110 protein-coding genes and 2 pseudogenes (2 of these 112 cut by a window edge) are annotated in these 111,715 nt (G+C 68.7%); 59 read left to right on the top strand and 53 right to left on the bottom strand.

The genetic code is table 11. The annotated features are described in order from the left end of the window. On the top strand, positions 1 to 411 hold the final stretch of the coding sequence (locus NOW55_RS15255) for a threonine aldolase family protein (protein WP_256400970.1). 606 nt of this gene lie to the left of the window's left edge; 411 of the gene's 1,017 nt are visible here — the last part of the coding sequence; its start codon lies off the left edge, out of view; the stop codon is at positions 409 to 411. Here NOW55_RS15255 and NOW55_RS15250 read toward each other — a convergent pair. Next, the gene (locus tag NOW55_RS15250) at positions 408 to 572 is read right to left on the bottom strand and encodes a DUF7859 family protein (RefSeq protein WP_256400969.1); all 165 of its coding nucleotides are present in this window, start codon (positions 570 to 572) and stop codon (positions 408 to 410) included. The genes NOW55_RS15255 and NOW55_RS15250 overlap by 4 nt on opposite strands. Before the next feature lie 234 nt (positions 573 to 806). Between NOW55_RS15250 and NOW55_RS15245 the strand changes: the two genes are divergently transcribed. After that, complete coding sequence (locus tag NOW55_RS15245) at positions 807 to 1,502, top strand: ArsR/SmtB family transcription factor (RefSeq protein ID WP_256400968.1); 696 nt, start codon at positions 807 to 809, stop codon at positions 1,500 to 1,502. 211 nt (positions 1,503 to 1,713) lie between these two features. Here the strand turns inward: NOW55_RS15245 and NOW55_RS15240 are convergent, their stop codons facing one another. Beyond that, entirely contained in the window at positions 1,714 to 2,244 is a 531-nt protein-coding gene (locus NOW55_RS15240; protein WP_256400967.1) for a metallophosphoesterase, read from the bottom strand. Between the two features lie 80 nt (positions 2,245 to 2,324). On the opposite strand from NOW55_RS15240, the gene NOW55_RS15235 reads away from it, so the two are divergent. Together NOW55_RS15235 and NOW55_RS15230 are read left to right on the top strand one after the other, a co-directional pair. Further along, positions 2,325 to 2,891, top strand: a complete 567-nt coding sequence (locus tag NOW55_RS15235; protein ID WP_256400966.1) for a hypothetical protein — start codon at positions 2,325 to 2,327, stop codon at positions 2,889 to 2,891. Positions 2,892 to 2,953: 62 nt separating this feature from the next. Beyond that, positions 2,954 to 3,934, top strand: coding sequence for a cation diffusion facilitator family transporter (locus NOW55_RS15230; RefSeq protein ID WP_256400965.1), 981 nt, complete (start codon positions 2,954 to 2,956; stop codon positions 3,932 to 3,934). Position 3,935: 1 nt separating this feature from the next. Here NOW55_RS15230 and NOW55_RS15225 read toward each other — a convergent pair whose 3' ends face one another. Then, on the bottom strand, positions 3,936 to 4,118 hold the full coding sequence (locus NOW55_RS15225; RefSeq protein ID WP_256400964.1) for a DUF8027 family protein: 183 nt from the start codon (positions 4,116 to 4,118) through the stop codon (positions 3,936 to 3,938). A 44-nt stretch (positions 4,119 to 4,162) separates the two neighbouring features. Beyond that, on the bottom strand, positions 4,163 to 5,077 hold the full coding sequence (locus tag NOW55_RS15220; protein WP_256400963.1) for a hypothetical protein: 915 nt from the start codon (positions 5,075 to 5,077) through the stop codon (positions 4,163 to 4,165). 384 nt (positions 5,078 to 5,461) lie between these two features. Between NOW55_RS15220 and NOW55_RS15215 the strand changes: the two genes are divergently transcribed. Beyond that, a complete protein-coding gene (locus tag NOW55_RS15215; protein ID WP_303648798.1) occupies positions 5,462 to 7,624 on the top strand; it encodes an ATP-dependent DNA helicase in 2,163 nt (720 codons plus the stop codon). A gap of 55 nt (positions 7,625 to 7,679) precedes the next feature. Continuing rightward, positions 7,680 to 8,372 carry a hypothetical protein gene (locus NOW55_RS15210; protein ID WP_256400961.1) on the top strand — a complete coding sequence of 231 codons (693 nt, stop codon included), beginning with the start codon at positions 7,680 to 7,682 and terminating at the stop codon, positions 8,370 to 8,372. 202 nt (positions 8,373 to 8,574) lie between these two features. Here NOW55_RS15210 and NOW55_RS15205 read toward each other — a convergent pair whose 3' ends face one another. The 3 genes from NOW55_RS15205 to NOW55_RS15195 form a co-directional block, all read right to left on the bottom strand. Beyond that, the gene (locus NOW55_RS15205) at positions 8,575 to 8,769 is read right to left on the bottom strand and encodes a cold-shock protein (protein ID WP_256296028.1); all 195 of its coding nucleotides are present in this window, start codon (positions 8,767 to 8,769) and stop codon (positions 8,575 to 8,577) included. Between the two features lie 92 nt (positions 8,770 to 8,861). Further along, on the bottom strand, positions 8,862 to 9,362 hold the full coding sequence (locus NOW55_RS15200) for a 2'-5' RNA ligase family protein (RefSeq protein WP_256400960.1): 501 nt from the start codon (positions 9,360 to 9,362) through the stop codon (positions 8,862 to 8,864). Positions 9,363 to 9,399: 37 nt separating this feature from the next. Next, a complete protein-coding gene (locus NOW55_RS15195) occupies positions 9,400 to 9,603 on the bottom strand; it encodes a DUF7554 family protein (protein WP_256400959.1) in 204 nt (67 codons plus the stop codon). Positions 9,604 to 9,914: 311 nt separating this feature from the next. Between NOW55_RS15195 and NOW55_RS15190 the strand changes: the two genes are divergently transcribed. From NOW55_RS15190 to argF, 9 genes are all read left to right on the top strand, one after another. After that, on the top strand, positions 9,915 to 11,189 hold the full coding sequence (locus NOW55_RS15190; protein WP_256400958.1) for an argininosuccinate synthase: 1,275 nt from the start codon (positions 9,915 to 9,917) through the stop codon (positions 11,187 to 11,189). A 1-nt stretch (position 11,190) separates the two neighbouring features. After that, entirely contained in the window at positions 11,191 to 12,717 is a 1,527-nt protein-coding gene (gene argH, locus NOW55_RS15185; RefSeq protein WP_256401432.1) for an argininosuccinate lyase, read from the top strand. Between the two features lie 194 nt (positions 12,718 to 12,911). Beyond that, positions 12,912 to 13,076 carry a lysine biosynthesis protein LysW gene (gene lysW, locus NOW55_RS15180; RefSeq protein ID WP_256400957.1) on the top strand — a complete coding sequence of 55 codons (165 nt, stop codon included), beginning with the start codon at positions 12,912 to 12,914 and terminating at the stop codon, positions 13,074 to 13,076. Positions 13,077 to 13,133: 57 nt separating this feature from the next. Continuing rightward, positions 13,134 to 14,018, top strand: a complete 885-nt coding sequence (gene lysX / locus NOW55_RS15175; protein WP_256400956.1) for a lysine biosynthesis protein LysX — start codon at positions 13,134 to 13,136, stop codon at positions 14,016 to 14,018. Continuing rightward, positions 14,018 to 15,091 (top strand): N-acetyl-gamma-glutamyl-phosphate reductase, encoded by a 1,074-nt coding sequence (gene argC / locus NOW55_RS15170; RefSeq protein ID WP_256400955.1) that lies wholly within the window; start codon positions 14,018 to 14,020, stop codon positions 15,089 to 15,091. The genes lysX and argC overlap by 1 nt, the downstream gene beginning before the upstream one ends. After that, positions 15,092 to 15,949: an acetylglutamate/acetylaminoadipate kinase gene (locus tag NOW55_RS15165; RefSeq protein ID WP_256400954.1), complete on the top strand. Its 858-nt coding sequence runs from the start codon at positions 15,092 to 15,094 to the stop codon at positions 15,947 to 15,949. Further along, complete coding sequence (locus NOW55_RS15160; RefSeq protein ID WP_256400953.1) at positions 15,950 to 17,083, top strand: aspartate aminotransferase family protein; 1,134 nt, start codon at positions 15,950 to 15,952, stop codon at positions 17,081 to 17,083. It abuts the gene before it with no gap. 65 nt (positions 17,084 to 17,148) lie between these two features. Continuing rightward, entirely contained in the window at positions 17,149 to 18,189 is a 1,041-nt protein-coding gene (locus NOW55_RS15155) for a [LysW]-lysine hydrolase (RefSeq protein WP_390293595.1), read from the top strand. Beyond that, positions 18,186 to 19,121 (top strand): ornithine carbamoyltransferase, encoded by a 936-nt coding sequence (argF, locus tag NOW55_RS15150; protein WP_256400951.1) that lies wholly within the window; start codon positions 18,186 to 18,188, stop codon positions 19,119 to 19,121. Before NOW55_RS15155 ends, argF begins: the two co-directional genes overlap by 4 nt. 3 nt (positions 19,122 to 19,124) lie before the next feature. On the opposite strand, the gene NOW55_RS15145 is transcribed toward argF, so the two are convergent. Then, positions 19,125 to 19,307 (bottom strand): hypothetical protein, encoded by a 183-nt coding sequence (locus NOW55_RS15145; protein ID WP_256400950.1) that lies wholly within the window; start codon positions 19,305 to 19,307, stop codon positions 19,125 to 19,127. A gap of 178 nt (positions 19,308 to 19,485) precedes the next feature. Continuing rightward, positions 19,486 to 19,956 carry a histidine kinase gene (locus tag NOW55_RS15140; RefSeq protein ID WP_256400949.1) on the bottom strand — a complete coding sequence of 157 codons (471 nt, stop codon included), beginning with the start codon at positions 19,954 to 19,956 and terminating at the stop codon, positions 19,486 to 19,488. A 120-nt stretch (positions 19,957 to 20,076) separates the two neighbouring features. On the opposite strand from NOW55_RS15140, the gene NOW55_RS15135 reads away from it, so the two are divergent. The 4 genes from NOW55_RS15135 to NOW55_RS15120 all read left to right on the top strand — a co-directional run bounded on the left by NOW55_RS15135 (position 20,077) and on the right by NOW55_RS15120 (position 22,477). Next, the gene (locus tag NOW55_RS15135) at positions 20,077 to 20,322 is read left to right on the top strand and encodes a DUF8001 family protein (RefSeq protein ID WP_368407778.1); all 246 of its coding nucleotides are present in this window, start codon (positions 20,077 to 20,079) and stop codon (positions 20,320 to 20,322) included. Positions 20,323 to 20,380: 58 nt separating this feature from the next. Continuing rightward, entirely contained in the window at positions 20,381 to 20,761 is a 381-nt protein-coding gene (locus tag NOW55_RS15130) for a helix-turn-helix domain-containing protein (protein WP_256400947.1), read from the top strand. Between the two features lie 68 nt (positions 20,762 to 20,829). After that, a complete protein-coding gene (gene thrC, locus NOW55_RS15125) occupies positions 20,830 to 22,089 on the top strand; it encodes a threonine synthase (protein ID WP_256400946.1) in 1,260 nt (419 codons plus the stop codon). Positions 22,090 to 22,177: 88 nt separating this feature from the next. After that, the gene (locus NOW55_RS15120; RefSeq protein WP_256400945.1) at positions 22,178 to 22,477 is read left to right on the top strand and encodes a hypothetical protein; all 300 of its coding nucleotides are present in this window, start codon (positions 22,178 to 22,180) and stop codon (positions 22,475 to 22,477) included. A gap of 57 nt (positions 22,478 to 22,534) precedes the next feature. Here the strand turns inward: NOW55_RS15120 and NOW55_RS15115 are convergent, their stop codons facing one another. The 4 genes and pseudogenes from NOW55_RS15115 to NOW55_RS15100 form a co-directional block, all read right to left on the bottom strand. Then, positions 22,535 to 27,883 carry an outer membrane protein assembly factor BamB family protein gene (locus tag NOW55_RS15115; RefSeq protein WP_256400944.1) on the bottom strand — a complete coding sequence of 1,783 codons (5,349 nt, stop codon included), beginning with the start codon at positions 27,881 to 27,883 and terminating at the stop codon, positions 22,535 to 22,537. 176 nt (positions 27,884 to 28,059) lie between these two features. Beyond that, positions 28,060 to 29,643 carry a phosphoglycerate dehydrogenase gene (serA, locus tag NOW55_RS15110; protein ID WP_256400943.1) on the bottom strand — a complete coding sequence of 528 codons (1,584 nt, stop codon included), beginning with the start codon at positions 29,641 to 29,643 and terminating at the stop codon, positions 28,060 to 28,062. Between the two features lie 181 nt (positions 29,644 to 29,824). Beyond that, the gene (locus tag NOW55_RS15105) at positions 29,825 to 30,118 is read right to left on the bottom strand and encodes a DUF424 domain-containing protein (RefSeq protein ID WP_256400942.1); all 294 of its coding nucleotides are present in this window, start codon (positions 30,116 to 30,118) and stop codon (positions 29,825 to 29,827) included. Between the two features lie 2 nt (positions 30,119 to 30,120). Continuing rightward, positions 30,121 to 30,846, bottom strand: a pseudogene (locus NOW55_RS15100) (tetratricopeptide repeat protein); the annotation flags it as partial. Between the two features lie 121 nt (positions 30,847 to 30,967). Here NOW55_RS15100 and thpR point away from each other — a divergent pair. Continuing rightward, a complete protein-coding gene (thpR, locus tag NOW55_RS15095; protein WP_256400940.1) occupies positions 30,968 to 31,522 on the top strand; it encodes an RNA 2',3'-cyclic phosphodiesterase in 555 nt (184 codons plus the stop codon). On the opposite strand, the gene NOW55_RS15090 is transcribed toward thpR, so the two are convergent. Continuing rightward, a complete protein-coding gene (locus NOW55_RS15090; RefSeq protein WP_256400939.1) occupies positions 31,519 to 32,145 on the bottom strand; it encodes a hypothetical protein in 627 nt (208 codons plus the stop codon). The genes thpR and NOW55_RS15090 overlap by 4 nt on opposite strands. A 148-nt stretch (positions 32,146 to 32,293) precedes the next feature. Between NOW55_RS15090 and NOW55_RS15085 the strand changes: the two genes are divergently transcribed. The 9 genes from NOW55_RS15085 (at position 32,294) to NOW55_RS15045 (ending at position 39,061) form a co-directional block, all read left to right on the top strand. Next, positions 32,294 to 32,446: a 50S ribosomal protein L39e gene (locus NOW55_RS15085; protein WP_089732352.1), complete on the top strand. Its 153-nt coding sequence runs from the start codon at positions 32,294 to 32,296 to the stop codon at positions 32,444 to 32,446. Continuing rightward, positions 32,446 to 32,724 carry a 50S ribosomal protein L31e gene (locus NOW55_RS15080; RefSeq protein ID WP_089732351.1) on the top strand — a complete coding sequence of 93 codons (279 nt, stop codon included), beginning with the start codon at positions 32,446 to 32,448 and terminating at the stop codon, positions 32,722 to 32,724. Before NOW55_RS15085 ends, NOW55_RS15080 begins: the two co-directional genes overlap by 1 nt. A gap of 7 nt (positions 32,725 to 32,731) precedes the next feature. Beyond that, positions 32,732 to 33,397 (top strand): translation initiation factor IF-6, encoded by a 666-nt coding sequence (locus NOW55_RS15075; RefSeq protein WP_256400938.1) that lies wholly within the window; start codon positions 32,732 to 32,734, stop codon positions 33,395 to 33,397. 263 nt (positions 33,398 to 33,660) lie between these two features. Continuing rightward, a complete protein-coding gene (rpl18a, locus tag NOW55_RS15070; RefSeq protein ID WP_256296262.1) occupies positions 33,661 to 33,837 on the top strand; it encodes a 50S ribosomal protein L18Ae in 177 nt (58 codons plus the stop codon). Then, a complete protein-coding gene (gene pfdA, locus NOW55_RS15065) occupies positions 33,834 to 34,295 on the top strand; it encodes a prefoldin subunit alpha (protein ID WP_256400937.1) in 462 nt (153 codons plus the stop codon). The genes rpl18a and pfdA overlap by 4 nt, the downstream gene beginning before the upstream one ends. Positions 34,296 to 34,298: 3 nt before the next feature. Further along, positions 34,299 to 35,450: a signal recognition particle-docking protein FtsY gene (ftsY, locus tag NOW55_RS15060; RefSeq protein ID WP_256400936.1), complete on the top strand. Its 1,152-nt coding sequence runs from the start codon at positions 34,299 to 34,301 to the stop codon at positions 35,448 to 35,450. A gap of 265 nt (positions 35,451 to 35,715) precedes the next feature. Further along, positions 35,716 to 37,119: a signal recognition particle protein Srp54 gene (locus NOW55_RS15055; protein ID WP_256400935.1), complete on the top strand. Its 1,404-nt coding sequence runs from the start codon at positions 35,716 to 35,718 to the stop codon at positions 37,117 to 37,119. A gap of 210 nt (positions 37,120 to 37,329) precedes the next feature. Further along, complete coding sequence (locus NOW55_RS15050; RefSeq protein WP_256400934.1) at positions 37,330 to 38,043, top strand: class I SAM-dependent methyltransferase; 714 nt, start codon at positions 37,330 to 37,332, stop codon at positions 38,041 to 38,043. Positions 38,044 to 38,086: 43 nt separating this feature from the next. Continuing rightward, entirely contained in the window at positions 38,087 to 39,061 is a 975-nt protein-coding gene (locus NOW55_RS15045; protein WP_256400933.1) for an ornithine cyclodeaminase family protein, read from the top strand. Positions 39,062 to 39,064: 3 nt separating this feature from the next. Here the strand turns inward: NOW55_RS15045 and NOW55_RS15040 are convergent, their stop codons facing one another. The 6 genes from NOW55_RS15040 to surE all read right to left on the bottom strand — a co-directional run bounded on the left by NOW55_RS15040 (position 39,065) and on the right by surE (position 44,800). Next, entirely contained in the window at positions 39,065 to 39,832 is a 768-nt protein-coding gene (locus tag NOW55_RS15040; RefSeq protein WP_390293597.1) for an ABC transporter ATP-binding protein, read from the bottom strand. After that, positions 39,826 to 40,581, bottom strand: coding sequence for an ABC transporter ATP-binding protein (locus NOW55_RS15035; protein ID WP_256400931.1), 756 nt, complete (start codon positions 40,579 to 40,581; stop codon positions 39,826 to 39,828). Before NOW55_RS15035 ends, NOW55_RS15040 begins: the two co-directional genes overlap by 7 nt. Continuing rightward, complete coding sequence (locus NOW55_RS15030) at positions 40,578 to 41,621, bottom strand: branched-chain amino acid ABC transporter permease (RefSeq protein ID WP_256400930.1); 1,044 nt, start codon at positions 41,619 to 41,621, stop codon at positions 40,578 to 40,580. Before NOW55_RS15030 ends, NOW55_RS15035 begins: the two co-directional genes overlap by 4 nt. After that, positions 41,618 to 42,532, bottom strand: coding sequence for a branched-chain amino acid ABC transporter permease (locus NOW55_RS15025; protein WP_256400929.1), 915 nt, complete (start codon positions 42,530 to 42,532; stop codon positions 41,618 to 41,620). Before NOW55_RS15025 ends, NOW55_RS15030 begins: the two co-directional genes overlap by 4 nt. 3 nt (positions 42,533 to 42,535) lie before the next feature. Further along, positions 42,536 to 43,831, bottom strand: a complete 1,296-nt coding sequence (locus tag NOW55_RS15020; RefSeq protein ID WP_256400928.1) for an ABC transporter substrate-binding protein — start codon at positions 43,829 to 43,831, stop codon at positions 42,536 to 42,538. Positions 43,832 to 43,951: 120 nt separating this feature from the next. Then, positions 43,952 to 44,800 (bottom strand): 5'/3'-nucleotidase SurE, encoded by an 849-nt coding sequence (surE, locus tag NOW55_RS15015; RefSeq protein WP_256400927.1) that lies wholly within the window; start codon positions 44,798 to 44,800, stop codon positions 43,952 to 43,954. A gap of 448 nt (positions 44,801 to 45,248) precedes the next feature. Between surE and NOW55_RS15010 the strand changes: the two genes are divergently transcribed. From NOW55_RS15010 to ligA, 4 genes are read left to right on the top strand one after another with little or no spacing between them, the layout of a single operon-like run. Then, positions 45,249 to 45,827 (top strand): magnesium transporter, encoded by a 579-nt coding sequence (locus NOW55_RS15010; protein WP_256400926.1) that lies wholly within the window; start codon positions 45,249 to 45,251, stop codon positions 45,825 to 45,827. Continuing rightward, positions 45,828 to 46,385, top strand: coding sequence for a magnesium transporter (locus NOW55_RS15005; protein ID WP_256400925.1), 558 nt, complete (start codon positions 45,828 to 45,830; stop codon positions 46,383 to 46,385). Positions 46,386 to 46,427: 42 nt separating this feature from the next. After that, on the top strand, positions 46,428 to 47,480 hold the full coding sequence (locus tag NOW55_RS15000) for a hypothetical protein (RefSeq protein WP_256400924.1): 1,053 nt from the start codon (positions 46,428 to 46,430) through the stop codon (positions 47,478 to 47,480). A 46-nt stretch (positions 47,481 to 47,526) separates the two neighbouring features. Further along, the gene (gene ligA / locus NOW55_RS14995) at positions 47,527 to 49,617 is read left to right on the top strand and encodes an NAD-dependent DNA ligase LigA (protein ID WP_256400923.1); all 2,091 of its coding nucleotides are present in this window, start codon (positions 47,527 to 47,529) and stop codon (positions 49,615 to 49,617) included. A gap of 9 nt (positions 49,618 to 49,626) precedes the next feature. Here ligA and NOW55_RS14990 read toward each other — a convergent pair whose 3' ends face one another. The 7 genes from NOW55_RS14990 to NOW55_RS14960 all read right to left on the bottom strand — a co-directional run bounded on the left by NOW55_RS14990 (position 49,627) and on the right by NOW55_RS14960 (position 56,365). Further along, positions 49,627 to 50,640 carry a phosphotransferase family protein gene (locus tag NOW55_RS14990; RefSeq protein ID WP_256400922.1) on the bottom strand — a complete coding sequence of 338 codons (1,014 nt, stop codon included), beginning with the start codon at positions 50,638 to 50,640 and terminating at the stop codon, positions 49,627 to 49,629. 53 nt (positions 50,641 to 50,693) lie between these two features. Further along, entirely contained in the window at positions 50,694 to 51,557 is an 864-nt protein-coding gene (locus NOW55_RS14985; RefSeq protein WP_256400921.1) for an ABC transporter permease, read from the bottom strand. 61 nt (positions 51,558 to 51,618) lie between these two features. Continuing rightward, positions 51,619 to 52,530, bottom strand: a complete 912-nt coding sequence (locus NOW55_RS14980; RefSeq protein WP_256400920.1) for an ABC transporter ATP-binding protein — start codon at positions 52,528 to 52,530, stop codon at positions 51,619 to 51,621. Positions 52,531 to 52,630: 100 nt separating this feature from the next. Further along, positions 52,631 to 53,479 (bottom strand): ABC transporter permease subunit, encoded by an 849-nt coding sequence (locus tag NOW55_RS14975; RefSeq protein ID WP_256400919.1) that lies wholly within the window; start codon positions 53,477 to 53,479, stop codon positions 52,631 to 52,633. Beyond that, positions 53,476 to 54,459: an ABC transporter ATP-binding protein gene (locus tag NOW55_RS14970; protein WP_256400918.1), complete on the bottom strand. Its 984-nt coding sequence runs from the start codon at positions 54,457 to 54,459 to the stop codon at positions 53,476 to 53,478. The genes NOW55_RS14975 and NOW55_RS14970 overlap by 4 nt, the downstream gene beginning before the upstream one ends. Before the next feature lie 157 nt (positions 54,460 to 54,616). Continuing rightward, entirely contained in the window at positions 54,617 to 54,880 is a 264-nt protein-coding gene (locus NOW55_RS14965; RefSeq protein ID WP_256400917.1) for a DUF7967 family protein, read from the bottom strand. A gap of 216 nt (positions 54,881 to 55,096) precedes the next feature. Beyond that, positions 55,097 to 56,365 carry a tRNA(Ile)(2)-agmatinylcytidine synthase gene (locus NOW55_RS14960; protein WP_256400916.1) on the bottom strand — a complete coding sequence of 423 codons (1,269 nt, stop codon included), beginning with the start codon at positions 56,363 to 56,365 and terminating at the stop codon, positions 55,097 to 55,099. A gap of 172 nt (positions 56,366 to 56,537) precedes the next feature. Between NOW55_RS14960 and NOW55_RS14955 the strand changes: the two genes are divergently transcribed. Beyond that, positions 56,538 to 57,539, top strand: coding sequence for a transcriptional regulator (locus NOW55_RS14955; RefSeq protein ID WP_256400915.1), 1,002 nt, complete (start codon positions 56,538 to 56,540; stop codon positions 57,537 to 57,539). 3 nt (positions 57,540 to 57,542) lie between these two features. Here NOW55_RS14955 and NOW55_RS14950 read toward each other — a convergent pair whose 3' ends face one another. From NOW55_RS14950 to NOW55_RS14940, 3 genes are read right to left on the bottom strand one after another with little or no spacing between them, the layout of a single operon-like run. Then, the gene (locus NOW55_RS14950) at positions 57,543 to 59,120 is read right to left on the bottom strand and encodes a bifunctional N(6)-L-threonylcarbamoyladenine synthase/serine/threonine protein kinase (protein WP_256400914.1); all 1,578 of its coding nucleotides are present in this window, start codon (positions 59,118 to 59,120) and stop codon (positions 57,543 to 57,545) included. Next, complete coding sequence (locus tag NOW55_RS14945) at positions 59,121 to 59,255, bottom strand: 30S ribosomal protein S27ae (RefSeq protein ID WP_256400913.1); 135 nt, start codon at positions 59,253 to 59,255, stop codon at positions 59,121 to 59,123. 2 nt (positions 59,256 to 59,257) lie between these two features. Further along, the gene (locus NOW55_RS14940) at positions 59,258 to 59,569 is read right to left on the bottom strand and encodes a 30S ribosomal protein S24e (RefSeq protein WP_256400912.1); all 312 of its coding nucleotides are present in this window, start codon (positions 59,567 to 59,569) and stop codon (positions 59,258 to 59,260) included. A 216-nt stretch (positions 59,570 to 59,785) separates the two neighbouring features. Between NOW55_RS14940 and NOW55_RS14935 the strand changes: the two genes are divergently transcribed. Next, positions 59,786 to 62,227 (top strand): methyl-accepting chemotaxis protein, encoded by a 2,442-nt coding sequence (locus NOW55_RS14935; protein ID WP_256400911.1) that lies wholly within the window; start codon positions 59,786 to 59,788, stop codon positions 62,225 to 62,227. On the opposite strand, the gene NOW55_RS14930 is transcribed toward NOW55_RS14935, so the two are convergent. The 7 genes from NOW55_RS14930 to NOW55_RS14900 all read right to left on the bottom strand — a co-directional run bounded on the left by NOW55_RS14930 (position 62,224) and on the right by NOW55_RS14900 (position 67,325). Continuing rightward, complete coding sequence (locus NOW55_RS14930; RefSeq protein WP_256400910.1) at positions 62,224 to 62,766, bottom strand: GTP-dependent dephospho-CoA kinase family protein; 543 nt, start codon at positions 62,764 to 62,766, stop codon at positions 62,224 to 62,226. The two genes, NOW55_RS14935 and NOW55_RS14930, sit on opposite strands and share 4 nt — an antisense overlap. Before the next feature lies 1 nt (position 62,767). Beyond that, a complete protein-coding gene (gene spt4, locus NOW55_RS14925) occupies positions 62,768 to 62,965 on the bottom strand; it encodes a transcription elongation factor subunit Spt4 (RefSeq protein ID WP_089732326.1) in 198 nt (65 codons plus the stop codon). Beyond that, on the bottom strand, positions 62,966 to 63,535 hold the full coding sequence (locus NOW55_RS14920) for a DNA-directed RNA polymerase (RefSeq protein WP_256400909.1): 570 nt from the start codon (positions 63,533 to 63,535) through the stop codon (positions 62,966 to 62,968). A gap of 4 nt (positions 63,536 to 63,539) precedes the next feature. Continuing rightward, the gene (locus NOW55_RS14915) at positions 63,540 to 63,926 is read right to left on the bottom strand and encodes a type II toxin-antitoxin system VapC family toxin (protein ID WP_256400908.1); all 387 of its coding nucleotides are present in this window, start codon (positions 63,924 to 63,926) and stop codon (positions 63,540 to 63,542) included. A gap of 3 nt (positions 63,927 to 63,929) precedes the next feature. Then, positions 63,930 to 65,165 carry a translation initiation factor IF-2 subunit gamma gene (locus tag NOW55_RS14910; protein ID WP_256400907.1) on the bottom strand — a complete coding sequence of 412 codons (1,236 nt, stop codon included), beginning with the start codon at positions 65,163 to 65,165 and terminating at the stop codon, positions 63,930 to 63,932. A 66-nt stretch (positions 65,166 to 65,231) separates the two neighbouring features. After that, a complete protein-coding gene (locus tag NOW55_RS14905) occupies positions 65,232 to 65,438 on the bottom strand; it encodes a hypothetical protein (RefSeq protein WP_256400906.1) in 207 nt (68 codons plus the stop codon). A 54-nt stretch (positions 65,439 to 65,492) separates the two neighbouring features. Beyond that, complete coding sequence (locus NOW55_RS14900; protein WP_256400905.1) at positions 65,493 to 67,325, bottom strand: SLC13 family permease; 1,833 nt, start codon at positions 67,323 to 67,325, stop codon at positions 65,493 to 65,495. 111 nt (positions 67,326 to 67,436) lie between these two features. Here NOW55_RS14900 and NOW55_RS14895 point away from each other — a divergent pair, with 111 nt between their 5' ends. The 3 genes from NOW55_RS14895 to NOW55_RS14885 all read left to right on the top strand — a co-directional run bounded on the left by NOW55_RS14895 (position 67,437) and on the right by NOW55_RS14885 (position 69,907). Further along, positions 67,437 to 68,408, top strand: coding sequence for a DUF5787 family protein (locus tag NOW55_RS14895; protein WP_256400904.1), 972 nt, complete (start codon positions 67,437 to 67,439; stop codon positions 68,406 to 68,408). Positions 68,409 to 68,622: 214 nt separating this feature from the next. Next, complete coding sequence (locus NOW55_RS14890; protein ID WP_256400903.1) at positions 68,623 to 69,531, top strand: DUF7351 domain-containing protein; 909 nt, start codon at positions 68,623 to 68,625, stop codon at positions 69,529 to 69,531. A gap of 139 nt (positions 69,532 to 69,670) precedes the next feature. Beyond that, positions 69,671 to 69,907 (top strand): hypothetical protein, encoded by a 237-nt coding sequence (locus NOW55_RS14885; RefSeq protein WP_256400902.1) that lies wholly within the window; start codon positions 69,671 to 69,673, stop codon positions 69,905 to 69,907. A gap of 37 nt (positions 69,908 to 69,944) precedes the next feature. Here the strand turns inward: NOW55_RS14885 and NOW55_RS14880 are convergent, their stop codons facing one another. From NOW55_RS14880 to NOW55_RS14870, 3 genes are read right to left on the bottom strand one after another with little or no spacing between them, the layout of a single operon-like run. After that, positions 69,945 to 70,769: an MBL fold metallo-hydrolase gene (locus tag NOW55_RS14880; protein ID WP_256400901.1), complete on the bottom strand. Its 825-nt coding sequence runs from the start codon at positions 70,767 to 70,769 to the stop codon at positions 69,945 to 69,947. A gap of 60 nt (positions 70,770 to 70,829) precedes the next feature. Next, the gene (locus NOW55_RS14875) at positions 70,830 to 72,182 is read right to left on the bottom strand and encodes an ATP-binding protein (protein WP_256400900.1); all 1,353 of its coding nucleotides are present in this window, start codon (positions 72,180 to 72,182) and stop codon (positions 70,830 to 70,832) included. A gap of 48 nt (positions 72,183 to 72,230) precedes the next feature. Then, positions 72,231 to 74,630 (bottom strand): flippase activity-associated protein Agl23, encoded by a 2,400-nt coding sequence (locus tag NOW55_RS14870; protein WP_256400899.1) that lies wholly within the window; start codon positions 74,628 to 74,630, stop codon positions 72,231 to 72,233. Between the two features lie 189 nt (positions 74,631 to 74,819). Here NOW55_RS14870 and NOW55_RS14865 point away from each other — a divergent pair, with 189 nt between their 5' ends. The 5 genes from NOW55_RS14865 to NOW55_RS14845 all read left to right on the top strand — a co-directional run bounded on the left by NOW55_RS14865 (position 74,820) and on the right by NOW55_RS14845 (position 79,674). Then, positions 74,820 to 76,010, top strand: a complete 1,191-nt coding sequence (locus NOW55_RS14865) for a thiolase family protein (RefSeq protein WP_256400898.1) — start codon at positions 74,820 to 74,822, stop codon at positions 76,008 to 76,010. 606 nt (positions 76,011 to 76,616) lie between these two features. Then, the gene (locus NOW55_RS14860; protein ID WP_256400897.1) at positions 76,617 to 77,384 is read left to right on the top strand and encodes an ABC transporter ATP-binding protein; all 768 of its coding nucleotides are present in this window, start codon (positions 76,617 to 76,619) and stop codon (positions 77,382 to 77,384) included. A 247-nt stretch (positions 77,385 to 77,631) separates the two neighbouring features. Continuing rightward, positions 77,632 to 78,378: a helix-turn-helix transcriptional regulator gene (locus NOW55_RS14855; RefSeq protein WP_438266583.1), complete on the top strand. Its 747-nt coding sequence runs from the start codon at positions 77,632 to 77,634 to the stop codon at positions 78,376 to 78,378. 94 nt (positions 78,379 to 78,472) lie between these two features. Then, positions 78,473 to 79,372, top strand: a complete 900-nt coding sequence (locus NOW55_RS14850) for a hypothetical protein (protein ID WP_256400895.1) — start codon at positions 78,473 to 78,475, stop codon at positions 79,370 to 79,372. 71 nt (positions 79,373 to 79,443) lie between these two features. Then, positions 79,444 to 79,674 carry a hypothetical protein gene (locus tag NOW55_RS14845; protein WP_256400894.1) on the top strand — a complete coding sequence of 77 codons (231 nt, stop codon included), beginning with the start codon at positions 79,444 to 79,446 and terminating at the stop codon, positions 79,672 to 79,674. A gap of 34 nt (positions 79,675 to 79,708) precedes the next feature. On the opposite strand, the gene NOW55_RS14840 is transcribed toward NOW55_RS14845, so the two are convergent. Beyond that, positions 79,709 to 80,239 (bottom strand): 2'-5' RNA ligase family protein, encoded by a 531-nt coding sequence (locus NOW55_RS14840; RefSeq protein WP_256400893.1) that lies wholly within the window; start codon positions 80,237 to 80,239, stop codon positions 79,709 to 79,711. A 220-nt stretch (positions 80,240 to 80,459) separates the two neighbouring features. Here NOW55_RS14840 and NOW55_RS14835 point away from each other — a divergent pair, with 220 nt between their 5' ends. Beyond that, positions 80,460 to 81,734 carry an outer membrane protein assembly factor BamB family protein gene (locus NOW55_RS14835; protein WP_256400892.1) on the top strand — a complete coding sequence of 425 codons (1,275 nt, stop codon included), beginning with the start codon at positions 80,460 to 80,462 and terminating at the stop codon, positions 81,732 to 81,734. 27 nt (positions 81,735 to 81,761) lie between these two features. Here NOW55_RS14835 and NOW55_RS14830 read toward each other — a convergent pair whose 3' ends face one another. From NOW55_RS14830 to NOW55_RS14810, 5 genes are all read right to left on the bottom strand, one after another. Further along, a complete protein-coding gene (locus tag NOW55_RS14830; RefSeq protein ID WP_256400891.1) occupies positions 81,762 to 82,565 on the bottom strand; it encodes an N-acyl homoserine lactonase family protein in 804 nt (267 codons plus the stop codon). A 64-nt stretch (positions 82,566 to 82,629) separates the two neighbouring features. After that, on the bottom strand, positions 82,630 to 84,522 hold the full coding sequence (locus tag NOW55_RS14825; protein WP_368407777.1) for a cation:proton antiporter domain-containing protein: 1,893 nt from the start codon (positions 84,520 to 84,522) through the stop codon (positions 82,630 to 82,632). A 481-nt stretch (positions 84,523 to 85,003) separates the two neighbouring features. Then, complete coding sequence (locus tag NOW55_RS14820) at positions 85,004 to 86,986, bottom strand: AMP-dependent synthetase/ligase (protein WP_256400889.1); 1,983 nt, start codon at positions 86,984 to 86,986, stop codon at positions 85,004 to 85,006. A 119-nt stretch (positions 86,987 to 87,105) separates the two neighbouring features. Continuing rightward, entirely contained in the window at positions 87,106 to 89,055 is a 1,950-nt protein-coding gene (locus tag NOW55_RS14815; RefSeq protein ID WP_256400888.1) for an AMP-dependent synthetase/ligase, read from the bottom strand. 75 nt (positions 89,056 to 89,130) lie between these two features. Next, positions 89,131 to 90,042, bottom strand: a complete 912-nt coding sequence (locus NOW55_RS14810; RefSeq protein ID WP_256400887.1) for an MBL fold metallo-hydrolase — start codon at positions 90,040 to 90,042, stop codon at positions 89,131 to 89,133. Positions 90,043 to 90,249: 207 nt separating this feature from the next. Here NOW55_RS14810 and NOW55_RS14805 point away from each other — a divergent pair, with 207 nt between their 5' ends. From NOW55_RS14805 to NOW55_RS14790, 4 genes are all read left to right on the top strand, one after another. Further along, complete coding sequence (locus NOW55_RS14805) at positions 90,250 to 91,701, top strand: aldehyde dehydrogenase family protein (protein ID WP_256400886.1); 1,452 nt, start codon at positions 90,250 to 90,252, stop codon at positions 91,699 to 91,701. A gap of 378 nt (positions 91,702 to 92,079) precedes the next feature. Further along, a complete protein-coding gene (locus NOW55_RS14800) occupies positions 92,080 to 93,426 on the top strand; it encodes an O-acetylhomoserine aminocarboxypropyltransferase/cysteine synthase family protein (RefSeq protein ID WP_256400885.1) in 1,347 nt (448 codons plus the stop codon). After that, complete coding sequence (gene metX / locus NOW55_RS14795; protein ID WP_256400884.1) at positions 93,423 to 94,709, top strand: homoserine O-acetyltransferase MetX; 1,287 nt, start codon at positions 93,423 to 93,425, stop codon at positions 94,707 to 94,709. Before NOW55_RS14800 ends, metX begins: the two co-directional genes overlap by 4 nt. A 428-nt stretch (positions 94,710 to 95,137) precedes the next feature. Continuing rightward, entirely contained in the window at positions 95,138 to 96,439 is a 1,302-nt protein-coding gene (locus NOW55_RS14790) for an O-acetylhomoserine aminocarboxypropyltransferase/cysteine synthase family protein (protein ID WP_256400883.1), read from the top strand. Positions 96,440 to 96,477: 38 nt separating this feature from the next. On the opposite strand, the gene serB is transcribed toward NOW55_RS14790, so the two are convergent. Beyond that, positions 96,478 to 97,113 carry a phosphoserine phosphatase SerB gene (gene serB, locus NOW55_RS14785; RefSeq protein ID WP_256400882.1) on the bottom strand — a complete coding sequence of 212 codons (636 nt, stop codon included), beginning with the start codon at positions 97,111 to 97,113 and terminating at the stop codon, positions 96,478 to 96,480. Positions 97,114 to 97,244: 131 nt separating this feature from the next. Here serB and NOW55_RS14780 point away from each other — a divergent pair, with 131 nt between their 5' ends. Further along, positions 97,245 to 97,637, top strand: coding sequence for a DUF7522 family protein (locus tag NOW55_RS14780; RefSeq protein WP_256400881.1), 393 nt, complete (start codon positions 97,245 to 97,247; stop codon positions 97,635 to 97,637). A 6-nt stretch (positions 97,638 to 97,643) separates the two neighbouring features. Here the strand turns inward: NOW55_RS14780 and NOW55_RS14775 are convergent, their stop codons facing one another. Next, the gene (locus NOW55_RS14775) at positions 97,644 to 98,261 is read right to left on the bottom strand and encodes a DUF7504 family protein (protein WP_256400880.1); all 618 of its coding nucleotides are present in this window, start codon (positions 98,259 to 98,261) and stop codon (positions 97,644 to 97,646) included. A gap of 186 nt (positions 98,262 to 98,447) precedes the next feature. Between NOW55_RS14775 and NOW55_RS14770 the strand changes: the two genes are divergently transcribed. Next, complete coding sequence (locus NOW55_RS14770; protein ID WP_256400879.1) at positions 98,448 to 99,533, top strand: DUF373 family protein; 1,086 nt, start codon at positions 98,448 to 98,450, stop codon at positions 99,531 to 99,533. A 5-nt stretch (positions 99,534 to 99,538) separates the two neighbouring features. On the opposite strand, the gene NOW55_RS14765 is transcribed toward NOW55_RS14770, so the two are convergent. The 4 genes from NOW55_RS14765 to NOW55_RS14750 all read right to left on the bottom strand — a co-directional run bounded on the left by NOW55_RS14765 (position 99,539) and on the right by NOW55_RS14750 (position 103,615). Next, positions 99,539 to 100,381 (bottom strand): polyprenyl synthetase family protein, encoded by an 843-nt coding sequence (locus NOW55_RS14765; RefSeq protein WP_256400878.1) that lies wholly within the window; start codon positions 100,379 to 100,381, stop codon positions 99,539 to 99,541. Between the two features lie 115 nt (positions 100,382 to 100,496). Then, a complete protein-coding gene (locus NOW55_RS14760; protein ID WP_256400877.1) occupies positions 100,497 to 101,453 on the bottom strand; it encodes an electron transfer flavoprotein subunit alpha/FixB family protein in 957 nt (318 codons plus the stop codon). Further along, positions 101,450 to 102,247, bottom strand: coding sequence for an electron transfer flavoprotein subunit beta/FixA family protein (locus NOW55_RS14755; RefSeq protein WP_256400876.1), 798 nt, complete (start codon positions 102,245 to 102,247; stop codon positions 101,450 to 101,452). The genes NOW55_RS14760 and NOW55_RS14755 overlap by 4 nt, the downstream gene beginning before the upstream one ends. 84 nt (positions 102,248 to 102,331) lie before the next feature. Beyond that, the gene (locus NOW55_RS14750) at positions 102,332 to 103,615 is read right to left on the bottom strand and encodes a helix-turn-helix transcriptional regulator (RefSeq protein WP_256400875.1); all 1,284 of its coding nucleotides are present in this window, start codon (positions 103,613 to 103,615) and stop codon (positions 102,332 to 102,334) included. A 165-nt stretch (positions 103,616 to 103,780) separates the two neighbouring features. Here NOW55_RS14750 and NOW55_RS14745 point away from each other — a divergent pair, with 165 nt between their 5' ends. Then, on the top strand, positions 103,781 to 105,034 hold the full coding sequence (locus NOW55_RS14745) for a DUF7096 domain-containing protein (protein ID WP_256400874.1): 1,254 nt from the start codon (positions 103,781 to 103,783) through the stop codon (positions 105,032 to 105,034). Positions 105,035 to 105,066: 32 nt separating this feature from the next. After that, a complete protein-coding gene (locus tag NOW55_RS14740) occupies positions 105,067 to 105,924 on the top strand; it encodes a type IV pilin domain-containing protein (RefSeq protein ID WP_256400873.1) in 858 nt (285 codons plus the stop codon). Here NOW55_RS14740 and NOW55_RS14735 read toward each other — a convergent pair. Beyond that, a pseudogene (locus NOW55_RS14735) lies at positions 105,882 to 106,502 on the bottom strand (methyltransferase domain-containing protein); the annotation flags it as partial. The gene NOW55_RS14740 and the pseudogene NOW55_RS14735 overlap by 43 nt on opposite strands. Positions 106,503 to 106,625: 123 nt before the next feature. Between NOW55_RS14735 and ahaH the strand changes: the two are divergent. The 7 genes from ahaH to NOW55_RS14700 all read left to right on the top strand — a co-directional run. Then, positions 106,626 to 106,958, top strand: coding sequence for an ATP synthase archaeal subunit H (gene ahaH, locus NOW55_RS14730; protein ID WP_256400872.1), 333 nt, complete (start codon positions 106,626 to 106,628; stop codon positions 106,956 to 106,958). Further along, a complete protein-coding gene (locus NOW55_RS14725) occupies positions 106,945 to 109,134 on the top strand; it encodes a V-type ATP synthase subunit I (RefSeq protein ID WP_256400871.1) in 2,190 nt (729 codons plus the stop codon). Before ahaH ends, NOW55_RS14725 begins: the two co-directional genes overlap by 14 nt. 217 nt (positions 109,135 to 109,351) lie before the next feature. After that, positions 109,352 to 109,609 carry an ATP synthase subunit C-like protein gene (locus tag NOW55_RS14720; RefSeq protein WP_390293471.1) on the top strand — a complete coding sequence of 86 codons (258 nt, stop codon included), beginning with the start codon at positions 109,352 to 109,354 and terminating at the stop codon, positions 109,607 to 109,609. A 19-nt stretch (positions 109,610 to 109,628) separates the two neighbouring features. Continuing rightward, positions 109,629 to 110,213: a V-type ATP synthase subunit E gene (locus NOW55_RS14715; RefSeq protein WP_256400870.1), complete on the top strand. Its 585-nt coding sequence runs from the start codon at positions 109,629 to 109,631 to the stop codon at positions 110,211 to 110,213. Beyond that, a complete protein-coding gene (locus tag NOW55_RS14710) occupies positions 110,210 to 111,271 on the top strand; it encodes a V-type ATP synthase subunit C (protein WP_256400869.1) in 1,062 nt (353 codons plus the stop codon). Before NOW55_RS14715 ends, NOW55_RS14710 begins: the two co-directional genes overlap by 4 nt. After that, positions 111,268 to 111,591, top strand: coding sequence for a V-type ATP synthase subunit F (locus tag NOW55_RS14705; protein WP_256400868.1), 324 nt, complete (start codon positions 111,268 to 111,270; stop codon positions 111,589 to 111,591). The genes NOW55_RS14710 and NOW55_RS14705 overlap by 4 nt, the downstream gene beginning before the upstream one ends. A 3-nt stretch (positions 111,592 to 111,594) precedes the next feature. Beyond that, positions 111,595 to 111,715, top strand: the 5' end (the start) of a protein-coding gene (locus NOW55_RS14700) for an ATP synthase subunit A (protein ID WP_256400867.1). It continues 1,649 nt past the right edge of the window; the window shows 121 of its 1,770 coding nt (coding positions 1-121); it begins with the start codon at positions 111,595 to 111,597; its stop codon lies off the right edge, out of view.

Here is a 111,715-nt window from a genome sequence, read left to right as displayed (position 1 = left end):
GGTGCGCCGGTCGGCTCCATCCTCGCGGGCTCGGCCGAGTTCATCGAGCGGGCACGGCGGAACCGGAAGCTGTTCGGCGGCGGGATGCGACAGGCGGGCATCATCGCAGGGCCGGGGCTGCAGGCGCTCGGGAACGTCGAGCGGCTGGCCGAGGACCACGAGAACGCGCGGACGCTGGCGGCGGGACTGGACGCGCTCGACGGGCTGTCGGCGGCCGAGCCGGACACGAACATCGTGCTCGTGGACACGACGGAGAGCGGCCTGACCGCGGAGGCGTTCCTCGACCGCTGTGGGGACGAGGACGTGCTGGGCTCGGCGTTCGGCGAGTACGTCGTCCGGTTCTGTACGCACTGGGACGTGGACGAGGCGGCCGTGGAGAGGGCGGTCGAACGGGTCGCGTCGGTGCTCTAGTTCTTCCCGGAGCCCTTCTCCATGCCCTCCTTGAAGCCGAGGAGGGTGCGCCGGAACAGCAGGTAGAAGAAGAAGATGAGCGCGAGCAGCACGACGACGACGAACAGCGTGAACGGGTCGTCGAAGAAGCCGCTGACCTGTGCGGGGACGGGTGTCTGCATGGTTACTCGTTTCGCGGCTCGAAACAAATGCGTTTCGACGTTCCCGGCCCCTCCCTCACGGCGGGAACCGGCGGCTGAGGCGCGCTCGCTGCCGGTACCACCGCGCTCGGAAATCACTGCTGGTAGCGCGTCGTTACTCGCGAGCCACCCCGGCGCAGTCTTGCGATTCTGGAGGCACAAAGAGTTGTCGAAGATATACAAACGTTCATGTTCGACGATGCCCATCCCTACGATATGGCGGACCTGTTGCCCTCCTCTCCGGATACGTCGGCCGCCGACGACGCGGAGCCGCGCGTCATCGGACTCGACAGCGACGACGCCGACGACCTCATCGGGGCTCTCTCCTCGTCGACGGCGCGTGAGGTGCTGACTGCACTCCACGACGAACCGGCGACACCATCCCAGCTCGCCGACGCGGTCGACACCTCCCTCCAGAACACGCAGTACCACCTGGAGAAGCTGAAGGACGCCGACATCATCGAGGTCGTCGACACGGCGTACTCCGCGAAGGGACGGGAGATGAAGGTGTACGCGCCGGCCGACCAGCCGCTCGTCGTCTTCGCCGGCGGTTCGGAGCAGTCGACCGGGCTGAAGGCGGCGATCTCCCGTCTGCTCGGTGCCTTCGGGCTCCTCGCGGTGGGGTCGCTGTTCGTCCAGCAGACGCTCGGTGGCGGACTCGGCTCGTTCTTCGACTTCGGCGGCGGTGGGACGCCTCCCGACGGGGTTCCGCTCCCTCCCGAGGGGACCGAGACGGTCGCGAGCAACCCGAACGATACGGCGACAACCACGGCCGTCGAGACGACGACGACGGTGACACGCGTCGTGGCCGACACGGCGGGCGCGACGGTCTCACCCGGACTGGCGTTCCTGCTTGGCGGGACGGTCATCCTCGCCGCGGGCTTCGCCTACTGGTACACGGCGAACCGGTAGGTGAAACGCGGGTTTGAGCTATCAGTAGCTCTTTTGATACGTAGCCTGTCGGTGGATGTGGACCCCGGGGCTTCGGCCCTCCGCTGTCATGACACACGGCCCTGGGGCACGTCGGCCCACGACCGACGCGCCGGCAGCCGTCCCCGCTTTTGCCCGCATCACGCTGGATTCGCGCTCAGCGACGACTGCGCATCGCTCTGGCGACCGACGCTCAGTCCTGTGCGTCGCGACCGCCCGCCGGCACCGAGAACTCCTCGATGAGCGTGCCGTCGGGCTGGACGATCCGACCCGAGAGACCGCCGTCGGTCGGTTCGAGCTCGGCGTGCCCGGGCCGGTTCCCGCGCGGCTGGGCGTGACTGCCGGGGTTCAGCAGGGTCACGTCGTCCGTCTCGACGACGGTCGGCCGGTGCGTGTGCCCGGAGACGACGAGGTCCGCGCCCTTCTCGCGACCGAACATCCGCAGGCCGGTCGCGCCGCCGCTGCGGCGGTGTGTCACCGCGATGCGGACGCCTTCGTAGTCGACGACGCGGGCGGTCGGGAGCCGCTCGATGACCGCTGGGGCGTCGGCGTTGCCGTGGACGGCCCGGAGCTCCGGGGCGACCTCGTAGAACGCGTCGAGCACGTCGGGCGAGACGAAGTCGCCCGCGTGGACGACGAGGTCGGCGTTCTCGACGGCCTCGCGGGTCCGGCCGGTCAGCGCGTGGCCCGTGTGGGAGTGCGTATCGGAGACGACGACGAGCATGCCGAGCCGTAGGTGCGCGGGGGTGACGTGCGTTTCGTTCGACAGAAACCACTTTGGTCCCGCCGGTGCAACGGTGAGCCATGGTACAGGAGCCCGAGCGTCACGGGGACGAGGAACCGCCCGGTGAGGCCCCGCCCCGTGCGGTCGTCCTCGCGACGTTCGACTCGCTCGCTCCACGGACGGCCGAGGGGGTCGCCGGGGAGCTGGACGTGGCCCGGGACCACGCCGCAGCGACGCTGTCGGCGCTCGTCGACGCCGGCGAGCTCGAATCGGCCGCGCTGGTCGACGGCGACGACGCGCTCACGGCGTACTATCTCTCACCGGACGTGCACCCGGGGGGCAGCATCGACCCCGAGACGGCCCGCCGCGCGGCCGTCCAGCGCACCATCGCCGAGCTCGACGTGCCGGGCGTGAGCGAGATGATGCAGGACTGGCGACGCGACGCGCTCGAACGCGCCTGGGAGTTCCTCGCCGAGGAGGGCACCGTCAGCGACCGGGCGTTCAAGCGCGAGGTGTACCCCGGCCACAAGGCCGGCTACGACACGGCCGAGGCGTGGTGGGCGTTCCTCCGCCCGCGACTCGCCCGCCTGCCCGGCGTCGAGGGCCCCTCCGACGACGGCTCGACCTGGGAGTACGTCGGGCCCTGAGTCCGGGCCGGTCGCGCGTCGCTCCGGAACGGTTTTTTCCCTCCGTGTCAGTCGAGTAGCCAATGGCCTCGAGCAAGTCAGTCGTCATCGCCGCACTCTTCGCCAACGGGGCGATCGCGATACTGAAGTTCGTCGGGTACCTCCTGACGGGGAGCCCGGCGATGCTGTCCGAGACGTACCACTCGGTCTCCGACACCGGCAACCAGGTGTTCCTGCTGGTCGGCATCCGCTACTCCGGCAAGGAGGCGAGCCGGAGCCACCCCTTCGGCTACGGGAAGGCACAGTTCTTCTATGCCTTCCTCGTCAGCGTGCTGCTGTTCGGCATCGCGGGCTGGGAGTCAGCCACGCACGGCTACGACGCCATCGTGCACCCCCACGAACCGACGGTGACGGACCCGACCCTGTTCGGCGTCACCTTCCCCGCGGTCTGGGTGAACTACGGCGTGCTCCTCGGGGCCATCGTCTTCGAGACGTACGCGCTGGCGAAGGCGAACAAGGCACTCACGCTCCAGATGGAGAAACACGACTGGGCGAGCTACCGCGAGGCGTTCCGGAAGACCAGCGACGTGACCACCCTCACCGCGTTCACCGAGGACACCATCGCGATGGCCGGTGCCGGCATCGCACTGTTCGGCGTCTACCTCACGAACGTGACCGGGAACCAGATATACGACGCCGTCTCGGCGCTGCTCATCGGGCTCCTGCTCATGTTCTTCGCGATCGCACTCGCCTGGGAGAACAAGCGCCTCCTGCTCGGCGAGTCCCTGGCCGCTGACGAGGAGTCCGACCTCCGGAAGGCCGTCCGTGAGGGTGAGGGTGTCGTCTCCGTCAACGACTTCCGGACCGTCTACTTCGGTCCCGGTCGACTCGTCGTCACCGCGGACGTCTCGTTCGAGGGCGACCTCGACACCGAGGAGATCGACGACGCCATCAGCGCCATCGAGGCGAAGCTGAAGGAGCTCGACAGCGCGGTGAAGACGGTGTACATCGAGCCGGAGACGAAACTCGACGGCGGCTCGGGTACCGACGCGACGTCGGCGTAGCTCAGCGCGCCTCGGTCTCGAGGAGCCGACTGATCTCCTCCGGTTCGAGCACGTCGGTCAGGCCTTCGCCGGCCTCCAGACGAGCCAGTTCCTCGTCGTCGAGCATCTCCTCTAGGGCCCGCTGTGCGAGGCGTTCCCGGAGCGATTCGTCCAGATCGTCGAGGTCATAGCCGGGCACTGGCATGTGGTACCGTATGTCTTGGTCGCTCTTAGGTCTGTGGGAGCCCGTCAGTACAGGTCGGTGACGAACCCGTCGTGGTCGAGGTCACCCCCGTTCTCGAAGTCGTAGTAGTCCGTGATGGCGTCGACTCCGGACGCGTCCTCGAAGACGCTCGCGATCTCGTTCTCCGCCGTCCTGTAGGAGATGGCTTCGTGGGGTACGGCGTCGTCCTCGTGGGCGGTCATCGTGACGTAGTCGCCGGTGTCCCAGAACTTCGCGTGGTAGCCGCCGAGGATGCGGAACGTGCCTGTCGCGGCCGTCTGATGCTGCATCTCGAACTGGGCGTTCTGCGGCACCCACGCGTACCGGTTGTACTGGACGACGATGTCGGTCCAGCCGTTGCTCGTGAGGGTGTCCACCGCCTCGTCCATGTCGATGAAGGTGTTCGAGCCGGCGAGGTTCATCGGCCCCTTCAGCTCGTAGCCACCGTCGACCGCCTCGAAGTACCACTTCGGACAGTCGCTCGGTCGGGCGAGGGCGTCCCCGGAGACCTCGGTTGTCGATACGTCCCGCTCGGTGTAGTAGGTCTCCCACTCCTCGGCCGTCGCGTAGTGGGTGTCCCACGGCCGACGGATCGTCCGTGTGTCCCGCGCGGGGAGGTCGTCGCTCCGTGCCTCCGGTCGGGGGTACGTCTCGGTGGTGACGAGCGCCCGCGAGGCCCGCCCGTACCGACGTTCGAGGTCCGGACTGACGCGGCGTCGGGTGACGCTCACCTCCTCGGGGTCGATGCGGACGGTGACGGTCTCGGTGCCACGGACGCGGAAGGAGTCGGGCAGTCCGTCGCCGGTGTCGGCGAGCGCGCGTCGGGTCGCGGCGCTCAGTCCCGCAAGCGTCCCGGCCCCGACGCCCAGCGAGCGCAGGACGTCGCGGCGTGTTCGGTCGTCCCCGTCCGTCGGTCTCCGAGAACCATCATCATCGGCCATAGCGAACGGAGTCGCGTAGCGGTGGACGACAGAAAAAGATGTATCACGGTTCAGTGGTGTGCGCGGTCGGCCCGCTGTCGTGCCGTCCGTGAGCGAACCGTTCACGAGAGCATACCGCCGACACCCATCGGCGGGATTCGGTAGCCGTGCTCCACCCGCGCCCGTCCGTGCTGGTCGTGCTCGGTGGGCCGTCTCGCGCGTCGCCGACCCGGCGACGATGGGCGACCTGCCCCAGCCGGGACTCGCACTCGCCTACGGCTCCCTGCTCGCCGCAGTGGTGGCCACGGTCGGGGAGGCAATCACCACGGGCCTCTGACGACCACAGGCACGAACCATTTTATCCGAAGGCGGCCAAAGGCGGGTGTGGCCGACACCGACGCGTACATGCGGTTCTTCCCGTACGACGCGCCCTACGACAACCAGCGGGACGCGATGCAGCGCATCCACACCTCCCTGGGACGGGGACAGGACGTGCTGTTCGAGGGTGCCTGTGGTACCGGGAAGACGCTCTCGGCGCTGGTCCCAGCGCTGGAGTACGCACGCGAGGCGGACAAGACGGTCGTCATCACGACCGACGTCCACCAGCAGATGCGCCAGTTCGTCGAGGAGGCACGCGCCATCACCCGCAAGGAGCCGATCCGCGCGGTCGTCTTCCGCGGGAAGGCCTCGATGTGCCACATCGACGTTGGCTACGAGGAGTGCCAGGTGCTGCGTGACAACACCCGCGAACTCGTCGACGCGCGGCGCGAGGCCGCGGAGCTGCGCGAGCGCGAGCGCGAGCTGCTCGCACAGGCCCAGACGGGCGAGGAAGCCGCCATGGAGGCGCGGCAGGCGGTCGTGGACGAGCTCGACAGCGTCGAGGAGCGCGCGACCACCATCTCCGACGAGAAGAACGTCTGCGACAACTACCGGAACAACCTCACCGGCGACGTGGAGGGCTTCCGCGCGTGGCTGTTCGACGACGTGCGCACGCCGGACGACGTGTACGACTACGCGGGCGAGCGGACGATGTGCGGCTACGAGCTGCTGAAGGAGTCGATGGAGGGCGTCGACCTCGTCGTCTGCAACTACCACCACCTGCTCGACCCGAACATCCGGGAGCAGTTCTTCCGGTGGCTCGGCCGCGAGCCCGAGGACGTCATCACCGTCTTCGACGAGGCGCACAACGTCGAGGGCGCGGCCCGGGACCACGCCACGCGGACGCTCACCGAGCAGACGCTCGACGCGGCACTGGAGGAGCTGGCGGAGAGCGACGACAGCCGCGCGGAGCGCGCCGAGAACGTCCTCCGGCCGTTCAGGAACGCGCTCGTGGAGACGTACGAGGACTCCTTTGGCTTCGGCGAGCGCGAGCGCGTCGGCGACGACTGGGTGGACGTGGCCGTCGCCAACGAGGACAGGCGCGACGACCTCACGCTCCGGTTCCTCCAGCTCTACAGCGGCCCGGGCTACAAGACCGACCTCGAAGCGGCGGTGACGCTCGGCTCGGACCTCGACGACGCCTACGAGGAGGCGTACAAGAACGGCGAGGCGACGACCCGCAAGGAGTCACAGACGCTGCAGGCGGCGGGCTTCGTCGGCGCGTGGATGCGCGAGGGCACCGACGAGGGCCTCTACCCGGTCGCCTCGGTCCGTCGCGACCAGGGAACCGACGAGGTCTACGGGCGCGCCGAGCTCTACACCTGCATCCCGCAGGACGTCACCCGGGACCTGTTCGAGGAGGTCCACGCGACGGTGCTGATGAGCGCGACTTTGCGCCCCTTCGCCGTCACCGCCGACGTGCTCGGGCTGACCGAGCCGGTGACGATGGCGTTCGGGCTCCAGTTCCCGCCGGAGCGCCGGCGCACCTACGCCGTCTCGACCCCGGCGCTGTTCGCCAGCGCCCGCAACGACGCCGAGGTGCAGGAGACCGTCGGCTCGACGCTCGCCGACGCGGTCGAGTTCACGCCGGGCAACACGCTCGTCTTCACGCCGAACTACGCGGAGGCCGAGCGCTACGCGACCCGGCTCCGCGGCGAGACCGACGCGACGGTGTACCTCGACGAGCCGGGCACGCGCGCCGAGGACCTCCGCCAGCGGTTCACCGACGACGACGACGGCGTCCTCCTCACGTCGCTCTGGGGCACCCTCGCGGAGGGCGTCAGCTTCGACGGCGACGACGCCCGGAGCGTGGTCGTCCTCGGCGTCCCCTACCCCCACCTCGACGACCGCGCCGAGGCCGTCCAGGACGCCTACGGCGAGGCGTTCGGCCGCAGCGGCGAGCGCGACGCCGGCTGGCGCTACGCCGTCGAGATCCCCACCATCAGGAAGACCAGACAGGCCATCGGCCGTGTCATCCGCTCGCCCGAGGACTTCGGGGTGCGCATCCTGCTCGACGAGCGCTACACCGCCAAGAGCAAGGGCGAGATGGGCAAGTACAGCGTCCGCGATACGTTCCCGGTGGAGGAGCGCGACGAGATGCTGGACCTGCAGCCGGAGAAGCTGAAGTTCGCGATGCTGAACTTCTATCAGGACATGGACGGGTACGACGGCGAGCCGCCGCGGCCGTGATAAAATCGGTTGACTGACAAAGATAATTTGTCATCACCGGGACTGTTACTGTGGTATGTGCCCTCCAACCCGGCGGAAGTTACTCACATCGGCCATCGGGCTAACCGGCGCAACCACCGGTTGTCTATCCACCAGTGATACCCAGAACGGTACAGAGTCGACACCGACACAGCAGACAACTACCCAGAGCGTAACCGTCGCCGAAACACCGACGACCGCAGAGACTGGCACGGCCACTCCGGTAACCGATGGGAGTGCTGGCATGGCGGCGTCCTGCCGGGATGGGTACCGGTCCATCGAACCGTACTGGGTCGTGGAGAGCTACGGACGACTCGCCGGGTATCGGCTTGAAATCGAGGATCAGCCGATCTCGGTGGGGGAGACACTCGTCGCGACGCTGGAGAACGTTTCCGGCGAGACCAACACATCCGGGAACAAGGGTAAGTTCGACATCCAGTACCGGGACACGGACCGGTGGCGTACAATCTTCGGCCGGGAGGAGGTATTCGCAGGCTGGTCGGACGAGGGCGTGATGCACGACCCCGGGGACGGGTTCCGGTGGGAGCTGACGTTCACGCAAGACGGTGCGTCGGATGCGGTTCGCCACTCGCCGACCTACCACGTCTGTGCGCCGCTCAGTAGTGGGGAGTATCGATTCGTGTACTGGGGTGTCACGTCCGAGAAGGAAGTCGAGAACGACTACGAAACGGACTACGGGGTCGCTGCCCGGTTCTCCGTTCGCTCGTAACTCCCGCAGAACGAATCGACGACGCCGGCCACGAAACACACGTCGTTACTTCCGGTACTCCGCGCCGAAGAACGCCCGCTCGTCGACCGTCCATGTCACCGACATCGACAGTCGGCGACGTGGAGCGCGGCCGCTCGCGAGTGTGAGGGTTGTAGAACGAAATTATCGACCGGTCGCCGGATGCGGCGGACGAAACTCGTAGTTAGTTACGGACGACGTTCGTCGCGCGGGGGCCCTTGGGGGCGTCCTCAATGTCGAACTCGATCTCCTGTCCCTCTTCGAGGTCCGGACCGCCAACGTCCTCCATGTGGAAGAAAACGTCCTCGTCCGCATCCTCAGTCTCGATGAAACCGTAGCCGCCTGTGTCGTTGAAGAAGTCAACGTTACCGTTTGCCATTACAACAATATATTCAGGCGGCTGAGGGATAAGGGTTCCGAGGGTCGCGGTACCACGACGGGGGATGCGGGTTCACACGGACCGGGAACGTCTCAGGCGGGCAACGAGATCCGCCCGGCGACCTCCCGGTACTTCGAGTCGAAGAACTCCAGCTCGTTCACCGTCCACGTCACGGGTTCGAGGTCCTGCGCCGCCGCACGCTCGGCGCTCGCCATATCGCCGTCGCGGGCCAGCGTGACGTGGGGCGTGTAGTCCTCGCCCTCCAGCCCGTCGATGGCCCCGAACTCGTCGACCAGTGACTCGTGCAGCTCCAGCAGGCCGGGGCTCTCGACGGCGAGGTAGACGACGGGCGCGGTGCCGACGGTCGGGCGCTCGAAGTAGTCGACGCCCGTAACCTGGGCCTCGAAGGCGGGCTGGCCGCGGAGGGCGCGGCGGACCTCGTGGGTGCGGGCGTCGAAGTGGTCCGGGTCGCCGATGCGCTTGGCCAGCAGGGTGTGCTCGTCGCGGACGCGTTCGAAGCCGAACAGCGCCGGCTGGAGCTCGTGGGCGAGCCGGGAGACGGAGCCGGGGACCGGGACGTTCAGGCTGAACACGGTCGTACTCGGCGGTCGGGCGAAAAGAGGCTGGCGGTCAGAGCCGGTCGGTCAGCCAGAGGACGATGATGACGACGATGGCCAGCCCGAGCACGGGCCTGAACGGGCCGAGCAGCCAGCCGAGCAGGCCGAGCAGCTCGCCGACGATCTCCAGTGCGATCCAGACCACGACGAGGCCGAGGATGACCAGCAGGAGCGATTCGGCCTCGATGTCGGCTCTGTCGTCGATTCCATCGAACATGGGCTCCAGTTATCTGGGGCGCTGTAAAAAACCAGGGCCAAGCCGTGCGGGGTGTTCGCACGAACCGCGAAACCGCCTGACGTGCAAGCGTTGCCTGCCCGCAAGGCTTTAATAGCGACCTCGTTGTAACTGTGTGTACGATGAGGCAACACCGCGACTCCCGCGCTCGCACTTCTTCCGCGAGCGGTGTTGCCGTCCGACGACCGCGACCACGACCGGCCCGTTAGGGCCACACTCATTCATCCCCAGCGCTGGGCACAGTTTGCAACTAACTCCGGCGGACGTCAGTCCGCCAGTTTCCACGACACTCAATGACACACACGACATCTGACGGCGACACGGACACACACGAAACGGGCGGCAAAGTAGCACTCGCGTTCTCGGGCGGACTGGACACGACGGTCTGTGTCCCACTGCTGGAGGAGGAGTACGGCTACGACGAGGTCATCGGCGTCACGGTCGACGTCGGCCAGCCGGCGGCCGAGTTCGACGAGGCCGAGGAGACCGCCGAGGCGCTCGGGCTGGAGCACTACGTCGTCGACGCGAAAGCCGAGTTCGCCCAGCTCTGTCTCGACTCCGTGACCGCGAACGCGACGTACCAGGGCTACCCGCTCGGGACGGCGATGGCCCGCCCGGTCATCGCGAAGGCCATCCTCGAGGTGGCCATCGAGCAGGGCTGCACCGGCATCGCCCACGGCTGCACGGGCAAGGGCAACGACCAGCTCCGCTTCGAGGTTGTCTGGCGCGACTCCGACCTCGAGGTCATCGCGCCGGTGCGCGAACTCGGGCTCACCCGCGAGTGGGAGCAGGAGTACGCCGCCGAGAAGGGCCTGCCCGTCGAGGGCGGCAACGAGGGCGACTGGTCCATCGACACGAACCTCTGGAGCCGCTCCGTCGAGGGCAAGGACCTCGAAGATCCGAGCTACCAGCCGCCGGAGGACATCTACGAGTGGACCGACGCGCCCACGGGCGAGACGACCACCATCACCATCGAGTTCGAGCAGGGCTACCCCGTCTCCGTCACCACCGCCGACGGCGAGGGCGGCGCGCTCGCCCCCGTCGAGCTCATCGAGTTCCTCAACGAGTACGCCGGCGCGTACGGCGTCGGCCGCACGGACATGATGGAGGACCGCATGCTCGGGCTGAAGGTGCGCGAGAACTACGAGCACCCGGCCGCGACGGTGCTGCTCACCGCACACGAGGCGCTCGAACAGCTCGTGTTCACGAAGGACGAGCGTGACTTCAAGCCACAGGTCGAGAACCAGTGGGCACAGAAGGCCTACGAGGGCCTCATCGACGCACCCATCATGCGGTCGCTGAACGCCTACGTCGCGGCGAGCCAGGAGACCGTCACCGGGACGGTCACCGTCAAGCTCCAGGGCGGGTCGGTCCGCCCGGTCGGCCGCGAGAGCGAGCACGCCGTCTACTCCGAGTCGGCGGCGTCGTTCGACACGGAGACCGTCGACGGCATCGCACAGGCGGACGCGACGGGCGTCGCCAAGTACCACGGCTTCCAGGCCCGCATCGCGAACACGGGTGGCACAGACGAGGAAGAGACTGATGTCGAACTCACAGCGGACGACTGAGATGTCCGGCTTCGGCGGCGACGACGGCGAGTTCACCCTCGGCGGCGACGACGCCGACGGCCTCGGCGGGAGCGACGGGACCGCGGTCCGCGGCGACCGCTTCAGCGGCGGACCCGCGCGTGGGTTCCTCTCGTCGCTCGCCGACGACGAGCGCATCTTCGCGGCCGACGTGGCCGTCGACCGCGCGCACGTCGTCATGCTCGCCGAACAGGGGGTCGTCGACGACGACACCGCGGCGAAGATCCTCACGGCGCTGAACGTCGTCGAGGTCGAGGGCCACGCGACCCTGCCCGAGGGCGAGGACGTCCACGAGGCCATCGAGACGGCCGTCGTCGACCAGGTCGGCCCCGACGGCGGGAAGATGCACACCGCCCGTTCGCGCAACGACGAGGTGGCGACGTGCATCCGCTACCGTCTGCGCGGGGACCTGCTCGCGGCGGCCGCGACGGTCTGTGACCTGCGCGCCGTGCTGCTGGAGGCTGCCGAGGAACACGCGGGGACGACGATGCCCGGCTTCACGCACCTGCAGCACGCCCAGCCGACGACGGTCGGGCACTACCTGCTGTCGTACGAGTCGGCGCTGGCACGCGACACCGAGCGCATCCTGGACGCGTTCGAGCGCGTGAACCGCTCGCCGCTCGGCGCGGCCGCGTTCGCCGGGACGCCGTTCGACGTGGACCGCGAGCGCACGGCCGAGCTGCTCGGCTTCGACGAGGTCATCACGAACGCGACCGACGCCGTCGCAGCCCGCGACTTCCTCGTGGAGTCGGCGGCCGCGCTGGCCGCGCTCTCGACCACGCTCTCGGGGCTGGCCGAGGACGTCGTCCTCTTCGCGAACCAGGGCTACCTCGAACTGTCGGACGACTACTCCTCGACCTCCTCGATCATGCCCCAGAAGAAGAACCCGGACACGTTCGAGCTCGTCCGCTCGGTCGCGGGCGACGCGTCCGGGAGCCTGACGGGGCTGCTGACGACGCTGAAGGGGCTGCCACGCGCGTACAACCGCGACCTGCAGAACGCGACGCCGCACGTCTGGGCGACGGTCGACGCCGTCACCGAGGCGACGGAGGTCGCGGCGGGCGGCATCGCCACCGCGACGTGGAACGCGGAGACGCTGGCCGCGGAGGCCGGCTCGAACTTCTCGACGGCGACCGGCGTCGCCGACCTGCTCGCGATGGCGGGCCTGCCGTTCCGCACGGCCCACGAGGTCGTCGCGACGGCCGGCCAGCTCGCGAGCGAGGCCGGCACCGAGCCCGACTACGCCATCATCGACGCGGCGGCCGAGCAGGTGCTCGACGAGTCCATCGCGGCGTACGTCGAGCGCGAGGCTGTCGAGACGGCGCTCGACCCGGCCGCGAGCGTGACGATGCGCGACTCGCCCGGCGGGCCCGCACCCGACGCGGTCGCGGAGGCACTGGCCGACGCCGAGAGCTGCCTCACCAGCGACCAGGCGGTCGTCGAGGGCATCGGTGACGGCCTCGACGATGCGCACGACGAACTCACCGCCGAGGTGACCGACTATGTCTGAGCACGACGCGGCGGTGGCCCCACGCCCACCACTGCCACCAGTCCCCCGACGGGGACGACATATTTAGAATCCGAGACTAGAATCCGGGTTCGTTCGATTTGACTGCCCAGAAACCAGTTAGAGGCGTCACTAGTTATATAATTTATTTGGTAAGTTCGCAATCTTTAAGTGATGTCGGCGTCGAAGGTCAGGTGATGACAGAATGCGTCGAATGCGGGGCAGAACTGTCCCTGCACGCGGACCTCGAAGCCGGAGAGATCGTCGACTGTACCACCTGCGGTGCCGAGCTCGAAGTGATCGACACCGACCCCGTCACACTGGACGTGGCACCCGAGCTCGCCGAGGACTGGGGTGAGTAGGATGACTGGGCAGGCACAGGCACTCCCGACGCGAGACCGCGTGTCGAGGTGGGCGGCGTGAAGGTCGGACTGCTCTACTCGCGTATCCGCCGGGACGAGAAGCTCCTGCTCGCGGAACTGCGCGAGCGCGACCACGAGGTCGTCAAGATAGACGTGCGCAAGCAGCGGTTCGGTCTCCACGAGGCCCCCGACTCGTTCGACGGGCTCGACGTGGTGCTCGACCGGTGCATGGCGACCTCGCGGAGCCTCTACGCGACGCAGTTCTGCGAGGCGTACGGGATTCCCGTCGTCAACGCCGCCGAGACGGCCGACATCTGCGCGGACAAGGCGAAGACGAGCCTCGCGCTCGCGAACGCGGGCGTTCCCACGCCCGAGACGCAGGTCGCGTTCACCACCGACGCCGCGCTGGAGGCCATCGAGGCGTTCGGCTACCCCTGCGTCCTCAAGCCGGTCGTCGGCTCCTGGGGTCGCCTGATGGCGAAGGTCGAGTCGCGCTCGGCCGCGGAGGCCATCCTCGAGCACAAGTCGACGCTCGGGCACTACGAGCACTCGGTGTTCTACGTGCAGGAGTTCGTCGGCAAGCCCGACCGCGACCTGCGCGTGCTCGCCACCGACGGCGAGCCCGTCGCGGCGATGGCGCGCTCGTCGGACCACTGGCTCACCAACGCCGCGAAGGGCGCGGAGACGGAGGAGTTCGACCTCGACGACGAGGTCTGCGAGCTCGTCCAGCGCGCCAGCGACGCGGTCGGCGGCGGCCTGCTCGGTGTGGACCTGATGGAGACCGACGAGGGCGGCTACACCGTCCACGAGGTCAACCACACGGTCGAGTTCAAGGCGCTTGACGACGCGACCGCCGTCGACGTGCCCGCGAAGGTCGTCGACTGGCTCGAATCCGTCGTCGAGCCCGGGCTCGACACGGAGGCCGCGGAGGTGACGGCGTAGTGGGGACCACCGCTGCGACCGACGCCGACACGACCGCGGAGACGAAGACCGCCGGCGTCGTCGGCGGCTCCGGCTTCGCCGGCGGCGAGCTCCTGCGCCTGCTCGACGGCCACCCGAACTTCGAGCTCGTGCAGGCCACGAGCCGCGAGTACGCCGGCAAGTCCATCGGCGGCGTCCACCCGAACCTGCGTGGGCGCGAACTCCGCTTCTCGGAGCCCGCCGAGCTCGAACCCGTCGACGTGCTGTTCACCGCGACGCCCCACGGCGTCACCATGGAGCACGTCGACGAGTATCTCGACGCCGCGGACCTGCTCGTCGACCTCTCGGCGGACTTCCGCCTCGCCACCGAGGGACAGTACGACGAGTGGTACGACGGCCACAGCGCACCGGCGTACCTGGACGTGGCCGAGTACGCGCTGCCCGAACTCAACCGCGAGAACCTGCAGGATGCGGACATCATCGCCTCCGGCGGCTGCAACGCGACGGCGACGCTGCTGGGGCTGAAACCGCTCGCCGATGCAGGAGTACTCGACGGCGCACACGTCGTCGTGGACGTGAAGGTCGGCAGTAGCGAGGGCGGCGCGGGCGGCGGCGCAGCATCGAGCCACGCCGAGCGCTCGGGCGTCGTCCGCCCCTACGCGCCGACGGGCCACCGCCACGAAGCCGAGATCGAGCAGTGGCTCGGGCTCTCCGTCTCGTTCACCTGCCACGCCGTCGACATGGTGCGGGGCGCGAGCGCGACCTGTCACGTGTTTCCCGACGGCCCGGTCTCGAAGAAGGAGCTCTGGACGGCCTACCGCGGCGCGTACGAGGCGGAGCCGTTCGTCCGGCTCGTCGCCGGCGGCTCCGGCTCGTACAGGTATCCGGAGCCGAAGGCCGTCGCCGGCACGAACTACGCCGACGTGGGCTTCGAGCTGGACCCCTCGAACGAGCGCATCGTCGTGTTCTCGGCCATCGACAACGTGATGAAGGGCTCGGCCGGGCAGGCGGTCCACGCCGCCAACGTCGCCCTCGGCTTCGCGGAGACCGCCGGACTCGAGTTCGCGGGGCTGCACCCCGTGGGGAGTCCGTAGATGGCAGTTGTAGTCAAGGTCGGCGGCGCACGCGCGGTCGACCCCGCGGGCGCGCTCGCCGACGTGGCCGACCTCGTCGAGTCGGGCGAGGCTGTCGTCGTCGTCCACGGCGGCTCCACGGCTGTCGACGACACCCTCGAATCGCTCGGCATGGAGCCCGAGTACGTCGAAACGCCCGGCGGCGTCGTCGGGCGGTTCACCGACGCGGACACCATCGAGGTGTTCCAGATGGTGCTGCCCGGGAAGCTGAACACGGGGCTCGTCGAGTCGCTCCAGAGCCAGGGCGTGAATGCGGTCGGACTGTCAGGCGTCGACGGCGGGCTGCTCGAAGGACCGCGCAAGTCCGCCGTCCGCGTCCTCGAAGACGGGAAGAAGAAGATCCGCCGGGGCGACCACTCCGGCACCATCGAGTCGGTGAACGTCGACCTCCTCGAGACGATGCTCTCGGGCGGCTACACGCCGGTCGTGACCGTCCCGATGCTCGGCGCGGAGGGCGACGGCACGTACACCGCGGTCAACGCCGACGCCGACCGTGCGGCGGCCGCCGTCGCTGGCGCGCTCGGTGCTGACCTCGTCGTCCTCACCGACGTGTCGGGCGTGTACGCGGACCCCGAAGACGAGTCGACCCGCATCGACACCGTCGAGACGGCCGCGGACTGGGCGACACTCGAAACCGCGGCTGAGGGCTTCATGACCCGGAAGGTGCTCGCGGCCGAGGAGGCGCTCTCCGGCGGCGCGTCGTCGGTCGTCGTCGCCACCGCGAACGCCGACACGCCCATCCAGTCCGCGCTCGACGGCGACGGGACGACGCTGCTGCCGAGCGCGCTGGATGACGAGAAGAAGGAGGTGAGCCAGTAGATGCCCGCCGACTTCGTCTTCTCGCGCAAGCCAATCACCATCGAGGGTGGCGAGGACGTGTTCCTCTACGACGACGCGGGCACCGAGTACCTGGACATGGGCGCGAGCTACGCCTGCGTCCCCGCCGGTCACGGCCACCCGGACATCGTGGATGCGGCGCAGTCCCAGCTCGCCGATCTGACGTTCGTCCAGGGCTCGTACCCGACGAGCGCCCGCGACGAGCTGTACGAGAAGCTGTCGTCGGTCGCGCCGCCGGGGCTGGACAACGTCTGGCTCTGCAACTCCGGCACCGAGGCCAACGAGGCCGCGCTGAAGTTCGCCCGGAGCGCGACCGACGGGACCACGTTCGTCGCGACGAAGCGGGGCTTCCACGGCCGGACGATGGGCGCGCTGTCGACGACGTGGAAGCCGAAGTACCGGAAGCCGTTCGAGCCGCTGCTGGACGACGTGACGTTCGTCGACTTCGGCGACAGCGGGGCCATCCGCGAAGCCGTCGACGACGAGACGGCGGCGGTCATCCTCGAACCCGTGCAGGGCGAGGGTGGCGTCAACCCGAGCACCACGGAGTTCCTGCAGGCCGCCCGCGAGGCGACCGACGACCACGGCGCGGCGCTCGTCTTCGACGAGGTCCAGACCGGTCTCGGCCGGACGGGGACGTTCTGGGCCTGCGAGGCAGCCGGCGTCACCCCCGACCTGGTGACGACGGCGAAGGGCCTCGCCAACGGCCTGCCGATGGGCGCGACGCTCTGTGCCGACTGGGTCGCCGAGGACGCTGGCCCGCATGGCTCGACGTTCTCCGGCGGCCCGGCGGTCTCCGCGGCGGCGGCGGCGACGCTCGACACCGTCGTCGGGGAGGACCTGCCCGGCAACGCGGCCGACGTGGGCGACTACCTCGTCGACCGCCTCTCGGACCTGCCCGTGCGTGACGTGCGCGGCGAGGGCCTGCTCGTCGGTATCGAGGTCGGGCGCGGCGCGAACCGCGTCCTGCGCGACCTCGCGATGAAGCACCAGATCCTCGCGCTGCCGGCGGGCCGGACCGTCGTGCGCCTGCTCCCGCCGCTGACGATGACCCGGGAGCACGCCGACGAGGTCGTCGCCGCGCTCGACGCCACGCTGGAGGTGACCGAGGCGTGAGCGACGCGGCCGTGGCCGACGGTGGTGCGGTCTCCGACGCCGCCGCGCGGGACCTGCTCGAATCCATGGTCGCCATCCCCTCGCCGTCGGGCGAGGAGCGGGCGGCCGCCGAGCACCTGCGCGACTTCCTGCTGGACCACGGCCGCGAGGCGTGGCTCGACGACGTGGGCAACGTCCGCGCGCCGGCCGACGACTCGGTGCTGCTGACCTCGCACGTCGACACCGTCCCGGGTGAGGTTCCCGTGGGTGTCGAGACGCCGGACGAGACCGGCGACCCCGCCCCCTGGGGCGGCGACGACGCACCCCCTGCGGACGCCGCCGTCCTCCGGGGACGGGGCAGCGTCGACGCGACCGGCCCGCTCTGTGCGATGGCCGTCGCGGCGGTTCGGACCGGCGTCTCCTTCGTCGGCGTCGTCGGCGAGGAGACGGACTCCCGCGGCGCGCGCCACCTGGTCGACGACCGCGAGGCACCCGACGCCGTCGTCAACGGCGAGCCCTCGGGCTGGGACGCCGTCACGCTCGGCTACCGGGGCTTCCTCGCGGGCACGTACCGCGTCGAGACCGAGGCGGGACACTCGTCGCGCCCGGAACCCAACGCCATCCAGCACGCGATGGGCTGGTGGAACCGGGTCGAGAGCGCGTTCGAGTCGGCCGACGACGCCGTCTTCGAGTCGGTGACGGCCAAGCCCGTGGACGTGCGCGGTGGCGTCGCCGACGACGGGCTGTCCGTCGAGGCGACGATGGACGTGCAGTTCCGCATCCCGCCCGGCACTGCCGCCGACGAGATACGCGGGGCGGTCGAGGGCGAACTCGACGCCGGGACGGTCGACTGGGCCGACGCCATCCCGCCCGTGCTCGACAGCCCCCGCAGCGGGGTCGGTCGAGCGTTCCGCGTCGGCATCCGAGAGCGAGGGGGCTCCCCTCGCCTCCTCAAGAAGACCGGAACGGCCGACGTGAACCTGTTCGCCGGCGCGTGGGACTGCCCGATGGCCACCTACGGCCCGGGCGACTCCGCACTCGACCACGCCCCGGACGAACGCCTCGCACTGCCCGAGTACGACCGCGCTATCGCGGTCCTCGAGACCGTCTGCGACGACCTGCAATGAGCACACACACCGACGTGACATCCACGAACCCAGCACAGCCACCGAAGCACTTCCTCACCGTCGACGACCTGTCGGCGGCCGAGCTCCAGTCCGTTCTCGACCTCGCGGCCGAGTACAAGGCCGCCGTCGAGAACGGCGAGTCACACGGCGACCTCGGGGGCAAGACGCTCGCGATGCTGTTCGAGAAGCCCTCGACGCGCACCCGCGTCTCCTTCGAGACGGGGATGACCCAGCTCGGCGGCCACGCCGTCTTCCTCGGTCCGGAGGACACACAGCTCGACCGGGGTGAGCCGGTGAAGGACACCGCCCGCGCGCTCTCTGGCTACGTCGATGCCATCATGGCCCGCGTCTTCGACCACGACGACCTGACCGAGCTCGCGGCGTACGCCGAGGTGCCCGTCGTCAACGGGCTGACCGACGACGCGCACCCGTGTCAGACGCTCGCCGACCTGCTCACCATCCGGGAGCTGTTCGGCGGCTTCGACGACGTGACGGCGGCCTGGGTCGGCGACGGCAACAACGTCGCCAGCTCGTTCGCCGTCGGCTGTGCGATGGTCGGCGTCCACCTCACCGTCGCCTGTCCCGAGGGACACGGGCTGGACGACGAGGTGCTCGACGCGGCGAGCGAGGCGGGGACGGCACCGACGATTACGACCGACCCCGAGGCGGCTGTCGCCGACGCCGACGTGGTGTACACCGACGTCTGGGTGAGCATGGGCGAGGACGACGACAAGGTCGACGACTTCGACGGCTTCACCGTGGACGAGACGCTGCTCGCGGGCACCGACGCGAAGGTGATGCACTGCCTCCCGGCCGTCCGCGGCCAGGAGATAACCGACGAGACCATCGAGAGCGACCGCTCGGTGGTCTGGCAGCAGGCCGAGAACCGGATGCACGCCCAGAAGGCGCTGCTCGCGACGCTCGTCGGGTAGGCCTCAGTCGTGGCTGTGGGGCCACTGGCTGGTCTCCACGAACGACGCCGCGCCACAGACCTGGCACTCCGCGGGCGGTTCGTACACGTGGCTCCCGCCTTCGACGTGTTCTGCGACCGTCCCGGCGTACACTATCTGGCAGTCCGCACAGACGTACATCTCGGGCCGCTCTGGTGAGTGTGCCATATGCTATCTTGCACGCCGAGGCAGATATGTCTGTGGTGTGGTAGCTCCGGTAAAGAATGGGGGTTCGGTCGCGGTCACAGTCGGACGGGTCGGCATCGTCGCCGACAACGCGTTCACGGCTCCCGGCGGTTGGTTCGATTGTTGAAAACCGGTCGGGGGACCGCAGTCGGACGGTTCCTCAGTCCGCGAACGTGACGAACGGGTACACCAGTCCGAGCACGCCGCCGTAGACGAGGTGACCGAAGAGGCTCTGGACGTTCACGTTCGGGAGCGCGGGTGCGCCCGCGAAGCCGACGGTCTGGAGCCACACGGGCATCACCAGGACCGCCAGGACGAGCCAGAGGACGACGCCGTAGGCGAGGCCGGTGCCGACGCTCGGTCCGAGCGAGTCGAGGTCGAACTGCTTGGCGACCGCCGCGAAGCCCACGCCGAGGATGGCCGCGTGGAACATGTGAATCACCCACCCGGCCGCGCCGCCGGACAGTCCGTACATCGCGGGGATGGCGTTCTCGATGACGGGTGTCATCTGCATCGTGAGCATGACGCCCATGGCCACACCGCCGAGGAGCCCCCCGACGACGCCGCCCTGCCACGGTTCCATTCGTGTGTTCCGTCCGACTACCGTCCCGGTGGTTGTCTCGGATGCCATACCGTATCGGATGCTATATGTTATCATAGCCGTATCCCGGAATGGCGCGACGACCGCAATCGGCCACAACGCTGAAGTGGGGGAAAAGAGCGAAGGTCCCCACGCGAGCAGATGAAGACGATGACAGAGCCGCTCCGCGTCCGGGCCGGCGAGCTCGAAGCCGACGAGATACTCGCCGCCCTCCGGGAGGGACGCCGTGTCCGTATCGTCACCGAACTGCTCGGGTCGGAACACGAGGTGACGCTCAGACACGACGGGACGATCTTCTACTGCGACACCCCGACGACGCTGCACAGACACGAGACCGAGGACGAGATGCGTCAGTGCATCGAGAACCAGGGGTACGCGCCGTCGCGGGAGGAGTAGCCGCGTTGGGGATGCCGCGGTGGGTAGCCTTTAGGTCACGCCAGCCGTGCGTTCGCCCATGAGCGACACCTCCGCTGACGACCTCGGCGACCTGCTCGAGCAGCCCGAGCCTGGCTTCCGGCAGGTGATGAGCTGCGTCTTCGGCATCCACGAGCACGAGACCCGGACGTACCTGATGCTGCTCGACCAGCCGGGCAGCACCGTCGAGGAGCTGGCGAACCAGCTCGAGCGTGACCGCAGCAACGTGAACCGGTCGCTCTCGACGCTGCTCGAACGCGGCCTCGTCGAGCGCGAGCGCCGGCTGCTCGACTCCGGCGGCTACGTCTACCAGTACACCGGCGTCGAACTGCCCGAGGCGAAGGAGATGCTCCACACCGCGCTCGACGAGTGGACCGAGCACGTCCACGGCGTCATCGAGACGTTCGACGGCGAGACCTGAGCCCCCGACGCCGGCATCACTTCGCACGAACCTGCGTCTTTTTCCCCGCGTAGCGCCACCCCCCGACAATGAGTTCGCTCTCGCTCTCGGCCGAGGCTCCCTCGGCACCGCCGGCCGCCGTCGACGGCGTCTGGCTCGAATGCATCGACTGCGGAGACGCCTACGCGCCGTTCGAATCGGTCCGCTACACCTGCGACTGCGGTGCGCTGCTGGAGGTGCGGTACGACGACCTGCCCACCTGGGACGACTTCGAGGGCCGCGGCGTCTGGCGCTACTCGGCCGCACTCCCCTTCGAGGAGGGCGTCTCCCTGCCGGAGGGCGACACCCAGTTCCACCGCGTCCCACGACTCGAGGACGAGGTCGGCGTCGAGAGCCTCCGGGTCAAGCACGAGGGGATGAACCCCACCGGCTCGTTCAAGGACCGCGGGATGACCGTCGGCGTCCGAACCGCCCAGGAGCTCGGCGTCGGCCGCCTCGCCTGCGCCTCGACGGGGAACACCTCGGCCGCGCTCGCAGCCTACGGCGCACGGGCCGGGCTGGAGACGCTCGTGCTCCTGCCGGCCGGGAAGGTCGCCGCCGGGAAGGTCGCCCAGGCCAGCCTCCACGGCGCGCGCATCCTCGAGGTCGACGGCAACTTCGACACCTGCCTCGACATCGTGCAGGACCTCGCGTCGCGGGGCGAGGCGTACCTGCTCAACTCGCTCAACCCCTTCCGGCTGGAGGGACAGAAGACCATCGGGCTGGAGATCCTGGAGGCGCACAGGGAGGACTACGGCGAGTATCCGGACCGCATCGTCCTCCCAGTCGGCAACGCCGGCAACACCGCGGCGCTGTACAAGTGCTTCCGCGAACTCGTCCAGGCGGGCGCGATGGACCGCGACGAGGTGCCGAAGCTGACCGGCGTGCAGGCCGCCGGGGCCGCCCCGATGGTCGAGGCCATCGAGGAGGGGAACGACGAGACGCGGCGCTGGGACGAGGTCGAGACAATCGCGACTGCCATCCGCATCGGCAACCCGGTGAACGCGCCGAAGGCCCTGCCCGGCATCCGCGAGACGGGGGGGACCGCCGTCGCCGTCGACGACGACACCATCACCCAGGCCCAGCGCGACCTCGCGGGCGAGGGCGTCGGCGTCGAACCCGCCTCCGCGGCGAGTCTGGCGGGGCTCCGGAAGCTCCGCGAGCGCGGCGAGGTGGGCGACGACGAGCGCGTCGTCTGCCTGACGACGGGCCACCTGCTGAAGGACCCCGACGCGGCCGCCGCGGCCGGTGCCGACCCCGAGCCGGTGCCCGGCGACACCGCAGGTGTGCTGGAGCACCTCGGGAGCTGACGACGACTACTTCCGCCGGCCAGTCAGACGGCCGTCGTTCGGGAGTCTGCCGCCGATTTTTGTACTGTGTGACCGTAGCACTCTGTCCGTGTCCCGAAACGCCCAACCCGACCTGTCGACGGCCCAGCTGGGGGAGGAACCGAGCGACGCAAGCGACGCCGACCGGGCGCGGACCGCTCCCGACCGGACGCGGACCGACCCCACCGCGCTCCGCGCGCAGGTGGCCGTGCTCGAACGCGACCTCGCCGCGCGCGAGGCACAGGTGAGCGCGATGCGAGAGCAGTACGAGACCGTGCTCGCGGCCCACGACGAGAACGAGGACCGCGAGCTCCGGACCGACGGCGGGCAGAGCCTGGCCGACCGAATCAGGCGCGCGCTGTCGCTGTAGCCGTCGAGCCGCGAAAACGGTGTCCGGTCCGGGACCGTGGCCGGGTCCTCGTCCCTGTTACTCCCGCCGCCACGCGCCGAGCGCGACGAACGCGAGCAGCGCGGCTGCCAGTCCGAGGACCGGGAGGAGCGGGAGGCCGCTGCCGCCGTCGGTGGTCGCCTCGCTCGTCGGTGCGGCGGTGTCCGCGACCGTGGTCGCCGACGCGGTGGTGGTCGGCGGCTGCGTGGTCGACCGCGGTTCGACGACCAGCGACCCGACGGGCTCGCCGTCGACGGCGACGTCGTAGGTACCCGCGTCCGGGCGGGCGAGTTCGACCGTCAGCGTCGTCGTGGACCGGGCGTCCACGTCGACGGTACGGCTCGCGACGGGTTCGCCGTCGACGGTGACCGGGACGGTGACGGTCCCGACCGCACTCCCGAGGTTCTCGACGTCGACCGAGAGCGTCACCGGCTCGTCGACGGTCGTCGTCCCGGTGTCGAGTTCGGCGCTCGACACCTCGAACACCGGTTCGGCGACGCCGATGGCGAACCGCGAGAGACCGGGTGAGTCGGCCTCGAACCGGTAGTGAGTCCCCGTCTCGCCGACGACCGTCGTCGGGAGCCGGTTCCACCGGGTCGTCTCGTCGCGGTAGAGTGCGAGGGCGTCGGCGTCGACCCCCCGCTCGTCGAGGTACCGCTTCGACACCTCGAACGTGAAGCCGACGCCGTCGATGTCCCCGTCGCCGATGGAGTGCTCGACCGTGACGTAGCCGACGGGTCGCGACCCGGTCTCCTCGACGAACTCCCGGTCGTCGGCCACGAGTCTGTCCGGAACGTGGACCCACCGCTCCCCGTCGTCTCTCACCGGCGTGACCGACGGGACCCGTTCCTCGGTGGTGACGTTCAGCGTGAAGTCGCCGTCGCGGCTGACGCTCATCCCGAGATCGGTCACGGAGAGATTGGGCCGCGCGACGGTGTTCCCGGACGCGCCACCGTCGTCGGTGAACGGGATGCTGACCGTCTCGTTCGCCCGAGCGTTCTGGACTGTCACGTTCATCCGCGCGTTCACGTCGGGTGAGGTCGACTCGTTGTTCCGGTCCCCGTCCCGGTCGACGGTGACGACCGTGTCGCCGTCAGCGGAACCGTCACCGCTGCCGTCGTCCGAGCCGTCGTCGCTGTCGTCCGTGCCGCTGTCACCGCCGCTTCCGCTGCCACCTCTGCTCGCGCGCTCGACGGTCACGGTGTCGGTGTCCGTCGCGCCGCTGCCGTCGGTGACCGTGAGCGTCGCCGTGTAGGTCCCCGGCTCGCTGTAGGTGTGCTGGACCGTCTCGCCCGTGGCGTTCGTGCCGTCGCCGAACGCCCACTCGTGGCTGGCGACGTGGACGTTGTCGGTCGAGGCGGAGCCGTCGAAGCTGACGGCGGTGTCCTCGGTGACGGTCACGTTGGAGCCGGCCACCGCGGTCGGGGCGACGGTGTCGACGGTGATGGCGGCGTCGGCCGCGGAGTAGTGGATGCCGAAGTCGACACGGACGCCACCGCCCTGGACCGCCGTGACGGTCGTGTTCCGGCTCGCCCCGTCGAGTTCGCCGGCGAGCTCGGAGGCGGTGACACCCCAGTCGTCGAGCAGCGCCTGCGGGAGGAACGCCTCGAAGAAGCCGGTGTTGTTCGTGCCGTCGGCGGCGAAGTGCGGCCCCTTCACGTGCAACTCGACCCGGTCGTTCGGCCCGGAATCGTCGTACTGCGGGCTGCCGAACTCCTGGGCGTCGGTGGTCATGACGGAGCCGTTGAGCCGCTCGCGGTGGGTCGCAGTCATGAGCGAGAGGTCGTCGACGGCGAAGCTCCACGCGGCGTCCTGTGACTCGTTCGCCCGGATGGTCCCCGGCCAGCTTGCGGGGCTTGAGCCGTCGGACTCGAAGTAGGAGTCGACCGCGGCCGGGCTGCCCTCGATGACGACCGTCCACGTGCCGTTGCCGTTGTTCGTCCGGGTCCACGTCGCGTCGTGTGCACTCCCGATGAGCGCACGCGGCGTGGCGTTCTGGACGGTGACCGTCGCCCGAAGGACCGTCGTGTCGTCCGCGCCGAGGCCGGCGAGTTCGTAGTCCGGACCGGTGTCGAAGTCGCCGAAGTCGGTGGTGGCGTTCTTCGCCTGCACCTGGAGCAGGCCACCGGAGAACCACGCGTCGAGCGTGACGTTGCTCATGTCGGGCTGGCTGCCCGAGACGTGCTCGACTGACGAGGAGACGACGGCGGTCCCGACCGGTACGTCCGCGGACTGGCCGCCTGCGCCGTCGTTGCCGGCGGCGTCGGTCGCCCCGTAGACGGTCGCCCCGTAGCGCCCGTCGCTGCCGCCCTCGTAGGTCGCGGTGTAGGTGTACGGGCCGGACCCGCTCTCGGTGAAGTTCGACCGGTCGAGGATGGCGAACTCCGCGCCGTCGATGCCGACCGTGATGCCGGCGAGCTGCTCGTTCGACTGGAACGACACCGTCACGTTCTGGGCGTCGGGGTTCGTCACGGCGAGGTTCGAGAGGACCGGCACGGTCGTGTCGACGGTGACGCTGGCGGACTCGCCAGCCGCGCCGTCGTTCGCGGCGGCGTCGCTCGCGGTGTCGAGGGTGACGGTGTAGCTCCCGTCGGCCGAGCCACCGTATTGTGCACCGTACGTGTAGGTACCGTCGCCGTTGTCGACCTCCACGAAGTCGCCCGTCGTGAACGCGATGGATCCGGCCCCGGAGACGGTCGCTTCGACCGTCGCGAGCTGCTCGCTGGTGTTGAACACGACCTGCACGGTCCGTCCCGAGGGATTCAGCACCGTGTAGTCGCTGACCGTCGGCGGGGTCGTGTCGTTCACCGTCACCGACAGCGTGTCCGTCCCCTCGTTTCCTGCGGCATCTGCTGCGGTGAGGGTGACCGTGTAGGTCCCGGGGTCACTGAACGTGTGACTCGGTGAGACGCCGGTCACAGTCCCGGAGCCGTCGCCGAAGTCCCACTCGTAGCTCGTCACGCCGACCGTGTCGGTCGAATTCGACCCATCGAACGAGGTCGACACGTCCTCGTCGACCGTCTGGTCCGGCCCCGCGTCGGCCGTCGGATCGACCGTGTCGACGGTGATGCTCGCGGACTCGCCCGCCGCGCCGTCGAGCCCGAACGAGTCGTTCGCGTGGTCGAGCGTCACCGAGTAGCTGCCGTCGCTGCTCCCCGTGTACGTCGCGGTGTACCCGTAGGTGCCGTCGCCGTTGCCGGTCTCGGTGAAGTCACCCGTCGTGAGCGTGGCGGATTCGGTGTCGCCGACGGTCGCCTCGACCATCGATAGCTGCTCGCTCGCGTTGAACGACACCTGCACGGTCCGTCCGTCCGGGTTCGACACCAGATAGTCCGAGAGGGTCGGTGCGGTCGTGTCGACGGTGACGCTGTCGGACTCGCCGCCTGCACCGTCGTTGCCGCTGGCGTCGCTCGCGGTGTCGAGCCCGACCGTGTACTCGCCGTCGCTGCTGCCCGCGTACGTCGCGGTGTAGGTGTAGTTGCCGCCGTTATCCGTCTCGGTGAAGTCGGGGAGGGTGAGCGTGGCGGACTCCGCGCCGGAGACGGTGGCTTCGACGGTCCCGAGCTGTTCGCTTGCGTTGAACGAGACGGTCACGTCCTGTCCGGTGGGGTTCGAGACGGCGTACTCGGAGACCGTCGGCGTGGTCGTGTCGACGGTGACGCTGTCGGACTCGCCGTCGCCGCCGTCTTTCGCGTCCGAGTCCTCGGCGGTGTCGACGGTCGCGGTGTACGTGCCGTCGCTGCTGCCCGCGTACGTCGCGGTGTACGTGTAGCTCCCCACGCTCCCGGTCTCGGTGAAGTCGCTCTCGGTCAGCGTCGCACTCCCCGCGCCCGAGATGGACACCGAGATGTTCACCAGTTGCGTGTCCGAGTCGAAAGAGACGGCAACGTCCTGGCCGCTCGGGTTGGTCGCGTTCACGTTCGTGATGGCCGGTGCGGGCTGTTCGAGCGCGTAGAAGTGGCTTCCGGAGCCGTAGTAGAGGAAGCCGTTCCAGGCGAGCACCGTCGGGTAGGTGTTCCCCGTCGGCGAGTCGTACTGCCAGCGTTCGGTGCCGTCGGTCGCGTCGAACGCGAGGACCGTCCCGTTCCCGAAGTCGGAGATGTAGAGCACGTCGCCCGCGACGACGGGTGCGCCGTAGAAGTCGGAACCCGTGTAGTTCCAGACCTCGGTTCCAGTGGCAGCGTCAAGTGCGACGAGATCGCCACCCCTACTGGCGCCGTAGACGACGCCGTCGGCGTAGACCTGACCGCTGTCGACGTGTCCGGTCATCTCGTACCGCCAGCGCTGGGTACCGTCGGTGGCGTTGAGCGCGTATATCTGGCCCAGGCCAGCCGTTTGCGAGCCGTTGTCGCTACCGACGAACACCGTGTTCTCGGCGACCGTCGGGTCGGATTCCACCTGCTGGGGGGTCTGGAACCGCCAGACGACCGCACCGGTGTCGGCATCCAGCGCGGTGACGTTGGAGTCGCTGCCCCCGATGTAGACGACGCCGTCGACGACCGCGGGGTTCGACTCGACGCGCACCGGCTGGTACATCGTGTAGTACCACAGCTCCTCGCCGGTCGTCGCGTTCACCGCCGTCACGTTGCCGTCGTTGCTGCCGAAGTAGACGACCCCGTCGACGACGGCGGGGGCGGACCGGACGTTCGTCTGCGTCGAGTAGTTCCACAGCTCCGTGCCGGTGTCGGCGTCGATGGCGTGGAGCTTGTAGTCGTTGCTCCCGAGGTAGAGCACGCCGTTCGCGTAGGCGGGCGTCGTCCAGGTCGACCCGGAGCCACCGCCGGGCGTGGCGTTCCAGTGCTCCTCGCCGGTCTCGGGGTCGAGTGCGTACAGCTTCCCGCCGTCGTGGAACGCCGTGTAGAGCGTCCCGTTCACGATGGTCGGCTGCATCACCTGCGGCGTGCCGTCGGTGATGTTCCACGCCTCCACGGGCTGGCTTCGGGGGCCGTACTGGTCCGGGTAGTGACCGAGGTTGGCGGGTCCGCCGTGGTACGTCGGGTTCGCCGCCCGGACGGTCACCGTCTCGGTTGCGCTCGCGCCGCCGCCCGAGACGGTGACCGTACGGTCGCCGGCCTCCCAGAGCGACTCCCGGACGCTGATGGTCCGCGTCGTGCTCGCGGCGATGGTGCCGTTGGCCCACTGCTGGACGGTCCCGTCGACCGAGACCGAGACGTTGTACGTGCCCGCGCTGTCGCCGGTGTTGCTGACGACGACGCTCGCGTTCACCGCGCTACCCACGTCGAGTGGCGTCGGTGTGACGGACGCACTGCCGTAGGAGACCGACGGCGGTGTCGCGGCCGTCCCCGTAGCGGCTACTGTGCCGACGGAGCCGAGGACGAGGAGGCAGAGGAACAGCGCCGAGAGCCGTCTGCGGGCCCCGGTCGGCACGTCACGGCCTCCGTGTGGTCGCCGGAGCGGAGTTACGGATCGGGTCGTCGTCGTCGGACGGCAGCGTCGCCACTACCGGGATGTCTGAGAGAGCCATGTCTGCTCGCCTTATAACACACCTGACAGTCCAGGGTGAGATAACCGTAACGGCCGCCGGTGGGCAAACGCCCGAAGGGTCAGTCGTCGTCGAGGACGATCTGGCGCACCTCGATGATGCGCCCGTCGGCCAGCAGTTCCTCGATAGCGTCCTCGGGGACCTCGCCGTCGACGTTGTAGACGGTGAGCGCCTCGCCGCCGATGGTCTCGCGGGCGTTGAACATCCCCGCGATGTTCACGCCGTAGTCGCCCATGACGCTCCCGATGAGGCCGATGACGCCGGGCTCGTCGGCGTTGCGTGCGACGACCATGCGCCCGTGCGGGATGGCGTCGACGCGGTAGCCGTCGACGCGGACGATGCGCGGGTCGTCGCCCGCGAACAGGGTACCACAGACCGAGACCTCGGTGTCGCCGTCGGCGACCTTCACGGTGATGAGGCTCTGGAAGTCCTCCGCCGAGCGGGTCTTGGACTCGGTGACGTCGACGCCGCGCTCCTCGGCGATGCGCGGGGCGTTGACGGCGTTGACCTGCCACTCGAGCGGCTCGAACACGCCCTTGAGCGCGCTGGCGGTGACGAAGTCGACGTCCTCCTCGGCGATGTCGCCCTGGTAGACGACCTCGACGCTGGAGATGCGGTCGTCGAGCAGCTGGGCGGCGACCTTGCCGGCTGTCTCCGCGAGCCCGATGTAGGGTTCGACGCGCGGGAACGCCGTCTCGTCGATGGACGGGGCGTTCAGCGCGTTCATGACGGGCTCGCCCGCGAACGCGGCGACGACCTGCTCGGCCGTCGAGGTGGCGACGTTCTCCTGTGCCGCCTCCGTGCTCGCGCCGAGGTGGGGCGTGACGACGACGTCGTCGACGGCGAGCAGCGGGTTGTCCTCGCTCACGGGCTCCTCCGCGAACACGTCGACCGCCGCGCCGGCGACCACGCCGTCCTCGACGGCTTCGGCGAGTGCGGGCTCGTCGACGACGCCGCCGCGGGCGCAGTTGACGACGTAGCCGCCCTCGAGCTGGGCGAGCTCTTCCTCGCCGATCATGCCCTCGGTCTCCTCGGTCAGGGGGACGTGGACCGTGAGGAAGTCGGCGCGGTCGAGACAGCCGTCGAGGTCGGCGAGCTCGGCCCCGAGCTGGTCGGCGCGCTCCTCGGAGATGTACGGGTCGAACGCGACGATGTCCATGCCGAGCGAGGCGCACTTCTTGGCGACCTCCTGCCCGACGCGGCCGAGGCCGACGACGCCGAGTGTCTTGCCGTTGACCTCGGTGCCGAGGTAGTCGCCCTTGGCCCACTCGCCGCCCTTCAGCCGGATGTGCGCCTGCGGGATGGAGCGCGCCGAGGCGAACGCCATCGCGACCGTGTGCTCGGCGGCCGCGCGGACGTTCCCCTCGGGTGCGTTCGCGACGATGACGCCGTGGTCGGTCGCGGCCTCGATGTCGATGTTGTCGACGCCGATGCCGGCCCGACCGACGATGACGAGGTCGGGGGCCGCCTCGAACACCGCTTCGGTGACCTCCGTTCCCGACCGGACGACGAGTGCGTTCGCGTCGCTCACTGCCTCCAGCAGGTCGTCGCCGGAGACCTCGTACGCCGTCTCGACCTCGTGCCCCGCGTCGCGGAACACGTCCAGACCCGCGTCCGCGATGGGGTCCGTTACGAGAACCTTCATGCCGGAAGCAACCAGCCCGGGCGGGTTAACGTTTCCTCTAGCGGCCCGCGTTGCGCCGCTGTGCGGGACGTTCTCGCGGGGCACGGGGATCGAGGCCGACCGCCGGTCGGGTAAGCCGACGCTACCCGTGGCGGCTGGCCGTCAATGGTCGGCACGGACAGAACAGTGGGGTGCTCCTGGCCTACCCGAGCCGGAGCAGCTGCGCGTGGAGCGTGTCCTCGATGGCCAGCACGTTCGCCTCCTCGACGATGCCGGCGTCGATGGCGACGGTGACCGCTCGCTCGCCGACGATGTTGGCGACGCTGGCCCGGCGCAAGCTGTCGACGACGGCGTCCTCGTCGACCTCGTCGCCCGCGTAGAACTCCTCGGTGACGGTCAGCGAGAGGTCGCCGTCCTCGAACGTCTCGCCCAGCACGTCCGGGTCGCAGACGGAGACGAGCAGTCCCTCCTCGGTGTGTCGTTCGTTGAGTATCATCCGTCGACGAGCTCCCGCTCCTGCTGGCGACGGATGGCTTCCGCCTCCTCGGCGACCTCCTCGGCCTCCTGATGTCTGTCGAGCTCCTCCAGCGCGCGGGCCTTCTCCTCGAGTACGTCGGCGTTACGCATGTCGAGCCGGATGGCGTTGTCGAGGCAGTTCAGCGCGTCCTCGGCCAGCCCGCGTTCGAGCAGGAAGAAGCCGCGGTTGTACCACGCCTGTGCGAACCGCGAGTCGAGCTCGACGGCACGCTCGGCGTGTTCGAGCGCCTGGGAGACGTCGCCGGACTCCCAGAGCGCGTAGGCGAGGTTCGTCTCGGCGGAGGCGGCGTGCTCGGAGTCGTCGTCGATGTGCAGCGCCTCGCGGTACGCGCCGATGGCGGCGTCCCACTCCTCCATCTCGGCGTGGGCGACGCCCTTGTTCACCCAGGCCTCCTGCTCGACGAGTTCGTCGTCGGCGAAGCGGGCGGCGCGCTCGAACGCGTCGGCGGCCTGCTCGTGGCGGTTGATGCCCATGTAGTTCAGGCCGACGTCGATGAGCGCGTCGGCGTCGACGTTGCCGCTGTCGAGGTTCTCCCGGTCGAGCACGTCGGTGACGACGCGGGAGTCGACGGGGTCGACCTTGCTCGGGTCGACGCCCAGCTCGGGGGGGTCGAGGTCGAAGCCCTCGTACGGGTCGGAGAAGCCCTGACCCTCGGAGAACTCGTGTTTTCGCTCCTCGTCGGTCATACACCGCGGTTGGCGGTCCGGACGGGTAAGGGTTGCGACGTGCAGACCGGGTGAGAACCCGGTCACTGCTTGCGATTGAACGGAGGATAGTTTCAAGTCGCAGTCGGGCATCTGGTGGGCCATGCGACTGTTCGTCAGTGTCGATCTCCCGCCGGACCTCGCCGACGACGTGGCGTCGGTACAGGAGCGGTTCGCGGACACCAGCGGGCTGGACCCGACTGACCCCGAGCACGTCCACGTCACGCTCAAGTTCCTCGGCGAGGTGAGCGAGGCGCGCCTCGGACGGGTCGAGGACGCCGTCGCCGCTGGCGTCGATCGCGCCGAGGTCGAGCCGTTCGAGGCGACGTTCGGCGGTCTCGGCGTGTTCCCCTCGCTCGACTACATCAACGTCGTCTGGCTCGGGGTCAGCGACGGGACGGACGAACTCGTCGCGCTCCACGAGGGCATCGAGGCCGAGACGACGGCCATCGGCTTCTCGCCCGAGGACAACGCGTTCACACCGCACGTCACCCTCGGGCGGATGCGTCACGCGGGCGGCAAGGAGCGCGTGCAGGAGCTGGTCCGCGAGACCGACCCGTCGGCCGGCTCGATGCAGGTCGACGAGGTCAGGCTGACCGAGAGCACGCTGACCGACGACGGCCCGGAGTACGAGACCGTCGCGAAGTTCTCGCTCTAGTCCTCCGACCCGCCGTACAGTCGACCGAGCCCGACCAGCCCGGCGAGTGCGGCGACCGCGCCGGTCGCCCGGAAGCCCGGGATGGGGCCGCCGCCCGCGTCGCCTGACCCACCGGTAGGCGTCTCGGTCCCGAGCGGGACGGACGACTCGGAGATGGCCTCCGCGTCGACGGTGACGTACCCACCCGAGCACGGCTCGATGGTGCTGATGATGAACACCGAGCCGACCTGGACGGGCGGCTCCCGTGCGTTGGTCAGTATCTCGCGCTCGTAGTCGGTGGGGTCCTGTGCCAGTCGGTTGACGATGAGAGCCTCATAGGTTCGGGTTTCCTCGGGGCCGAACGCCGCGATGTCGCAGTTATCGACCATTGACGGGTCGAGACTGGCCTCGTCGTCGTCCAACTGGTCCGTGATGACGACGTAGTGGCCGGCGGTAACGAGCTCCTCCGGAATCTCCTCGAACACCATCTGCCGGCTGAGTAACGACTGCGCTGCCGACGGGGCGGTCGCCAGGCCAAGCCCCGCCGCGCTGGCGAACGCGGCCGTCCCGGCACCTCGCAGGAATCGACGACGTGTGCGTGTCCACCCGTCGTGCGAATCCGTCATGGTGTCCCGTTCGTTCATAGCCAATCTGTGTGTACGCGCGCGACGGTCAAACCCCTTCGGCAACGTGGCAACTGTGGAACTGGTGTACGCGCAACGCCAGTCCGGCCCGCCGTGTCGGCTCGAAAAGAACAACACTATAAACGCGGGCGGGGTATCTGCGGGCACTATGGGTAAGAAGTCGAAGGCGAAGAAAAAGCGCCTCGCCAAGCTCGAGCGACAGAACAGCCGGGTGCCCGCATGGGTCATGCTGAAGACCGACATGGAGACCCAGCGCAACTACAAGCGCCGGAACTGGCGGCGTAACGACACCGACGAATAATGAGCGCGAACGACTTCGAGGAGCGCGTCATCACCGTGCCGCTCCGCGACGTGAACGCGGAGGCGAAGCACAAGCGCGCCGACAAGGCGATGTCCCTCATCCGGGACCACCTCGCACAGCACTTCAGCGTCGACGGCGACGCCGTGCGCCTCGACCCCTCCATCAACGAGGCGGTCTGGTCGCGCGGTCGGAAGAAGCCCCCGAGCAAGCTCCGCGTTCGCGCCGCCCGCTTCGACGAGGACGGCGAGTCGATCGTGGAAGCCGAACACGCGGAGTAACGCAGCCGTGCTACGGACCGCGTTCGCCGGGTCTCCCTACGTCGGCGTGTTCGCGCGGGCCACCGACACCTGTCTGCTGTGTCGCCCCGACCTCGACGAGTCCCTCGTGGACCAGCTCGCCGACGAGCTCGCGGTGCCGGCCATCCCCACGAACGTCGCCGGCTCCTCCACCGTCGGCGCTCTAGCCGTCGGTAACTCCAACGGCCTGGTCGTCACCAGCCGCATCCGCGACAACGAGCGCGAGCGTCTCGAGGACGCCATCGACGGCACGCTCGGCGAGCTCCCCGGCCGGCACAACGCCGCCGGGAACATCGTCCTCGCCAACGACACCGGCGCGTACGTCCACCCGAACCTCTCGGACGAGGCCGTCGCCGTCGTCGAGGACACCCTCGACGTGCCCGTCGAGCGCGGCGACCTCGCTGGCGTCCGTACCGTCGGCACCGCCGCCGTCGCGACGAACAAGGGCGTGCTCTGTCACCCCAAGTCGACCGACGAGGAGCTCGACGCGCTCGAGGACCTGCTCGGCGTCCCGGCCGACGTCGGCACCGTCAACTACGGCGCACCGCTCGTCGGCTCCGGCCTCGTCGTCAACGACCACGGCTACGTCGCCGGCGAGGACACCACCGGCCCCGAGCTCGGCCGCATCGAGGACGCGCTCGGCCTCGTGGACTGAGCTCCGGCGTTTCTGCTGTCGATTTTCGACTGGTTGTTGACGAGTAGTGTGTTCGACCGCCGGCGCGCGCTGGCGAGGGTGCTGCGCGGGGCGGGACTGTCTGGTTGTTGTCGGGACCAGCGGTTCCCACGAGTGGCGGGGCTTTCGAGTCGGACACGTCCCCGTCGAACTCACCTGCGGAGGGATTCCGGAACACCACCTCGAATCGACACGCGCACGGACAGAAGGGAACATTCTTCCATCTGCCCGACCGAGTAGCGTCCATGAGTCAGTTTACTGTTCGCGGGACGTTTCAGGCACGCGAGGGGGACCGCCCCTTCGAGACGACAGTCGAGGCCCCGAACGAGAACGTCGCGCGTGAGCGCACGTTCGCGACGTTCGGCAGCCAGCACAACCTGAAGCGTGCGCAGATGGACGTCACGGAGGTCGAGGCACAATGATGGGCGGTGGCGGCGGTCAGATGCAGCAGCTCCAGCAGGAGATGCAGGCCATCCAGCAGGAGATCGAGGAGCTCGAGGGCGAGGTCGAGGGCCTTCGCGACGAGAAGACGGAGATGAACGAGGCCATCGAGGCGCTGGAGACGCTCGAGACGGACTCGGTCGTGCAGGTGCCGCTCGGCGGCGACGCGTACATCCGCGCGACGGTCGAGGACATCGACGAGATCGTCGTCGGCCTCGGCGGCGGCTACGCGGCGGAGCGCGACCAGGACGGCGCTATCGACACCCTCGAGGCGAAGAAGGACACCGTCGACGACCGCATCGAGGACGTGCAGGGCGAGATCGCGGAGCTGGAGAGCGAGAACGAGCAGCTCCAGCAGCAGGCCCAGCAGGCCCAGCAGCAGCAGCTCCAGCAGCAGATGCAGCAGGCCCAGCAGCAGGAAGAGGCCGACGACGAGTAAGCGATGTTCGACAGCCTGAAGGAGAAGCTCGGCAGTTTCCGCGAGGACGTCGAGGAGACCGCCGAGGAGAAGGCCGCCGAGGAGGAGGCCGCGACCGAGGCTCCCGAGGGCGAGACTGCGGAGGCCGCGGCGGCGGAGCCGGTCGGAGAGGCCGACGCCGCCGAGCCCGAGGCAGTGGACACGTCGGGCGACGAGGCCGTCGACCCCGAGGCTGCGGACACGTCGGGCGACGAGGCCGCCGAGCCCGAAGCGGGCGAGACGTCCACGGGCCTCGGCGCGAAGGTGAAGGCCGCGGCGACGGGCAAGTTCGTCATCGAGGAGGAGGACCTGGAGGAGCCGCTCTGGGACCTCAAGATGGCGCTGCTCGAGTCCGACGTCGAGATGAGCGTCGCCGAGGAGATCCTCGACCGCGTCGAGGAGGAGCTCGTCGGCGAGCGCCGGAAGTTCACCGAGTCGACCGGGAGCATCGTCGAGGACGCGCTGCGCGAGGCGCTCCTGGACGTCATCTCGGTCGGCCAGTTCGACTTCGACCAGCGCATCGCGGATGCGGACAAACCGCTGGTCATCATCTTCACCGGCGTCAACGGCGTCGGGAAGACGACGAGCATCGCGAAGATGTCCCGCTACCTCGCGGAACGGGGCTACTCGTCGGTGCTCGCGAACGGGGACACCTACCGTGCCGGCGCGAACGAGCAGATCGGCGAGCACGCGGCGGCGCTCGACCGGAAGCTCATCTCGCACCAGCAGGGCGGTGACCCGGCGGCGGTCATCTACGACGCCGTCGAGTACGCCGAGGCGAACGACGTGGACGTGGTGCTGGGCGACACGGCGGGTCGGCTGCACACGAACGAGGGGTTGATGGACCAGCTCGAGAAGATCGGGCGGGTCGTCGGCCCCGACATGACGCTGTTCGTCGACGAGGCCGTCGCCGGGCAGGACGCGGTCCGCCGCGCCGAGCAGTTCGACGAGGCCGTCAGCATCGACGGCTCCATCCTGACGAAAGCAGACGCCGACTCCAACGGCGGCGCGGCCATCTCGGTCGCCCACGTCACGGGCAAGCCCATCCTGTTCCTCGGGGTCGGGCAGGGCTACGACCACCTCGAACGGTTCGACCCGGAGGTCGTCGTGGCGCGGCTGCTCGGCGACGACGAGTAGCGACTCCCCGTTTCTGCGGTCGGCTCGCGCGAAAGAGAGATGTATCGCCAGGATGCCATCGGGATGATGGAAGTGGGGTGGGATGACAGCTGGCGACAGGCTGCACACGACGGTACGACGACCGGGGTTAAAAGCGGTCCCAGAAGCCAGTTTCGGTAGTCAAATCGAGGGGTTGGTTGCGATTCGTGGCCGCACGGACGGGGTCGTCCTTCCGGAGTCGACGAGAAAAGGCCTTTAGGCGGGAGCCACGTACGGGTATCCAATAATGGTACTCGACGACTTGGGGAGCTCTCTCCGAGGCACCCTCGACAAACTCCGCGGGAAGTCGCGCATCTCCGAGGAGGACGTCGAGGAGGTCGTCAAGGAGATCCAGCGGTCGCTGCTGCAGGCGGACGTGGACGTCTCCCTCGTGATGGAACTGTCGGACAACATCAAACAGCGCGCGCTGGAGGAGGAGCCGCCGTCGGGCACACCGGCGCGTGACTTCGTCCTCCGCATCGTCTACGAGGAGCTGGTCGACCTCATCGGGGACTCGACGGAGCTCCCGCTGGAGGAGCAGACCATCATGCTCGCCGGCCTGCAGGGGTCGGGGAAGACGACCTCCGCGGCGAAGATGGCGTGGTGGTTCTCGAAGAAGGGCCTCCGCCCGGCGGTCATCCAGACGGACACGTTCCGCCCGGGTGCGTACGACCAGGCCAAGCAGATGGCCGAGCGCGCCGAGGTCGAGTTCTACGGCGACCCCGACAACGACGACCCGGTCGACATCGCCCGGAAGGGGCTGGAGGCGACCGAGGACGCCGACGTCCACATCGTCGACACGGCCGGTCGCCACGCGCTGGAGGACGACCTCATCGACGAGATCGAGGAGATCGAGCGCGTCGTCGACCCGGACGTCTCGCTGCTGGTGCTCGACGCGGCAATCGGCCAGGGCGCGAAGGAGCAGGCCCAGCAGTTCGACGAGTCCGTCGGCATCGGCGGCGTCGTCATCACGAAGCTCGACGGGACCGCGAAGGGTGGCGGTGCGCTGACCGCCGTCAACGAGACGGACTCCTCCATCGCCTTCCTCGGCACCGGCGAGGAGGTCCAGGACATCGAGCGCTTCGAGCCGGAGGGGTTCATCTCCCGCCTGCTCGGCATGGGCGACCTGGGCTCGCTCGTCGAGCGGGTCGAGCGCGCGATGGAGGAGACCCAGGAGGAAGAGGAGGACTGGGACCCCGAGGACATGCTCCAGGGCCAGTTCACGCTGAAGGACATGAAGAAGCAGATGGACGCGATGAACCGCATGGGCCCGCTCGACCAGGTGATGGACATGATCCCGGGCTTCGGCGGCGGCGGGCTGAAGGACCAGCTACCCGACGACGCGATGGACGTCACCCAGGAGCGCATGCGCAGCTTCGAGGTCATCATGGACTCGATGACCGACGACGAGATGGAGAACCCGCGCTCGGTCGGCCAGTCGCAGGTCGAACGCATCGCCCGCGGCTCCGGCCAGCCCGAGGAGAAGATCCGCGAGCTGCTCCAGCAGCACAAGATGATGGAGCAGACCCTGAAGCAGTTCCAGGGCGGCATGGACGGCGACATGCAGCGCATGATGAAGAAGATGCAACAGCAGGGCGGCGGCGGTGGCGGCATGGGCGGGATGGGCGGTGGCGGCGGGCCGTTCGGGTAGTCGAGCGTTCGGGTTTTCAGTCGTCGTAGTACGTTCCACCTGGGTACCGTCGGGACGATTTCAACGGACAGCGTCGGCCCGTCGCCGGTGTCGATACGTGATCTCCCAGCGTGACTCTCGCTTGGGGTGGACGCTAGCCGTTCACAACTGTGGATTGGTACCACCTTTCGTTACAATCTTATTACAATTGCGGTGTGTTAGCTCACGTGTATGGTGGCAGATGCACTCGGCACGGCGATGCGGGACTTCCAGCGCGGCGAGCTCGGCGACTGTCGGTACGTCGACGGCGAGGACCGGATGGACGGCCACATCGCGGAGAACTACTTCGGCAGGTACGAGGAGTGGGATGATACACAGCGCGCGCGACTGGCCGAACTCGACGGCCCGGTGCTCGACCTCGGTTGCGGCGCGGGCCAGCACGTCCGCTTCTTCGAGGACAGGGGTACCGAGGTGCTCGGAGTCGACGTGAGCCCCGGCGCGATCGAGGCGGCCCGCGAGCGCGGCGTCGAGAACGTCGCCGTCGCGGACATGTTCGACCTGCCGTTCGAGCGCGACCGGTTCCGGTCGGTGCTGCTGAACGGCACGCAGGCCGGGCTCGCACAGTCGACGGCGGGCGTGCGGTCGCTGCTCTCGGACCTCGCGCACGTCACCGATGCCGGGGCCACCGCGCAGGTGGACAACTACGACCCGGAACTGGTCGACGACCTGTTCGGCTACCGGCCCGACCCCCGTGACGGGTTCGCCCACCGCACCTTCCACTTCGAGTACGAGCCGCGCGACGGCGACCAGATTCTCGGCCGGGCGCTGCACTTCCTGCTGTTCTCGCCGGACCGGCTGCGGGACATCTGCGTCGGCACGCCGTGGTCCGTGGTCGACGTGGAGCACCACCACGAGGTGTACTACGAGGCGCGGCTCGCGAAGTGAGCCGGCCGGAAACAGTTAACACGACACCCGGTCACTCCCCGACATGGTACTCGTACTCTCGGACGACGAGGTCGCGACGCTGGTCGACCTGCCGTCGCTCGCGCCCGTCGTGGAGGACGCGCTCGTGAAGCAGGGCCGTGGCGAGGTCGAACGGCCGGCCCGCCCGCACTACGACGTGGGGACCGGGCTCGACGGGCCGGAGCCGCTGGGGATGGGACTGGCGATGCCGGCGTACGTCCACGGCGAGCCGTACTTCGCGACGAAGCTGGTGGGCGTCCACGAGGGCAACGCCGAGCGCGGCCTACCGACCATCCACGCGCAGGTCGTGCTCGCCGACGCGCGGACCGGCGAACCCGTCTCGTTCATGAACGGCGGGCGCATCACGAACGCCCGGACGGGCTGCATCGGCGGACTGGCGGCGCGCGAGCTGGCGGCGGCAGAGCCGCTCCGCGTGGGCGTGCTCGGCGCGGGCACGCAGGCGCGCTGGCAGACCCGCGCCATCGCGGCGCTCTGTGCGGTCGACTCGGTCAGCATCTACTCGCCGAGCGACTCGCGCCACGACTGCGCGGCCGACCTCCGCGGGCACGGCATCCCCGCCGAAGCCGTCGATTCGGCCGAGGCTGCGGTCGAGAACTCGAACGTGGTCGTGACGGCGACGACCAGCACCGAGCCGGTGTTCCCCGCCGACGCGCTCTCGCCTGGCACGCTCGTCATCGCGGTCGGCGCGTACACCGCCGAGATGCAGGAGCTCGAACCCGGAGTGTTCGACCGCGCCGCTCGCGTGTTCGCGGACGTGCCCGAGGAGGTCGCGGAGATCGGCGACCTGCTGGCGACCGACCTCTCTGCCGAGGACCTCATCCCGCTGTCGGCGGTGTTCGAGGGCGAGGCTGGGCGGGAGTCCGCCGAGGAGATTCTGGTGGTCGAGAGCGTCGGGACGGCAGTCCTCGACGTGGCGGCGGCTGCGGCGGTGTACGAGTCGGCGACCGAGGAGGGAGTCGGGACCGAGCAGTCGTTCTGACCGTCAGCCGCCGAGGAACTGCCGTCTGACCTCGTCGTCGTCGAGCAGGTCGTCGCCCGGTCCCTCGTAGCGGTTCTCGCCCTGTGCGAGCACGTAGCCGCGGTCGCAGCGCCGGAGCGCCTCCTTCGCGTTCTGCTCGACCATCAGGACGGAGGTGCCGGCGGCGTTCACCTCGTCGATGCGGTCGAACATCTCGTCGACGAGGTCGGGCGCGAGGCCGGCGGAGGGCTCGTCGAGCAACAGCAGGTCGGGGTCGAGCATGAGCGCCGCGCCCATCGCGAGCATCTGCTGCTGGCCGCCCGAGAGCGTCCCGGCGTTCTGGTCGCCGCGCTCCTCCAGCACGGGGAACCGGTCGAACACCGCCCGTCTACGCGCCTCGGGCACGTCGTCGAGGATGTACGCGCCGATGCGGAGGTTCTCCTCGACGGTGAGCGACGGGAAGATGTTCTCCGTCTGGGGGACGTAGCTCATCCCGACCGTGATGACCTCCTCCGGCGGGAAATCGGTGATGTCGATGCCGTCGAACGTTATCTGTCCACCCATCCGGTCCGCGAGGCCGAACACGGACTTCATCAGGGTGGACTTCCCGGCCCCGTTCGGGCCGACGATGGCGACGTACTCGCCCTCGGCGACGTGCATGTCCACGTCGGAGAGCACCTGCAGGTCGCCGTAGCCCGCGTCGAGGTCGGTCACGTCGAGCAGGTGGTCGTCTCGCGTACTGCGGGTGTTGTCCGGCGTGTCGTCGTCGAGCGTCGTTGCGTCGTTCATGATCCAAGGTAGGCGTCGATGACGCGTTCGTCGTTCAGTACGACCTCGGGCTCGCCCTCGACCAGCAGGCTGCCCTGCTGGAGCACGACGAGCCGATCGACGAGCTCGGTCAGCGTCTCCAGTTCGTGTTCGATGACGACGAGGGTCATCCCGTCGTCGTTCAGGCCGCGGATGTGGTCGGCGATCTCGTTCGTGAGCGTCGGGTTCACGCCGGCGAACGGCTCGTCGAGCAGGAGCAGGTCGGGCTCCAGCATCAGCACGCGGGCGAGTTCGAGCAGCTTGCGCTGGCCGCCCGAGAGGCTGCTCGCGTACTCGTCGGCGAGCCGTGTGAGCTCGAACAGCTCGATGAGCTCGTCGGCGCGCTCGGCGACCTCGGCCTCGGTCTCCTGCATCGTGCTGGTGCGCAGCAGCGCCGAGACCGGCTGTTCGCCGGGCTGGCCGGGCGCGGCGAGCCGGACGTTCTCCCGCACCGTCATCGTGTCGAGCTGACGGGTGTGCTGGAACGTCCGGACCAGCCCGTCGCGGGCGAGCGTCGCGGTGTCCACGCCGGTCACGTCGGCGCCGTCGAAGCGGACGGTGCCGCCGTCGGGCTGGACGACGCCGCTCACGCAGTTGAAGAAGGTGGACTTGCCCGCGCCGTTGGGGCCCATCACGCCGACGAGTTCGCCCTCGTCGACCGAGAGCGAGAGGTCGTCGATGGCCAGCAGGCCACCGAACCGCTTGACGAGCCCGTCGACGTCGAGCAGGCTCACGAGTCCACCTCCAGCTCGCGTTCGTCGCCCCAGATGCCGGCGGGCCGGAACCTGATGACGAAGATGAGGATGAGCCCGACAACGATGAGCCGGATCGAGGCGAACTCGCCGGCGGTGACGGGCGCGGAGTTCTGGGCGAACCGCGACAGCAGCCGCAGGCCCATGATGATGCCGAGCCCGCCGAGCACCGCGCGGTGGTTCGATGCGCCGCCGAGCAGCATGCCGATCCAGACGGTCACCGTCACCTGCAGCTCGAAGAAGTCCGGCGAGATGGCGCCGTTGTACATCGCGAAGATGGCCCCCGCGAAGCCGGCGAGGGCGGCACCGTAGACGAACGACTCCATCTTGTAGCGGAACGTCGGCTTGCCGACGGCCCGGGTCACCAGCTCGTCGGCGCGGATGGCGCGCAGCACCCGGCCGTACGGGGCCTCGGTGAGGCGCGCGACGATGGCGAACGTCAGCGCGGTGAGGCCGCCGAACACCAGCAGCGTGGCGACCAGTGTCGCGTCGCGGGTGCCGGCGATGTCGCCCAGCGGCGTCGGCACGCCGAAGATGCCGGTCGTCCCGCCGAAGATGTCGGTGAAGTTGATGAACAGGGTGTGGAATATCTCGGCGGTGGCGAGCGTCGCGATGGCGAGGAAGTCCCCGCGCAGCCGCAGCGACGTGGCCCCGACGAGCGCGCCGAGCAGACCGGCGACGAGGACGGCGGCGACGAGCCCGAGCGGCCACGGGTAGCCGAGCGCCATGCCCTCGAACGAGTCCACCGCGGTGAGCATCGCCATGGTGTACGCGCCGGCCGCGAAGAACACGACGTGGCCGAAGTTGACGAGCCCGGTGTGGCCGTACTGGAGGTCGAGCCCCAGCACGAGGATGCCGTAGACGACGAACAGGATGCCGACCTCGAAGAACACGTAGAGGTCGCCGGGAATCGTCGCCGTGACGGGCGTGAACGCGATGGCGAGGCCGAGCAGGACGGCGAGGACGCTGAGAACCAGCGCGGTGTCGGAGTCGCGGTCCGGAAGGGAGTCGCGGACGCTCACGCCTCACGCACCTCCGCACCGGCGATGCCGCTGGGTTTGACGAGGAGGACGACGACGAGGATGGCGAAGGCGATGGCCGAGGAGATGCCCGTCATCGACGAGGGCAGGAACGCCGTCGAGAGCGCGAGCGCGACGCCGATGACGTACGCGCCGGCGATCGCCCCGTACGGGCTGCCCGCGCCGCCGAGGATGGCGGCCGACAGGATCTGGAGGATCTGGCTGAACCCGGTCGAGACGCTGACGTTCGTCTGGATGCCCAGCAGCACGCCCGACAGCCCGGCGAGCATCCCGGCGAGCACCCAGACGCTGTTGCGGATGAACTGGGTGTCGATGCCGCGGACGCGGGCGAGCGCCTCGTCGTCGCTCATCGCCCGCATGGCGATGCCCACGTCGGTCCGGGTCAGGACGGTGTGGAGGACGACGAACACGCCGAGCGCACAGCCGACGACGACGAGCTGCTGGGAGGTCACGAAGAACCCCCCGAGCAGGTCGACGGGACCGACGGCGAGGTCGGGCACGTTCTGGAACTGCCACGTCGTCGTCTCGGTGTCGTAGTACCGGGCGCTACGGCCCGCGAAGAGCCGGATGGCGTTGCGGAGCACGAGCCCGAGCCCGATGGACGTGAGCAGCATCGGGATGGGGCCGGTGTGGTTGATCGGCGTGAAGAACAGCTTCGCGAGCAGGATGCTCGCGACGCCCCCACCGACCATCGCCACGAGCACCGCCACGGGCAACGGCAGGGGAAGCGCCCCGCCCGCGAGCAGGCCGATGAACGCCCCGATGGTGAGGTACTCGCCGTACGCGAAGTTGATCATGTTCACGATGCCGTAGATGAGCGTGAACCCGATGGCCGCGATGGCGATGTACGAGCCCGTGACGAGCCCGAAGATGAGGTTCTGTGCGAGCCCCATCTATCAGTACTCGCCCTCCGGCACGAACTCCCTGAGGTCCTCCGCCGGGATGGTCTCCACCTGGGTGAACGCCCCGTTCTGGACCTCGTTGATGACGACCGAGCCGACGACGTTGCCGAACTGGGTGAACGTCACGGGCGTCGCGGCACCCATGTACTTGATCTCGTCGCCGTTGTCCAGCGCCTCCTTCCCCTCGGCGAAGCTGGCGACCTCGGTGCCCGGGCCGCGCGAGACGGGGCCGAGGTTCTGCTCGATGGCCTCCGGCGTCGCCTCGCCGGCGCGCTCGATGGCGAGTGCGGTGACCATCGTGGCGTCCCACGCCGGCGGCGTCCAGGCGTTGATATCGGCGTCGCCCTCCGCGCTGTTGTATGCGCTCTCGAAGGTGCCGTAGTTCGGCCCGGACTCGCCGGGACTGGCAGCCCACGCGCCGTTCAGGTCGCTGCCGACCTGGGTGGCGAGCTCGTTCTGCGAGAGGGGGTCCGAGAGGACCGGCTGGCGGCCGTAGCCGCCGTCGGACCAGTCGCTCATGAGCGTGATGGCGTCCTCCAGCGGGAGGCTCACCGCGAACGCGCTGAACTCTGCCTGGAACAGCCGGTCGAGCGCGGACTGGTAGTTCGACTCGCCCTGGGCCACCTCGACCTGTTCGGCGACGGTCCCGCCGTTGGCCTCGTAGGCGCTCCGGAAGCCGTTCACCCAGCTGCGGGCCCCGGAGGTGGTGCCGTTGATGATGCCGATGGTGTCGTGCCCGTCTTCGAGCGCACGCAGCGCAGCACCGGCGGTGTGGACGGTGTCGCTGATGACGGTCCGCCAGATCCACTCGTCGTCGCTCACGTCCTCCGGCGTGCCGTGGTCGCCGCCACGGGTGTCGAGGAAGTTCGAGCCCGGCCACGGCGTGACCACCGGGGTCTCCTGCTCCTGCAGGAACTCGTACAGCGGCTCGAGCTCGCTGGAGAACAGCCCCAGCAGCGCCACGGCGTCCTCGTTCTCCGTGAGCTGCGTGACGACGGTGCGTGCCTGCTGTGGGTTCACCGAGGTGTCCGAGCGCTCGAGGTCGAGCTCGCGGCCGAGCGGGCCGCCGGCGTCGTTGATGCGCTGGATGGCTACGTCGGTCGCCTTCGAGACGCCCGGCTGCAGGAAGTCCCACTGGCCGGTCTGGGCCGCTGGCTGTCCGACCGTGATGGCACCACCACCACCGCCGCCGCCGAGCCCCAGGCACCCGGCGGTCGCTGCGATGCTACCCGCGCCGCTGATCTTGAGGAACGTTCGCCGGTCGACCACCCTGTCGCTGTTTCCAACCATGAGCCAAGGTAACACTCATCGTTAAAATAGTTTACTCGGGTTTCTCCCCGACGGCTATCACTTTCGACGTCTCACCGACCCTCCCGGGTCGGCAACGCGCCGCCACCGGACCATGGACTGTCAGGCAAGATTCAGCTGCTCCACGATGGCGTCGAGCTTCTCGTGGTGGGCGGCCTCGTGCGGTGCGGTCAGCGGCGAGATGCTCACCTCGCCGTCGACGACGGCGCGGCGGTCGCTCCCGACGGGGTAGCGGTCCCGCACGGTCTCGGCGTCCGCCAGCGGGTTCTCCCAGTTCTCGACGTGCGGCCAGAACTTGTCGTTGAGCGCGACGAGCTCGTCGTCCGGCTCGACGTCGATGGGCAGGTCCTCGACCTCGGCCTCCGCGACGCTCCGGTGCTCGACGCGCACGTCGAAGTCGTCGTGCGGGTGGGTCACCCGGAGCCGCGGGTCGGTCGCGTCACACGGCGCGTTCACGTTCAGGATGTCGACGGCGTCGAACACCTCGGCGTCGAGCGCCGCCCGCGTGAGCTCGCCGGCGATACGGGTCGGCTCGGAGAAGTCGAACTCCTCGGCGGGGTGGGTGAAGAACTCGACGTTGTGGTACGCGGAGACGGCGACAGCGGGCGTCCCGAGGTAGGCCGCCTCGACTGCAGCGCCGACGGTGCCCGAGCGCCCGAGCACGTACGAGCCCATGTTCGGCCCGTGGTTGCAGCCCGAGACCACGAGGTCGAACTCGCGGTCCAGCCCCCGGAGGGCGTAGGCAACGCAGTCCGCCGGCGTCCCCGCGATGGCGTAGCCCCACTCGTGGGATTCGCGGGTGGTGTACCGCGAGCGCTTGCGGCCCACGCCGGACTGGTTGTCGGCGGGCGCGACGACCGTCACGTCGCCGATGTCGAGGAGTTCGTCGCGGAGGGCGGCCAGCCCGTCGCCGTCGATACCGTCGTCGTTCGTCAGGAGGATGTCGGTCACGTTGTCGGAGCGTTCGTGTTCGACGAGGTAAGTCTTCCCGGAGTCCGTTTCTGAATGGAGTGTTCGGTTTCGGTTCATGGGGTAACGGAGGATTTCGGACCGCTGGGGAGTCTCTTTCAGCCGTGGGACTCGCTTGAACCATCAACAGGCAGAAAGCCCCGAGCGTCTCGACTCGGAGGACTCGTTGCGCTCCTCGTTCCTGCGGTGCTTACTTCGTCCACCGTCGTCGAGACGCTCGCCCCTTTCAGTCCCACCCGCCGCACAGCACCGCAACCGCCCTCGAACCTCCCCAGCCTCCTGCGATGCTCGCTGGCGCTGCGCTTCTCGTCCCTCGCGCGGATGACTCGCGGCCTCGCTGCGCTCGGCACGCTCGCCAGCCGCGCGCCACCTGGTCAGTCCGGCAGTCGCGGCGTGGTCTTTTATCACCCTCGCACGTGTGCCGACCCACATGAGCATCCGCGCCGTCGCACGCGAGGCCTACCGCGAGGCGCTGCCCGCGCTGGGGGCGAGCGTCGTCGGGGGGCTGTTCGCGGGCCTCGTTCTGGGCGGGATGCGCTCGGAGCTCCAGCAGGTGCCCGGACTGCTGGTGCTCGTCCCGGCGCTGCTGGCGACGCGCGGGAACGTCTACGGCTCGCTGGGTGCGCGGCTCGCGACCGGGCTCCACCAGGGGCTGCTCGAACCCCGCATCGACCTGGGGAACGAACGGCTCCGGGGGGCCATCGCGGCGGCCATCACGAACGGGCTGTTCGTGAGCCTGTTCGCGGCGACGGCGGCGTACGTCCTGCTCGGACTGCTCGGGGAGGCGGCCGCGCCGCTGTCGACGCTCGTCGCGGTGTCGCTGCTCGCGGGGCTCCTCTCGGGTATCACGCTCACGGTCGCGGTCGTCTCGGTCGTCTTCGTCGGCTTCCGCCGGGGGCAGAACCCGGACACGCTCGTCGGCCCCATCGTCACGACGACGGGCGACGTGTTCGGGATGGCCTTTCTCCTGCTCGCGGCGCGCACCGTGCTGTTCTTCGGGGGTATCTGAGTGCCCGAGCACTGGTCGGTCCGGTCGATCTCGCGGGCGATGCTCCCGCTGCTGCTCGCGCTCTCGCTGGTCGAGCTCGGCTCGGGGCTGGTGCTCGGGAGCTTCGAGGAGGAGCTGCTGGCGCGGCCGTCGCTTTTGGTGCTCGTGCCGGTGACCATCGGGACGGCGGGCAACCTCGGCTCCATCCTCGCGGCGCGGCTCTCGACGGCGGTCCACCTCGGCACCGTCTCCTTCTCCCCCGAGGACGACACGCTCGTCGGCAACGCGCTCGCGACGGCCGGGCTCGCCGTCTCGGTGTTCCCGGTGGTCGGGTTCGGCGCGTGGGCGCTGACCGAGCTGACCGTGGGGGCGACGCTTTCCCCCGGACAGGTCGTCCTCGTGGCGGCGTTCTCCGGGGCCGTGCTGGCGGTGCTCGCCATCGCGGTGACGCTGGTGACGACGTACGCCGCCTACCGGCTCGGGCTCGACCCCGACGACGTGGTCATCCCGGTCGTGACGAACACCTGCGACGTGCTCGGCGTGCTGGTCCTGTTCGCCGCCGTGATTCTGCTGCTGTAGGCCAGAAGCGTCAAGTTCGGGGCTCCGGTAGCACAGGCAGACATGGACAGACGCGTCTTCATCAGGGCACTCGCGGTCGCTGGGGCGACGGCGGTCGCCGGCTGTTCGGAGGCACCGGGTGGCACAGCCGGCGGTGACGACGGCGACGACGGTGGCTCGACCGATGACGACGGCGGCTCGGGCGGCGGCGACGGCGGCAGCGGCGGGTCGGACGACGATGGTTCGGACGGCGACGGGTCGAGCGACGAGACCGGCGAGCACATCCGTGCGGCGGTCGGGATGCTCAACCGCGTCGGCTACCGGCTCTCCGAGCTCCAGTCCCAGCTGGAGGAGGAACCGACCTCGGTCGAGGTCGACACCGAGGAGACGCTCGCGGCGATCGACGCGGCCCGGTCGGACCTCGACGCGGCGGCCGAGGGCGCGAGCGCCGACCAGCAGGCGACTATCGAGACGCTCAGGGCGCTGGCGACGGTGCTGGAGTCGATGACGCGGCTGGTCGACCTGCTCTCGACCGTGGACGTCGACGGCCGGCTGAACGAGGTGCAGACCACGGTCGAGGCGGGCAACTACGACGAGGCGCTCGCGCAGGTCCGCGAGGCGAAGGCGCGGGCGGAGGAGGCCGACGCCCACGTGACGGCGGCGGAGGAGGCCGCTGCCGAGATCGAGCCGGCACGGCTGGAGGCGGTCGACGCCGTCAGCTACGACGAGCTGGAGCCGTCGCTGACCGCGGCCAGCCGGCTGGTCGACGCACTGCTCGCGATGACCGAGGGGTACGAGGCCATCCTGCTCGGGCGCGAGGACCTGGTGACCGCACAGGAGGCCCTCGACGACCGGGAGTACGACGTGGCCGAGGCCGCGCTGTCCGACGCCGAGGCGCAGTTCACCGCCGCCGACGAGGCGTTCGCCGGCATCGAGAACGCGCCGTCGAGCATCGCCACGCACCTCGACCGCTCGCGCTGTCAGAGCGAGCACCTCGTCGCGGCGACCGAGCACTTCCGGCAGGCGGCCGCGGCCGCCCGTGACGGCGACGCCGCAACCGCACGCGAGCAGCGCGACGCCGCCGAGGCCGACCTCCAGCGCGTCGACGAGTGCTGAGGGAATCGAGCAAGACCTAACCCGGCCCGTTCCCAAGCCGGAACCGATGAGTGAGGCCGAACTCGCCGACGACAACCCGTACGTCGAGGACCCGGAGACGACGTTCGAGCCGGTCGCAGCGCTGACCGAGGAGGCGGCCCGCGAGCAGGCCGACCTGCTCCGCGAGGCGGTCCGGTACCACGACTACCGCTACTACGTCGAGCACGACCCGGTCATCGGCGACCGCACGTACGACGCGCTGTTCTCGCGGCTGGAGGCGCTCGAAGACGCGTTCGACCTGCAGACTGAGGACTCTCCGACCCGCCGGGTCGGCGGCCAGCCCGTCGAGTCGTTCGAGACGGTCGAGCACGTCGCGCCGCTGCTGTCCATCGACCAGTCCGGCGACGCCGCGGACGTGCGCGAGTTCGACCGTCGGGTCCGGGCGGCGGTCGGCGACGTGGAGTACGTCTGCGAGCCGAAGTTCGACGGCGTCAGCATCGAGGTCATCTACCGCGACGGCCGCTACGAGCGCGCGGCGACCCGTGGTGACGGCCACGAAGGCGACGACGTGACCGAGAACGTCCGCACGATTCCGGCGGTGCCCCAGCGACTGCGGGGCGACCATCCGGAGTATCTCGCTGTCCGCGGCGAGGTGTACATGCCGAAGGACGCGTTCACCGCCCACAACAAGGAGCGCGTCGAGGCGGGCGAGGAACCGTTCGCCAACCCGCGGAACGCGACGGCGGGGACGCTCCGCCAGCAGGACCCGGCCATCGTCGCGGAACGGCCGCTCTCCGTCTTCTTCTTCGACGTGCTCGACTCCAGCCGGGAGTGGGAGACACACAGCGACGCACTCGCGGCGTTCCCCGGCTTCGGCCTGCCGCTGAACGACCGCGTCGAGACGGGCTGTGACATCGGGGCCGCCATCGACTACCGCGACCGGCTGCTCGACGAGCGCGACGACCTCGACTACGAGATCGACGGCGTGGTCGTCAAGGTCGACGACCGCGCCGCCCGCGAGGAGCTGGGGGCGACCGCCCGCTCGTACCGGTGGGCGTTCGCCTACAAGTTCCCCGCCCGGAACGAGGAGACCCGTCTCGCCGACGTCGCGGTGCAGGTCGGCCGCACCGGCCGGCTGACGCCCGTTGCGCTGCTCGACCCGGTCGACGTGGGCGGCGTCACCGTCTCGCGGGCGAGCCTGCACAACCCCGACGAGATCGAGAGCCTGAACGTCGACGTCGGGGACGTGGTGCGCGTCGAGCGCGCCGGCGACGTGATCCCGTACGTCGCGGCGGTCGTCGAGAAGCGCAGCGAGGGTCACTTCGAGCTACCCGACACGTGCCCGGTCTGTGACAGCCAGGTCGAGCGCGAGGGGCCCCTCGCCTTCTGTTCCGGCGGTCTGGGCTGTCCCGCCCAGCTCAAACGCTCGGTCGAGCACTGGGCCAGCGACACCGGGCTCGACGTCGAGGGCCTCGGCGCGGAGACCGTCGAGCAGTTCGTCGAGGCCGGCCTCGTCACCGACGGCGTCGCCGACCTCTACGACATCGAGCGCACGGACCTCCTCGAACTGGAGGGCTGGGGCGAGACGAGCGCCGACAACCTTCTGTCGGAACTCGACGCCTCGAAGCAGCCCGAACTCCCCGACTTCCTCGCCGCGCTGGGGGTCCAGAAGGTCGGCCCCGAGACGGCCCGCGCGCTCGCCGCCGAGTTCGGCAGCCTCGATGCGCTCCGCGAGACCGCGGAAGCCGGCGACGAGGAGCGCCTGCGCGCCATCGACGACGTGGGCCCCATCGTCGCCGAGACCATCGTCGACTTCTTCCGGAGCGAGGCGAACCAGCGCGTCCTCGACCGTCTCGCCGAGGCGGGCGTCGAACCCCACCCCTACGAGGACGAGGGCGCGGCCGAGCTCGACGGGCTGACGTTCGTCTTCACCGGGTCACTCTCCGAGTCCCGCAGCGAGTTCCAGGCGCTCGTCGAGCGCCACGGCGGGTCGGCCACCTCGTCGGTGTCGGGCAACACTGACTACCTGGTCGTCGGCGAGAACCCCGGCCAGTCGAAGCGGGACGACGCCGACGCGAACGACGTGCCGACGGTCGACGAGGGCGAGTTCCGCGAGGTCTTGCGGGACCACGGTGTCGACGACTGGGTCGGCGAGTGACCGGCCGCCCTACGCGATGTCGTAGCGGTCCCGGAGGAACGCGCGGTGGCGCGTCTCGGCTGCTGCCTGTGCGTCCGAGCCGTCCGCGAACCAGAACGGGACGCCCTCCATGCCGGCGAGCCTGGTGACCAGCCGGTAGGCGTGTTGGCGCGCCCGGAACGCCGCGTCGCGGTCCACTCCTGTCTCGGCGGCGTACGCCCCGTAGAGCGTCTCCAGGAGCGTCGCCTGTCGGTCGGCGGGGACGTCCTCCCAGCCGAAGAGGAAGTCCGCGGTCTTCGCGAGGTCGAACTCGCCGTGGGCGGTGTACGTGTTCCCCCAGTCGATGACGGCCCGCGTGACCGCGTCATCGGGCGGCGCATCGGGGTCGACGAGCAGGTTTCCGAGCCGGTAGTCGGTGTGGGCCGGTGCGGGCCGGACGTCCCGGGGGACCGCGTCGGCGAGCCGGTCGAGTTCGCGCCGACAGGCCGGGAGCAGGTCGTCGAACGGGCCGTCCGACATCCGGTCGAGCTTCCCGTGGGCGAGCTCGTGGAACCACTCGCGCCAGTCCGGTCGGGGCTCGTCGACACGGAGCGCGCCCGACCCGTCGACGCCCACCCGGCCGAAGCCGTCGAAGTGGCTGATGCCGTGGAGCTGGCCGAGGTTGTGCCCCGCCTCGCGGACGAGCCGTTCGTGGCCGTCGTCCGGGAACTCACTCGCGCGGTTCTCCCAGTTCTCGCCGTCGACGTGGGCCATGACGAACCAGGGGCCGTCGATGGGGCCGTCCTCGCCGACGTGGTGGACCGTCGGCACGGGAACGTCGGTCTCGCGGTCGACCAGCGCGGCGAGGCGTGGCTCCGGCCGGAACCGCTCCGGGTCGACGAGCTCCGGTGCCTTCAGCACCACCCGGCGGTCGTCGGTCAGCGTCGCGACGGCGATGCGGTCGCTGCCTTCCTCGGCGTGGCTGTACGACCGAACGGTGGCGTCGCAGGCCAGTGCGACCGCCCGGTCGACCTGCTCGTCGGTGAACGGCTCGGTGTCGAACACGTTCCGACGGACGGCGTCGGGCCGAAAAAGGGTTCAGGTGGCGTGGGGGGCGTTCACAGGTCGGCAGCGTCGAACCGCCAGTAGCCGACGACCAGCGGCACGACCAGCCAGACCCCGAGGACGACGAAGCCGAGCCAGTCCTGGAGCAGGAACGAGCTGCTGTCGATACTGACGGAGGCTGACTTCGGGAGGACGGCGTTCCGGGCGACGTTGTACGCTGCGGTGGGGGCGAGCCGGGTGACGACGTAGAACCACTCGGGGTACTCCGCCGGCGACACGGGGATGGGCTGGTCGGTGACGTAGTAGTAGCCGAACACCGTGACGGTCGGCACGAGCTCCCAGAGCACCTCGAGGACGACGAAGATGGAGATGGCACCGGCGGTCGCCTGCGTGGTCGTGTTGGCCATCGCGGAGACGCCGACGACGATGCTGACGTACACCAGCGCGTAGAGCACGGTCAGCAACGCGAAGATCGCGTACTCCGTGACGACGACGTTCACGCCGAGGGCGAACGCGACGAGGAGCGCGACGGCGAAGCCCAGCAGGACGGGGGCAGCGAGGACGGCGGTGCGGCCGACGACCTTCCCGAGGAGCACGTCCAGCCGGGAGTGGGGCAGGCCGAGCAGGAGCTTCAGCTGCCCGGACTCGCGCTCGCCGGCGATGGCCTTGTAGCTCACGACGAGCGCGGTGGCGGAGATGAACAGCGTGGTCGCGCCGGCCATGAACAGGTAGAGGTTGAAGCTCACGCCCTGCTGGGCGGCTGCCGCGGCCTCGTCCCCGGAGAGTAGCCCCTCGAACGCGGAGAACGCCCAGACCATCGCGGAGATGAACAGGACGTACAGCCCGGAGAGGATCCAGAGCACCTTCGACCGGCTGGCGTCCTGGAAGTCCTTCTTCGCGACGAGTGCGAAACTCACGCGAACCACCCCCCGGCGGCGAGCGTGAGGTCGTCGGGCGACGGGAGTCGTCCGACGGAACTCATGCGCTCACCTCCGTGTACTGCATGAACAGGTCCTCCAGCGAGGTCTCCTCGGTGGAGAAGTCGACGACCTCGTGGCCGGCGGACTCGATGGCGTCGAGGACGTCCATCTTCACGTTGCCCTCACAGGAGATGGTGAGCGTCGTGCCGTCGGCGGCGATGCTCTGGACGCCGGCGACCGCCTCGGCGGCGGTGATAGCCGACTCGCTCGCCGGGGTCGAGAGCGTCACGGTCAGCGTCTCGCCAGCGGCGGTGGCGTCGCGGAGGTTGTCGATGGTGTCGACGGCGACGAGCTCGCCCTCGCTGAGGATGCCGACGCGGTCGGCGACCGCCTCGACCTGCTCGAGGATGTGTGACGAGAAGAACACGGTCGCGCCGCGGTCGACCTCGGTCTCGATGATGCGGCGCATCTCGCGCGCGCCGGCGGGGTCCAGCCCCGTCGTCGGCTCGTCGAGCACGAGCAGCTCCGGTTCGCCGGCGAGCGCCATCGCGAGGACCAGCCGCTGGGTCATCCCCTTGGAGTAGCCCCCGGCCTTGCGGTCGGCGGCGTCGGCGATGTCGACCCGTTCGAGGAGGTGCATCGGGTCGTCGTCGCCGCCCTTGGAGTCGATGGCGAACTGGACGTGCTGGCGGCCCGTCAGCCGGTCGTAGACGTGGTAGCCGTCGGGGAGGATGCCGACCCGGCTCCGGACGGCCTCCGGTCGCTGCTGTGGGTCGATGCCGAGCACCCGGCACGAGCCGCTGGTCGGGCGGACGAAGTCGAGCAGGATGTCGATGGTGGTGGACTTGCCGGCCCCGTTCGGGCCCAAGAATCCGAACACCTCCCCCTCCTCGACGGTCATGGTGAGCTCGTCGAGTGCGGTGACCTCGTCGAACCGCTTGGTGACGTCGTCGAGTTCGATGGCGGCCATGTGTGTGCCACGCTACGACCAGGCATCAGATAAAAGGGGTCGGCGATTTATCGACCCGGAAAACCGGCTTCCGTCCCCGCCACGGCCCGTGTTCCCTCGCTCAGAGGTCGGCCCGGCTGAACCGGAACGCGCCGATGGCGAGCGGGACGACCAGCCAGAGCGCCAGCCAGACGAAGCCGAACCAGGGCTCGAGGTAGACCGCCTCGGCGGTGCCGCCGATGACCTCGCCGGTCGTGCTCGCCCCGTCGAGGACGGTCGCGAGGGCGGACTGGTAGGCCGCACTGGGCGAGAGGCTCACGATGCCGAAGTACCAGGTCGGATAGTCGGCCATGGTGGTCGGGAGCGCGAAGCCGTTGGCGACGTACACCGCGGCGGTGGCGACCGCACCCCAGAGCAGCTCGACGACGACGAACGTGCCGAACGCGAGGGCGGCTGCCTTCCCGCTGGTGGAGACGCTGGCCGAGATGCCGACCATGAGGCTCACGTACACCAGCGCGAACAGCAGGGTCACGCCGACGAACAGCGCGTAGTCGACCAGCGAGTACGCGTCGTACAGGGCCACGATGACCCCGAGGGCGACGGCGAACCCGAGGACGATGGAGACCGCGAGCGTCGCGGTGCGCCCGACGACCTTGCCGAGCACCACGTCCAGCCGGGAGTGGGGCAGGCCGAGCAGGAGCTTCACGCTGCCCGAATCACGCTCGCCCGCGATGGCCTTGTAGGCCAGCACGAGCGCCGCGATGGAGACGAACAGCGTCGCCGACGAGGCGAGGAAGTCGTACAGCCCGAGCGCGGTGAGCTGCGGGTCGTCCGCGCCGAGGCTGCTGATCTCCGTGTACACCCACGCCATGCCGGCCGCGAACAGGACGAACAGCCCCGTCAGCAGCCAGAGCGACCGCGAGAGGCGGGCGTCCTGGAAGTCCTTCCGTGCGACGGCGGACCAGCTCATCGCTCCACCTCCATCGCCGCGTCGGCGGCCGGGTCGTCGGTCGTGTCGTCCGCCCCGACGGTCGGCCCGTCGGCGTCGCCGGTGTACCGGAGGAACAGGTCCTCCAGCGAGGTGCGTTCGGTCGCGAAGTCCGAGACGCCGAGACCGGACGCCTCGATGGCGTCGAGCACGGCGGTCTTGGCGCTCGACGCGCAGTGGACCGTGATGGTGGTGCCGGCCACACCGACGGAGTTGATGCCCGGGAGCGCCTCGATGGCGTCGAGCGTCTCCGTGGTCGGCTCGGCGTCGACGGTCACCGTCAGCGTCGCGCCGTCGCCCATGCTCGCGCGCAGGTTGTCGATGGTGTCGACGGCGACGAGCTCGCCCCGGTTGAGGATGGCGACGCGGTCACAGACCGCCTCGACCTGTTCGAGGATGTGCGACGAGAAGAACACCGTCGCGCCCCGGGCGACCTCTTCGCGGATGATCTCGCGCATCTCGCGCGCCCCGGCGGGGTCGAGGCCGGTGGTGGGCTCGTCGAGCACGAGGAGGTCGGGTTCGCCGGCGAGCGCCATCGCCAGCACCAGCCGCTGGGTCATCCCCTTGGAGTAGCCCCCGGCCTTGCGGTCGGCGGCGTCGGCGATGCCGACGCGCTCGAGCAGTTCGATGGGGTCGTCGTCGCCACCCTTCGAGTCGATGGCGAACTGGACGTGCTGGCGGCCGGTGAGTCGGTCGTAGATGTCGTAGCCGTCCGGGAGGATGCCGACACGCCTTCGGAGCGTGACGCTGTCGGCCTGGGGGTCCATGCCCAGCACGCGGATCTCGCCGGCTGTGGGCCGGACGAAGTCGAGCAGCATGTCGATGGTGGTGGACTTGCCGGCCCCGTTCGGGCCTAAAAATCCGAACACCTCGCCCTCCTCGACGGCGAGGTCGACGTTTCGCAGCGCGGTGACGTCACCGAACTGCTTGGTCACGTTGGTAAGTTCGATTACAGAAGCCATAACAGATATACGCTTTTCGGCTACTTATAGATACTCTGATGGGTAGTAGCATGGCTCTATGTGGCTCTACGGGGGCGAATATAGTCGAAGACCATTGCTTGTATTCGATTTCGTATCTGTTGGGTTGTTCCTCCCGGCGCCCTGATGGACTGGCGCCTCAGATCTCCTCGTCCGGCTCGTACGACGCCGCCGTCCGCTTGGCCTCCTTCGCGTAGCGCTCGCGCGTCTCCTCGTCGGGCGTCTCCTCCAGCTCGGCCGCCGGGAACGCAGCCCCTGCGGTGACGGGCGACCGGCGCACCGCGTGCTCCGAGCGCTCCTGCTGGCGGTACAGTGCGCCGTCCTCGGTCGCGTAGATCACTGTCACGAGGTTCCGGTCGCCGAACGAGCGCTCCACGAGCCAGCACTGCACGGTGTCGGTCATTGAACCGGGCTTCGGGTGGGAGGGGTTTGTCGGTGTCGGTGCCCGGGAGTATCCGTCGCTTCTACTGTGAGTATCGGCCGCGCTTCTCGTCCCTCGCCCGATCGCGGCGAGCGGCCTTCGGTTCGCCCGCCAGCGTGAGAGCAAGCTCTCAGTGTCCATCGGAAGCGCGCCGCGATTCCGAGACGGCCGCGCGCCACAGCATTGAATCGGTTTCCCTCACCGCTCCGGGTGCGTCTCGGCGTCGAACCCGCCCCTGACGAGCGGTTTGGCGACGTGCCGGCGGGCACACGGTGGCACCTCGTACCAGCCCGGTTCGAGGTCGCGCTCGACGGTGGTCTCGACCTTGCCCTCGGTGCTGGTGCCACAGTCCCGGCAGCGGTAACCCTGGTTCCGCCCCGCGGACTTCATGGTCCGGCCGCAGTCTGGACAGGTCGGCGTCACGCGTTCCGTGGTTTGTAGCTCGCGCACGGCGAACTTCTCCAGTTTGAGGGTGCCGTCGTCCATCTCACCGCAGACGGTGAGGCGGTCGCCCGGGTGGAGCGCGCGGACGCGGTCCCGGAACCGTTTGGTGGGTTCGAAGGCGGCACAGTCCATGCGTGGGCCGTCCTCGTCGCCGAACTCGACGAAGACGTGGCCCCCCTCGCGCGTCTCCGGCTCCGCGAGGACCTGCCCGTCGACCCGCCACCCCCGCTTCGGGTCGAGCGCACCGAGGTCCCCGTCGGCGAGGTGGGCGTCGGTGCCCTGGTTGGTGACGAACAGCCGCGAGTCGTGGACGGGTTCGCTTCGAATCTCGCCGGCGAGCGCGCGGACCGAATCGGGGTCGTCGCCCCGGATGCCGTGGAGAATCGGGCAGGGAGTGTGGGGCACGCAGACGGCCTCGCCCTCGACGCGGTCGACGGTGTCCCAGGCGTCGGGGTAGTGGCGGTCCGCGGCGGCGAAGAGGGAGTCCAGGTCAACCTCGCGCTCGGTGCCCCAGCGGTCGGGCTCGCGGTAGCTGATCTGCTCGTACGTCCAGTCGTCGAAGGCGGCCCACGCGCCGACTGCGGCGAGTGCGCCGACGGTCCCGCGGGCGTTGCCGTGGCCGCCGTGGCGGTAGCCGGACTCGTCGGCGAGGACGCGGGCGTCGTCGATGGCGTGGATCTCGCGGAGGGCGTCGCGGGCGAAGGCGGCGACGGCGTCCGGCACGGCGTCCGGAGCGCCGGGTGCGACGACGAACCCGGGGTTCGTGTTCGGGTCGTCCGTCTCTGCTGCGGCGAGCTCCTCGCGGGCGATGGACTCGGCAGTCTCGGGTGCGACGTCGCAGTGGACCGCGAGCGCGGCGTTGCCCCGCGTCTTGTGCTCGACGGCGGGGTTGAGACGGACGAGCAGTACGCGGTCGACCCGGCCGCCAGCTGCTTCGACCCGGTCGGCGACGCCGCTGGCGACGTACGTCGTGCACATCCCGAACTCGCGGGAGTCGGTGTCGTCCAGCCCGATGACCGTCATCGGGGGTTCGTAGCGGCGGCGGCGGGTAATCGCTTTCGGGACCGGGTCGCGGGCCCGCGGGCGCGGCGGACCTCGTATTTGTACCTTCCCCTCGACTCGTCGGGAATCGCCGGACATCGGGCGTTTGCGCCCGGCACAACACATATATGCGAAGAATCGATTACGTACGGGTATGTCCCGGGATGCACTGGTCGGCAACCTCACAGCAATGCTCCAGGATGCGGGCTTCGCCGTGAGCGACCGGTGTGCCATCCGACCCAAGAGCTTCGACCTCGCGGCCCGGCGCGGGGAGGACCTCGTCCTCCTGAAGGTGCTCTCGAACATCGACGCGTTCGACGCCGCGACCGGCGCGGAGATGCGCCGGCTGGGCGCGTACCTCAACGCGACCCCGATGGTCATCGGCCTCCGGACCCGCGACGAGGACCTCGAATCGGACGTGGTCTACTTCCGCCACGGCGTCCCCGTCTTCGCGCCCGACACCGCCATGGGCCTGTTCGTCGAGGGCGTCCCACCGCTCGTCTACGCCGCGCCCGGCGGCCTCTACGTCAACATCGACGGCGATCTGCTCGCCGACGAGCGCGAGGAGCAGGACATGAGCCTCGGCCAGCTCGCCAGCGAACTCGGCGTCTCCCGTCGCACCGTCTCGAAGTACGAGGACGGCATGAACGCCTCCGTCGAGGTCGCGATGCGGCTGGAGAAGCTGTTCGACGCACCCCTCACCGCCCCCGTCGACGTGCTGGAGGACGGTGCTGACGAGGTCCGCGACGCCGAGCCCACGCCCGAAGACCCCGACGCCGACCCCGACGACGAGCCGATGGTCGCGGTGATGACCCGCGTCGGCTTCGACGTCCACCCGACGACACGCGCGCCGTTCAAGGCCGTCAGCGAGGACCACGAGGCCAGCGACGACGGCGACGCGTGGGACGTCCGCGAGGACACAATCCTCACCGGTCACTCGGCGTTCACCCAGGCCGCCGAGAAGCGCGCCCGCATCATGGCCTCCATCGGCGACGTGACCCGTACCCGGTCGGTGTACTTCGTCGACCGCTCGAAGCGCGAGTCCGTCGACGGCACCGCCATCGTCGAGCGCGAGGAGGTAGAGAAGCTGCGCGACGCCGAGGAGCTGCGCGAGCTGATCCGCGAGCGCGCCGACGTCGAAGAGCGGCCCGCCTGATTCTCACCGGTACCGACCGCGGCCTTCGATGTCCTGCAGCCGCGTGAGCACCTGCTCGTCGCCGGCCTCGCGGTAGCCGTCGCGGACGACGTCCCGGAGCTCGTCGGGGGCGTCGGCGGTCCCGACGAGGCTCTGGTCGAAGACGTGCAGGTCCATCGCGTAGTCCTCGACGTGGTCGGTGTGGTAGCCGAGGCCGAAGTCCACGAGGTACGTGCGGTCGTCGTCGCCGCCGACCCGGACGTTCCGGGTGGTTGGGTCGCCGTGGACGAACCCGGCGGCGTGGATCGTTGCGAGGTGGCGTCCAACGTCGCGGACCCGTGCCGCCGAGAGGGCGTCGCGCAGGTCCGCCGCGCCGACGTACTCGAACTCGATGGTGGCCGACCCGACGTCGACGTCGCGGACGACCGGCGTCGGGACGCCGACCCGCCGGGCGAGACTCGTCAGCCGGGCTTCCTGTGTCGTGCGCTCGCTCCGCAGCGTCGCGTCGAGGTCGGGGTGGCGGTAGCGCTTCGGGACGCGCCGTTTTCGAACCGTGTCGCCGTCGAACTCGACGACGGCCTCGGCACCGCGGACCGGCCCCGACTCGGGGGCGATGGCGACGTCCTCGTCGTCGTCCCGCCACGTGACCGGCACCTCGTCGGGCCGGAAGTTCGGGTCGACGCGCGACTCGGGGATGGCGAGCGTGTCCCCGGCCGCGTACATCTTCGCGCCGAGGACGGCTATCATCCCGGCGTTGTCGCGCAGGAACCGGGGTTCGGGCGCGAAGAAGTCCGCGCCGCGCTGCTCGCACATCGTCTCGAGCATCCCGCGGAGGCGGGCGTTCTGGCCGACACCGCCCCCGAGGACGAGCTCGTCGCTGCCGGTCAGCGATAGCGCACGCTCGGACACCTCGGTCAGCATCCCGAAGATGTGCTCCTGCAGCGAGAAGCAGACGTCCTCGACCGGGGTGCCGTCGTCGGAGGCCTGCTTCGCCGCGGACATGATGCCCGAGAAGGAGAAGTCCATCCCCTTGACGACGTACGGGAGGTCGACGAACGAGCCGTCGGCGGCGTGGGCCTCGACCTTCGGCCCGCCCGGGTGCGACCAGCCGACGTGGCGGGTGAACTTGTCGATGGCGTTGCCGACGCCGGTGTCCATCGTCTCGCCGAGCACGCGGTAGCGGCCGTCGCGGTAGCCGAGCAGGTGGGCGTTCGCGCCGCTGGCGTTCAGACAGACCGGCGAGGAGAATCCCGACCGGTGGCGGCCGATTTCGAGGTGCGCGACCATGTGGTTGACGCCGACGAGCGGTACGTCGAGCGCCCCGGCCAGCGCCCGGGCCGTGGTCCCGACGATGCGCAGGCAGGGGCCGAGTCCGGGCCCGCGCGAGAAGGCGACCGCGTCGATGGGGTCGTCGACCTGTTCGAGGACGCGCTCGACGACCGCTGGCAGGGCCTCCTGCATGTGCTCGGCGGCCTCGCGCGGGTGGATGCCGCCGCTCTCCGGTTCGTAGGCGTCGGACTCGATGAGAACGTCGTCGGCCTCAGCGTCGTAGCAGGCGGCACTGGCGCACCAGGCCGTGCCCTCGACGCCGAGGACGTGCATCTACTCCCACTCGGTGTAGGAGCACTTCCCGCAGTGCTTGCGGTCGCCGTGGTCGCCGAGGAACGTGTCGCCACAGCGCGGACACAGCTCTCGCTCGGCCTCGCCGTCGTCGTTGTAGTACTCGTGGCGTGCCATCGTCAGGCCTCCTCCGCTTCCTCGCCGGCGTCGTCGGCGCCGATCTTGTTGCGGTCGAGCATGTGGTCCTGCTCGACGTCGCGGGCGCGATCTGCGGTGTCGTACACCTTCGCGTGGCCGACGGTCTTGCGCATCCCGAACTTCGTGTCGAGCTTGCGGATGACGACCTCGTCCGCGTCCTTGTTCAGCATGGCCGCGAGGCTGTCACGAACCGAGAGACGGGACGGGGTCGCCTCCTCGTGAGCCATCTCGAACTTGACGTCCGTTCGGTGCAACATGGGGTTCTCCTCCTCAGAGAGTATCTCGATGTCCATGGTATCCAGTTACCTAATCTACCCCGCGAAGCGGGTAAAAGGATTTCGAAGTGGAGGGTTCGACCCGCTGAGGCGACGCGCGACCGGTAAGCGGCCGTCGTGGCGACCGGCGCACCCACCACGTGTCGCTGTTCCGCACGAGCCTCGATACCGTCGTGAAAATCACATGACAACATCTGCCGAGAGCTTTATCAATCATCCACTAAATTCAAGGGTATGTTCCAGTTCTTACGGCTGCTCGTTCCGAACGCGATTCGGAAGCGGTATGCACTGAAATTCGCTATCGCGCTCGTTCTCCTCGGCGTCGTCGTCGGGGCGGTGGGTCTCGCGGCGACCGCACAGGTCGAACAGGAAGTCGAACAGGGGACCAACGACGAGTACACCATCCTCGCGAATCAGGAGGCGAACGAGCTCGCGAAGTGGAACGAACGGAACAGACAGCTGACACGTATCCTGGCTACCTCCGGAGCGGTCGACAGCGAGAACACGACTCGCATCACCGCGATGTTGTCACAGCGCAGTACCCTCGAGGACGTCGAGGCCATCGACTACGTCAGCCTCGACGACCGGACCATCGAGGCCAGCACCCGTGGGTTCGAGGGCCAGGGCGTCGACAGCCTCGGGATGTCCTCGACCAGCGCGCTCGACGGCATCGAGGGCACGGAGAACCCCCGTCTGGTGGACGTCTACCAGAACGGCCAGCTGCAGGCGGTCACCTACGCTGCGGCGACGGGTGACGGGCACGCCATCCTGCTGACGATGAGCGCGGACGCCTACTCGCTGAACCTGCGCGGCACCGTCGGCGACTCCGGTGCGACCGTCGTCATGGACGGCGACGGGACCATCCTCTTCGACGACCAGTTCGCGTCGCTGTTCTTCGGTCAGACCTACGACGCGAGCCGCGCCGGGGACATCACCGCCGTCGCCGGCGGCAGCAGCAACGACAGCGCGGCGCTCACCACGAGCTCGCCCGACAGCGTCCTCGACAGCAGCACGTACGGCCTCAGGGACGACTACGTCGTCGGCTACGCACCGGTCGAGGGCACCGACTGGGTCGTCGCCGTCCACAAGCCGCAGGACGAGGCCTACGGTGTCGTCTCCGACATCTCCGAGTACGGGCTGTACGTCACCGGCGGCATCGTCCTGCTCATCGGGCTGGTCGGTGCGGTGCTCGGTCGGAACACCGCGACCTCCATCGACCGCCTCCGCGGGAAGGCCGAACAGATGGAGGAGGGCGACCTGAACGTCGAGTTCGAGACCGGCCGGGTCGACAACATCGGGCAGCTGTACGCCGGCTTCGCCTCGATGCGTGACGCGCTGCGCGAGCAGATCCAGAACGCCAACGAGGCACGCGAGGCGGCGGAGCTCGCCCAGGCCGAGGCCGAGGAGATGAACCGCCACCTCGAGCAGAAGGCCGACCAGTACGCCCGGGTGATGCAGTCCTGTGGGGACGGCGACTTCACGGCCCGCATGAACTCGGAGTCCAAGTCGGAGGCGATGAGCGACATCGCGACGGAGTTCAACGAGATGATCGGCGAGATCGAGACGACCGTCGAGCGCCTCAAGAGCTTCGCGAGCGAGGTCGCGACCGCGTCCGAGCAGGTGACCGCCTCCAGCGAGGAGGTCCGCTCCGCGTCGGAGCAGGTGACCGAATCCATCCAGGAGATCTCGGACGGGGCGGAACGGCAGAATCAGAGCCTCCAGAACGTCAGCGGCGAGATGGAGAGCCTCTCGACGACCACGGAGGAGATCGCGGCCTCCTCGAACGAGGTCGCCGACATCGCAGAGCGCACCGCCGAGACCGGCCGTACCGGTCGCGACGCGGCCGAGGACGCCATCGAGGGCATGCGCGAGATCGAGACGGACTCCGAGGCCGCCGTCGAGGCCATCGCCGAGCTCGAGGACGAGATGCAGCAGATCGACGAGCTGACCGAGTTCATCACGGACCTCGCGAAGGAGACGAACATGCTCGCACTGAACGCGAACATCGAGGCCTCACGCGGTGCCGCCGGCAACGCCGACGGCGAGGGCGAAGGCTTCGCGGTCGTCGCCCAGCAGGTCAAGGAGCTCGCGGAAGACACCAAATCCGCGGCCGAGGACATCGAGGAACGCCTCGAGAGCATCCAGGAACAGACCGACGAGACCGCAGAGGAGGTCCAGAACACGGCGGCTCGCGTCTCCCAGAACGTCGAGTCCGTCGAACGCGCGGTCGACGCGCTGGACGAGATCGCCGAGTACGCCCAGGAGACCAACACGGGCGTCCAGGAGATCTCGGCGGCGACCGAGGAGCAGGCGGCGTCCACGCAGGAGGTCGTGGCGATGGTCGACGGCGCGGCGACCATCTCCGAGGAGACCACCAGCGAGGCCGAGAACGTCGCCGCGGCCGCGGAGGAGCAGACCACCGCGCTCACCGAGGTGTCCAACAGCGCGGGCTCGCTCAGCCAGCAGGCGTCCCGCCTGAGCGAGGCCCTCGACCGCTTCGACACGGACGCCACCGCCGACGCGGAGGGCCTGCTCGGCGAGGAGCTCAGTCTCGACGACTCGTTCGACGAACAGGCGCTCGACGCCGACCCGGTAACGGACGCCGACGCTGGCGGGGACGAGCCGGCGGCTGACGACGTGGAGTTCGAGTTCGGCGACGGGGCCGACGAGAACTAGAGCAGCTCGGCGACCCGCCCGTGGTCGCCGTCCATCCGGTCGAGCAACGAACGCATCTCCCGCTTGTTCTCCGCCGTCACTTCGACGTGGACCATGCCTTCGTCGGGCTGGCCGTAGACGACGCTCGCACCCTCGGGCGCGAGCAGGACCGCGGGGAGCGTCGCGAGGTCCTCCTCGCCGTCGACGAAGATGGTCGTCGTCTCGCCGTCTTCGAGCGCCTCGCGGAGCGCGACGAGCAGCTCCTCGGTGATGGTGCCTGCGGGGTTCGGCACGCTCACGTCGGCGTCGACGACCGCCTCGCGGACGGCGTCGTCGACCGGTGCGCGCTTCGTGCGCTCGTCGACCAGCGCCACGTCGGGCTGTCGCCCGGCACTCACGAAGTGGTAGGTGACGATGTCGCCGACGGCGACGAGCGGCCCCGAAACGTCCTGCAGAAGTGTGTTCGCGTCGGTCTCGACCGGGCCCAGCGGCTCCTTGAACGCGCTGCGGAGCGACTCGGGCAGCGTCAGTAGGACCGTCCCGTCGCTGTCCCCGCTCACGTCAACGGACCTTCAGCGCGTACTTGCCGGGCTCCGTGACCTCCATCTCGGTGGCGATGTCGGAGCGCTCGGGGTGGGCGATGATGACGTAGCCCGCCCAGTCCTCCGTCAGCGAGCTGGAGCCACAGGACTCACACGTCGCGTTGTTCGGCTCGTTCACCCGGTGGCACTCGCGGCAGACGACTCTGTCTTGCGCCATCTAATCACCCGCCTGCGCTTCGCGCTTCTGTCTGTCCTCCTCGAGCCAGCCGTGCTTGCCGAGACCGGGCTGTTTCGCCGTCAGCCCGATCTTCGAGTCCCGCGGGTTGCGCTCGTCGATACTCTTGGTGACGATGCGCGCCCGGACGGCGTCGTCGACACCGAGCGTGCGGTTGGACTCGTTGGAGGCGAGCTGCTGGTTCTCGTGGTCGAACGCGAGGTACTCGTCCGAGATCTGCGAGACGTGGAGCAGCCCGTCGACCGGACCGATGCCGACGAAGGCACCGAACTCGACGACCTCGACGACGGTCCCGTCGACGACCTCCTGCATCTGCGGGTCGAACGTGACGGCGTCGAAGTCCGCCTCGTAGTAGACGCCCGGACGGTTCGGGAGGACCGTACCCTCGCCGATGTCGTGGACCCTCGTCACGGTGACGACGCTCCCGACGTCCTCGTCCATGCGACCTTCGAGCTTGTCCTGCAACAGTTTCTTCACGAGGTCCGGGCTGACGTCCCCGAGCTCCTCCGGCGGCACCTCGACCGTGTCCTTGAGCCTGACGCGTTTGTACATCTGTTTATGGTTGAGTTACTGCAAGTTTGTTCTTGCCCCGTAAAGCTATTACCGGAACGCCCGCGTCGAGGACGCGGTCGCGCAGGGGCAGGTCGTTCGTGACGACGTACGCGGCGTGGCCCTCGCGGGCGAGTTCGACGATGGCGTCGTCGGCGTACGATTCCTCCGTGTCGACGATGAGGCAGCGTTCCGTGACGAGGTCGTGACCGACGTTGGCGGCGGTCCCCTCTTCGCCGCCCTTCTCTGAGAGGCGACGGAGCTCCTCGACGACTGCCTGCGGCGCGACCGGGTCGGCACCCTCCACGAGGCGGTCCAGCTCGTCGAACAGCCGCACGTCCAGCTCGACGGGCATCATGAGCGCGTTCGTGTCGAGGGCGACCCGTGTCGACATCGGCTATCCCTGGAGCGTGCCGACTCCGATGAGCCGCCAGCGTGCGCCGACGCGGCGGTTGATGGCGATCTTCGCGCCGTCGGGTGCACACACCGGCCGCTTGAGGTTGACCTCGCACTCGCCCTCGCGGGCGGAGGTGACCGCACCGACCGTGGTGGCGGTGCCGACCGTGAGCATCAGGGGCTCGCCGGTGTTGATGTCCTCGACCTCGCCCATGTCGTCGCCGACGACGCGGTCGAGCAGGTCGACGGACATCGTGAACGCGTCCCACGTCGGCGGGAGCGTCCCCGGAGGGCCGGCGATCTGGCCGGCGAGCGCGTCACCCTTCGTGTAGGAAGGGTCGAGCCCGGTGCCGACACCGAGCAGGCCGCCGGGCGACGCCTCGTCGACGGTCTGGCCGCCCGCCTGGAGCGAGCGGATGGTCGTCTCGATGGGACGGTACTCCGTCTGGCCGCCCTCCTCGACCTCGCGGCCCGGGCGGACCTCGATGTCGTCGTCCGTGTGGAGCCGGCCGCTGACGAGCGACCCGCCGATGACGCCGCCCTTGAGCTGGTCCCACGTGGTGCCCGGTCGGTTGATGTCGAACGACCGCGCGACGTGCATCCGTGCGTCGGCGTCGGGGTCGCGTTCGGGCGTCGGGATTCGCGTCTCGATGGCGTCGATGAGCACGTCGATGTTGACCTCCTGCCCGGCGCTGACCGGGATGATCGGTGCGTCCTCGGCGACGGTGCCCGAGACGAACTCCGTGATCTGCTCGTAGTTCTCGCGGGCGCGGTCGGCGTCGACGAGGTCGACCTTGTTCTGGGCGATGACGATGTTCTCGATGCCGATGATGTCGAGCGCCATCAGGTGCTCCTCGGTCTGGGCCTGGGGCACGTCCTCGGTCGCGCTCACGACGAGGACCGCACCGTCCATGATGGCCGCGCCGGAGAGCATCGTCGCCATCAGCGTCTCGTGACCGGGCGCGTCGACGAACGAGACCGTGCGGACGACCTCGGTGTCCACATCGTGTTCCTCGCAGTGGTCGGCGACGGTGTACGCGTCGGGCTCCTCGCACTCGGGGCAGCGGCGGAACGTGGCGTCCGCGTAGCCGAGGCGGATGGAGATGCCACGCTTCATCTCCTCGGAGTGCTGGTCGGTCCACTCGCCGCTGAGTGCCTGCACGAGTGTCGTCTTCCCGTGGTCGACGTGGCCGACGAGTCCGATGTTCACCTCCGGTTGTTGGTGGTTTCCTGCCATATCGAGAGTAATCTTGGCTACGACTACCCCTGTGCGCTTGATAAACCCACCGTTCTCAGACGCCCGTTACTCGGCCGTCTCGGTTCCGCTTGCCCCCGAATCGGACACCTCCAGCAGGGTCCAGACCGGCGTCACGACCACCGCGCCGAGGCCGAACACCAGCGAAGCGACCTCGACGAGGTCGCCGCTGGCACCCTGTGTCGTCAGGATGAGGATGCCGAGCTGTACGACGACGATTCCGAGCAGCATGGAGGTACCGTTGGACGAATACATCGGTGATGGCCGGGACGGACGACTGATACCGGGTGTGTGCTCTCGTCCCCCGTCTCACCCCGGCGGCCACAGCACGCCGATCCCCAGCGTCGTCACGACCGCGAGCAGCAGCTGGAGCGGCGCGCCGACGCGCAGGTAGTCCGTGAACCGGTAGCCGCCCGGCCCGTACACCATCAGGTTCGTCTGGTAGCCGATGGGCGTCATGAACGCCGTCGAGCCGGCGAACGTGACCGCGAGCACGAACGAGAACGGGTCGGCGCCGAGTTCGTTCGCGGACTGTGCCGCAACCGGCACCAGCAGCGCGACGCTCGCGACCGGCGTGATGACGTTCGCGAGCAGGCCCGTCAGCACGTAGAACGCGCCGACGACCAGCAGCAGGTCGGCTCCCTCGGCCAACAGCACCAGCAGGTCGGCGAGGTAGTCCGCACCGCCGGACGCCTGGAGCGCGGCCGACAGCGGGAGGATACCCGCGAGCAGGAAGATGACGTTCCACGACACCGCGTCGTAGGCGTCGTCGATGTCGAGACAGCCGGTGACGACCATCGCGACGACGCCACCGAGGGCGGTGACGACGATGGGGAAGTGCGTGAACGCCGCGAGACCGATGACGGTGAGCAGGATACCGACGGCGACGGGCGTCTTCGGCGAGAGCGCGGGCTTCTCCGTCTCGTCGGCCGGCCCGCGCGTCACCAGTACCTCGTCCTCGTCCGCGAGCAGTTCGGCCGCCGTCGAGGTGGCGTAGACGAGCAGGGAGTCGCCGCCCGAGAGTTCGAACGCGTCGAGACGCTCGTGGGTGACCCGACTCCCGCGTCGGATGGCCATAACCGTTCCGCCGTACCGTTCCCGGAACCGCAGTTCGGCGAGGGTATCGCCCACGAACTCCGACTCCGGAGGGATGACGAGTTCGAGCAGTTCGCCGCGTATCCACGGCGCGCTCAGGCTGTCGCCGCTCACCTCCTCGCGGGGAAGCTGCCGGAGGTCGTACGCCTCCGCGAAGCGGTTCACGTCCTGCAGGTTCGCGCGGACGGTGAGCACGTCGCCAGCCACGATGTCGCGGTCGCTGCCGGGCGCGATGAACACCTCCTCGTCGCGGACGAGCTGGAGCACGTCGACGTCGAGGTCCATCGACGTGAAGGCGTCCTCGACGCGCTGGCCGACCAGCGCGGAGGACTCCCGGACCCGGACCTGCGCGAGGTAGTCGCTGACCTCGTAGGTGTCGGTCACGTCGAGCGTCGCCGGCACCCGCTCGGGGAGCAGTCGCGGGGCGACCGTCAACAGGTAGACGCTCCCGACGAGCAGGACGACGACCCCCAGCGGCGTGAGTTCGAACATCCCGATGGGACCGTGGTCGGGCACCAGGTCGGTCGCGACGAGGTCGGAGGCGACGATGTTCGTCGATGTCCCGATGAGCGTCAGCGTTCCCCCGAGCATGGCGGCGTAGGAGAGCGGGATGAGGAACTTCGACGGTGAGAGGTGGCTCTCCTCGGCGAGGTCGCTGATCATCGGGATGAAGACGGCGACGACCGGCGTGTTGTTGACGATGCCGGCGAGTGGCCCCGTCGTTCCGACCGTCGCGGCGAGGACGCGCCGCTCGTTGCCGTCGGTCACGCGGGCGAGGACCGCACCGAGCCACTGGACCGCGCCGGTCCGCTGGACTCCCTCGCTCAACATGTACATCGCCATGATGGTCACGGTCGCGGCACTCGCGAAGCCGGAGATGGCCGTCGCCGGGCCGACGGTTGTCCACGGTTCGAGGACGACCAGGGAGACGAGCACCGAGAGCGCCGTCACGTCCGGGGAGACGACCTCCGCCACGAACGACAGCAGCGCTACGGCGGTGATGGCGAACACCACGAGCATCGCCGTCGTGGGTTCTGGGACGGCCATTGCCGGCCGTTCTCCCGTCGGGCAGAAATAGCTACCCACACGAAGTCGGTCCGTCGGCGAGTCGACGTCGCTCGGAGACGGATATTTACCCCCGCGAGACCAACCCCGCCTGTGCGCGAATTCGCGTTCGAACAGCGGCTCTGTGCCAGTCTGGAGCGCGAGGTCGACGGCGTGCTCGCGCGACAGCTGGGCGGCGGCGTCCACAGTGCGCGCCGGGTGCTCGACGTGGTCGTGGTCGAACCAGGCCCGACGTTCGACGACCGTGCCGCCATCACCGGGCGGTCCATCCCCCGCCGGGCCATCGAGAGCGATGTCGGGCGTGGCCGCTCGCGGGACTGGCGCGGGGCGTTCGATCTGCCGGCGGAGCGGGCCCGTGGCATCGTCGAGCGCGCCGTCGAGGTGGGCTTCTTCGAGCGCGACCCGACCGCGGGGGCGGAGCACGTCCGGCGAGCGTGTCGCTACCCGGACGGCTGGTTCGACCGGCTCGTCGCCGTCGAGAACAAGCCCGACCTCGGCGCGCCGGGCGATCTGGAGACACAGCTCCTGAAGGATGTCCGGCTGGGGCTCGTCGACGAGGTGGTGCTGGCGACGGCGAGCCACGTCACCCGGGCGCATCTGAACCGTCTCCCCGATGCGGTCGGCGTCTGGCGCTTCGACCCCGAGACGCTGGACCGCAGCGTCGTCAGGGAGGCGACGCCGCTGCCGGTCGACGAGCACGGGACCGAGATCGTCGAGGAGCACGCCGGCTGGACGGAGGTGCGCCTCGCGAGCCCGACGGCCAAGGCCCGGGCGCGACGCCGGCTGGCCGAGCGTGCCTACGGCAAGGGCTGGCGAGTCGACGAGTTCCCCGGCTGTGCGCGGGTCCGGGACGAAGCCGCCGCTGGCGGTGGTGGCCTCCCGCGTTGCGAGTGGAAGGGCCGTGTGGTCGACCCCGGCAACGAGTGCGGGCCGGACTGTCCGGGTTTCGAAGGGGACGACCCGCCGTCGGTCGACGTGGCGGGCGAACGCGACCGACGGACGGGCTGGGTGGCGGAGCCGGACGGGCTGGCGAGCAGGCAGGCGGGGCTGGACCGCTTCGGTTGAGCGGGGCCGTCGCTATCGGAGGGCGTACAGACGGCACGAGGGAGGGGCGCGGACCGATGTGCCGTACGACCGCTGACCGGTCCGCGGGGACTCGTCAGGGCACGCCGCCGTTGCCCCCGGCATCTCACTTGAACCCGCGGCCGGGAGATGTCAGAAACTGGACCAAAACGAGCTACAGGGAACGCTTTACTTGGATGCTCACGAACGACTGTCTATGAGCAGACCGGACAGCAAACCGGACATCAACGAGTGCGAGGCCTGCGTCGCGCCCGCGAAGGCGTTCTCGGTGGTGGGCAACGAGACGCGGCTGTCCATCCTCGAGGCGCTCTGGCGGGCCGAGGAGCGACCGGTCCGGTTCTCGGACCTCCGCGAGACCGTCGGGATGCGCGACAGCGCCCAGTTCAACTACCACCTCCAGCAGCTCACCGACCAGTTCGTCGTGAACACGGACGACGGCTACGACCTGCGCTACGCCGGCACGAAGGTGGTTCGGGCGGTCATCGCCGGCGAGTTCAACCAGAACCCGCGCTGGGGGCCGCACGGACTGGACGCCGACTGCGTCACCTGCGGTGGCTCGCTCGTCGCCGCATACGAGGACGAGACCATCGGCATCGAGTGTGCCGACTGCGGCCACCCCCACGGCGAGTACCCGTTCCCGCCGGGAGGGCTGACCGACCGCGACCGCGACGAGGTGATGCGAGCGTTCGACCAGCGCGTCCGCCACCTCCACTGCCTCGCCGCCGACGGCGTCTGTCCCGAGTGCAGCGGGCGGATGGCGAGCCACGTCGAGCGCGAGGGCGACTGCTGCATCGGCTCGGACGTCCGCGTCGAGCACGTCTGCCAGCAGTGCGGTCACTCGCTCTGCTCGGCCATCGGTCTCGTGCTGCTCGACCAGTCCGACGTGGTCCACTTCCACCGCGAGCACGGCATCGACCTCAACGGCACGCCGTACTGGGAGCTCCCCTGGTGCGTCTCCGACCACGGCACGACCGTCCACTCGATGGACCCGTTCTCTGTCACCGTGACCATCGAGCTCGACGGCGACTCCCTCGCGGTCACCATCGACGACGACCTCGCCGTCGCCGATGTCGAGCGCACGGCCGCGGTTCCGGCGGACGACTGACCGCGGCCGCTGTCCGGTTTCTCCGTCTCTCACTCCTGTCTGCGACCGGTGGTGAAGGGAATTTCAGTACACGCGCTTACAGAAATGTATTTCAGATTACACTTATGGGGTCCACGGTCCTACGAATAGATGAGAACAGATGAGTACGACCACCATCGCGCTCGGCCGGAAGAACCGACCCCAGACCACCATCGTCCCGCAGGGACTCGGCCGCGCCCTGCTCGCCGTCGTCGCCGTCCTCGCGCTGGCGACCGTCGCGCTGACGCTCGTCCCCGGCCTGGCGCTCGCCATCGGCCTGGCTGTCTACGCCGCGCTCCTCGTCGGGGTCGTCGCGAGCCCGGTCGCGCTCGTCCTCCTCGTCGCCGAGACGCTCTAGCTGCCCGGGCGAACGGCCGCACCTGTCGTCAAACCTTCTACAGCTCGTACGTCTCCCCGTCGACGGCGATGGCGTCGTCGAACGCCTGCTCGACCGGGTAGAAGTGCGCCGCGTGGACGACCCGCGTCACGTCGGCGTCGATGTCCTCGCCGAGCGCGAGCGCGCCCTCGTAGGTCATGTGCTTCGTGCCGAACGTCCGGAAGACGCCGTCATCGTCGGCGTGGTCGCCACCGAGCGGGTGGTGCCTGCAGAGGTCGGCCGGGACGATACCGTCGGCGAGCAGCAGGTCGGGGTCCCGCAGCACGTCCCGCGAGTCCTCACCCAGTGCGTAGCTCGAATCGCCCGAGATGGCGAGTTTCCCGCCCGTCTCCGGGTCCTCGATGGCGAGCCCGTAACAGACCAGCGGCGGGTGGACGACCGGGACGAGCGTCACCTCGAAGCCGCAGGTCTCGAACGGCTCGAACGGCGTCTCGTGGTTCACCGTCACCGCGTCGAGGTAGTCGTACTTCCGGTCGACGGTGTCGGCGACGCTCTCGCCCGTCTCCGGGTCTGTCTCGTTCGCGGCGTACACCTGCAGCCCGTCGAGCAGCCGGTACGCGTTGCCGAGCCCGTCGAGGTGGTCGAAGTGGATGTGGGTGACGACGGCGGCGTCCGGCAGGTCGACGTCGTTGTGGAGGAACTGGTAGCGGAAGTCGGGGCTGCAGTCGACCAGCAGCGACTCGTCGGTGCGCTCGTTGTGGACGTGCACGGAGAACCGGGTGCGCTCGACGCCACGTTCGAGGGCCGCCTGGCACGTATCGCAGTCGCAGCCGGGCGTCGGCGTCCCCGTCGTGTCGCCCGTTCCGAGCAGCGTGACCAGCATCGTGCCCGCCTTTGCGGTCGGGAGCGAAAAAGGCGCGGGTTGGCGGCCGGTCGTCGGATCTCAGCCGTCGTGGCTGTGGTCGTGGTCGCCGTGGTCGTGCCCCGAGCCGTCGCCAGCGATGTCGCCGCCGGCGACGAGTGCGTCGTGGTCGCCCCCGATCATGTCCATGTTCTTCAGGTTGTCGCGCTCCTCGAAGTCCGCGACCGCTGCCTCGAGGTCCTCCTGGGTCAGCGTCGTCCGCTCCTCGGTAAGCGCGTCGAGGACGGCCTCGCGCATGACCAGCCGGAGGTCGCTCCCGGTGAGCCCCTCGGTGATGTCGGCGATGGCGTCGGGGTCGAACTCCTCGATGTCCATCGCGCGGGTGATGATGCGGAGGATATCCGAACGCATCCCGTGGTCGGGTTTGGGGAAGTTGACGATCTCGTCGAAGCGCCGCCAGGCCGCGGCGTCGAGCTGGTCCGGGTGGTTCGTCGCGCCGATGAGCAGCACGTCGTCCTGGATGAGCGAGATGTCGTCGATGCTCTTGAGCAGGGTGTTCACCGCACGCTTGATGGCGTTGTGCTCGTCGCCGCCGCGCGTCTTCGCGACGAAGTCGAACTCGTCCATGAACAGGATACACGGCGAGAGCCGCTTGGCCACCTCGAACGTCTTCTCGACGTTCTTCGCCGTCTCGCCGAGGTACTGGCTGGTGATCATCGAGAGCTTCACCTCGACGAACGGGAGGTCGAGCTTGTACGCCAGCCCCTTCGCGGCGGAGGTCTTCCCGGTCCCCGGCGGGCCGACGAACAGCAGCTTGCCGATCTCGCGCAGGCCGATCTCGGCGAGGTACTCCCGGTGCTCGATGGCCTTCACGACCTTCTGGATCTCGCCCTCCTGCTCCTCGGTGAGGACGATGTCGTCGAGCGTCTGGTCGATCTCCTCGGGCGCGCGGATGTCGACGAGGTCGAGCATCTCCTCGTCCTCCTCGTCCTCGAACATCTCGTCGAGCAGCGAGTCGATCCAGACGCGGTCGGCCTGGATGGGGCGGTTGGCCTCCCGGGCCTCCTCGTAGGTGAGGTCGTCGAACTGGTCGGCGAACTCCCAGGCGAGGGTGGGGTTGCGGCGCAGCGTCTCCGCGTCCACGCGCTCGAGGAACCAGTTCTCGGCCATCTCCGGCTGGGTCAGCTTCAGCTTGCCCGAGAACTCGTCGCGGTCGGTGAACAGGAGCTCGGAAATCGCGTCCCACGGGTGGTCGATGCCCGTCGCCGCCCGGGCCGTCTTGTTCGTGACCGTGAGCGGTCGCTCGACCTCGCCGTCGACGTAGAACACGCGTCGGAACCGCGGTGGGAGGTCGTTCTCGTCCAGCTCGCGGTTCTCGGTGTAGATATCGGCGGTCAACAGGAACTCGACAACCGATAGCGCCGCGTTACTCATTCCTTCAGAGGTTGACGCCACGGCCGCTTAAGGCCGTCGGAGCGCCGATTACGTGCCGAGCGTGGAGGACTCGGCCGCTCGGACTGGTCGCGCCGCGGCCCGGAGCCAGCCGTCACCGACGATGGACCGGGCCGCCGTCTGCAGCCGGTCGGTCGGTGCCGTCGAGGCAGGTATCGTCGCGCTCGACTGCTCGGGTGGCGGTACGTCTGCCGATTCGGACAGCGCCGACTCGTTCACGTAGACGACGAAGGGGGTGCCCGGGCCGAGGTTCTGGTCGGTCCGGTTGACCGTCGCGAAGCGCTGGAACTCGCGGGCCTCGTAGCCCTGCTCGACGAGCCACTGGTGGATGTCCTCCGCGTCGTCACCGTTCGAGCCGTTCCCGATGGCGACGACGACCGGCGCGTTCGTCCGGTTGACCTGCCGGAGCGTGATGGCCGTGTCGTAGACGAACTGCTGGCCCTCGGTCGCGTTCGCGCGGTACTGGTACATCTCCATGTACCACATCAGCGTCCGGCGTTCGTAGTAGCCCTGCGAGGCGGGTGGCTGGAAGTCGTCGCTCAGGTTCGACGTGTAGTACTCGTTGCCGTAGAACAGCACGTCGACGTCGTCGGGCCCGCCCTGCTCGCGGCCGATGCGCTCGACGTCCTGCAGCGTGTCCTTCAGGTCCGTACTGGAGGACTGGGCGTACTGGACGAGCATGTTGTCGGGGTCCTGGTCGTTCACGTACACCAGCCCGACGGCTGTCGTGGCGACCTGCCCGGAGACGAGCAGGAGGATGACGACCGTCAGCGCGACGCCGACGGGGTCGTCGTCGGTGAACGACTCGATGCCCCAGCGGAAGACGATGGCGAGGCCGACCGCCGCCGGGATGGCCAGCGCGATGATGGCGTGGCTCGTCGCCCAGCCCGCGCGGATGTCCGTCGCGATGGGGTAGCCGAGCACGCTGACGAAGCCCCAGTACGACGCGAGCGCGACGAGGTCCCGCGGGCCGTCGCTGCTGTAGCGGTCCACGACGAACCCGACGATGGCGAACGCACACAACACGAGCGCGGCGGCCTCCAGCACGTTGATGTAGTGCTCGAAGAACGCGAGGTAGGAGTTGCCGTGGTCGCTCGCCCACTGGCCGGTGAACTCCTCCCACGAGCCGAGTATGGACTCCCGGACGACGGCGAGGAACATGTCGGGGTCGCCGCCGGCGAGCTGACCGAGCGAGTTCCACAGCCCGATGCCCTGTCCCGCCTGCTCCGGTCCGGGCCAGCCCGCGGCGTGTTGCTTCGTGTAGCCGCCGCCGCGGGGCGCGTAGAACAGCACGATGATGGCGAAGAACTCGACGGCGAGGCCGACCGCCACCCCGACCGAGACCACGATCGAGCGCCAACCCGTGACCCACCAGTCGATGTGCCGGTCGATGAGGCCGTTCACGTCCCCGCCCGCGAGCACGCCCCACGACCCGCGCAGGTCGAACGGCAGCACCCAGTCGAGGTAGTCGACGAGGACGCCCCAGACCGTCAGGTCGTCCGCGACCGGCGCGCGGAACAGCCGATGGTCGAGCAGGAGTGCGGCCGCCCCCAGCCAGCAGACCGGATACAGCAGCGCGTTCTCCTTCGTCGTCAGGGCGAGCGCGAGCGTGGCGACGGCGGCGGCGAGGTACCGGCGCTGGCGCTCGTCGTAGTAGCGCAGGAAGAACCCGACGGTGAACGCGACGAACACGACGAGCGGGATGTCAGAGCGCATGAACCGCGAGTAGTACAGCAGCACCGGGTTGAACGCGAGGAACAGCCCGAGGGCGACGACCTCGGTGTCCCGCAGGTGCTTCCGGTAGAGCCACGCCGAGAGCGGGAGCGCCGCGCCGAGGATGGCGACCGGGAGCCGGGCGGTGAAGTCCGAGGGCCCCAGCAACTGGAAGACGTACTTGTCGACGTGGAACAGGAACGGCCCGTGGACGATGGGTCGGTACTCGTACGCGCCGGTCTCGAGGTACCGGAGCACCCAGTACGCGACCCGGCCCTCGTCCTGGTGGACGAGCCGCTCGCCGAGCCACACCAGCCGCGCGGCGAGGCCGACCACGGCGATGACCACCAGCGCGCCGAGCGTGCGGTTGCTCGATTCCTGGGGATGGTCGTCGTTGCCCGCGAGGTCGCTCGCCTCGGGGTCGTGGTTCCAGCTGTCGTGTTCGGGCTCGTCGTCGTCGGCCGTCTCGGTGGCATCGTCCGCTGTCGTCCACTCGTCCCACTCGTCGTCGTCATCGGTTGGCTCGCCGGCGCGCTCACCGGGCGTGTCGTCGTGGGCGTCGCGGTCGTCGTGAGCGTCGCGGTCGTCGTGTCCCGTGGGCTGGTCGCGGTCGTCGGCCTCGTCGCGGTCGTCCGCCGGGGGAGAGGACGACGACCCGCCGTCGGCGCGGAGGGCGTCCGCCGGAGGGCTGGCGGGCGGCGTGGGGTCGTCGGTCATTACTCGCTTCCAGCGAGAGCGTGCCTAAACCCTTTTTGGGTTCCGTTCGCCGGCACGACGCCCGAAATCGGGGCCGGTGTCGGGTGGCTGGAACGATTCCGGACGCTCGCGAGCGGTCCGAATAAACTCCCGGCACGATTACTGCCCGTTCAGCCGTGATTTAAGGTTGTGCCTCCCAACGCTTCAGGTATGCCAGCACACACGCCCGTCATCGCGGCCGCGTACCGGACACCCCAGGGTCGCCAGGGTGGCGTCTACGAGAACACCCGCGGCGAGGACCTCTCCGTCCCGCTCATCGACGAGATACTCGCCGAGAACGGCCTCTCCGGCGAGGACATCGACGACCTGATGTGGGGCTGTGCCCAGCAGCGTGGCGAGCAGGACAACAACGTCGCCCGTATCATCGCCCTGATGTCCGAACTCGGCGAGAGCGTGCCCGCGACGACCATCAACCGCTGGTGTGCCTCCTCGATGCAGGCGGTCATCTCCGCGTCCGATGCCGTCGCCGCCGGCAACCGCGACTGCATCATCGCGGGCGGCTTCGAGAACATGAGCCGCGTCCCCATGGGCGGCGGGATGGACAGCCGAAGCTTCCACCCCGCGTTCCAGGAGATGTACAACATGATCGAGCTCCAGATGGGGATGACCGCAGAGAAGGTCGCCGACGAGTTCGACATCTCGCGCGAGGCACAGGACCGCTACGCCGTCCAGAGCCACCAGCGCGCCGCCGCGGCCACCGAGGAGGGGCGCTTCGACGACGAGATCATCCCCATCGAGGCCGAGGTCACCGTCGAGGAGGACGAGGACGGCGAGCCCGTCGAGACCGAGGTCCGCACCATCACCGAGGACGAGGGCATCCGTCCCGACACCGACTTCGAGACGCTCCAGAGCCTCCCGCCCGCGTTCATGGAGGACATCACGGCCGGGAACTCCAGCCAGATCTCCGACGGTGCGGCCGCGACGCTCGTCACCTCCAAGGAGTTCGCCGAGGCGCACGACCTCGAGATCCTCGCCGAGGTCGGCACGAACAACGTCGCCGGCGTCGACCCCACCATCATGGGTATCGGTCCGGTGCCGGCGACCCGCGGCCTGCTCGAACGCAACGGCCGCGACATCGAGGACTACGACCTCGTCGAGCTCAACGAGGCGTTCGCCTCCCAGACGGTGTACGCCCGCGAGGAGCTCGGTATCGACGAGGACATCTTCAACGTCAACGGCGGCGCAATCGCCATCGGCCACCCGCTCGGTGCGTCCGGTGCCCGCCTGCCCGTGACGCTCATCCACGAGCTCAGAAAGCGCGGCGGCGGCCGCGGCCTGGCGACGCTCTGTGTCGGCTTCGGGCAGGGTGCTGCCATCGAGTTCGAGGTCAACGGCGAGTAAGCCTTCGCGGTCACTTTTTGGCCCAGCTTTTGCGAGTGACGAGCGCAGCGAGGAGCGAGACAAAAGGTGGTCGTGCCAGGGCGCGGCCATCGAGTTCGACGTCAACGGGGAGTAATCGACCGACTCTGCGGTTCTCGTCTTTTTGAGCTGGATAGTGACGACGCTCCACTGACCAACCGACTGGCGCGCGGCCCGCGAGCGTGCCGAGCAACGCGAGGCCGCTCGCAGACGCTCGTGCGAGGGATGAGAAGCGCAGGGAGCCTGCGACCGAGCATCGCAAGCGGCTGGGGAGGCGTGAGGGCGGTTGCGGTCGCAGTGGGCGGGACTGAAAGGGACGAGTCGCTGGAGGAAGGCGGCCGAAGCAAGGACCGCAGGCACGAGGACCGGTCACGAGACGCTCGCGTCTCGTGAGCACACCGGAAATCGTAGATTTCCGGGGACGCAGCGAGGCCCCCGACTCCAGCGACTCGGGGCTTTCTGGCTGTTCGCAGAGACCGACTCGTCAGCACGCCCGCCGACAGACACACTCGGGCAGGAGAACCGACTTTTCACACCCAGAAACAGCCGCGGTGGCTTCATACCACCGGCCGACGAACGAATCCAACAATGACCGACGCGGCCATCGTGACGGACGGCCTCACCAAGGAGTACGACGGGGAGACGGCGGTCGGCGACCTCGACCTGCGCATCGAGAGCGGCGAGGTGTTCGGATTTTTAGGCCCGAACGGCGCGGGGAAGACGACGACGATGCGGATGCTGACGACACTGACGCGCCCGACCTCGGGCACCGCGCACGTCGCCGGCCAGTCCATCACCGACCGCGAGTCGGTGACGCCGCACATCGGCTACCTGCCGGAGGAGCCACCGCTGTACGAGGAGCTCACCGGGCGCGAGCAGCTGGAGTACGTCGCCGGGCTGCGTGACATCCCGGACGACGAGGCCGGGGAGCGCATCGAATCCCTGCTCGCGAGGTTCGACCTGCTCGACGACGCGGACAAGCGCATCGACGCCTACTCGAAGGGGATGCGCCAGAAGACGGGCGTCATCCAGGCGGTGCTGCACGAGCCCGAGGTCGCGTTCCTCGACGAGCCGACGTCGGGACTGGACCCGCGGGCGGCACGGACGATGCGGGACACCATCGCCGACCTCGCGGACCAGGAGATGACGGTGTTCCTCTCGACGCACATCCTGCCGGTCGTCGACGAGCTGGCGGACCGTATCGGCGTGCTGCACGACGGGCGGCTCGTTGCCCAGGGTGCGCCGGAGGAGCTGAAGCGGCGCGCGGAGACGGGGGAGGCGACCAGCCTTGAGGACGCGTTCCTCGCGGTGACGACGGAGGAGGAGGCGGCGCCCGCCGAGTCGCCGGCGGAATGAGCCGCGCCGACGGACGCCGACGGGGAACAGCTTGATTGCCACCGGCCGTGAACCGGGTCGACCATGACCGACCACGTCCGTATCGATTTCTCGCTACCGAGTCACGACGTGGAGGGGGGATGCATCGAGCTATCGAGATCCTAACCGATCGAAGACGGAGCTATTGCTAATCGACATCACCAATAGATTTTTCGCGTGCATATCCGTACGGTGAAACGAACGATGACGAACACCCCCCACCGAGAGCATCCAGTTCGCGTTCGCCTCCTGCAGACGGCTCGAACTACTGGAGCGACTCGCCGACGAACCCGCAGCCCCCTCCGAACTGGTCTCCAAGCTACCAATCTCCCGTCGAACCGTTCACAGACACGTCACGGATCTGGTCGACCGTGAATGGGTCGTGAAGCAGGACGGCCGCTACCGACTTACTGTCTCGGGCGAATTACTACTGACGGTCTGCGACAGCACCAAGGACGCGTTTGAGGCTGTCAAGGAATGTCGACCAGTCCTCGACAGGCTACCACAGGAGCATGCCCCAGACCCGGCTTGGCTGACCGATGTCGATTCCTTCCTCGCCACCCGAAAGTGTCCGTACCGGCCGATACAGCGTGTCGAAACCATCATTGACGAGACCACGTCGTCGATTCGCACCCTCAGCCCGAGCATCGGTTGGCTGCTCGTCGACCGTCGCGATGATCTCGGACAGATTTCGGTCGTGACGTGCGCTCATTGCTACGATTCCGAGAGTAAAGAGGTGTCGAATCCGTTGTCAGAACTAGACACAGCCGATGGGGTTACTCTGCATCTAATCGACGAAGATCTGATTTTCGGTCTCCTACTCACGGACCGGGTGACACTCGTCCTCGGATACGACGATACGCTTCGTCTCACGGGGTGTATCGAATCCAGAAGTGACGAACTCCGGTCGTGGGCGTCGACTGTCTTCGACCGGCACCTCTCCTGTGCGACTACTTCAGAGCAAGTGTGTGACTAGCACCATCACAACCGGCACTACCTGCGAGTTTCGACAGCTTCCGACGACACCGACGCCAAATAGCTATAACACATTTCCAATGGTGGTTTCGGATATGGGTCACGACGAACCCACATCTGGACCCGAGACGAGTAGGCGTTCAATACTGCGGACGGTCGGAGCCGGCACTGCCGGCTCGCTCCTCTTGACCGGGACGAGTCTCGCATCAAGCGAGGCGGTTTCCGTCAGAGAGGCCGGTATCGCGGACGAATTTAACGACCACGTCGCGAACGCCCGGATGGACGAAGCGTTCGCGCTGCTGGAAGCACACAATGTCGCCCACGAGAAGGTTACCGACTCGCTCTCGGTACACCAGGAGCCCGACTACTACGACGACAGTGTCTCCACGAACGACTGGTACCAGAAGGACGGTACCGACGTCACGTTCTACACGAGCGTCTGGGACGAATCATCCGACGAGTACGCTATCGGCCTGAGTTGGGGCCTCGAACGGCCCGACTGGTACGGCGATCCCGACGGACCCACCCCCGTAGACGTACCCGTACTGGCGTTCGAACAGGACATCTTCGGCTACGTCGACGACAGTGCCATCCTCAGCGGCAAGCTCCAGAACTACTCCGGCACCAACTCCGTCGACGGGAAGACCGACCTGCTCTCAGAGCCCGGGAGTCCCGAGCCCGACGCACCGGCCAACGGACTCGTCGCGGAGTTTCACGACGCCTACAGCGAGGACCGTGACGGGAACGGAACTCCGGACTGGTTCCCCGTCGGTATCGGTGCCGTCCAGATACGGGTGACGAAGCAGAACACGGGCACCACCGGTATCGTCGCCGGGCTCTACACGCACACGTGGAGCATCTTCGATGTCGCAAACTGGGACATCCTCGCGAACACAAGCATCACGATACCCGGCACAGGCATCTCGGTCGGTGTCCCGTGGAGCAGCGACAAGTGGGAACTCCCGAACCAGGACAACAGAGACCAGAACCTCTGAGGTCGGGAGTTCCGCGAAACCGACGAATCCGAGGACGAAGTTATACGTACCAACCGGGTGTACTATTGGCCATGACCACTGTCTACGATGCGATCAACATATTCATCGGTCTCGCCCTGATGGCAGTGACGGCGTACTCCGCCATGAACACGATGCTGACGAAGGCAGCGCCGAACACATTGCTCGTCACAAGTAGCGGAACGCTCGGCGCGGTCGTCACGCTCGCGCTATTCGCGCTCGGCGGGATCATGGCCGCACACGGGCTCTCCGGTTGGCGTGCCGGTGGTTCGCGGGTACGTTGACTAGCATCGGCTGAGCGACGAGTGCTTTCTCCCGTCACAGCTCGACGCGCGAGCAGATGCGCGTCTCGGTGCCGTTGGACTCCAGGTGCGCGAGGTCCCGGATCTCCATCTCCCAGTCGAACTCGCGGTCCGAGAGGAACGTCACGACCTCCCCCGCCAGCTCCGCGTCGAGACTGTAGTATGCGAGCGTGACGTGCGGGAACCACCGGTCCGGGTGGTAGTAGTCGTCCGCGTGGTCCGCGAAGTCGGTGAGCCGCGACCAGAGGCTGTCGTGCAGCTCGGCCAGTTCGGGCGAGCGGGCGACGGGCAGGTAGACGACGGGTGCGGCGGTGAACACGCCCAGGCCGCCGGTACGGACGGTGAAGGGGTCGACCTCCGGACGCACCGAGTGGAGCCGCGACTCGACGGTCGAGGCGTCGTAGGTCTCCGCGACGTGGTAGGAGACGTGCGGCGGCGGGAGCTCGGAGGCCGGGTCGATGCCGAACTCGTCCGCCAGGTCGTCCCAGAGGTCCAGTACCCGCTGGTGGTGCTCGTCGGGCAACGTCGAGATGACTGCCGAGTGCATCGGGTATCACGCAGCCGCCGACGAGTCACTCCCCCGTCGCGTCGGACATGCGTCAGACGCTTCGGGGGTCTGTGAAATAACGTTGTTGGCGAACCTACCTGTTCGTGGAGACGAACGCCTGCCCACCACCCTCACCCGGTGCCGCGACGAGGTCGACACGCCGACGTGACAGGTCAGTCCTCGCAGAAAGCACTTACAGGAGGGTGTCGACCGGTCACCCATGAGACGGTCCCGCCGCGCCCTCCTCGCGAGTCTCGGTACGGCCGCACTCGCGGGCTGTACCGGCGACACGCCCGCCGACGAGACCGACCCTGCCGCGACGACCACCGGCCGAACCGTGACGACCACCGGCCGAACCGTGACGACCACCGACAGCACCGGGACGAGTCGTCCGGAACCCGGGCAGCCGTCGAGCGTCGACGCCGACTGGCCGATGCCCGCCGCCGACCACGGACTGAGCAACGCCAGCCTCGACGCCGCCGGTCCGGCGAGCGAACTCGCCGAACTCTGGGCGACCGATGTCGGCACCGAGCTCTCGGGCCCGACCCTCGCCGACGGCACGCTCTACGTGGGTGGCGACGACGGCACCGTCCGTGCGTTCGACGCCCGCGACGGCACCGAAGGCTGGCAGCGGTCCGTCGGCTCCGACGCCGGAACGCCCTGGGTCGTCGACGGGGCTCTCGTCGTTCCCACCGGAACGCGCGTCGTCTCGCTCACCAGGGACGGCCGGACCGAGAACTGGCGCGTCGAGACTGGCTCCCGTGACGCGTTCCTGACAGCGTCCCACGGCGTCTATCACGTCACGGGCGGCGCTGGTCCCGAACTCGTGAAGCTCGCGCTCTCCGACGGGGGCGAGCAGTGGCGAGCCAACCTGGGCGAGGGGACCGCCCCACCCCCCTGGTCGCCGCCGCTGTTCGCGAGCGACGGGCTCGTCTACGTCTCGACGGGAACGCACGCCGGCGTGCCGTGGCAGTTCGACCCGGCAGACGGCTCGTCCGTCGGCGAGACCGAGCTTCGTGGGACCGGACGTGGCCACCACTTCCCCGGCGAGAAGTGTTACCTCGACGGCACCGTCTACGCCTCGGACGCCTTCTACGGCGACCTGTGGGCGTTCTCAGCGAAGTCGGACACGTACGAAAGACGCTGGCACACCGAGTTCGCGGGCGGGAGTGCCGTGCTGGGCGGCGAACTGATCGCTGGCGACGGCGAGCGAATCTTCGCCCACAACCGGTCCGAGAGCTCGTTCCACGGCATGTCCGGCGGTGCCGGGCGCAACTGGTCGGCCGACTCCGTCGGCGAACTCGTCGCCCGGCCCGTCGTAACCGAAGAGACGGTGCTCGCGCTCACTGCGGACCGGCTGTACTGCTTCGACCCACAGGACGGGACTCGTCTGTGGAGCCGCTCGCGTGAGGGCATCGGCACCGAGTTCGCCGTCGCCGACGACCTGCTCTTCACGACCGACGGCGGGACGCTCCGGGCGTTCCGGTCGGTGTGAAGCGACGCTCCCGAAACCGGCGTCGGTCTATTCGAGTGCCTCCGGCGGCTCCGGAAGCCGGCCGATGTCGTCGGGGTCGTGGTGGACGTAGACATCGGCGTCGGCCAGCTCGGCCCGGCGCTTGATGGCCTGGATGGACTCGACGGAGTCCTCCAGCGAGTGCGCGAACGACGCCGCCAGCTCGCCCTCGTAGCCCTCGCGGTGGTTCGCCGCGTCGATGGCGAGGATGACGGTGCCCGCGTCGGACAGTTCCACCTGTACCGACTGGTGGCCGGGCGAGTGTCCCGGCGTCGGGAACGCGACGACGCTCCCGTCGCCGAACACGTCGTACTCGCCGCGGACGGCGGTCACGTCGTAGTCCATCCGGCGCAGGTGGTGGACGTCGCCGGTGACGTAGAACAGGCGCTGGACGCCGTCCGGGTAGAACGCGTAGCGCAGCTCCTCCTTCTGGACGACGAACTCGGCGTCGGGGAACAGGTCGATGTTCCCCGCGTGGTCGGTGTGCAGGTGGCTCAACACCACCTTGTCGATGTCCTCGGGTGCGTAGCCGATGCCGTCGAGCAGGTTCACGAGGTGCTGGTCCTCGGTCTGCTCGAGCGTCTCCAGCAGGGGAGCCATGTGGGCCGCGCCGGCGGGGCCGTACGACGCCGGGTCGGCGACCAGCTCGGGGCTGACGCCCGTGTCCACCAGCACCGTCCCCTCGGGGTGTTCGACGAGGTAGGCGGGGCAGGTGCCGCGGTACGGCTCCCCGGGCTTTTGCATCTGGACCGCTGCGGAGAAGTCGAACGTCCAGTGTGCTGTGTTCAGCGTGTAGAGTGCCGTCGCTGCCATGCGAACGACTTCGGAGCGGACGTTCTTAAAGGGGGGCTCGGTTCCGGGGTGGGACAGCGGCTGCTCAGTCCTCGGGGTGACAGAACGCCATCGCCTCGCGGACGCTGTCACGTTCGCCGAGCAGGGTGAGGTTGTCGCCCTCCTGGACCGTGTAGTCCGCCCCGGGGACCTGCACCTCGCCGTCCCGGGAGACGAGCGCGATGAGACAGCCCGGCGGCAGCTCCGGCCCGACCTCCGAGAGCGTGCGGCCGATGAGCTCGTCCGAGGTGACCGTTATCTCCTGGATGTCCCCCTCCTCGCCGAAGTGGGTGATCCAGTCCGAGAGCGCGGGCCGCTCGATCTCGTTGTCGATGGCCCACGCGGTCGCCATCGCAGAGGAGATGGTCCGGACGCCGAGGTCCTCGAACGCCTCGACGTTGTCCGAGTTGTTCGCCCGTGCGATGACCGTCTCGACGGAGAACTTGCTGTTCGCGAGCTGTACCACGAGGAGGTTCGCGTCGTCGTCACCGGTGGCGGCGACCACGATCTTCGCGTTGTCGGCACCGGCGGCACGCAACACGTCCGTGTCGGTGCCGTCGCCCTTGTGGACGGTGAAGCCCGCCTCGCGGGCGACCTCCACTATCTCCGGGTCCTTCTCGATGATGACGACGTTCTCTCCTCGGTCGTCGAGGCGGTCGGCGAGCGAACGGCCCACCTGCCCACCTCCGATGATGAGTACACGCATTGGTATGACGTCGAGTGCTTCCGCGATCTGTCTGGCGAGTCCGGCCTCGAAGACGACGGTGATGAGGATGACGAGGAACACCGCCCCGACGAGGGTGTCCGCGCCGCCCGGGTTCGTGGTCTGGAGTTCGAGCGCGAACAGCGTCGCGACCGACGCCGGGATGATGCCGCGCGGGCCGACGAAGCTGATGAACCAGCGCTCGGAGGTCGTGAACTGCCCGGCGGTCGTGCTGGCGAACACCAGCAGCGGCCGGAGCACCAGCGCGACGATGAGCACCACGGCGATGCCCTGCCAGCCGAGCCCGAACAGCTTCTGGAACTCCAGCAGCGCCGCCAGCGCGATGAAGACGAACGAGAGGACGATGAGCGTCACGTCGCCCTTGAACTCCTCTATCTGCTCCTCGTAGGGCAGGTCGGCGTTCCCGAGGACGATGCCCGCCGTCGCGACGGCGGCGACACCGGCCTCGGAGAAGATCTCGTTCGCCGTCGCGAACGCGACGACCGCGCCCGCCAGCGTCAGCAACCGGGCGTTCTGCGGGGCGTTGTCCGGCGAGAGGTCGACGTGCCGGAGCACGTACCAGATGATGCCGGCGACCACGAGCCCGATGAGCAGCCCGGTGCCGAGGCGCTCGGCGAACCGCTGGATGTAGATCTCGATGCTCGATTCCTCCACCGCGAGCACCTCGAAGATGACGACCGCGAGGATGGCCGCTGTCACGTCGTTGACGATGCCTTCGGTCTCCAGTGCCGCCTCGACACGGTCGCGCACCGCGACCACCTCGAGGATCGGTGTGATGACCGTCGGCCCGGTCGCGATCAGGAGCGCACCGACGAGCCCGGCGATGGCCCACTCGGTGTCGAGCAGGTACCGGACGGCGACGGTGGTCCCGAGGAACGAGATCGTCGCCCCGAGCGTGACGAGCTTGACGTTCGCCGAGGGGGCCTCCCTGAGCTTGGATATCTTCAGGTGAAACGCCCCCTCGAAGACGATGATGGCGACCGAGAGGCCGACGATGGTCGACAGAGCGCCGCCGAACGTCTCCTCGGTGACGATGGGGTCGATGAACGGGAACCAGTTGCCGATGCCCTCGGGTCCGACGAGGATGCCGGCGATGATGAGAAAGAGCACGCTCGGCGTGCGGAACCGGTCGCCGAGTATCTGCGAGGCGACACCGAGCGCGACGATGAGCGCGACGATGAGCGCGAGATGGCCGGCGCTCTCGCCAGCGAGCACGACCCCTCCGAACACGTCAATCACGGCTGACACCCATGTACCCGGGTTGTTGGAGCCATCGCGTATAAACGACCCGTTTGCGGCCAGCCGGTTCCGGGGCGACGGCTCCGGTCGGGCCGGCCGACCGGTCGCCGGACGGAAACAGCCTCGACAGTCCCGCTGCGTGCACGCGAGCCGTGGCGTCCGCGAGTTCGACGGACGGCTCGCCGGCGGAGCACCCGCTCCCGGCGTAGCGACAGTCGAACTCGTCGTCGGAGACACATCGGACCCGGCAGTTCCGGTTCGAGACGACATCGTCGTGTTCGACCCGGTCGCCGGGTTCGAGTTCGAACAGTTCCTCCCGAACGGTCCCGTGGACAGCGGGTCGCACAGCCGGCGAGCAGCGGACCGCCGGACACGGGCGAGGAGGCTGCGTCTCGACGGCGGCGTGAGAGAACCGTCGGCGACGATGGTGGAAAACGGTCGTCCGCGAGCCGGCCACTCAGTCGTCGGCCTCTGCCGGCTCGGCTCGCTCGTCCTCGCCGTAGATCTCCTCGACGAGGCGGTCGTAGCGGTCCTTGATGTTCCGGCGCTTCTTCTTCATCGTCGGCGTCATCATGTCGTTCTCCTCGGTGAACTCCTCCTCGGCCAGCCGGAACTCCTTGATCTGTTCGTGCTTCTCGAAGCGTTCGTTGACCGCGGCGACCTCCTGCTCGACGACCTCGTGCGCCCAGTCGGCGTCACAGACTGCGTGGTCGTCGTCGGGCAGGTCGACCCCCTCCGCCGCCGCCCGCTCGCGCAGCCCCTCGAAGTTCGGCACGATGAGCGCGGAGACGAACTTCTCCCCGTCGCCCATCACCATGCACTGCTCGACGACCCGGCTGGAGACGAACGCGTCCTCGATGGGTGCCGGCGCGACGTTCTTCCCGGTCGAGAGGACGAGTATCTGCTTCGAGCGCTCGCGGAACACGAGGTAGTCGTCCGGGCGCTTGTGGACGATGTCGCCGGTCTTGAAGAAGCCGTCCTCGGTGAACGCGGCCTCGGTCTCCTCGGGCTTGTTCCAGTAGCCGTCGGTCACGTTCGGCCCGCGGATGAGCAGCTCGCCGAGCTTGCCCATCGTGTCCGTCGCCTCCCCCTCGGGGACGACGGAGGTGTCGATGCGCACGTCGATGTCGTGGTACGCGGGGCCGATGGTGCCGATCTTGACCTCCTCCGGCGGGTTGCTCGTCACGACGGGCGACGCCTCGGTGAGCCCGTAGCCCTCGTAGATGGGCAGCCCCATCCCGTGGTAGAGGGTACAGAGCTCGTCCGAGAGCGTGCCACCGCCGCTGATGAGGTAGTCGACGTTGCCGCCGAGCGCCTCGCGCACGTCGCTGAAGACGAGTTTGTCCGCGAGCCAGTAGCGAGCCTTCAGCAGCGCCCCGGGCCGGTCGGAGCGGTAGTACTCGCGGCTGACGCCGGTCGCCCAGTTGAAGACCCGCTCCTTGAAGCCGCTCTCCGAGGCCTGCTCGCGGATGGCGTCGTAGATCTTCTCGTACACCCGCGGGACGCTGGTCGCGGTGTTCGGCTCGACGACCTGGAAGTCCTCCTTCAGCGTGTCGACGCTCTCGGCGTAGCCGACGCAGCCGCCGGCCGCGAAGATGAGGAAGTGCCCGGCGGCGCGCTCGAAGACGTGCGCCAGCGGCAGGTACGACACCGTCCGGGTGTGCTCGTCGATGGTCGGGAACGAACTGGATTTCTCCGGGCGCGGGCCGTACCGGCGGTACATCTGGTTGACGTTCGACCGGAAGTTGCGGTGGGTCAGGCGCACCCCCTTCGGCTGGCCGGTCGTTCCGGACGTGTAGACGAGGCTCGCGAGGTCCTCGACGTCGGTCTCGTCGAGCCACGTCTCGAAGGTGTCACGGTCGAACCGCTTGCGACCCTCCTCGTACACCTCGCCGAGCGTGTAGACGCCCTCCTCGTCGTCGTAGTCGGCGGGGAGGTCGTCCATGCAGACGATGAAACGGATGGACAGGGAGTCCGAGACCTCGAGCACGCGGTCGAGCAGCTCCTGGTTCTCGACGACGACACCCGTCGCGCCGGGGTCGTCGAGCAGGTAGCGCACCTGTGCCGGCGAGGACGACTCATACACCGTCGTCACGACCGCGCCCGCGGAGAGCAGGCCGAAGTCGCACTGGGCCCACTCCATCCGCGTGTCGGCGAACAGCCCCACCCGGTCGCCCGCGCCGACGCCGAGCGCACGGAACCCCGCCGCGAGGTGCTGGATGATCTCCTGCATCTCGCCGTAGCTGAGCGTCGCGTAGTCGTCGCTCGGTGCCTCGTCCACGGCCCCGACCGAGGCGAGGCTCCGGTCGTACACACCTCCTTTGTACTTCTGTGCCGGTCGGTCCGGGTGTCGGTCCGCGCTGTCGTGGAACATTCGTGCCAGGGTGTTCATGCCTGTCACGTCGTCAGAGAACTGTTGTTCTGCCTCCCGCCAATCCATGACTGGACGCTAGCACGACCGGTGTATGATAAAAGGTTATGGCAGTTTCACCAGTTTCCAGCCGTTCAAGCGGAGCCTTCAGCCTGTGCTGCCAGGGTGAGGGGCCACGCGCCCCGGCGTCACTCCGCGTATATCTCGTCGATGAGCTCGTCGTGCACGTCGGTGATGTTCCGGCGCTTCTTCTTCATCGTCGGCGTCAGCAGGTCGTTCTCCTCGGTGAACTCTTCGGTGACCAGCCGGAACCGCTTGATCTGCTCGTACGTCTCGAACTGCGGGTTGATGCGGTCCACCTCCTCCTGAACCCGTTCGCGGACGTACTCGTGCTCGACGGCCTCCTCGTCGTCGTCGGGCAGCTCGGTGCCGTTCTCGGTCGCCTCGTCGCGGAGCCGTTCGAGGTTCGGCACGAGCAGCGCGCCGACGAACTTCTCGCCGTCGCCGACGACCATGCACTGCTCGACGACCGGCGAGGCGGCGAAGGCGTCCTCGATGGGTGCCGGTGCGACGTTCTTGCCCGTCGAGAGGACGAGTATCTGCTTCGAGCGCTCGCGGAACTCGATGTAGCCGTCGGGGCGCAGGTGGACGATGTCGCCGGTCCGGAACCAGCGCTTGCCGTCGATCTCGGTGAAGGCCTGGGTGGTCTCTCCCGGCTTCTCCCAGTAGCCCTCGGTGACGTTCGGCCCGTCGACGAGCAGCTCGCCGACCTGGCCGGGGTCGTCCGCGAACGTCTCCTGCTCGACGATCGTCTCGTCGATGTAGATGTCCTCGTCGACCACCGGCGGTCCGATGGTGCCGATCTTCGGCTCCTCCGGCGGGTTCACGGCGACGACGGGCGCGGTCTCGGTGAGCCCGTAGCCCTCCATGATGGGCAGCCCCATCGCGTGGTAGAGCGCGCAGAGCTCCGGCGAGAGCGAACCACCGCCGCTGATGAGGAAGTCCACGTTGCCTCCCAGTGCCTCGCGCACCTTCTGGAAGACGAGTTTGTCCGCGAGTCTGGCCTTCGCCCGGAGCGCGACGCCCGGGTTCTCGGTCTCGTGGTACTCCACGCCCACGTCGGTCGCCCACTCGAAGATGCGCGAGCGGAGGTCCGAGGTCTCGGCCTGCTCGCGGATGGCGTCGTAGATCTTCTCGTAGACCCGCGGGACGCTCGTCGCGGCGTTCGGCTGGACGGCCGCGAAGTCGTCACGCAGCGTGTCGGGGCTCTCCGCGTAGCCGACGCAGGCACCGGCGGCGAACATCTCGAAGTGCCCGGCCAGCCGCTCGAAGACGTGCGCCAGTGGCAGGTACGACACCGTCCGGGTGTGTTCGTCGATGACCGGGAGGTCGCCCTTGTCCGGGCGCGGGCCGTACCGCTTTCTGATCTGGTTGACGTTCGCCCGGAAGTTACCGTGGGTGAGCTGGACGCCCTTCGGCTGGCCGGTCGTGCCGGAGGTGTAGATGAGGCTCGCCAGGTCGTCCCACTCGCGCGAGTCGACCCACGACTCGTACTCGTCTCGGTCGAACAGCTCCGCACCCCGGTCGTGGACCTCGGCGAGCGTGTGGATGTCCTCGCGCTCGTTGTGGCCCTCGAGGCGGTCCATCGAGACGATGAACTCGAGGTCGAGGTCCTCCTCGACCTCCAGGACGTGCGACAGCGCGTCCGCGTTCTCGACGACGACGGCGGACGCGTTCGGGTCGTCGAGCAGGTAGCGCACCTGCCGGGACGACGAGCCCGAGTACACCGTCGTCACGACAGCGCCGGCGGAGAGCAGGCCGAAGTCGCACTGGGCCCACTCCATCCGCGTGTTCGAGAAGATGCCCACGCGGTCGCCCGCGCCGACGCCGAGGTCGCGGAAGCCGGCGGCCAGGTGGCGGACGATGGTCCGCATGTCGTCGTAGCTGATGGCGCGGTACTCGCCGTCCGGGGCCGCCGGGATGACCGTCTCTGTCAGCGAGCGGTCGTAGACCCCGCCCTTGAACATCTGCGCCGGGCGGTCCGCGTGCCGTTCGGCACTGTCCTCGAACATCCGGGCGAGGTTCGTCTCACCTGTCACCTCGTCGGTGTACTCTCGCTCCGCCTCCTGCCAGTTCATACCACACCCCTGTACTGCAGGGGGGATAAAAACACCTGAACTTTCGGTCAGTTTCTCCCCGACGGCGCGACCGGCTCAGTCGTCCCGGCTGTCGAGGTAGCGGAGCACGCCCCGGACGTTCATCGCCGTCTCGCCGCGGGCCTTCCGCTCGCCCCAGACCTCGTGCATCTCCGTCGTCTCCGCGAAGTGCTCGACGACGGTCTCGTCGTCCGGGAGCTCGTCGCGCTTGTCCGCCACGGTCGCGACCCACGACTCCAGCCGTGCCTCGTACTCGGTGAGCCGGTCGTCGGTCTCGGCGGGCCCGAAGTGCGGGTACAGCAGCGTCGACGGCTCGAACGACCGGATGGTCTCGACGTCCGCGAGCGCCTGCTCCAGGTCGAACTGTGGCGGCGGCGTCGTCTCCCGCACCACGTCGAGGCTCGGGACGTAGATGCCCGCCGCGTCGGCCGTGAACACGGCATCGTTCGCGGGGTCGTGGAACACGTGCTGGTGCGGTGCGTGTCCCGGCGCGTGCGCTGCTTGCAACTCGCGGTCGCCGAGGTCGATGGTGTCGCCGTCGGCGAGCGTCTCGATGCGCCCCTCGGGCACCGGCTCCGGCTCGGTGTACCACTCGATCTGGTCGCCGACCGCGGCCTTCGTCCCCTCCCAGAGTCGCGACGGGTCCGCGAGGTGTCGCGCACCGCGCTCGTGGACCCACACCGTCGCGTTCTCGCATGCGTCGGCGAGGAAGCCAGCCCCGCCCGCGTGGTCGAGGTGGACGTGCGTGACGACCAGGTGTTCGACCGCCTCGGGCGCGATGTCGAGCTCGTCCAGCGCGTCGAGGATGCGGTCGTGGTGGGTCCCGATACCGGTGTCCACGAGCGCGACCTCCTCGGCGTCGAGGACGTACACCGCGCCGTACTCCGCGGTGCCGTACATGCCGGTGTCGACGTAGTGGAGGTCCGAACACTCGCCCGTCGTGACTTCGTTCACGTCGCCTGCTGTCATACGTGGTGACGCGGTCCGGGACGTGAAAAGTGTGTCTCGTGCATGGTGGGACGGGCCCACGCGGGCGGACGCGGTCCCCGGGTCTCAGTCCGCGGTCGGACGGGTGTCACGGGAATCCCGGCGCTCGGTCCGGCCGGTGGACGGGGGTTCCGGCGCGGCTTGCCACGCTCCGGTACTACTAATCCGCCCGACGCCGAACCACCGTCTATGGCATACGACGGCCCGACACAGCTGTACATCGGCGGCGAGTGGACAGATGCGGCGTCCGGCGAGACGCTCGAAACGCACGATCCGGCGACCGAGGAGCTGTACGCCGAGGTGGCCGCGGCTGGCCCCGAGGACGTGGACCGCGCGGTCGAGGCCGCCGAGGTGGCGTCGGCGCACGACAGCGAGTGGAGCCGCATGGGTCCGAGCGAGCGCGGCCAGCACCTGCACGCGATGGCCGACGCCATCGAGGCGATGGACGAGGAGATCGGTCTGGTCGAGTCCCACGACAACGGCAAGACGCCGTTCGAGGCGTCCATCGACATCAGCATGGTCGTCGACACGTTCCGGTACTACGCCGGCTGGACGGACAAGATACAGGGCGACACCATCCCGGTCGACGGCCCGCGCCTGAACTACACCCGTCGCGAGCCGCTGGGCGTCACCGCCCACATCAGCCCGTGGAACTACCCGTTCCAGCTCGCGGGTCGCTCGCTCGCGCCCGCGCTGGCCGCCGGCAACACGGCCATCCTGAAGCCGTCCAGCGAGACGCCGCTGTCGGCGCTCTACTACGCGAAGGCCGCCGAGGAGGCCGGCCTGCCCGACGGCGTGTTCAACGTGCTGCCGGGTCGCGGGAGCACGGCCGGCGACGCGCTCGCCAGCCACGAGGGCGTCGAGCACGTCGCCTTCACCGGGTCGACGTCCATCGGCAAGCACGTCATGGAGACCGCGAGCGAGCACGTCACCGGCGTCACGCTCGAACTCGGCGGGAAGGGCCCGCACCTCGTCTTCCCGGACGCCGACCTCGACGCCACGTCGAAGGGCGTCCGCAACGGCATCTTCATGAACTGCGGCCAGATGTGCTGGGCCGGCTCGCGCCTGGTCGTCCACGAGGACGTCCACGACGAGCTGGTCGAGATGGTCTGTGAGATGGCCGAGGCGATGCCGCTCGGCTCCGGCATCGACGACGACGGCCGGATGGGCCCGCAGGTCTCCGCCAGCCAGCAGGACGAGGTCCTCTCGTACATCGAGCAGGGCGTCGAGGAGGGCGCGACCGTCGCGGCCGGTGGCGGCGTCCCCGACGACAAGGACGTCGGCCACTTCGTCGAGCCGACCGTCCTGACCGACGTGACCAACGACATGACCGTCGCCCGCGAGGAGATATTCGGGCCGGTGCTGTCGGTCATCGAGGTCGGCGACGAGGCGGAGGCCATCGAGGTCGCCAACGACTCGCCGTACGGGCTGATGTCCGGCATCTGGACGAACGACATCAAGCGCGCACACCGCGTCGCCGAGCGCCTGGAGTACGGCATGGTCTCCATCAACGAGTACCCGGTCACCTTCCCGCAGACGCCGTTCGGCGGTTACAAGGAGTCCGGCTACGGCCGCGAGCAGGGCGAGGAGGCCATCCAGGAGTACACGCAGGTCAAGAACGTCAACGTCAACCTGTACTGAGACCGGCGGTCACGCGACCCCTGTTTGAAGGGGACACGCCGATTCTCAGTCGCTCGGAATCGGCGGGCCCCTCTATTTGTTCCTGCGGTGAAGACACGGAGTGGGCCGAGACACCCGCGCCTATCTGCATGTTCGTTCGACCGGACCGACTCGGCCCCTGCACCCATCCGGGTCGGACTCCCGACCGACCCGGACTGCCTGCTGAATCCACCACCATCTGACGCTCTCTTTCCGTGCCTTCTTCCACGAGGAACCTCCCGATGGCCAGCCCCCGGCTTCGAGTGCGCCCGGCGTGAGGGACGTCTGCACATCGGCGGTCCCACCCAATATTGCCGTAACTGACGGTTATACACGTTTGTAGGAATATGCACCACGTACATGAACGACGACGCCAGCTTCGACACCCGCGCGCTCCACGCGGGCGGGGAGCCGGACCCGGCGACAGGGGCCCGTGCGCCCCCCATCTACCAGACAACCTCGTACACGTTCCCGGACGCCGACGACGCCGCCGCCCGCTACGCGCTCGACCGCGACGACCACGTCTACTCGCGCATCTCCAACCCGACGGTCGACCGCCTCGAGGAACGACTCGCGTCCCTCCACGACGCGGCCGGTGCGACCGCGACCGCCAGCGGGATGGCCGCGCTCGACGCGCTGACGCTCGTGCTCGCCGAGGCCGGCGACACCGTCGTCTGCTCGACGGACACCTACGGCGGGACGACCTCGTACCTCTCGAACATCGCACCCCGGCGGGGCATCGAGGCCAGATTCGTCGAGACGCTCGACGCCGAGGCCTACGCCGAGGCCATCGACGACGACACCGCGTACGTCCACGTCGAGACGGTCGGCAACCCGTCGCTGGTGACGCCGGACTTCGAGCGCGTCGCCGAACTCGCCCACGCCCACGACGCGCCCCTCGTCGTCGACAACACGTTCGCCACGCCGCACCTCTGCCGCCCCCTGGAGCACGGGGCCGACGTGGTCTGGGAGTCCACGACGAAGTGGCTCCACGGCTCGGGCACGACGGTCGGTGGCGTCGTCGTGGACGGCGGCGACTTCGACTGGGCGGCCGGCGGCTACGACGAACTCGCCGGCGAGAGCCCGGGCTACGACGGCGTCGACTTCTCCGAGCGGTTCGACGCGCCGCTGGCGAAGGCCGTGCAGTACAGGTCGCTGCGCGCGCTCGGCAACCAGCAGTCGCCGTTCGACGCGTGGCAGACCCTGCAGGGCATCGAGACGCTCCCCTTGCGGATGGACCGCCACTGCGAGAACGCCCTCGTCCTCGCGGAGTACCTCGACGACCACGACGACGTGGCGTGGGTCTCCCACCCCGGTCTCGACTCGCACCCGACCCACGAGAACGCGAGCCGCTACCTCGCCGACTACGGGGGGATGCTCACGTTCGGGCTGGAGAACGGCTATACCGGCGGGAAGCGCTTCTGCGAGGCCGTCGAGGTCACGTCGTTCCTCGCCAACGTCGGCGACGCGAGGTCGCTGGTCATCCATCCGGCGAGCACGACTCACGCACAGCTCTCGGAGGCCGAGCAGCGCGACGCCGGCGTCACGCCGGACCTCCTGCGCTTTTCGGTCGGCATCGAGGACCCGACGGACCTGCTCGCCGACGTGGAGCAGGCCATCGCGGCGGCGACCGACGGCGCGGGCGACGGCGCGGCCGGAACGGACGGCGCGGACGCAACCGGCGACGACGCGGAGGGCTCCCGATGAACGAGCGCGGCGTCGCCGACCTCGGCGAGTTCACGTTCGCCTGCGGCGAGTCCGTCGAGAACCTCCGGATCGCCTACGAGACCTACGGCGAGTACGAGCCCGCCGACGGCGACCGCCACGCTGGCAACGCGGTGCTCGTCTGTCACGCGCTCACCGGCAGCCAGCACGTCGCCCGGCGGCCCGAGCGCGGCGACGGCGGGAACGGCGGCGACGGCGGCGACGGCGGCGACGGCGATGTCGGGGACGACGCCACCACGACCGCCGGCCAGGCCCGCGCCTGGTGGGGCGACGTGGTCGGTCCCGGCAAGGCCATCGACACCACCGGGCAGTTCGTCGTCTGCGCGAACGTCCCCGGCTCCTGCTACGGCTCCTCCGGGCCGGCGACCGAGGGCCCCGACGGCGAGCCCTGGGGCACCGACTTCCCGCCGGTCACCGTCGCGGACTGGACCCGCGCCCAGCGCCGCCTGCTCGACCACCTCGGCGTCGGTCGGCTCCGGGCGGTCGTCGGCGGCAGCGTCGGCGGCATGAACGCGCTCGACTGGGCGGTGCGCTACCCCGACGACGTGGACCGCGTCGCCGTCGTCGCCGCCGCGCCTCGCCTCGACGCGCAGTGCCTCGGCCTCGATACGGTCGCGCGCCGCGCCATCACCACCGACCCGAACTGGAACGGCGGCGACTACTACGGCGACGACCACCCCGACCCGGACGACGGCCTCGCGCAGGCCCGCCGCATCGGCCACATCATGTACCTCTCGAAGGACTCCATGGACGGCAAGTTCGGCCGCCGGTCCGCCGGCCGCGGCCACGGCCGCGAGTCGCCCGACCCCGCCGCCTCGTTCTTCCCGTACCGGGACGTGGAGTCGTACCTCGACTACAACGCCGAACGGTTCGTCGAGCGGTTCGACGCCAACGCGTACCTCTACCTCGTCCGCGCGATGGACGAGTACGACGCCGCCGCCGGCTACGAGTCCGACGCCGCCGCCCTCGGCGCGTTCGACGGCGAGTTGCTCTGCCTCTCGTTCACCGGCGACTGGCACTTCACCGTCGAACAGTCGGAGGGACTCGCCGAGGCTGCACGGGAAGCCGACGTGCCCGTCGCCCACCACGTCGTCGACTCCGACCACGGGCACGACGCCTTCCTCGTCGAACCAGAGCGCGTCGGGCCACCCCTCTCGGACTTCATCGCCGACGGCGTCGCCGGCCAGGCCGTCACCGACACCGTCGAATCGACCGACGACGGCGACGAGTTCGCCCCCGTCCACACGAGCCTGTTCGGGGACTGAGGGTCGAGATCTTCACAGCTGGGTGGCGCGCGCTGGCGAGCGTGCCGAACGAAGTGAGGCCGCGAGCCTGTTGCGTGCGAGGGACGAGCATCGCAGCGGAGCGAGAAGCGCAGGAGGTTGGGGAGGTTTGAGGTGCGGTTGCGGTGCTGTCGGGCGGGACTGAAAGGGGCGAGGTTCTCGGCGAACGTCGACGAAGCAAGGACCGCAGGGACGAGGACCGCAGCGAGTCGCGAGAGCCGAGAACCTCGGGGCTTTCTGACTGTTCGTGATGGGGCCTGTTCAAACGTTTGGCGGGGCTTCCTAGCGGTTCGGAGTCGCGGAAACCGGCCTGTGGACAGCGCATCCGCCACTACGAACTAGCGTCACTCATAGCGTCAATTCCGGCCGCTACCACCGCGTTACTACCCCCGCCGACCCTACGAACGCCCATGACAGACGAGGACTCCGACGAGCGACAGTTCGCGACGCACTCGCTGCACGCGGGACAGGAACCGGACCCGACGACGGGCGCACGGGCACCGCCCATCTACCAGACGACGTCGTACGTGTTCGACGACGCCGACGATGCCGCCGCGCAGTTCGCGCTGGAGAAGCCGGGGCACATCTACTCGCGGCTGATGAACCCGACCGTCTCGACGCTCCAGGAGCGCATCGCCGCGCTGGAGGGTGGGGTCGGTGCGGTCGCCACCGCGTCCGGCATGGGTGCGCTGAACCTGGCGACGTTCCTGCTCGCCGACGCGGGCGACAACATCGTCACGGCGTCGTCGCTCTACGGCGGGACGTACACGTACTTCACGCACACCGCACCGCGCAATGGTGTGGAGGCCCGGTTCGTGGACACGCTGGACTACGACGCCTACGCTGAGGCCATCGACGACGACACGGCGTACGTCCACTTCGAGACTATCGGGAACCCGGCGCTCGTGACGCCGGACATCGAGCGGCTCGCCGACATCGCGCACGACCACGGCGTCCCGCTGTTCGTGGACAACACGTTCGCGACACCGTACCTCTGCCGCCCCCTGGAGCACGGCGCGGACCTCGTCTGGGAGTCGACGACGAAGTGGCTCCACGGCTCGGGCACCACCGTCGGCGGGGTCCTCGTCGACGGCGGCTCGTTCCCGTGGGAGGAGTACGCCGAGGACTACCCGGAGATCGCCCAGGAGAACCCGGCGTATCACGGCGTCAACTTCGCCGAGCGCTTTGGCGAGGCCGCGTTCACCTACGCCGCCATCGCCCGCGGACTGCGCGACCTCGGCAACCAGCAGTCGCCGTTCGACGCCTGGCAGACCATCCAGGGCATCGAGTCGCTGCCGATGCGGATGCAGCGCCACTGCGAGAACGCCCAGGTCGTCGCCGAACACCTCGCCGACCACCCCGAGGTGTCGTGGGTGAACTACCCCGGCCTCGAGGACCACGAGACCCACGAGGCCGCCAGCGAGTACTTAGAGGGCGGCTACGGCGGCATGATCACGTTCGGGCTGGCGCAGGGCTACGACGCCGCACAGTCGACCGTCGAGTCGACCGAGCTGGCGAGCCTGCTCGCGAACGTCGGCGACGCGAAGACGCTCGTCATCCACCCCGCGAGCACCACCCACCAGCAGCTCACCGAGGAGGAGCAGCTCGCGGCGGGCGTCACGCCAGACATGGTCCGCCTCTCCGTGGGGACCGAGGGCGTCGCGGACATCGTCGCGGACCTCGACCAGGCCATCGACCGGGCGACGAACTGAGGACGAAGATCCGTTTTCGCGGTTCGCGGTTCCCCGACTCAGAGCACGCCGCGCGCTTCCAGCAGCTCGCGCAGCTCGGCCATCGTCGTCACCGTCTCGTCGCAGGCCGGCTCCACGGCGGGTTTCGGGTCGAACCCGACCGCGAGCCCGGCGACCTCCAGCATCGGCAGGTCGTTCGCGCCGTCGCCGACCGCGACGGTGTCCGCCATATCGATGTCCAGCTCGGCGGCGTGGGACTCGAGCGCGTCGTCCTTCGTCCCCTCGACGAGCGGGCCCTCGACCTCCCCCGTCAGCGCGCCGTCAGCGACGGGGAGCCGGTTCGAGACGATGGCGTCGACGGTGACACCCTCACGCTCCAGTGCGGCCTCGACGCCGCGCTGGAACCCGCCGGTGAAGATAGCCGTCGTCACGCCGGCCTCGTTCAGTGCGTGGATGAGGTCGGCCGCGCCGGGTCGCAGGCGCACCTCCTCGAAGGCGGCCTGTGCGTCCTCGTTCGGAAGCCCGTCGAGGAGCGCCGCGCGCCGGCGCAGGCTCTCGGCGTAGCCGATCTCGTCGTTCATCGCCCGCTCGGTTATCTCTTCCATCTGCTCCGCCACGCCGTAGCGGCGGCCGAGCAGCACCGTCATCTCCGAGTCCGAGAGCGTCCCGTCGAAGTCGAACGCGACCAGCGTCATTGGCTCTCCGTTCTGGCCGGGACGGTAAACCCCTTCAGGTTCCCGCAGTGCTGGCCTGCCGGCGTACCGTTCGACGGACACCGCCCCCGTTGCGCACACCCTTTATGTGTCGGCCCGGCGAACGGTCGTCCATGACCGACGACCTCGACGCCGTTGCTGACTCCGAGTTGCGCGAGTACCTCTCGGAGGTCGACCTCCATGGCGACGACGTGCGGGTCGCCTTCCGCTACGAGGGCGAGTCGTACGACCTGCTGCACGTCCGCGACGACGTCCGCGCACAGTTCACCGACGAGGAGTTCGAGCGACGGATACAGACGCTGATGATGAAGGGCCTGGGCGACCCGCCGAGCGACGGCTCGCTGTTCGACTTCGGCGAGCTCGACGCGACGCTGCGCTTCTACGACGCCGTCGTCGTCGCCTCCTTCCCCGACGAGGACTGGTCTGGTGTGATCGTCGTCGCCGACCGGACCGACAGCGAGACGGTCGAGCGGACGCTCGAGAGCCTGGAGAACGACGAGCTGTAGCCCCGGCTACAGCGGCGTCCACGTTCGGGGCCCGATGTCCAGCCCCCGGACTCGCACCTCCCGTCCAGCGTCGGTGTCGCGCACCTCGACCAGCCCGTCGAACGGCTGTCTGAGCACCGAATACGACTCCAGGTCGCCCACGTCTTCGAGGACGAACCCACCCCGGAAGTCGCCGGTCTGGACCCGTCCCGTCAGCACGTGGAGGAACTGGTACACCCGACGGAGGTCCGCGTACATCAGCATCGTCGACAGCGTGTGCATTCCCACTCCGACGCTCTCGCACGACGCCTGGAGCTGGCGCATGAACTCCGACGTTCGGATGCCGATGCCGGTCATGTCACCCGGGTCGGAGACGAAGCGGTGGTATCCAGTCTCCCGAGCGGGGCTGATCTGGCGGCTCACGCAGTCGACGACCCGCAGCGACGGTTCCGGGGCGACCTGTCGGTACTCGCGCTCGACGACCGACGCCCGCTTGCGCGTCGAGACGAACACCGTCCCGTCCGTCGTGTCGCCGCCGAGCAGTTCGTACAGTAGCTGGCGCTTGCCCGCCAGCGGCGGCCCCGCGACCAGCACGTTCGTCCCCGCCGGGATCGTATCGAGGTCCGACCCAATCGTCGCGTGCATGCTCTGGACTGCGTACGACGGCCTCCCTTTTCAATGCACAGCCAAAAGAGGCAGCGGCGAACCGGGAATCGGGGGCCGGTGATCGGGCGAGACACTGGTCGGCACAGTCACGGGATCGCCGTGGATATCGAGACAGACTCACACGGAACCAAAAACACTTGACCGGTAGCGGCCAACGGGAAGACGATGCTGCTCGTGCTGTGCGTCGACCTCGACGACGACGTGGGTCGCAAGACCGACGTGCGCACGCCGGTCGTCGGCCGTGACGCCGTCGAAGAGGCGGCGGTGAAGCTCGCCACGGTCGACCCGGAGGACAGCGACGTCAACGTCCTGTTCCAGGGCGTCCACCTCGTCGACGAGCTGGCCGCCGAGTCCGTCGAGGTCGCGGCGGTCGCGGGCAACGAGCGCGGCGACGTGAGCGCGAACAGACAGGTCGGCGAGGAGGTCGACGAGGTGCTCGCCGGGCTGTCGACCAGCGAGGAGGTCACCGCGCTCATCGTCACCGACGGTGCGCAGGACGAGTCCGTCATCCCAGTCATCCGCTCGCGGGTGAAGGTCGACGGCGTGCGTCGGGTGGTCGTCCGGCAGGCACAGGACCTGGAGTCCATGTACTACACCATCAAACAGGTGCTGAACGACCCCGAGACCAGGGGGACCATCCTCGTCCCCCTCGGCATCATCGTGCTCATCTACCCGCTCGCGCTGCTGGGCGACCTGCTGAACCTCCCCGGCTCGATGCTGGGGCTCTCCTCGGCGCTGCTCGGCCTCTACCTCATCTCGCGGGGGCTCGGACTCGGCGAACGCCTCGACGGGGCCGTCGACCGTGCCCGGCGCGGGCTGTACGCTGGCCGGATGACGCTCATCTCCTACGTCGTCGCCGCGGCGCTGCTCGTCGTCGGCGGCGTCTCCGGCGTCGAACAGCTGGAGACGGTGCAGGTCGCGAGCTCGACCGCGCTCACCGCGACGGAGGTGCTCGCCGCGCTCACGTTCGGGTCCGTGCGCTGGTTCGCCGCAGCCGGTGTCACGACCAGCCTCGGGCAGATCACGGACGAGTACATCGCCGGCACGCTGGAGTGGCGCTACCTGAACGCGCCCTTCTACGTCGTCGCGATGGGGGCGGTGCTGCACGCCGTCGCCGCCTACTTCCTCCAGTTCATGGTGCTGTCGAGCATGGCGGCGGTGCTCCTCGGTGGGACCCTGCTGGGGCTGGCGAGCACGCTCGCCTTCGCCATCGCGGAGACACACTTCTCGGAGCGCGTCGAGGCCGGGTAGAAGGGTTACCGCTCGCGGACGACGACGAACCGCGCGAGGTCCTCGAGGTACTCGCGGGCGTCGGTGTTGCCCGACTCGACCGTCGACAGCGCGTCGAGTGCGGCGTTCGCCTCCGCCTTCGCGCGCTCGTTCGCGGCCTCGGGCGTGAGGTCCGTCACCTGCACGACCGACGGACGGTCCATCTCGGCGTCCTGTCCGGTGGGCTTGCCGAGGTCGTCGGCGTCGGCGGTCGCGTCGAGCACGTCGTCGCGGATCTGGAAGGCGACGCCGACGCGCTCGGCGTACTCCCCGAGCGCCTCGACCGTGTAGGCGTCGGCGTCGGCCGCGACCGCGCCGAGTTCGGCGGCCGCGCGGAACAGCGCACCCGTCTTCCGGCGGGCCAGCTCCATGTACTCCCGCTCGTTCGTCGGCTGGGCGGCGAGCTCCGTCGCCTCGCCCTCGCCGAGTTCGACCATCGCCTCGGAGACGATCTGCATCGCCTGCGGGTCCGACGAGAACAGCGCGAACGCCTCGCCGAGCAGGCCGTCGGAGGCGATGATCGCCGGCCCGTAGCCGTACTCGGTCCACGCCGCGGTCGTGCCTCGACGGACCTCGGACTGGTCGATGATGTCGTCGACGACCAGCGATGCGTTGTGGACCAGTTCGATACCGACCCCGAAGTCGACGGCGTCCTCCGGGTACCCGCCCGCGGTCTCGCAGGCCAGCACCGTCACCGTCGGTCGAACCCGCTTGCCCCCCGAGAGCGAGACGTGCCGCAGCTCGTCGGCGAGCTCCGGCTGCTCGACGGCGTCCAACACCTCGACGAGCCGGTCGTCGACCAGCTCGCGCCGACGCTTCAGGAACTCCATCGCGAGAGCGTTAGGAACGCCACGAAAAGTAGGTGACGGAACACGCCAACCAGCAATCATTGCTGCGAAGCGGCGGGTTCCAGCCCTCAGGCGCTCGAAGCGTCCGGTACGGTGGTCACTCGAACTCCTCGATGAGCGCGGGGACGACGTCGAACAGGTCGTCGACGATGCCGTAGTCCGCGATGTCGTAGATGGGCGCGTTCGGGTCCGTGTTGATCGCGACGATGGTGTCGCTGCCCTTCATGCCGGCGACGTGCTGGACCGCCCCGGAGATGCCGATGGCGATGTAGACGTCGGGCGTGACGACCTTCCCGCTCTGCCCGACCTGCCGGTTCTTCGGCAGCCAGCCGGCGTCGACGATGGGCCGCGAGGACGAGAGCGTCGCGTCGAGCGCGTCCGCGAGGTCGCGCACGAGGTCGAGGTTCTCCTCCTCCTCGATACCGCGGCCGATGGAGACGAGCACGTCCGCCTCGCTGATGTCGACGTCGCCGCCGCCGACCTCCTCGAAGCCGGTGACCGTCGAGCGCACGGCGGACTCGTCGACGTCGGCCTCGAACGCCTCGACGGTCGCGTCGCCCGTCTCGTCGGTCGCGGGCCACTCGGCACCGCGGATGGAGACCGCGACCTGCTCGGCCTCGACCGCGGTCGTCGTCTCGACCTTCCCGCTGTACATCTCGCGGGTCGCGGTCAGCGTCGACCCGTCGATCCCGACGTCGACCACGTCGCTGACGTACGCGAGGCCGAGCCGGTTCGCGACGGCCGGCGCGTAGTCCAGGCCGTTGACCGAGTTCGGCATGACGAGGAACTGCGGATCGACCGCCTCGAACAGCTGCGTGACGACCTGTGCGTACACGTCGTGGTTGAACTCCTCGCCGTTCTCGACGGTGTGGACCGTGTCGACGCCGTCGAGCTGGAGCTGGTCGCCGAAGCCCTCGACGTCGCCGGAGATGACGGCGACGTGGAGGTCGCCGCCGGTCTCGTTCGCCAGCTCGCGGCCCGCGGTCACGAGTTCGAACGACACGTCGCGGAGCTCGCCGCGCCGGTGGTCGGCGATGGCCAGGACGTCCGTCATTGCGCACCCACCCCCTTGTCGCGGAGCAGGGTAGCAAGCTGTGCCGCCGCCTCCTCCGGGCCGCCCTCGAAGTACGTGGCGTCGCTCTCCGTCTCGGGTTCGTACATGTCGGTCAGTGTGAGTTCGTTCTCGACGGCCGCGGCGTCGAGGCCGAGGTCGCCGAGCGTCTTCGGTGCGATCTCCTTGCGCTGTGCCTGCCGGATGCCGCGGAGGCTGGCGTAGCGCGGCTCGTTGATACCCGTCTGGATGGTCAGGACGGCCGGGAGCTCGATGTCGGTGAGCTCCTCGACGCCGCCCTCCAGCTCGCGGCGTACCGACGCGGTGCCGGACTCGACGGAGTCCTGGTCGAGGTGGTTCACGACCGCGGCCCACTCGAAGCCGAGCGCGTCGGCCAGCGAGACGCCGGTCGCGCCGAAGCCGTCGTCGTCGGCCTGCACGCCGGAGAGGACGAGGTCCGGGTCCTCCTCCTCGACGACCTTCTCGAGGATGGCGGTCTTCGCGCCCACGTCGAGCAGGTCCGAACCCTCCAGTGCGTCGTCCCAGATACGGACCGCGCGGTCCGCACCCTTCGCGAGCGCCATCCGGATTGTCTCCTCGGCCCGCTCCGGGCCGATGGTCACGGCGACGACTTCGTCCGCGATGCCGGCCTCCTGGAGCTGGACGGCCTCCTCGACGGCGTAGTCGTCCCACTCGTTGAGGTCGTATTCGAGGTACGTCTCGTCGATGGACGTGCCCGCGATCTGGAACTCGTCCTCGACGGCGGCCACCTCCTTGACGGTAACGAGAACTTTCATCGTCAGAGGCTAACGCTGCCCCCTACGTAAATGGTTACGAAACCGCCCGTCCGCCGAGAACCGTTTCTGCGCCCGCGAGACAGCTCAGGGCTCGTCGTCGAACTCGCCGAGGCTCTCACCGGGGAGCGTGATGAGGTTCTCGCGGCCGATGCGGAGCTTCCGTATCTCCTCGTCGTCGGCCATTCCGGACAGCAGCTGGGACACCTTCGCGTTCGACCAGCCCGTCTCCTTGACGATGTTGGCCTGCTTCATCCGCCCGCCGTTGCCGTCGAGCAGCCGGAGCACGCGCTCCTCGTCGGAGAGCAGCTCCTCGTCGATCTCGTCCGCTTCCGGCGGCTCGTCGGCCGCACCGGCCGCCACACCCTCGGCCGCCCCGGCAGCCTCCTCCTCGTCCGGGACCGCACCGGTGGCACCCCCGTCGCTCGTCGGCCCGCGGCCGCCGTTCGGTGTCGGCTCCGGGCCGGCACCGGGCGGCGCTCCCGACTGGCGCTTCGCGAACATGTACGCGCCACCGGCCGCGGTGACGACGAGCACGCCGACGAGCCCGACGAGCACGAACGGCGACAGGCCCTCGTCCTCGGGGTTCGGGTCGGTCGGCGTGGTCGTGTTCGGCGGTGCGAGCTCGAAGTACGTCGTCTCCAGATAGCCCGGCTCGAACGTCACCGGACCGTCCCACACCAGCGTTCCGTTGTCCGGGCCCTTGTCGTCGGGCGAGTCGCGGATGCCGTAGTTCGTCGGGCTGTTCAGGACGAACCGCTGGTCGTCGTACAGCCGGTTGAACCACGTCTCGTTATCGGTCCCGAACGCGTCACCGACGACGATGGTGTTCCCCTCGACCGACGCGAAGCCCGTCCAGACGAACGAGTAGGTCAGCTCACCGATGTAGGTCGTCGTCTCGTTCTCCGTGCCGTTCGTCGCCGCAGTCGTCGTGGTGGCCGTCCCCGGCTGAGTCATCCGTTCCCGAATCTGGACGTCCTCCCACCCGGCGGCCTCGATGGTCATCTCGCGGTCGGTCCAGCTCTCGCCCTGCTCGGCGAACCGCTGGAACACCTGCGGTGAGAACCCCACGTCCGCGGTGCCCGCCGAGACGTCGTCCCCGAAGCGCTGGAACGCCTCGGTCTCGTTCGACGAGTTCAGCACGTACCGGTAGGTGATGGACCAGCGAGCGTCCCCCGAGGCCGTCACGTTCACCTCGAAGACCGTGTGGGGGCTCGCCTCCTCGAACGGGAGGGAGTCGCTCGTCTGCACGGTCGACCGGTCGCTCTGCTCGGCGGCCGGTGCGGTGCCGCTGCTCGCCACGCCGACCACCGGTGCGGCGACGAGCGAGAGCGCGAGGAGGGCGACAGCGAACGCGGAGAGTGACCGCATACGACTGCACGTGGAGGCTCATAGGAAAAAACGCTTTCCATCCTGATAAAACGTCAGACGGCGTTATGAAACGTCTCATCGGTTCTCCCCCCTCGTTGTCGGAAGAGTGTCCACTCAGCAGCCAGGTCGACCACTTTTTGTATCCCCGCTGTGTACGTGCCGGCGATGACGCGTCTCACGCTCGTCCTCCTCATCACCCTCCTCGCCATCGCGCCGGTCGCGTCGGTTGCTGGCGTGGGCGGAGGCGCACCCCCGCTCACACCCGACGACGCCGGCGACGACGGCGACGCACCCGAGACGACCGTCGAGTCGACGGGCACCGTCGTCACGATACAGTCGAACAACACGACACGACGACTCGACCTCACGACGGTCGACCGGGCGACGTACTCGAACCCCGGAGCGGACCTCGCGAGCACCGTCGCCATGACTGGACAGGAGCTCGACCAGGGCCTCCGCTTCGAGTACCTCTCGGTCCGCGTCGAGCAGGCAGGCTCGGCCGCACAGCGGCGTGCCATCGCGGACGCCGAGGTCGACCGGCTCAACCGGGCCATCTCCGAGCTACGGGACCGTGAGTGGGCGGTCCTCCAGGCGTACGGGAACGGCGAGATCGGGGAGCGCGAACTGCTGCACCGTCTCGCCGTGATTCACTCGAGCGCATCGAACATCGCCACGGCAGCGACACGCCTCGAGGAGGACGGTGCCGACTTCAACGCTGATGATGTCAGACGTCGGGCGGCCGAACTCCAAACGCCGATCCGGGCGCAGGTCCTCGACGAGTTGACCGGGCAAGCGGAGGTCCCATTCCGGGTGCACGTTCGTGGGTCGGAACAGGGACTCGTGATACAGGCCCTGTCGGAGTCCCGCTTCAGCCGTGACTACTATCGCGAGGCCATACGGTTCGACAACTTCGAAGACGGACCGAACACGTTCAGCCTGAACGCGTTCCTCGACCTGCTCAACGACCGGTACCCGTACGTCACGACCTACGACGCGGACCTCGACGAGACGACGGACGGCACGAACGTCTACGTCAACTCCCACGACCAAGGCGACATCCGGCTCTACAACGACGGCCGCACCGAAGGCGTCTATCGAGAGTACCAGTCGCTCCGCCTGAGCGACCTCCCGAACGGCGACCGCTACACCGAGACGGAGAACGGGACCACCGTGGCGGTCCAGCTGACGCCGAACGGCGGCCCCGCCAGGGTCGTCGCGTCGGATGCGCTCACCGACAACAGTGTCTCCGCGACGGTGATGGTCGACGGTGAACGTGTCGGCCAGACCGGACCCGGTGGCAGTCTCTGGATCGTCCAGCCGTCCGCGGAGTACACCATCACGGTCCGGACACCCGATGGAATCATCACCCTTCCCATCGACCGCACGCGGACGACGACCAACGCCACCGTCTCGGCCTGACCTTCTTGTCGGATGCCGCACCCAGACCGGGTGTGCTCGCCGCTCGTGCCGTCAGTCCGGTCGTCGGAATCGCCCTCCTGCTCGCGCTCACAGTTGTCACGTCGAGCGTCGTCGCCGTCGGCGCGCTCGACCTCGCAGCCGAGCAGACGGCACCACCGCAGGCGACGTTCGACGCGACGGCGGGCGCATCGACGGGCCGGGTCACCGTCACGCATCGCGGCGGCGAGGCCATCGACGTGGACGAGCTGGAGCTCGTCGTCACGGTCGACGGCGAGGAACTGCGCTGGCAGCCACCCGTGCCGTTCTTCTCCGCGCGCGGGTTCGTCTCCGGCCCGACCGGGCCGTTCAACGTGGCGGCCGACCAGCGCTGGACGGCGGGCGAGTCGGCGAGCTTCGCGATCGCGGGGACGAACAGCCCGGTCGTCTCTCACGGAGCCGTCGTCGTCGTTACGATCGTCGCAGAAGGAAGCATCGTCGCGAGCGTTCGGTCGGTCGCGGCGGACCGGGCACGACAGCAGCCGGCCGACCCGCCGCAGTACCGGGCCGGTCAGTCGGCGGCCTCGTCGGGTTCGACGTTCTCACTGCCACTGTCCTGGTCGCCGGCCATGTCTGGCTCGGGTTCCTCGTCGGGCTCGATGCTCTCGCTGCCACCGCCCTGGTCGCCGGCCATGTCTGGCTCGGTCTCCTCGTCGGGTTCGACGTTCTCACTGCCACTGTCCTGGTCGCCGGCCATGTCCGGTTCGGGTTCCTCGTCGGGCTCGACGCTCTCGCCGCCACCGCCCCGGTCGCCGGCCATGTCTGGCTCGGTCTCCTCGATCGGGCTGCTGGCGTCGGTTTCCGGATCACCGGGTACGCGTGCGACGGTCGTGATGGCGACGTCCGGGTCGTAGCTCGGCCCCATCAGCCGGTGGCGTACGTCCTCGAGTCCGGCCGCGTGGAACATCCTGTCGGCCTCCTCCTCGTCGTAGAACAGCATGATCGCGTCGGCGATCTTCTGCATGATGGTCGTCTTCGGGTAGTTCGGACCGACGACGAGGATCTGCCCGCCGGGTTTGACGACGCGCCGGAACTCCCGGAGGGCGCGGACCGGGTTCGGCCAGTACTCGATGGAGCCCGAGGACCAGATGACGTCGAAGCTGTCCGTCGCGAACGGGAGCCGTTCGGCGTCGCCCATGTGGAAGTGGACGGGGCCGGTGCGGCCGAACTTGCCGAACGCCTTCTCCAGCTGGTGCGGGGACTGGTCGAGTGCCCACACCTCATCGACGTTCTCGTGGCCGAGCAGCCCCTTCGTCGCGAAGCCGGTCCCACAGCCGACGTCGAGGATGCGGTCGCCAGCCTGGATGTCGAGCAGCCCGATGGCCTCGGTCCGCATCTCCTCGTTCCAGATGAACGGGTTGATCTTGTCGTACACCTGCGAGAGATACTTGTAGAACAGGCGCGCCCGTGCTTTGTTTTCGAGGATACCCATTGGCCGGGGTTTGGGAACGTCGGCACAAAGTTCTGTCGTGACGATGCGAATCGGCCGTCGAGGGGGTCGACACCTTTCGCAACTACCTTATAGGCGCTGTGTAAACTCTCGACTGTTCAAACTATGCCGAGGCCAGAGGTTCTCGAACAGATACAGGAGGCCGAGACAGCGGCCGACGAGATCGTCGCCGAGGCGGAGGCCGACCGCGACGACCGTATCGCCGAGGCTCGAACGCGCGCCGACGAGATCCGTCAGGAGGCGGAGGAGGAGGCACGCGAGCTCGAAGAGCAACGGCTCGAAGCGGCCAGAGAAGAAATCGAGGCGGAACGCGACCGCATCCTCGAGGAGGGCGGGGCCGAGCGCGAGGAGCTTCGCGACCGCGCCGAGGGTCGCGTCGACGACGTCGTCGCGTACGTCCTCGAGACCTTCCAGGAGGAGGTACATGCTCAGACCTGAGCAGATGAGCAAGGTCTCGGTGACGGGGTCCAAGGCGGTCATGGACCCGGTCATCGAGACGGTACACGACCTCAACCGGGTCCACCTGAGCGACTACGACGGTTCCTGGGAGGGGTTCGACAACGGGACGCCCCGTTCGGACGCCGACGACGCGTCCGAGAAGCTCGTGACGGTCCGCTCGCTCGAGAGCATCCTCGACGTCGACGAGGACGACGCGGGACCGAGCCGCATCGTCACCGACGATGCGCTCGACGAGGAACTCGAGGAGATCCGCACCGGGGCCAACGAGCTCGACGACCGCCGCAACGCTGTCGAGTCGGAGCTCCGCGAGGTCGAAGAGAAGATCGACGAGGTCGAGCCGTTCACGGCGCTCGGCGTTCCGCTCGACCTGCTCTCGGGCTACGACACGCTGCACGTCGCCGTCGGCCAGGGCGACCCGTCCGCCGTGCGAAGCGTGCTCGACGACTCGAAGGCCATCCGCTCGTTCGACATCGAGACCGGTGACGAGCTCGTCGCCGTCTTCGCCTACCCCGAGTCCAACGCACGCGAGAGCATCCTGGACGACCTGCTCGTGCAGGCGAACTTCACGCGGACGGACATCCCGGACGCGGAGGGCGACGCCGCGGAGTACATCGACGAGCTCCGCCACCGCAAGCAGCAGCTCGAGTCGAAGCTCACGACCATCGAGGACGAGATCGACGAACTGCGCCTCGACGCCGCCGGCTTCCTGCTGGCTGCCGAGGAGCGTCTCTCCATCGACGTCCAGAAGTCCGAGGCACCGCTCCAGTTCGCGACGACCGAGAGCGCGTTCGTCGCCGAGGGCTGGATTCCGACCGAGGAGGTCGACCACCTGAAGGCCGAGCTCTCGGATGCAGTCGGGAACCGCGTCGACGTCGACGAGATCGAGCGCGCGAACTACCGTGACGGCCACGCGACGACCACCGAGCACGTCTCTTCCGAGGACGAGCACTCCGGGAAGGCGGCCGCCACCGACGGCGGCGTCGTCACGATGAACGACTCGCCGCCGACGATGCAGGAGAACGTCGGCCCCGCGGAGCCGTTCGAGCTCCTGACGAAGATGGTCGGGCTCCCGAGCTACGACGAGCTCGACCCGACGTTCTTCATCATGCTGACGTTCCCGGCGTTCTTCGGGTTCATGATCGGCGACCTCGGCTACGGCATCCTCTACGCCGTGGCCGGCTTCTTCCTGTACAGCCGGTTCGACAGCGACGCCATCCGGGCGCTCGGTGGCATCGGCATGTGGGCCGGTGGCTTCACCATGCTGTTCGGCGTGCTGTACGGCGAGATATTCGGACTGCACGTCGTCGGTGAGATACTGTTCGACGGCAGCCCGCCGATGCACAAGGGACTGCAGCCGGCCTACTCGCGGTACGCCCAGACGTGGCTGTTCGTCAGCGTGCTCGCCGGCCTGGCGCACATGACGCTCGGGTACTTCTCGGGCGTGGTCAACCACATCAGCCACGGCATCGAGGAGGTCATCTACGACGACCTCTCGTGGCTCACGATGATGATCGGGCTCTGGCTCGCCATCCTCAGCACTGCTGCGGAGGGAATCAAGCCGTCGTTCCTGTTCAACACGCTCGGCGGTGAGGGCGCCGCTTACAACCTCGGCTACACCGGTCTTCCGGAGTGGGCCGCGTTCCTCGGGCTCGGGATGTTTGCCCTCGGCCTCGTCGTGATGACCTACGGCGAGTTCCAGCACATGGGCGCGCCCGGTCTCGTGGTCGGTCCACTCGAGAGCGTCAACGTGCTCGTCAACGTACTCTCGTACTTCCGGCTCGCCGCGGTGCTGCTGGCGAAGGCAGGGATGGCGTTCGTCGTCAACCTGCTCTTCTTCGGCGCGTGGGAGGACTCCCACGGTGCCTGGCACTTCGGGACCGGTGGTATGCCGAGCCAGACGGGCATCGAGTACCACCACTACGAGGTCGCCGACATCATGTTCGGCGGGCTGCTCCACGGCGGCATCGCGATGGCGCTCATCGGGGTCGTCATCCTCGTCGTGGGTCACTTCGCCGTGCTCATGCTCGGCATCACCAGCGCCGGCCTGCAGGGGATCCGTCTCGAGTACGTCGAGTTCTTCGACAAGTTCTACGACGGTGACGGGCGGCCGTTCGACCCGTTCGGCTACGAGCGCGAGTTCACGACCGAGGACTGAGCCTCGGCCTTCTATCACGATTCTTCCTGTTCTTTGGCGTCGGTGGCCAGGACCAATCGAAACTATAATCCCCCTGGAACCCGCCAATCAGCGTTTAGAGCGGCGATATCGGCGGTTTCTTTTGGGAAGTTTTATGAAGGCCGTAGGGTGAAGTACCACCTGTTCGGAGGTACACGAAATCATGTTCGAAGCTCTCGCCGACGCCGGTATGCTCACAATGGACAGTGCCGCAAACTTCCTGCCGATGCAAGAGGAGGTACTCAACGGAAACGCCCAGCCCGCGCTCACCCAGAAGGGTGCCGCCGCGATCGGCATCGGCCTCGCAGCCATCGGCGCAGGGTACGCCGAGCGTGGTATCGGTGCAGCCGCCGTCGGCGCACTCGCCGAGGACTCCATCAGTACGGGTATCGCCGTCTTCCTGACGGTCCTGCCGGAGACCCTGGCGATCTTCGCGCTCGTCGCGCTCTTCGTCTAAACCGTTCCCCCTTCTTACAATGACCTTGGAAACAGTCGTTGAGGACATACGAGAGGAAGCCCGCGCGCGTGCGGAGGAAATCCGCGAAGAGGGCGAGGCGGAGGCCGAGTCGCTCGTCGAGGCGGCGGAGGCGGACGCCGAGGAGACCCTCGAGGCGGCCAAGCGCCGGGCGGAACGGAACGTGGAACAGGAACGCGAACGTGAGCTGTCGAGTGCGAAGCTCGAGGCGAAGCAGATGCGCCTCGAGGCACGCCGGGACGTGCTCGAGTCGGTCCGCGACTCCGTCGAGGAGGCCATCGTCGACCTCGACGGCGAGGACCGCGAGGAGCTGACCCGTGTGCTGCTCGACGACGCGGCCGACGAGTTCGACGACGCGGACAGCGTCCTCGTGCACGGTCGCGCCGACGACCAGGAGCTCGTCGAGGAGATACTCGCCGACTACGACGGCTACCAGTGGGACGGCGAGTACGACTGCCTCGGTGGCGTTGTCGTCGAGAGTGAGGAGGGCCGCCTCCGGGTCAACAACACGTTCGACTCGGTGGTCGAGGACGTCTGGGAGGACGAACTCAAGGAAATCAGCACCCGACTGTTCGACGAGCAATGAGCAAGAGCGACAGCGGTTCCAATCCGGAGTACGTCAACGCCCGGGTCAGAGCGCGTCGTGCGAAGCTCTACGACGACGAGGACTACCGCAAGCTCGTCCGCATGGGGACCAGTGAGATCGCCCGCTACATGGAGGAGTCCGAGTACGAGACCGAGATGAACGCACTCGGGGCCCGCTACAGCGGCGTCGACCTCATCGAGTACGCGCTCAACCGCAATCTCGCGAAGCACTTCGAGGACATCCTCGACTGGTCGGGCGGGCAGCTGTACGACCAGCTCGCGGCGTACCTGCGGAAGTTCGACGCGTGGAACCTGAAGACGATCCTTCGGGGCGTCTACGCCGGCTCCGAGCGCGAGGAGATCGAGGCCGACCTCATCCGTGCCGGCGAGTTCGACGACGCGTTCCTCGGCCGCCTGCTCGAACTGCAGGACATCGAGGGTATCGTCGAGCTCTGCTCGGGCACCATCTTCGGGCCCGGGCTGGACGATGCACTGGAGCAGTACCAGGAGACGCAGGCCCTGGTCCCGCTCGAGAACGCCGTCGACCGCGCGTTCTACGAGCACCTGCTCGACGAGGTCGGCACGGTGACAGACGTCGACAGCCCGGCCGCGCTCTACCTGGAGTTCCTCCAGGCGGAGATCGACTTCCGGAACGTCCGGAACGCGCTCCGACTCTCGCGCAGCGGGGCCGACATCGATCCCACGGAGTACTTCATCGAGGGCGGTCGGCTGTTCGACGCGGACGAGCTGAGCCAGCTGGTGACGAACACCGACGAGCTCGTCGCACGGATACGCGACAGCGCGTACGGGGACGACCTGTCCGCAGCGCTCAACGAGCTCGAGGAGGCAGAGAGCCTCATCGGGTTCGAGAACGCGCTCGACGCGGCGCTGACCGAGTACGCGGACCACTTCTCGAACTCGTTCCCGATCTCGGTGACCCCGGTCCTCGCGTACATCATCGCGAAGGAACGGGAGACCGACAACATCCGCGCCATCGCACGTGGCAAGGAGGCGGGACTGACGGAGGAGGAAATCGAAGCGGAGCTGGTCACGATATGAGCCAGGAGATAGCTGTCATCGGCAGTCCGGAGTTCACGACCGGCTTCCGGCTGGCTGGCGTTCGGCGGTTCGAGAACGTCACGCCGGAGGAGAAGTCGGAGGAGCTGGACGACGCGGTGCGGACGGTCGCACGGGAGGAGGGCGTCGGAATCGTCGTGATGCACGCCGACGACCTCGACTACCTCTCGCGTGACCCACGGGCCGTCGTCGAGACGAGCGTCGAACCGACGTTCGTCACGGTCGGCGGAGACGCCGGGAGCAGCGGACTGCGCCAACAGATCAAGCGTGCCATCGGTATCGACCTGATGGAGGAAGACTGATACATGAGCCAAGCAACAGATTCGGAGGCCGTTCGCGAGGACGGCGTCATCGAGAGCGTGAGCGGTCCGGTCGTGACCGCCACGGACCTCGGGGCCAAGATGAACGACGTCGTCTACGTCGGTG

This window comes from Haloarchaeobius litoreus (assembly GCF_024495425.1).
GTDB lineage: Archaea > Halobacteriota > Halobacteria > Halobacteriales > Natrialbaceae > Haloarchaeobius > Haloarchaeobius litoreus.
The sequence above is the reverse complement of the archived record's forward strand: the minus strand, read 5'-3'. Positions and strand labels throughout refer to the sequence as shown.

Coding starts and splice junctions, on each gene's coding strand:
- NOW55_RS15250 (WP_256400969.1), bottom strand. CDS start 572: ATGCAGACACCCGTCCCCGCACAGGTCAGCGGCTTCTTCGACGACCCG.
- NOW55_RS15245 (WP_256400968.1), top strand. CDS start 807: ATGGCGGACCTGTTGCCCTCCTCTCCGGATACGTCGGCCGCCGACGAC.
- NOW55_RS15240 (WP_256400967.1), bottom strand. CDS start 2,244: ATGCTCGTCGTCGTCTCCGATACGCACTCCCACACGGGCCACGCGCTG.
- NOW55_RS15235 (WP_256400966.1), top strand. CDS start 2,325: ATGGTACAGGAGCCCGAGCGTCACGGGGACGAGGAACCGCCCGGTGAG.
- NOW55_RS15230 (WP_256400965.1), top strand. CDS start 2,954: ATGGCCTCGAGCAAGTCAGTCGTCATCGCCGCACTCTTCGCCAACGGG.
- NOW55_RS15225 (WP_256400964.1), bottom strand. CDS start 4,118: ATGCCAGTGCCCGGCTATGACCTCGACGATCTGGACGAATCGCTCCGG.
- NOW55_RS15220 (WP_256400963.1), bottom strand. CDS start 5,077: ATGGCCGATGATGATGGTTCTCGGAGACCGACGGACGGGGACGACCGA.
- NOW55_RS15215 (WP_303648798.1), top strand. CDS start 5,462: ATGCGGTTCTTCCCGTACGACGCGCCCTACGACAACCAGCGGGACGCG.
- NOW55_RS15210 (WP_256400961.1), top strand. CDS start 7,680: ATGTGCCCTCCAACCCGGCGGAAGTTACTCACATCGGCCATCGGGCTA.
- NOW55_RS15205 (WP_256296028.1), bottom strand. CDS start 8,769: ATGGCAAACGGTAACGTTGACTTCTTCAACGACACAGGCGGCTACGGT.
- NOW55_RS15195 (WP_256400959.1), bottom strand. CDS start 9,603: ATGTTCGATGGAATCGACGACAGAGCCGACATCGAGGCCGAATCGCTC.
- NOW55_RS15190 (WP_256400958.1), top strand. CDS start 9,915: ATGACACACACGACATCTGACGGCGACACGGACACACACGAAACGGGC.
- argH (WP_256401432.1), top strand. CDS start 11,191: ATGTCCGGCTTCGGCGGCGACGACGGCGAGTTCACCCTCGGCGGCGAC.
- lysW (WP_256400957.1), top strand. CDS start 12,912: ATGACAGAATGCGTCGAATGCGGGGCAGAACTGTCCCTGCACGCGGAC.
- NOW55_RS15165 (WP_256400954.1), top strand. CDS start 15,092: ATGGCAGTTGTAGTCAAGGTCGGCGGCGCACGCGCGGTCGACCCCGCG.
- NOW55_RS15160 (WP_256400953.1), top strand. CDS start 15,950: ATGCCCGCCGACTTCGTCTTCTCGCGCAAGCCAATCACCATCGAGGGT.
- NOW55_RS15155 (WP_390293595.1), top strand. CDS start 17,149: ATGGTCGCCATCCCCTCGCCGTCGGGCGAGGAGCGGGCGGCCGCCGAG.
- argF (WP_256400951.1), top strand. CDS start 18,186: ATGAGCACACACACCGACGTGACATCCACGAACCCAGCACAGCCACCG.
- NOW55_RS15145 (WP_256400950.1), bottom strand. CDS start 19,307: ATGGCACACTCACCAGAGCGGCCCGAGATGTACGTCTGTGCGGACTGC.
- NOW55_RS15140 (WP_256400949.1), bottom strand. CDS start 19,956: ATGGCATCCGAGACAACCACCGGGACGGTAGTCGGACGGAACACACGA.
- NOW55_RS15135 (WP_368407778.1), top strand. CDS start 20,077: ATGACAGAGCCGCTCCGCGTCCGGGCCGGCGAGCTCGAAGCCGACGAG.
- NOW55_RS15130 (WP_256400947.1), top strand. CDS start 20,381: ATGAGCGACACCTCCGCTGACGACCTCGGCGACCTGCTCGAGCAGCCC.
- thrC (WP_256400946.1), top strand. CDS start 20,830: ATGAGTTCGCTCTCGCTCTCGGCCGAGGCTCCCTCGGCACCGCCGGCC.
- serA (WP_256400943.1), bottom strand. CDS start 29,643: ATGAAGGTTCTCGTAACGGACCCCATCGCGGACGCGGGTCTGGACGTG.
- NOW55_RS15105 (WP_256400942.1), bottom strand. CDS start 30,118: ATGATACTCAACGAACGACACACCGAGGAGGGACTGCTCGTCTCCGTC.
- thpR (WP_256400940.1), top strand. CDS start 30,968: ATGCGACTGTTCGTCAGTGTCGATCTCCCGCCGGACCTCGCCGACGAC.
- NOW55_RS15090 (WP_256400939.1), bottom strand. CDS start 32,145: ATGAACGAACGGGACACCATGACGGATTCGCACGACGGGTGGACACGC.
- NOW55_RS15085 (WP_089732352.1), top strand. CDS start 32,294: ATGGGTAAGAAGTCGAAGGCGAAGAAAAAGCGCCTCGCCAAGCTCGAG.
- NOW55_RS15080 (WP_089732351.1), top strand. CDS start 32,446: ATGAGCGCGAACGACTTCGAGGAGCGCGTCATCACCGTGCCGCTCCGC.
- rpl18a (WP_256296262.1), top strand. CDS start 33,661: ATGAGTCAGTTTACTGTTCGCGGGACGTTTCAGGCACGCGAGGGGGAC.
- pfdA (WP_256400937.1), top strand. CDS start 33,834: ATGATGGGCGGTGGCGGCGGTCAGATGCAGCAGCTCCAGCAGGAGATG.
- ftsY (WP_256400936.1), top strand. CDS start 34,299: ATGTTCGACAGCCTGAAGGAGAAGCTCGGCAGTTTCCGCGAGGACGTC.
- NOW55_RS15055 (WP_256400935.1), top strand. CDS start 35,716: ATGGTACTCGACGACTTGGGGAGCTCTCTCCGAGGCACCCTCGACAAA.
- NOW55_RS15050 (WP_256400934.1), top strand. CDS start 37,330: ATGGTGGCAGATGCACTCGGCACGGCGATGCGGGACTTCCAGCGCGGC.
- NOW55_RS15045 (WP_256400933.1), top strand. CDS start 38,087: ATGGTACTCGTACTCTCGGACGACGAGGTCGCGACGCTGGTCGACCTG.
- NOW55_RS15025 (WP_256400929.1), bottom strand. CDS start 42,532: ATGGGGCTCGCACAGAACCTCATCTTCGGGCTCGTCACGGGCTCGTAC.
- NOW55_RS15020 (WP_256400928.1), bottom strand. CDS start 43,831: ATGGTTGGAAACAGCGACAGGGTGGTCGACCGGCGAACGTTCCTCAAG.
- NOW55_RS15010 (WP_256400926.1), top strand. CDS start 45,249: ATGAGCATCCGCGCCGTCGCACGCGAGGCCTACCGCGAGGCGCTGCCC.
- NOW55_RS15000 (WP_256400924.1), top strand. CDS start 46,428: ATGGACAGACGCGTCTTCATCAGGGCACTCGCGGTCGCTGGGGCGACG.
- ligA (WP_256400923.1), top strand. CDS start 47,527: ATGAGTGAGGCCGAACTCGCCGACGACAACCCGTACGTCGAGGACCCG.
- NOW55_RS14980 (WP_256400920.1), bottom strand. CDS start 52,530: ATGGCCGCCATCGAACTCGACGACGTCACCAAGCGGTTCGACGAGGTC.
- NOW55_RS14975 (WP_256400919.1), bottom strand. CDS start 53,479: ATGAGCTGGTCCGCCGTCGCACGGAAGGACTTCCAGGACGCCCGCCTC.
- NOW55_RS14970 (WP_256400918.1), bottom strand. CDS start 54,459: ATGGCTTCTGTAATCGAACTTACCAACGTGACCAAGCAGTTCGGTGAC.
- NOW55_RS14965 (WP_256400917.1), bottom strand. CDS start 54,880: ATGACCGACACCGTGCAGTGCTGGCTCGTGGAGCGCTCGTTCGGCGAC.
- NOW55_RS14960 (WP_256400916.1), bottom strand. CDS start 56,365: ATGACGGTCATCGGGCTGGACGACACCGACTCCCGCGAGTTCGGGATG.
- NOW55_RS14955 (WP_256400915.1), top strand. CDS start 56,538: ATGTCCCGGGATGCACTGGTCGGCAACCTCACAGCAATGCTCCAGGAT.
- NOW55_RS14950 (WP_256400914.1), bottom strand. CDS start 59,120: ATGCACGTCCTCGGCGTCGAGGGCACGGCCTGGTGCGCCAGTGCCGCC.
- NOW55_RS14945 (WP_256400913.1), bottom strand. CDS start 59,255: ATGGCACGCCACGAGTACTACAACGACGACGGCGAGGCCGAGCGAGAG.
- NOW55_RS14940 (WP_256400912.1), bottom strand. CDS start 59,569: ATGGACATCGAGATACTCTCTGAGGAGGAGAACCCCATGTTGCACCGA.
- NOW55_RS14935 (WP_256400911.1), top strand. CDS start 59,786: ATGTTCCAGTTCTTACGGCTGCTCGTTCCGAACGCGATTCGGAAGCGG.
- spt4 (WP_089732326.1), bottom strand. CDS start 62,965: ATGGCGCAAGACAGAGTCGTCTGCCGCGAGTGCCACCGGGTGAACGAG.
- NOW55_RS14920 (WP_256400909.1), bottom strand. CDS start 63,535: ATGTACAAACGCGTCAGGCTCAAGGACACGGTCGAGGTGCCGCCGGAG.
- NOW55_RS14915 (WP_256400908.1), bottom strand. CDS start 63,926: ATGTCGACACGGGTCGCCCTCGACACGAACGCGCTCATGATGCCCGTC.
- NOW55_RS14910 (WP_256400907.1), bottom strand. CDS start 65,165: ATGGCAGGAAACCACCAACAACCGGAGGTGAACATCGGACTCGTCGGC.
- NOW55_RS14905 (WP_256400906.1), bottom strand. CDS start 65,438: ATGTATTCGTCCAACGGTACCTCCATGCTGCTCGGAATCGTCGTCGTA.
- NOW55_RS14900 (WP_256400905.1), bottom strand. CDS start 67,325: ATGGCCGTCCCAGAACCCACGACGGCGATGCTCGTGGTGTTCGCCATC.
- NOW55_RS14890 (WP_256400903.1), top strand. CDS start 68,623: ATGAGCAGACCGGACAGCAAACCGGACATCAACGAGTGCGAGGCCTGC.
- NOW55_RS14885 (WP_256400902.1), top strand. CDS start 69,671: ATGAGTACGACCACCATCGCGCTCGGCCGGAAGAACCGACCCCAGACC.
- NOW55_RS14880 (WP_256400901.1), bottom strand. CDS start 70,769: ATGCTGGTCACGCTGCTCGGAACGGGCGACACGACGGGGACGCCGACG.
- NOW55_RS14875 (WP_256400900.1), bottom strand. CDS start 72,182: ATGAGTAACGCGGCGCTATCGGTTGTCGAGTTCCTGTTGACCGCCGAT.
- NOW55_RS14870 (WP_256400899.1), bottom strand. CDS start 74,630: ATGACCGACGACCCCACGCCGCCCGCCAGCCCTCCGGCGGACGCCCTC.
- NOW55_RS14865 (WP_256400898.1), top strand. CDS start 74,820: ATGCCAGCACACACGCCCGTCATCGCGGCCGCGTACCGGACACCCCAG.
- NOW55_RS14860 (WP_256400897.1), top strand. CDS start 76,617: ATGACCGACGCGGCCATCGTGACGGACGGCCTCACCAAGGAGTACGAC.
- NOW55_RS14850 (WP_256400895.1), top strand. CDS start 78,473: ATGGGTCACGACGAACCCACATCTGGACCCGAGACGAGTAGGCGTTCA.
- NOW55_RS14845 (WP_256400894.1), top strand. CDS start 79,444: ATGACCACTGTCTACGATGCGATCAACATATTCATCGGTCTCGCCCTG.
- NOW55_RS14840 (WP_256400893.1), bottom strand. CDS start 80,239: ATGCACTCGGCAGTCATCTCGACGTTGCCCGACGAGCACCACCAGCGG.
- NOW55_RS14835 (WP_256400892.1), top strand. CDS start 80,460: ATGAGACGGTCCCGCCGCGCCCTCCTCGCGAGTCTCGGTACGGCCGCA.
- NOW55_RS14830 (WP_256400891.1), bottom strand. CDS start 82,565: ATGGCAGCGACGGCACTCTACACGCTGAACACAGCACACTGGACGTTC.
- NOW55_RS14820 (WP_256400889.1), bottom strand. CDS start 86,986: ATGGATTGGCGGGAGGCAGAACAACAGTTCTCTGACGACGTGACAGGC.
- NOW55_RS14815 (WP_256400888.1), bottom strand. CDS start 89,055: ATGAACTGGCAGGAGGCGGAGCGAGAGTACACCGACGAGGTGACAGGT.
- NOW55_RS14810 (WP_256400887.1), bottom strand. CDS start 90,042: ATGACAGCAGGCGACGTGAACGAAGTCACGACGGGCGAGTGTTCGGAC.
- NOW55_RS14805 (WP_256400886.1), top strand. CDS start 90,250: ATGGCATACGACGGCCCGACACAGCTGTACATCGGCGGCGAGTGGACA.
- NOW55_RS14800 (WP_256400885.1), top strand. CDS start 92,080: ATGAACGACGACGCCAGCTTCGACACCCGCGCGCTCCACGCGGGCGGG.
- metX (WP_256400884.1), top strand. CDS start 93,423: ATGAACGAGCGCGGCGTCGCCGACCTCGGCGAGTTCACGTTCGCCTGC.
- NOW55_RS14790 (WP_256400883.1), top strand. CDS start 95,138: ATGACAGACGAGGACTCCGACGAGCGACAGTTCGCGACGCACTCGCTG.
- serB (WP_256400882.1), bottom strand. CDS start 97,113: ATGACGCTGGTCGCGTTCGACTTCGACGGGACGCTCTCGGACTCGGAG.
- NOW55_RS14780 (WP_256400881.1), top strand. CDS start 97,245: ATGACCGACGACCTCGACGCCGTTGCTGACTCCGAGTTGCGCGAGTAC.
- NOW55_RS14775 (WP_256400880.1), bottom strand. CDS start 98,261: ATGCACGCGACGATTGGGTCGGACCTCGATACGATCCCGGCGGGGACG.
- NOW55_RS14770 (WP_256400879.1), top strand. CDS start 98,448: ATGCTGCTCGTGCTGTGCGTCGACCTCGACGACGACGTGGGTCGCAAG.
- NOW55_RS14765 (WP_256400878.1), bottom strand. CDS start 100,381: ATGGAGTTCCTGAAGCGTCGGCGCGAGCTGGTCGACGACCGGCTCGTC.
- NOW55_RS14760 (WP_256400877.1), bottom strand. CDS start 101,453: ATGACGGACGTCCTGGCCATCGCCGACCACCGGCGCGGCGAGCTCCGC.
- NOW55_RS14755 (WP_256400876.1), bottom strand. CDS start 102,247: ATGAAAGTTCTCGTTACCGTCAAGGAGGTGGCCGCCGTCGAGGACGAG.
- NOW55_RS14750 (WP_256400875.1), bottom strand. CDS start 103,615: ATGCGGTCACTCTCCGCGTTCGCTGTCGCCCTCCTCGCGCTCTCGCTC.
- NOW55_RS14745 (WP_256400874.1), top strand. CDS start 103,781: ATGACGCGTCTCACGCTCGTCCTCCTCATCACCCTCCTCGCCATCGCG.
- ahaH (WP_256400872.1), top strand. CDS start 106,626: ATGCCGAGGCCAGAGGTTCTCGAACAGATACAGGAGGCCGAGACAGCG.
- NOW55_RS14725 (WP_256400871.1), top strand. CDS start 106,945: ATGCTCAGACCTGAGCAGATGAGCAAGGTCTCGGTGACGGGGTCCAAG.
- NOW55_RS14720 (WP_390293471.1), top strand. CDS start 109,352: ATGGACAGTGCCGCAAACTTCCTGCCGATGCAAGAGGAGGTACTCAAC.
- NOW55_RS14715 (WP_256400870.1), top strand. CDS start 109,629: ATGACCTTGGAAACAGTCGTTGAGGACATACGAGAGGAAGCCCGCGCG.
- NOW55_RS14710 (WP_256400869.1), top strand. CDS start 110,210: ATGAGCAAGAGCGACAGCGGTTCCAATCCGGAGTACGTCAACGCCCGG.
- NOW55_RS14705 (WP_256400868.1), top strand. CDS start 111,268: ATGAGCCAGGAGATAGCTGTCATCGGCAGTCCGGAGTTCACGACCGGC.